The 113748-nt window shown below is 61.4% G+C and carries 103 protein-coding genes and 1 tRNA gene (2 of these 104 only partly in view); 46 read left to right on the top strand and 58 right to left on the bottom strand.

Annotated features, from left to right (window positions below; genetic code table 11):
- Positions 1–983 carry the 5' portion of a tRNA 2-thiouridine(34) synthase MnmA gene (gene mnmA, locus VWZ81_RS06410; RefSeq protein WP_416542337.1) on the bottom strand. The gene continues 163 nt to the left of window position 1, outside the view, so the window shows 983 of its 1146 coding nt (coding positions 1–983); it begins with the start codon at positions 981–983; its stop codon lies off the left edge, out of view.
- 149 nt (positions 984–1132) lie between these two features.
- Here mnmA and VWZ81_RS06405 point away from each other — a divergent pair, with 149 nt between their 5' ends.
- From VWZ81_RS06405 to VWZ81_RS06385, 5 genes are all read left to right on the top strand, one after another.
- On the top strand, positions 1133–1411 hold the full coding sequence (locus tag VWZ81_RS06405; protein WP_040104126.1) for a DUF1153 domain-containing protein: 279 nt from the start codon (positions 1133–1135) through the stop codon (positions 1409–1411).
- Positions 1412–1536: 125 nt separating this feature from the next.
- Positions 1537–2256, top strand: a complete 720-nt coding sequence (gene ctrA / locus VWZ81_RS06400) for a response regulator transcription factor CtrA (RefSeq protein ID WP_340545454.1) — start codon at positions 1537–1539, stop codon at positions 2254–2256.
- 202 nt (positions 2257–2458) lie between these two features.
- Positions 2459–4654 (top strand): NAD-dependent DNA ligase LigA, encoded by a 2196-nt coding sequence (gene ligA, locus VWZ81_RS06395; protein WP_416542458.1) that lies wholly within the window; start codon positions 2459–2461, stop codon positions 4652–4654.
- Positions 4651–6741: an ATP-dependent DNA helicase RecG gene (gene recG / locus VWZ81_RS06390; RefSeq protein WP_416536025.1), complete on the top strand. Its 2091-nt coding sequence runs from the start codon at positions 4651–4653 to the stop codon at positions 6739–6741. Before ligA ends, recG begins: the two co-directional genes overlap by 4 nt.
- A gap of 191 nt (positions 6742–6932) precedes the next feature.
- A complete protein-coding gene (locus VWZ81_RS06385) occupies positions 6933–7055 on the top strand; it encodes a hypothetical protein (RefSeq protein ID WP_024097384.1) in 123 nt (40 codons plus the stop codon).
- Between the two features lie 368 nt (positions 7056–7423).
- Here the strand turns inward: VWZ81_RS06385 and VWZ81_RS06380 are convergent, their stop codons facing one another.
- Positions 7424–7876 carry an iron-sulfur cluster assembly scaffold protein gene (locus VWZ81_RS06380; protein WP_416542336.1) on the bottom strand — a complete coding sequence of 151 codons (453 nt, stop codon included), beginning with the start codon at positions 7874–7876 and terminating at the stop codon, positions 7424–7426.
- 59 nt (positions 7877–7935) lie between these two features.
- Between VWZ81_RS06380 and hisI the strand changes: the two genes are divergently transcribed.
- On the top strand, positions 7936–8313 hold the full coding sequence (gene hisI / locus VWZ81_RS06375; protein WP_416542335.1) for a phosphoribosyl-AMP cyclohydrolase: 378 nt from the start codon (positions 7936–7938) through the stop codon (positions 8311–8313).
- A gap of 56 nt (positions 8314–8369) precedes the next feature.
- Here the strand turns inward: hisI and gluQRS are convergent, their stop codons facing one another.
- From gluQRS to VWZ81_RS06355, 4 genes are all read right to left on the bottom strand, one after another.
- Complete coding sequence (gene gluQRS / locus VWZ81_RS06370; RefSeq protein WP_416542334.1) at positions 8370–9245, bottom strand: tRNA glutamyl-Q(34) synthetase GluQRS; 876 nt, start codon at positions 9243–9245, stop codon at positions 8370–8372.
- A complete protein-coding gene (locus VWZ81_RS06365; RefSeq protein ID WP_416542333.1) occupies positions 9242–9856 on the bottom strand; it encodes a class I SAM-dependent DNA methyltransferase in 615 nt (204 codons plus the stop codon). The genes gluQRS and VWZ81_RS06365 overlap by 4 nt, the downstream gene beginning before the upstream one ends.
- 33 nt (positions 9857–9889) lie before the next feature.
- Positions 9890–11233, bottom strand: coding sequence for a methylenetetrahydrofolate--tRNA-(uracil(54)-C(5))-methyltransferase (FADH(2)-oxidizing) TrmFO (gene trmFO, locus VWZ81_RS06360; protein ID WP_416536016.1), 1344 nt, complete (start codon positions 11231–11233; stop codon positions 9890–9892).
- Between the two features lie 366 nt (positions 11234–11599).
- Positions 11600–12388, bottom strand: coding sequence for an enoyl-CoA hydratase (locus VWZ81_RS06355; RefSeq protein WP_340545461.1), 789 nt, complete (start codon positions 12386–12388; stop codon positions 11600–11602).
- Positions 12389–12516: 128 nt separating this feature from the next.
- Here VWZ81_RS06355 and VWZ81_RS06350 point away from each other — a divergent pair, with 128 nt between their 5' ends.
- A complete protein-coding gene (locus tag VWZ81_RS06350) occupies positions 12517–12939 on the top strand; it encodes a PaaI family thioesterase (protein ID WP_416538703.1) in 423 nt (140 codons plus the stop codon).
- A 3-nt stretch (positions 12940–12942) separates the two neighbouring features.
- On the opposite strand, the gene asd is transcribed toward VWZ81_RS06350, so the two are convergent.
- From asd to VWZ81_RS06330, 4 genes are all read right to left on the bottom strand, one after another.
- Complete coding sequence (asd, locus tag VWZ81_RS06345) at positions 12943–13833, bottom strand: archaetidylserine decarboxylase (protein WP_416542332.1); 891 nt, start codon at positions 13831–13833, stop codon at positions 12943–12945.
- A gap of 185 nt (positions 13834–14018) precedes the next feature.
- On the bottom strand, positions 14019–14873 hold the full coding sequence (speE, locus tag VWZ81_RS06340; RefSeq protein WP_416542331.1) for a polyamine aminopropyltransferase: 855 nt from the start codon (positions 14871–14873) through the stop codon (positions 14019–14021).
- Positions 14870–15391, bottom strand: a complete 522-nt coding sequence (gene speD, locus VWZ81_RS06335) for an adenosylmethionine decarboxylase (protein ID WP_340545465.1) — start codon at positions 15389–15391, stop codon at positions 14870–14872. Before speD ends, speE begins: the two co-directional genes overlap by 4 nt.
- 212 nt (positions 15392–15603) lie before the next feature.
- Positions 15604–15837 (bottom strand): DUF1127 domain-containing protein, encoded by a 234-nt coding sequence (locus tag VWZ81_RS06330; protein WP_340545466.1) that lies wholly within the window; start codon positions 15835–15837, stop codon positions 15604–15606.
- Positions 15838–15928: 91 nt separating this feature from the next.
- Here VWZ81_RS06330 and VWZ81_RS06325 point away from each other — a divergent pair, with 91 nt between their 5' ends.
- A complete protein-coding gene (locus VWZ81_RS06325; RefSeq protein ID WP_416536012.1) occupies positions 15929–17344 on the top strand; it encodes a PLP-dependent aminotransferase family protein in 1416 nt (471 codons plus the stop codon).
- A gap of 96 nt (positions 17345–17440) precedes the next feature.
- On the opposite strand, the gene VWZ81_RS06320 is transcribed toward VWZ81_RS06325, so the two are convergent.
- On the bottom strand, positions 17441–17965 hold the full coding sequence (locus VWZ81_RS06320; protein WP_340545468.1) for a hypothetical protein: 525 nt from the start codon (positions 17963–17965) through the stop codon (positions 17441–17443).
- Positions 17966–18261: 296 nt separating this feature from the next.
- Between VWZ81_RS06320 and rplM the strand changes: the two genes are divergently transcribed.
- Both rplM and rpsI read left to right on the top strand, forming a co-directional pair.
- On the top strand, positions 18262–18720 hold the full coding sequence (gene rplM, locus VWZ81_RS06315) for a 50S ribosomal protein L13 (protein WP_260101830.1): 459 nt from the start codon (positions 18262–18264) through the stop codon (positions 18718–18720).
- 5 nt (positions 18721–18725) lie between these two features.
- Positions 18726–19211: a 30S ribosomal protein S9 gene (gene rpsI, locus VWZ81_RS06310; RefSeq protein ID WP_416536010.1), complete on the top strand. Its 486-nt coding sequence runs from the start codon at positions 18726–18728 to the stop codon at positions 19209–19211.
- A 101-nt stretch (positions 19212–19312) separates the two neighbouring features.
- Here rpsI and VWZ81_RS06305 read toward each other — a convergent pair whose 3' ends face one another.
- The 9 genes from VWZ81_RS06305 to guaA all read right to left on the bottom strand — a co-directional run bounded on the left by VWZ81_RS06305 (position 19313) and on the right by guaA (position 29430).
- Positions 19313–19930 carry a TetR/AcrR family transcriptional regulator gene (locus VWZ81_RS06305; protein WP_340545469.1) on the bottom strand — a complete coding sequence of 206 codons (618 nt, stop codon included), beginning with the start codon at positions 19928–19930 and terminating at the stop codon, positions 19313–19315.
- Positions 19923–20792 (bottom strand): polyphosphate kinase 2, encoded by an 870-nt coding sequence (gene ppk2 / locus VWZ81_RS06300; RefSeq protein ID WP_416536008.1) that lies wholly within the window; start codon positions 20790–20792, stop codon positions 19923–19925. Before ppk2 ends, VWZ81_RS06305 begins: the two co-directional genes overlap by 8 nt.
- A 60-nt stretch (positions 20793–20852) precedes the next feature.
- Positions 20853–21857, bottom strand: coding sequence for an alpha/beta fold hydrolase (locus VWZ81_RS06295; protein ID WP_416538707.1), 1005 nt, complete (start codon positions 21855–21857; stop codon positions 20853–20855).
- On the bottom strand, positions 21847–22764 hold the full coding sequence (gene metA / locus VWZ81_RS06290; RefSeq protein WP_340545472.1) for a homoserine O-acetyltransferase MetA: 918 nt from the start codon (positions 22762–22764) through the stop codon (positions 21847–21849). Before metA ends, VWZ81_RS06295 begins: the two co-directional genes overlap by 11 nt.
- 65 nt (positions 22765–22829) lie before the next feature.
- Positions 22830–23693, bottom strand: a complete 864-nt coding sequence (locus VWZ81_RS06285) for an ATPase (protein ID WP_340545473.1) — start codon at positions 23691–23693, stop codon at positions 22830–22832.
- Positions 23694–23893: 200 nt separating this feature from the next.
- Positions 23894–25051 carry an OmpP1/FadL family transporter gene (locus VWZ81_RS06280; protein WP_340545474.1) on the bottom strand — a complete coding sequence of 386 codons (1158 nt, stop codon included), beginning with the start codon at positions 25049–25051 and terminating at the stop codon, positions 23894–23896.
- A 106-nt stretch (positions 25052–25157) separates the two neighbouring features.
- The gene (locus tag VWZ81_RS06275) at positions 25158–26060 is read right to left on the bottom strand and encodes a DMT family transporter (RefSeq protein WP_416542330.1); all 903 of its coding nucleotides are present in this window, start codon (positions 26058–26060) and stop codon (positions 25158–25160) included.
- Between the two features lie 106 nt (positions 26061–26166).
- Positions 26167–27720: a hypothetical protein gene (locus VWZ81_RS06270; protein WP_416542329.1), complete on the bottom strand. Its 1554-nt coding sequence runs from the start codon at positions 27718–27720 to the stop codon at positions 26167–26169.
- 141 nt (positions 27721–27861) lie between these two features.
- Positions 27862–29430, bottom strand: coding sequence for a glutamine-hydrolyzing GMP synthase (guaA, locus tag VWZ81_RS06265; protein WP_340545477.1), 1569 nt, complete (start codon positions 29428–29430; stop codon positions 27862–27864).
- Positions 29431–29667: 237 nt separating this feature from the next.
- Between guaA and VWZ81_RS06260 the strand changes: the two genes are divergently transcribed.
- Positions 29668–31221 (top strand): trimethylamine methyltransferase family protein, encoded by a 1554-nt coding sequence (locus VWZ81_RS06260; protein ID WP_416535996.1) that lies wholly within the window; start codon positions 29668–29670, stop codon positions 31219–31221.
- A 128-nt stretch (positions 31222–31349) separates the two neighbouring features.
- On the opposite strand, the gene VWZ81_RS06255 is transcribed toward VWZ81_RS06260, so the two are convergent.
- On the bottom strand, positions 31350–31646 hold the full coding sequence (locus VWZ81_RS06255) for a DUF6477 family protein (protein WP_340545479.1): 297 nt from the start codon (positions 31644–31646) through the stop codon (positions 31350–31352).
- Positions 31647–31885: 239 nt separating this feature from the next.
- Between VWZ81_RS06255 and VWZ81_RS06250 the strand changes: the two genes are divergently transcribed.
- Complete coding sequence (locus tag VWZ81_RS06250; RefSeq protein ID WP_416542328.1) at positions 31886–32959, top strand: DUF6456 domain-containing protein; 1074 nt, start codon at positions 31886–31888, stop codon at positions 32957–32959.
- 93 nt (positions 32960–33052) lie between these two features.
- On the opposite strand, the gene VWZ81_RS06245 is transcribed toward VWZ81_RS06250, so the two are convergent.
- A complete protein-coding gene (locus VWZ81_RS06245; protein ID WP_340545481.1) occupies positions 33053–33601 on the bottom strand; it encodes a peroxiredoxin in 549 nt (182 codons plus the stop codon).
- A 359-nt stretch (positions 33602–33960) separates the two neighbouring features.
- Between VWZ81_RS06245 and lipA the strand changes: the two genes are divergently transcribed.
- Positions 33961–34911: a lipoyl synthase gene (gene lipA, locus VWZ81_RS06240; protein WP_340545482.1), complete on the top strand. Its 951-nt coding sequence runs from the start codon at positions 33961–33963 to the stop codon at positions 34909–34911.
- Positions 34908–36053: an amidohydrolase gene (locus tag VWZ81_RS06235; protein ID WP_416542327.1), complete on the top strand. Its 1146-nt coding sequence runs from the start codon at positions 34908–34910 to the stop codon at positions 36051–36053. The genes lipA and VWZ81_RS06235 overlap by 4 nt, the downstream gene beginning before the upstream one ends.
- A 47-nt stretch (positions 36054–36100) precedes the next feature.
- Here VWZ81_RS06235 and VWZ81_RS06230 read toward each other — a convergent pair whose 3' ends face one another.
- The gene (locus tag VWZ81_RS06230; RefSeq protein WP_416540220.1) at positions 36101–36451 is read right to left on the bottom strand and encodes a hypothetical protein; all 351 of its coding nucleotides are present in this window, start codon (positions 36449–36451) and stop codon (positions 36101–36103) included.
- A 212-nt stretch (positions 36452–36663) separates the two neighbouring features.
- Entirely contained in the window at positions 36664–37209 is a 546-nt protein-coding gene (gene hpt, locus VWZ81_RS06225; RefSeq protein ID WP_416542325.1) for a hypoxanthine phosphoribosyltransferase, read from the bottom strand.
- Positions 37210–37282: 73 nt separating this feature from the next.
- Between hpt and VWZ81_RS06220 the strand changes: the two genes are divergently transcribed.
- A complete protein-coding gene (locus VWZ81_RS06220) occupies positions 37283–37729 on the top strand; it encodes a type II toxin-antitoxin system RatA family toxin (RefSeq protein WP_340545486.1) in 447 nt (148 codons plus the stop codon).
- A gap of 84 nt (positions 37730–37813) precedes the next feature.
- Here the strand turns inward: VWZ81_RS06220 and VWZ81_RS06215 are convergent, their stop codons facing one another.
- The 4 genes from VWZ81_RS06215 to VWZ81_RS06200 form a co-directional block, all read right to left on the bottom strand.
- Positions 37814–38995 (bottom strand): ammonium transporter, encoded by a 1182-nt coding sequence (locus VWZ81_RS06215; RefSeq protein WP_340545487.1) that lies wholly within the window; start codon positions 38993–38995, stop codon positions 37814–37816.
- Between the two features lie 212 nt (positions 38996–39207).
- Entirely contained in the window at positions 39208–39672 is a 465-nt protein-coding gene (locus VWZ81_RS06210) for a CinA family protein (RefSeq protein WP_416542324.1), read from the bottom strand.
- A gap of 17 nt (positions 39673–39689) precedes the next feature.
- Positions 39690–40196, bottom strand: a complete 507-nt coding sequence (locus tag VWZ81_RS06205; RefSeq protein ID WP_340545489.1) for a phosphatidylglycerophosphatase A — start codon at positions 40194–40196, stop codon at positions 39690–39692.
- Positions 40193–41395, bottom strand: coding sequence for a bifunctional 2-C-methyl-D-erythritol 4-phosphate cytidylyltransferase/2-C-methyl-D-erythritol 2,4-cyclodiphosphate synthase (locus VWZ81_RS06200; RefSeq protein WP_416542323.1), 1203 nt, complete (start codon positions 41393–41395; stop codon positions 40193–40195). The genes VWZ81_RS06205 and VWZ81_RS06200 overlap by 4 nt, the downstream gene beginning before the upstream one ends.
- A 191-nt stretch (positions 41396–41586) precedes the next feature.
- On the opposite strand from VWZ81_RS06200, the gene dusB reads away from it, so the two are divergent.
- The 5 genes from dusB to VWZ81_RS06175 all read left to right on the top strand — a co-directional run bounded on the left by dusB (position 41587) and on the right by VWZ81_RS06175 (position 48973).
- Entirely contained in the window at positions 41587–42600 is a 1014-nt protein-coding gene (gene dusB, locus VWZ81_RS06195; protein WP_416542322.1) for a tRNA dihydrouridine synthase DusB, read from the top strand.
- Complete coding sequence (locus VWZ81_RS06190) at positions 42597–43763, top strand: two-component system sensor histidine kinase NtrB (protein ID WP_416535983.1); 1167 nt, start codon at positions 42597–42599, stop codon at positions 43761–43763. The genes dusB and VWZ81_RS06190 overlap by 4 nt, the downstream gene beginning before the upstream one ends.
- 6 nt (positions 43764–43769) lie before the next feature.
- The gene (locus tag VWZ81_RS06185) at positions 43770–45182 is read left to right on the top strand and encodes a response regulator (protein ID WP_416542321.1); all 1413 of its coding nucleotides are present in this window, start codon (positions 43770–43772) and stop codon (positions 45180–45182) included.
- Between the two features lie 99 nt (positions 45183–45281).
- Complete coding sequence (locus tag VWZ81_RS06180; RefSeq protein ID WP_416542320.1) at positions 45282–47561, top strand: ATP-binding protein; 2280 nt, start codon at positions 45282–45284, stop codon at positions 47559–47561.
- Positions 47558–48973: a sigma-54-dependent transcriptional regulator gene (locus VWZ81_RS06175; RefSeq protein WP_340545495.1), complete on the top strand. Its 1416-nt coding sequence runs from the start codon at positions 47558–47560 to the stop codon at positions 48971–48973. The genes VWZ81_RS06180 and VWZ81_RS06175 overlap by 4 nt, the downstream gene beginning before the upstream one ends.
- 76 nt (positions 48974–49049) lie before the next feature.
- On the opposite strand, the gene VWZ81_RS06170 is transcribed toward VWZ81_RS06175, so the two are convergent.
- Positions 49050–49511 (bottom strand): hypothetical protein, encoded by a 462-nt coding sequence (locus VWZ81_RS06170; protein WP_374015281.1) that lies wholly within the window; start codon positions 49509–49511, stop codon positions 49050–49052.
- A 129-nt stretch (positions 49512–49640) separates the two neighbouring features.
- Here VWZ81_RS06170 and trkA point away from each other — a divergent pair, with 129 nt between their 5' ends.
- From trkA to hflX, 4 genes are all read left to right on the top strand, one after another.
- Positions 49641–51017 carry a Trk system potassium transporter TrkA gene (trkA, locus tag VWZ81_RS06165; RefSeq protein ID WP_340545497.1) on the top strand — a complete coding sequence of 459 codons (1377 nt, stop codon included), beginning with the start codon at positions 49641–49643 and terminating at the stop codon, positions 51015–51017.
- Position 51018: 1 nt separating this feature from the next.
- Positions 51019–52566 carry a TrkH family potassium uptake protein gene (locus VWZ81_RS06160; RefSeq protein WP_340546316.1) on the top strand — a complete coding sequence of 516 codons (1548 nt, stop codon included), beginning with the start codon at positions 51019–51021 and terminating at the stop codon, positions 52564–52566.
- 128 nt (positions 52567–52694) lie between these two features.
- On the top strand, positions 52695–52934 hold the full coding sequence (hfq, locus tag VWZ81_RS06155; protein WP_008204623.1) for an RNA chaperone Hfq: 240 nt from the start codon (positions 52695–52697) through the stop codon (positions 52932–52934).
- The gene (hflX, locus tag VWZ81_RS06150; protein ID WP_416538718.1) at positions 52934–54205 is read left to right on the top strand and encodes a GTPase HflX; all 1272 of its coding nucleotides are present in this window, start codon (positions 52934–52936) and stop codon (positions 54203–54205) included. The genes hfq and hflX overlap by 1 nt, the downstream gene beginning before the upstream one ends.
- Positions 54206–54309: 104 nt before the next feature.
- Here the strand turns inward: hflX and VWZ81_RS06145 are convergent, their stop codons facing one another.
- Positions 54310–56799 carry a penicillin acylase family protein gene (locus VWZ81_RS06145; RefSeq protein ID WP_340545499.1) on the bottom strand — a complete coding sequence of 830 codons (2490 nt, stop codon included), beginning with the start codon at positions 56797–56799 and terminating at the stop codon, positions 54310–54312.
- A gap of 136 nt (positions 56800–56935) precedes the next feature.
- Here VWZ81_RS06145 and VWZ81_RS06140 point away from each other — a divergent pair, with 136 nt between their 5' ends.
- Complete coding sequence (locus VWZ81_RS06140; protein ID WP_416542319.1) at positions 56936–57805, top strand: NAD(P)-dependent oxidoreductase; 870 nt, start codon at positions 56936–56938, stop codon at positions 57803–57805.
- A gap of 163 nt (positions 57806–57968) precedes the next feature.
- Here VWZ81_RS06140 and VWZ81_RS06135 read toward each other — a convergent pair whose 3' ends face one another.
- Both VWZ81_RS06135 and hemB read right to left on the bottom strand, forming a co-directional pair.
- Positions 57969–58544: a YSC84-related protein gene (locus tag VWZ81_RS06135; RefSeq protein WP_340545501.1), complete on the bottom strand. Its 576-nt coding sequence runs from the start codon at positions 58542–58544 to the stop codon at positions 57969–57971.
- A 217-nt stretch (positions 58545–58761) separates the two neighbouring features.
- On the bottom strand, positions 58762–59760 hold the full coding sequence (gene hemB, locus VWZ81_RS06130; protein ID WP_340545502.1) for a porphobilinogen synthase: 999 nt from the start codon (positions 59758–59760) through the stop codon (positions 58762–58764).
- A gap of 201 nt (positions 59761–59961) precedes the next feature.
- Between hemB and VWZ81_RS06125 the strand changes: the two genes are divergently transcribed.
- Positions 59962–60486 carry a component of SufBCD complex gene (locus tag VWZ81_RS06125; protein ID WP_340545503.1) on the top strand — a complete coding sequence of 175 codons (525 nt, stop codon included), beginning with the start codon at positions 59962–59964 and terminating at the stop codon, positions 60484–60486.
- A 34-nt stretch (positions 60487–60520) separates the two neighbouring features.
- Positions 60521–63982 (top strand): transcription-repair coupling factor, encoded by a 3462-nt coding sequence (mfd, locus tag VWZ81_RS06120; RefSeq protein ID WP_416542318.1) that lies wholly within the window; start codon positions 60521–60523, stop codon positions 63980–63982.
- Positions 63983–64073: 91 nt separating this feature from the next.
- On the opposite strand, the gene VWZ81_RS06115 is transcribed toward mfd, so the two are convergent.
- The 3 genes from VWZ81_RS06115 to VWZ81_RS06105 form a co-directional block, all read right to left on the bottom strand.
- A complete protein-coding gene (locus VWZ81_RS06115) occupies positions 64074–65297 on the bottom strand; it encodes an MFS transporter (protein ID WP_416535973.1) in 1224 nt (407 codons plus the stop codon).
- 221 nt (positions 65298–65518) lie between these two features.
- Positions 65519–66190 (bottom strand): DsbA family oxidoreductase, encoded by a 672-nt coding sequence (locus VWZ81_RS06110; RefSeq protein ID WP_416538723.1) that lies wholly within the window; start codon positions 66188–66190, stop codon positions 65519–65521.
- Positions 66187–67797, bottom strand: a complete 1611-nt coding sequence (locus VWZ81_RS06105) for a class I adenylate-forming enzyme family protein (protein ID WP_416542317.1) — start codon at positions 67795–67797, stop codon at positions 66187–66189. The genes VWZ81_RS06110 and VWZ81_RS06105 overlap by 4 nt, the downstream gene beginning before the upstream one ends.
- A 65-nt stretch (positions 67798–67862) precedes the next feature.
- Between VWZ81_RS06105 and VWZ81_RS06100 the strand changes: the two genes are divergently transcribed.
- Positions 67863–68486: a helix-turn-helix domain-containing protein gene (locus VWZ81_RS06100; protein ID WP_340545508.1), complete on the top strand. Its 624-nt coding sequence runs from the start codon at positions 67863–67865 to the stop codon at positions 68484–68486.
- 143 nt (positions 68487–68629) lie between these two features.
- On the opposite strand, the gene VWZ81_RS06095 is transcribed toward VWZ81_RS06100, so the two are convergent.
- From VWZ81_RS06095 to VWZ81_RS06075, 5 genes are all read right to left on the bottom strand, one after another.
- A complete protein-coding gene (locus VWZ81_RS06095) occupies positions 68630–68860 on the bottom strand; it encodes a hypothetical protein (RefSeq protein ID WP_014874610.1) in 231 nt (76 codons plus the stop codon).
- 191 nt (positions 68861–69051) lie between these two features.
- Positions 69052–69708 carry an MIP/aquaporin family protein gene (locus VWZ81_RS06090; RefSeq protein ID WP_340545509.1) on the bottom strand — a complete coding sequence of 219 codons (657 nt, stop codon included), beginning with the start codon at positions 69706–69708 and terminating at the stop codon, positions 69052–69054.
- Positions 69705–70181: an arsenate reductase ArsC gene (locus tag VWZ81_RS06085; protein WP_416542316.1), complete on the bottom strand. Its 477-nt coding sequence runs from the start codon at positions 70179–70181 to the stop codon at positions 69705–69707. Before VWZ81_RS06085 ends, VWZ81_RS06090 begins: the two co-directional genes overlap by 4 nt.
- A gap of 16 nt (positions 70182–70197) precedes the next feature.
- The gene (locus VWZ81_RS06080; RefSeq protein WP_416542315.1) at positions 70198–71037 is read right to left on the bottom strand and encodes a helix-turn-helix domain-containing protein; all 840 of its coding nucleotides are present in this window, start codon (positions 71035–71037) and stop codon (positions 70198–70200) included.
- 110 nt (positions 71038–71147) lie between these two features.
- Entirely contained in the window at positions 71148–72974 is a 1827-nt protein-coding gene (locus tag VWZ81_RS06075; RefSeq protein WP_416540202.1) for an extracellular solute-binding protein, read from the bottom strand.
- A gap of 416 nt (positions 72975–73390) precedes the next feature.
- Between VWZ81_RS06075 and VWZ81_RS06070 the strand changes: the two genes are divergently transcribed.
- A complete protein-coding gene (locus tag VWZ81_RS06070; RefSeq protein WP_416542314.1) occupies positions 73391–74164 on the top strand; it encodes a 3-hydroxybutyrate dehydrogenase in 774 nt (257 codons plus the stop codon).
- Positions 74165–74299: 135 nt separating this feature from the next.
- A complete protein-coding gene (locus tag VWZ81_RS06065) occupies positions 74300–75328 on the top strand; it encodes a patatin-like phospholipase family protein (RefSeq protein WP_416542313.1) in 1029 nt (342 codons plus the stop codon).
- A 44-nt stretch (positions 75329–75372) separates the two neighbouring features.
- On the opposite strand, the gene VWZ81_RS06060 is transcribed toward VWZ81_RS06065, so the two are convergent.
- From VWZ81_RS06060 to VWZ81_RS06045, 4 genes are all read right to left on the bottom strand, one after another.
- The gene (locus VWZ81_RS06060) at positions 75373–76065 is read right to left on the bottom strand and encodes a DUF502 domain-containing protein (RefSeq protein ID WP_416542312.1); all 693 of its coding nucleotides are present in this window, start codon (positions 76063–76065) and stop codon (positions 75373–75375) included.
- An 83-nt stretch (positions 76066–76148) separates the two neighbouring features.
- Positions 76149–77063, bottom strand: a complete 915-nt coding sequence (locus tag VWZ81_RS06055) for a pseudouridine-5'-phosphate glycosidase (RefSeq protein WP_416542311.1) — start codon at positions 77061–77063, stop codon at positions 76149–76151.
- On the bottom strand, positions 77060–78022 hold the full coding sequence (locus VWZ81_RS06050; protein WP_340545517.1) for a PfkB family carbohydrate kinase: 963 nt from the start codon (positions 78020–78022) through the stop codon (positions 77060–77062). Before VWZ81_RS06050 ends, VWZ81_RS06055 begins: the two co-directional genes overlap by 4 nt.
- A gap of 48 nt (positions 78023–78070) precedes the next feature.
- Complete coding sequence (locus VWZ81_RS06045; RefSeq protein WP_416542310.1) at positions 78071–78916, bottom strand: DUF4198 domain-containing protein; 846 nt, start codon at positions 78914–78916, stop codon at positions 78071–78073.
- Between VWZ81_RS06045 and VWZ81_RS06040 the strand changes: the two genes are divergently transcribed.
- A complete protein-coding gene (locus VWZ81_RS06040; protein ID WP_416542309.1) occupies positions 78915–80138 on the top strand; it encodes a HupE/UreJ family protein in 1224 nt (407 codons plus the stop codon). The genes VWZ81_RS06045 and VWZ81_RS06040 overlap by 2 nt on opposite strands.
- A gap of 64 nt (positions 80139–80202) precedes the next feature.
- Here the strand turns inward: VWZ81_RS06040 and VWZ81_RS06035 are convergent, their stop codons facing one another.
- Positions 80203–80838, bottom strand: a complete 636-nt coding sequence (locus VWZ81_RS06035; RefSeq protein ID WP_340545520.1) for a thiamine phosphate synthase — start codon at positions 80836–80838, stop codon at positions 80203–80205.
- Positions 80839–81044: 206 nt separating this feature from the next.
- On the opposite strand from VWZ81_RS06035, the gene VWZ81_RS06030 reads away from it, so the two are divergent.
- The 3 genes from VWZ81_RS06030 to VWZ81_RS06020 all read left to right on the top strand — a co-directional run bounded on the left by VWZ81_RS06030 (position 81045) and on the right by VWZ81_RS06020 (position 84503).
- Positions 81045–81791: an RNA methyltransferase gene (locus VWZ81_RS06030; protein ID WP_340545521.1), complete on the top strand. Its 747-nt coding sequence runs from the start codon at positions 81045–81047 to the stop codon at positions 81789–81791.
- Positions 81792–81882: 91 nt separating this feature from the next.
- Positions 81883–83031, top strand: a complete 1149-nt coding sequence (gene ctaA / locus VWZ81_RS06025) for a heme A synthase (protein ID WP_416542308.1) — start codon at positions 81883–81885, stop codon at positions 83029–83031.
- Positions 83032–83033: 2 nt separating this feature from the next.
- Positions 83034–84503, top strand: a complete 1470-nt coding sequence (locus VWZ81_RS06020; protein ID WP_416542307.1) for a carboxypeptidase M32 — start codon at positions 83034–83036, stop codon at positions 84501–84503.
- Between the two features lie 94 nt (positions 84504–84597).
- Here the strand turns inward: VWZ81_RS06020 and VWZ81_RS06015 are convergent, their stop codons facing one another.
- A complete protein-coding gene (locus tag VWZ81_RS06015; RefSeq protein ID WP_340545524.1) occupies positions 84598–84948 on the bottom strand; it encodes a DUF6614 family protein in 351 nt (116 codons plus the stop codon).
- A gap of 123 nt (positions 84949–85071) precedes the next feature.
- Positions 85072–87804 carry a DNA gyrase subunit A gene (gene gyrA / locus VWZ81_RS06010; protein ID WP_416542457.1) on the bottom strand — a complete coding sequence of 911 codons (2733 nt, stop codon included), beginning with the start codon at positions 87802–87804 and terminating at the stop codon, positions 85072–85074.
- A 223-nt stretch (positions 87805–88027) separates the two neighbouring features.
- On the opposite strand from gyrA, the gene VWZ81_RS06005 reads away from it, so the two are divergent.
- The 3 genes from VWZ81_RS06005 to pgl all read left to right on the top strand — a co-directional run bounded on the left by VWZ81_RS06005 (position 88028) and on the right by pgl (position 90728).
- The gene (locus tag VWZ81_RS06005) at positions 88028–88297 is read left to right on the top strand and encodes an usg protein (RefSeq protein WP_340545525.1); all 270 of its coding nucleotides are present in this window, start codon (positions 88028–88030) and stop codon (positions 88295–88297) included.
- 278 nt (positions 88298–88575) lie between these two features.
- A complete protein-coding gene (gene zwf, locus VWZ81_RS06000) occupies positions 88576–90060 on the top strand; it encodes a glucose-6-phosphate dehydrogenase (RefSeq protein ID WP_416542306.1) in 1485 nt (494 codons plus the stop codon).
- Complete coding sequence (pgl, locus tag VWZ81_RS05995; protein ID WP_416535957.1) at positions 90057–90728, top strand: 6-phosphogluconolactonase; 672 nt, start codon at positions 90057–90059, stop codon at positions 90726–90728. The genes zwf and pgl overlap by 4 nt, the downstream gene beginning before the upstream one ends.
- 24 nt (positions 90729–90752) lie before the next feature.
- Here the strand turns inward: pgl and VWZ81_RS05990 are convergent, their stop codons facing one another.
- From VWZ81_RS05990 to VWZ81_RS05975, 4 genes are all read right to left on the bottom strand, one after another.
- Positions 90753–91229, bottom strand: a complete 477-nt coding sequence (locus VWZ81_RS05990; protein ID WP_416542305.1) for an acyl-CoA thioesterase — start codon at positions 91227–91229, stop codon at positions 90753–90755.
- Positions 91230–91364: 135 nt separating this feature from the next.
- Positions 91365–91438, bottom strand: a tRNA-Gly gene (locus tag VWZ81_RS05985).
- An 87-nt stretch (positions 91439–91525) separates the two neighbouring features.
- Positions 91526–93622, bottom strand: a complete 2097-nt coding sequence (locus VWZ81_RS05980) for an ASKHA domain-containing protein (protein WP_340545529.1) — start codon at positions 93620–93622, stop codon at positions 91526–91528.
- 150 nt (positions 93623–93772) lie between these two features.
- Positions 93773–94948, bottom strand: a complete 1176-nt coding sequence (locus VWZ81_RS05975) for a CaiB/BaiF CoA transferase family protein (RefSeq protein WP_416542304.1) — start codon at positions 94946–94948, stop codon at positions 93773–93775.
- A gap of 249 nt (positions 94949–95197) precedes the next feature.
- On the opposite strand from VWZ81_RS05975, the gene guaB reads away from it, so the two are divergent.
- The 3 genes from guaB to VWZ81_RS05960 all read left to right on the top strand — a co-directional run bounded on the left by guaB (position 95198) and on the right by VWZ81_RS05960 (position 100329).
- A complete protein-coding gene (gene guaB / locus VWZ81_RS05970) occupies positions 95198–96646 on the top strand; it encodes an IMP dehydrogenase (protein ID WP_340545531.1) in 1449 nt (482 codons plus the stop codon).
- A gap of 68 nt (positions 96647–96714) precedes the next feature.
- A complete protein-coding gene (locus tag VWZ81_RS05965; protein ID WP_416542303.1) occupies positions 96715–97926 on the top strand; it encodes an RsmB/NOP family class I SAM-dependent RNA methyltransferase in 1212 nt (403 codons plus the stop codon).
- A gap of 93 nt (positions 97927–98019) precedes the next feature.
- Positions 98020–100329, top strand: a complete 2310-nt coding sequence (locus VWZ81_RS05960; RefSeq protein ID WP_340545533.1) for an ATP-binding protein — start codon at positions 98020–98022, stop codon at positions 100327–100329.
- Positions 100330–100393: 64 nt separating this feature from the next.
- On the opposite strand, the gene VWZ81_RS05955 is transcribed toward VWZ81_RS05960, so the two are convergent.
- Positions 100394–100987, bottom strand: coding sequence for a gamma-glutamyl kinase (locus VWZ81_RS05955; RefSeq protein WP_340545534.1), 594 nt, complete (start codon positions 100985–100987; stop codon positions 100394–100396).
- A 204-nt stretch (positions 100988–101191) separates the two neighbouring features.
- Here VWZ81_RS05955 and recA point away from each other — a divergent pair, with 204 nt between their 5' ends.
- The 3 genes from recA (at position 101192) to VWZ81_RS05940 (ending at position 105499) form a co-directional block, all read left to right on the top strand.
- Entirely contained in the window at positions 101192–102259 is a 1068-nt protein-coding gene (gene recA, locus VWZ81_RS05950; protein ID WP_340545535.1) for a recombinase RecA, read from the top strand.
- 223 nt (positions 102260–102482) lie between these two features.
- Positions 102483–105134, top strand: coding sequence for an alanine--tRNA ligase (gene alaS, locus VWZ81_RS05945; RefSeq protein WP_416542302.1), 2652 nt, complete (start codon positions 102483–102485; stop codon positions 105132–105134).
- A 77-nt stretch (positions 105135–105211) separates the two neighbouring features.
- Entirely contained in the window at positions 105212–105499 is a 288-nt protein-coding gene (locus tag VWZ81_RS05940) for a DUF1330 domain-containing protein (protein WP_340545537.1), read from the top strand.
- A gap of 108 nt (positions 105500–105607) precedes the next feature.
- Here the strand turns inward: VWZ81_RS05940 and VWZ81_RS05935 are convergent, their stop codons facing one another.
- The 6 genes from VWZ81_RS05935 to VWZ81_RS05910 all read right to left on the bottom strand — a co-directional run bounded on the left by VWZ81_RS05935 (position 105608) and on the right by VWZ81_RS05910 (position 110735).
- Positions 105608–106189, bottom strand: a complete 582-nt coding sequence (locus VWZ81_RS05935) for a VOC family protein (RefSeq protein WP_416535950.1) — start codon at positions 106187–106189, stop codon at positions 105608–105610.
- 118 nt (positions 106190–106307) lie between these two features.
- A complete protein-coding gene (gene typA / locus VWZ81_RS05930) occupies positions 106308–108128 on the bottom strand; it encodes a translational GTPase TypA (protein WP_340545539.1) in 1821 nt (606 codons plus the stop codon).
- Positions 108129–108275: 147 nt separating this feature from the next.
- Complete coding sequence (locus VWZ81_RS05925; RefSeq protein WP_340545540.1) at positions 108276–108611, bottom strand: DMT family transporter; 336 nt, start codon at positions 108609–108611, stop codon at positions 108276–108278.
- Between the two features lie 57 nt (positions 108612–108668).
- Entirely contained in the window at positions 108669–109841 is a 1173-nt protein-coding gene (locus tag VWZ81_RS05920; protein ID WP_416535949.1) for an HD domain-containing protein, read from the bottom strand.
- Positions 109834–110082 carry a hypothetical protein gene (locus VWZ81_RS05915; protein ID WP_416535948.1) on the bottom strand — a complete coding sequence of 83 codons (249 nt, stop codon included), beginning with the start codon at positions 110080–110082 and terminating at the stop codon, positions 109834–109836. The genes VWZ81_RS05920 and VWZ81_RS05915 overlap by 8 nt, the downstream gene beginning before the upstream one ends.
- Positions 110082–110735 carry an alpha/beta hydrolase gene (locus tag VWZ81_RS05910; RefSeq protein WP_340545543.1) on the bottom strand — a complete coding sequence of 218 codons (654 nt, stop codon included), beginning with the start codon at positions 110733–110735 and terminating at the stop codon, positions 110082–110084. Before VWZ81_RS05910 ends, VWZ81_RS05915 begins: the two co-directional genes overlap by 1 nt.
- A 188-nt stretch (positions 110736–110923) precedes the next feature.
- Here VWZ81_RS05910 and VWZ81_RS05905 point away from each other — a divergent pair, with 188 nt between their 5' ends.
- The 3 genes from VWZ81_RS05905 to sufB all read left to right on the top strand — a co-directional run.
- Positions 110924–111382 carry an Rrf2 family transcriptional regulator gene (locus tag VWZ81_RS05905; RefSeq protein ID WP_340545544.1) on the top strand — a complete coding sequence of 153 codons (459 nt, stop codon included), beginning with the start codon at positions 110924–110926 and terminating at the stop codon, positions 111380–111382.
- A 122-nt stretch (positions 111383–111504) separates the two neighbouring features.
- The gene (locus VWZ81_RS05900; protein ID WP_416542301.1) at positions 111505–112548 is read left to right on the top strand and encodes a cysteine desulfurase family protein; all 1044 of its coding nucleotides are present in this window, start codon (positions 111505–111507) and stop codon (positions 112546–112548) included.
- 15 nt (positions 112549–112563) lie between these two features.
- Positions 112564–113748 carry the 5' portion of a Fe-S cluster assembly protein SufB gene (gene sufB / locus VWZ81_RS05895; protein WP_340545546.1) on the top strand. 339 nt of this gene lie beyond the right edge of the window, so 1185 of the gene's 1524 nt are visible here — the first part of the coding sequence; its start codon is at positions 112564–112566; its stop codon lies beyond the right edge, outside the window.

Here is a 113748-nt window from a genome sequence, read left to right as displayed (position 1 = left end):
GTTGAGCGGACCTTGACCTTCAGATGCCATTCGTCGCGGCTGGTGAAAGGCTCATCGCCGAGCCAGTTGATTTCCCGCACCGGGATGGTGCGGGTGGCCAGCAAGTCCTTGGGCCCAACGACGACCTGTTTCTTGTCCACATCCAGTTTCACCACATAAAGCGGTTCGCTCAGCCCGCCGATGCCGAGGCCGCGACGCTGGCCGATGGTGTAGTGGATGACGCCGTTGTGACGGCCGAGCACCCGGCTATCGGCATGAACGATGTCCCCCGGCTCCGCCGCGCCGGGGCGCAGTTTCTCGATCACGCTGGCATAATCACCATTGGGAACAAAGCAGATGTCCTGGCTGTCGGGTTTATCGGCCACCGCCAGACCATATTGCGCCGCCATCTCGCGGGTGGCGTCCTTTGACGGCAGATGTCCCAGCGGGAATCGCAGATAGTCCAGCTGCTCGGGGGTGGTGGAGAACAGGAAATAGCTCTGGTCGCGGTTGGCATCCTCGGCCGAATGCAGCTCGGGCCCGTTTGGCCCATCCTTGCGCTGGATATAGTGGCCGGTGGCCATGCAGTCGGCTTCCAGATCGCGGGCGGTTTCCAGCAGATCCTTGAACTTGACCCGTTCGTTGCAGCGGATACAGGGTACCGGGGTTGCGCCAGCCAGATAGCTGTCGGCGAACTCATCGATCACCGCATCCTTAAAAATGTTCTCATAATCCAGCACGTAATGCGGAAAGCCGCGCTCCTCGGCGACTCGGCGCGCATCATGGATATCGATCCCCGCACAGCAGGCGCCTTTCTTTGCAAGCGCCGCACCATGGTCGTAGAGCTGTAGCGTCACGCCCACAACATCATAGCCTTCATCGGCCAAATGTGCAGCAACAACAGAGCTGTCGACGCCACCCGACATGGCGACAACCACCCGCGTCTCCGACGGTGGTTTGGCAAAGCCAAGCGAATTCAGTTGGGGATTGGCATCCTGCGCCATCAGGCGACTCCTCGGATATGTGGGAAAGACACCGCAGAATATAGGAAAATCCTAATGATCCTCAAGGGGGCAGGTTCACCCCTCCTTAAGGCGTTTGCGCGAAATGTGGGGACGGACCAATTTCTATGCTCCACACGAAGGAAGAAAAGATGTTCTTGAAGAAAGTCGATGGCCCGCGCGCTGTGACCCTGCCGGATGGCACGGTGATGACGCGCGCGGATCTGCCGCCAAAGACCACGCGGCGCTGGGTGGCCTCACGCAAGGCGGCGGTTGTGCGCGGAGTCCTCTACGGCTTGATCCCGCAAAGCGAGGCATTGCGCAGATACAGCCTCTCCGAAGAGGAGTTTCGCAGCTGGGTTTCCGCTGTTGCGGACTTTGGCGAGGACGCCCTGAAAGCCACCCGTCTCAAAGACTATCGTAAATCCTGACGCAAAAAAATCATTCAGACTTGAGGTGAACGCGCAAATTAACCATCATGGTAACGGGCCATTAACTTTTTTCCACCAAGGTTAATTCGACCTGAGGGAAACAGTGTACAGGCGGAGAAAATAATATGCGCATTCTTCTTGTTGAGGATGATCCAACAACGGCGAAGAGCATTGAGTTGATGCTGACTCATGCCAACCTCAACGTTTATTCGACCGATCTCGGCGAAGAGGGGATCGATCTTGCTAAACTCTATGATTACGATCTGATCCTGCTGGATCTTAACCTACCCGATATGAACGGCCACGAGGTGCTGCGGCAGCTGCGCATGGCCCGTATCGAGACGCCCATTCTGATCCTGTCCGGTGCAGATGACACCGAAAACAAGATCAAGGGCTTTGGCTTTGGCGCCGATGATTATTTGACCAAACCCTTCCATCGCGAGGAACTGGTGGCCCGTATTCACGCCATCATCCGCCGCTCCAAGGGGCATTCGCAGTCGATTATCAACACCGGCAAGATTTCGGTCAATCTGGATGCCAAGACGGTGGAAGTTGCAGGCAAGGCCGTGCATCTCACCGGCAAGGAATACCAGATGCTGGAGCTGCTGAGCCTGCGCAAGGGCACCACATTGACCAAGGAGATGTTCCTGAACCATCTCTATGGCGGCATGGATGAGCCCGAGCTGAAGATTATTGACGTCTTTATCTGCAAGCTGCGCAAGAAGCTGAGCACGGCGACAGGTGGCGATAACTACATCGAAACAGTCTGGGGCCGCGGCTATGTACTGCGTGATCCGCAGGACGATCAGCTGACTGGGGGTCACCGGATGGCTGTTGGCGCCTGATCCGGCGCGACCTTCATCTCACCCGGTTCCCGAACGATCCCGCTACGGCGGGATTTTTCACGTCTGTCACCTGCGCTGTGGCTGGACGCGATGGCGTCACCGTCCTATCACCTAGCTAAGATAAAGCGAGGCGACAGACGTGACACAGTCAGGCAACAGCGATTTGAACGGTTTGACCAAGGATCAGGCGCGCCGCGAATTTATGGCGTTGCAGGAGCAGTTGCGCGCCGCCGATCTTGCCTATCATCAGGCCGACGATCCCGAGATCAGCGATGCGGAATATGACGCTAAGAAACGCCGCTACCGCGCGCTGGCGGAGCAATTTCCCGATCTGGCTGAGATCGCAACCGAGCTGGAGACGGTTGGTGCGCCAATAGCCTCCGGCTTTGGCAAGATCACCCATGCACAGCGGATGATGTCGCTGGGCAACGCCTTTGACGACGAGGACGTGCGCGATTTCGACAAAGGTCTGCGCAAATATCTTGGCCTCGGCGCCGAGGACCCGCTGGCCTATACGGCGGAGCCGAAGATCGACGGGCTGTCGCTGTCGCTGCGCTATGAAGCGGGCAGGCTGATCCATGCGGCCACCCGTGGCGACGGGGCGGTGGGGGAGAATGTCACCGAAAACGCCCTGACCATTGCCGATATTCCGCAGCGGATCGACGATGCTCCGGCGGTGCTTGAGGTGCGCGGCGAGGTCTACATGAGCCATGCGGATTTTACGGCGCTGAATGATCGGCACGCCGCACAGGGTGGCAAAACCTTCGCCAATCCGCGGAATGCGGCGGCGGGATCCCTGCGGCAGCTGAACGCTGAAATCACCCGGTCGCGGCCGCTGCGCTTTTTTGCCTACAGCTGGGGCGAGCTGTCGGAGCCGCTCGCCGATACGCAGTTTTCAGCGCTCGAACGCCTGAAGGGCATGGGCTTTCAGACCAACCCGTTGACCAAATATTGCAAGGGCACAACCGAGCTGATTGCGCATTATCGCCTGATCGAGGAACAGCGGGCGACGCTTGGCTACGATATCGACGGCGTGGTTTACAAAGTGGATGCGCTGGCCTTGCAGGACCGTCTCGGCTTCCGCTCAACCACCCCGCGATGGGCGATTGCGCATAAATTTCCGGCTGAACTGGCCTGGACGCGGCTGGAGGGCATCGACATTCAGGTTGGACGGACCGGCGCACTCAGCCCGGTGGCGCGGTTGCAGCCGGTGACGGTGGGCGGCGTTGTTGTCTCCAATGCGACGCTGCACAATGAGGATTATATCGCCGGGCTGGATTCCAAGGGTGAAGAGATCCGCGACGGCAAGGATATCCGGGTCAGCGACTGGGTTCAGGTCTACCGCGCCGGGGATGTGATCCCGAAGATTGCCGATGTGGATCTGTCCAAACGTCCCGAGCGCGCGGTTGCCTTCGCCTTTCCGACCGTTTGCCCGGAATGTGGCAGCCCGGCCGTGCGTGAGGAAGGCGACGCGGTGCGACGCTGTACCGGCGGCTTGATCTGTCCGGCACAAGCGGTTGAGAAGCTGAAGCATTTTGTCTCGCGCAAGGCTTTCGATATCGAAGGTTTGGGCGCCAAGCAGATCGAAGCCTTTTACAGTGACGCGGGTCTGGCGATCAAAACGCCGGCCGATATCTTTACCCTTCAGGCGCGGGATGCGCAGAATCTGGCCAAGTTGAAAAACCGCGATGGCTGGGGCGAGACCTCTGCCGCCAACCTCTTCGCCGCGATTGACGAGAAGCGCAACATCGCGCTGGCCCGGCTGATCTTTGGTCTTGGCATTCGCCACGTGGGCGAGGTCGGCGCGCGCGATCTGGCGCTGCATTATGCGGATTGGGACGCGATGGCGGCGGCTGTTGATCTGGCCCGCCCGGCCGCCCTGGCGCAGCGCGCAGCGGATGAGGCCGAGGAGGCCGAGCGGGTTGCAGCAGCCCAGCAGGGCCGTCGCGCCCGCATCAAGGAAGCGCGAGACCGGGCCATTGCGGCGCTGAACGTGCCTGCGGGGGCCACCGCGGCATGGGAGGATCTGATCGGGATCGACGGCATTGGCGCAACGCTGGGTCTGTCGCTTTCCGATGCTTTTGCCAATAGCGATGAGCGGGCGGCCTTCGACGCCTTGCGCGGCCATCTGACGATCATTCCGCCCGAAGCTCCGAAGAACGACAGCCCGGTCACCGGCCTGACGGTGGTCTTTACCGGGACGCTGGAGAAAATGACCCGCGCCGAAGCTAAGGCACGCGCCGAAGCCCTGGGGGCGAAGGTGGCCGGCTCGGTGTCGAAAAAGACGGATATTCTGGTCGCAGGTCCCGGTGCGGGGTCAAAGGAGCAGAAGGCTCGCGATCTTGGCGTGCGGATCCTCGACGAAGACGGCTGGCTGGAGCTGATTGCGGGCGCATGAGCGGCAGACCAGAGATCCTCTTCCCGCTGTTTGCCGGGTTGGAAACGCTTCAGGGTATCGGCCCGAAGACGGCGCAGCATTTTGCGCAGATTGATATAGAAACGCCGCGTGACATGTTGTTTTCGCTGCCTTATTCGGTGGTGGATCGACGGCGGCGCGACAGTATTCGCGGGCTTGATTTTCCCACGGTTGCAACGGTTGAGGTGACCATCGGCGCGCATCGGCCGGCGCGGAACAAGGGGGGCGCCTACCGGATCCAGGTGAGCGACGCCGAGGAGGAATTCCAGCTGGTATTTTTCCACGGTCGCAGCCGCTATCTGGAGGCCCAGCTGCCGGAGGGGGCGCGCCGGGTGGTGTCGGGCAAACTGGAACTGTTTGATGGCATGGCGCAGATGGTGCACCCTGACCATATGCTGCCGCTGGCAGAGGCTGCCGAGATCCCCGATTTTGAGCCGGTCTATCACCTGACCCATGGTGTGTCGCAGAAAACCATGTTCAAGGCGGCGCAAAGCGCGCTATCGCGCTTGCCGGAGCTGGCCGAATGGGCAGATCCCTCGCAGATCACCAAGGAATCCTGGCCAAGCTGGCAGCAGGCGCTGCGCGCTGCGCATAACCCCGATGGGCCGGATGCGCTGGCAGCAGAGGCACCCGGTCGGACACGTCTTGCCTATGATGAGCTGTTTGCCCATCAGCTGACACTGGCGCTGGCGCGGCTGCGGGATCGGACGTTGCCGGGGCGCAGCAGCCTGGCCAGCGGGGCGTTGCAATCGCGGGTGCTTGCGGCCTTGCCCTATCGGCCGACCAATGCGCAGGCCCGCGCAATTGCGGAGATCACCGCCGATATGGCGGCTGGCGCGCGGATGAACCGTCTGTTGCAGGGCGATGTCGGCGCTGGCAAAACTCTTGTTGCTTTCATGGCTTTGCTGGTCGCAGTTGAAGCAGGCGGGCAGGGTGTCATGATGGCGCCGACCGAAATTCTGGCCCGTCAGCATCTGGAGGCGCTGCGCCCGCTGGCGGAAACCGCAGGCGTGGTTCTGGAACTCCTGACAGGCCGCGACAAGGGCCGGGAGCGGGCCGCAAAATGCGCGGCGCTGGCGCGGGGGGACATTCATATTCTGGTCGGCACCCATGCGGTGTTTCAGCCGGATGTGGTGTTTCGGGATCTGCGGTTGGCGATTGTCGACGAACAGCATCGGTTTGGCGTGCGCCAGCGCATGGAGCTGGCGGAAAAGGGCAAAGGCGCGGATGTGCTGGTGATGACCGCAACACCGATTCCGCGGTCGCTGGCGCTGACGCAATATGGCGATATGGAAGTTTCGGTACTGGATGAAAAACCGCCCGGTCGCAAACCGGTCAAGACTGCGGTTATCAGCACCGAGCGGATGCAGGAGGTGGTCAGCCATCTGCGCGGCGCCATCGAAGCCGGGCGGCAATGCTACTGGGTCTGTCCGCTGGTTGAGGAATCCGAGGTGATGGATCTGACCGCCGCCGAGGAGCGGTTCAAACATCTGCGGGCGACGCTGGGAGAGGGCGTGGTCGGGCTGGTTCACGGACAGATGCCCCCGGCGGAGAAAGACGCGGCGATGGCTGCCTTTCAGGCTGGAGAGACCAAGGTTCTGGTGGCCACAACGGTGATCGAGGTCGGAGTCAATGTGCCCAATGCGTCGATCATGGTGATCGAGCGGGCCGAGATATTCGGCCTTGCACAGCTGCACCAGCTGCGCGGCCGCGTCGGGCGCGGGGATGCGGCTTCGACCTGTCTGCTGCTCTATCAGGCGCCGCTCAGCAAGGGCGGCCAGAAACGGTTGGAGATCCTGCGCGAGACCGAGGATGGTTTTCGCATTGCCGAAACCGATCTTGAGATGCGCGGTGCGGGCGATGTCATCGGCACCGCACAATCGGGGCTGCCGCGATTCCGCATCGCCGATCTGGACCGTCAGGCCGGGTTGATGGCTGTTGCACAAAGCGACGCGCGGGCCCTGCTGGCCAGCGATCCCGATCTGTCCAGCCCGCGCGGACAGGCGGCGCGGGTTCTTCTGTGGCTGATGAAACAGGATCAGGCGATCCGTTTGATTTCTGTCGGTTAGCACGTCTTCCTGAGCTGAAACCTTCAAGAGCGGCGGCCCTTATGATCGGGACGCTGCTTTGCGTTTTTGCGCCGTGTTCTCTCGTGTTCGCAAATGTTCTCATAAAGTTCTTTACAGCTGCGTTTGAATATGAGAACAAATAGGCAACAACACGCCAGAGAGCGAGCGCAAGACAGACAGGAGGATGCACCATGATGACCCAAATCAAGACGACTGTTCAGAATGCCCAATCGACACTGTTGCAAGACGCCATTGGCGCGGCGGCACTGGTTGTGATGCTGGTCGCGGGGTTGCACCTGCCGGGTCTGCTGTGATGACGCCGGGCGACCAGCCTTGAGTTTTTGAGATTTCCTGATCGCACTCTTTATGCCGGACGGGGCCGCCTGTCCCAAGCCTGCCCGGTTTGCCTGCCGGTCTGGTCGACCTGCCTCAGGTCAACAGGCCCCGTTCGGGTCCCGCATGAGAGAGCATACTGCCGCCGCCACCTGTCAGGTGTGCGGCGGTTTTTTCATGTGGCCCTTTTGGAGGGGTTGTTCTGGCTGTCGTCACGGGCGCTGGTGAGACAGGCATATCAATCGGCGGCTGAGATGGCGGCCTTGGATCATGACTGCGGATCTGCCTTATTGGCGTGAGCGACTGATCCAACGTGTTGAACTTGTAACGCTGGATCGGCAGGCGGCCATCAGGCGCAGCTCTGTTCCTGATGGGTCTGCATAGCCTCATAGGTGGCATCGAGCGCCAGCATGATCGAGGCGTGGCGGTTCTTGAACTCGCGGGCGGGGATCAGGACTTCGAACCCGTCAAACGGCGCCTCCGGAACCGGGCCATCTTCGGTCAGCATGGCCTTCAGCTGCTGGCGGGCACGCTCAACCTCGGGCAGGGTGCGACCCAGGATGACCTCGCCGACAACCGCCGCCGAGGCCTGGCCAAGCGCACAGGCTTTGACGTCCTGACCAAATCCGACAATCGCGCCATCCTCGATCCGAAGATCGACGGTCACGGTCGAGCCGCACAGGGGCGAGCGTTTTTTAACCGTAACATCCGGGGCGTCGAGACGATCCAGATGCGGGATATCGGCGGCCAGGGCCAGGATCCGTGCAGAGTAGAGTTTTATCAGATCAGTCTCGCCGGACATCGGATACCTCGGGCTTTCCCTTACGTGCTGTTCCCAATACATAGGGAGCCAGTCTCCAGATGCAAAAGGTTTTTGCCATGTCGTTTGATCCTCTTAGCCTAAAGTACAATGAGGCCGGGTTGATCCCCTGCATCGCGCAGCAGGAGGGCAGCGGCGAGGTCCTGATGATGGCCTGGATGAATGCCGATGCGGTGAGACAGACGCTGGACAGTGGCCGGGTCACCTATTGGTCGCGGTCGCGGCAGGCATTCTGGGTCAAGGGCGAAAGCTCGGGACATGTGCAGGAACTGGTCGATCTGCGCGTGGATTGCGATCGCGATTGCCTGCTGGCGGTGGTGCGTCAGACCGGGCCTGCCTGCCACACCAACCGGCGCAGCTGTTTTTATACGGCCCTTCGCGATGGCGATGAGGTCGAGCTGATGGCGCCGATTGTCTGACAGCAACCGGCTGAGGGGACGGCCCGGTGCGGGCCGTGCCTCCGGCGGGGATATTTCTAGCCAGAAGATGTCTGTTCGGGCACCGCAGCGCAGCCGACCATGGCGCGGATCTGCGACGGGCTGACGCCTTCGGCGCGGTATTTGGCGAGGGCACGGGCATCGTCGCGCTTGGCAAGTCGCTTGCCCTGATCGTCGCGGATCAGCCCGTGGTGGTGGTAGATGGGTGTCGGCAGGCCGAGCAGTGCCTGGAGCAGCACGTGGATCTGCGTAGCCTCGAACAGATCCTCTCCTCGCACGACATGGGTGATCTGCTGATCGGCATCATCGACCACTACGGAGAGGTGGTAGGCGCTGCCCATGCCGCGGCGGACGAGGATAATATCGCCGACCGCGGTAAGCAGCTGATCGGGGTTCAGCCGATGCCGGCCCTGATGGGATAGGCCGGTTTCCGAGAAGCTGCGCAGGCTGGCCGCATCCAGCGCTTTTGCCATGTTGAGCCGTATCACGTCCTGCGGTGCGGCGTCGGCCATTGCGCGGCTGCGGCAGCTGCCCGGATAGATGCGCCCGTCGGGGCCGAATTGCGGTACGCCTTCTTGCGGCGCGCCTGCGGCGGCCTCGATATCGGCGCGGTTGCAGCGGCAGGGATAGGTGAGTCCCATTGCCGCAAGCTGATCCAGCGCGGCGCGATAGCGTGGCAGCCGTTCGGACTGGCGCATCACCGGTTGCGGCCAGCGGAGGCCGAGCCAATGCAGGTCGTCATAGATCTGCGCCTCCCAGCTGGGCCGGGAGCGGGATTGGTCGATATCTTCGATGCGCAGCAGGAAAATGCCCTCCGCTGCCCGCGCCATATCATGTGCCAGAAGCGCCGAATAGGCGTGGCCGAGGTGCAGCGGTCCGGTTGGGGATGGCGCAAATCGGGTTGCGAATGTCACGCTTTCTCAATCACATAAACGGTGGACTTCAGGTTGATTCCGGGCAGGTGGTCACCGTGTTCCCGAAACAGCAGCCGTGCCGCCGAACAATCCAGCCATTCGTTGAGCTTGCCGGTATAGGCGGGATCCTCCAGTGCGTGATCATTGTAGGAAAAGGCAAAGAGGCCGCCGCGCGGCAGGGCGTGCAGGATGCTGTCGAAGACCGCAGGCGGAGCGGCACCGGTGCCCAGAACGCCACAGCCGGTGATCAGACGATAAGCGCCCTTGGGGATCGGCTGGCGGTCGGCGGCGTCGATCTGCGTCAGTTGGCGGTAGGCGTCTTTGGCACGGGCCTGCTCCAGCATCCGGGCGGAGGGCTCCATCCCGTCGACGGTATCAAACCCCTGGAGGCGCAGTGCCAGACCTGACAAGCCGGTGCCGCAGCCAAAATCCAGAACGGGTTCGCTCATGTCCGATTGGAATTTCGCCAGCGCCAAGGCAATCCGTCCCGGCGTCGCGTAACCGTTCTCGGCGATTTCGGCATCGTAGGAAGCGGCCCATTGGTCGTAATGCGCCAGGGTCGCTTCCGGTGTTTCCAGGTCATAGGATTTGTCGAGGAACTTTTTGCTCATGACGACAGTTTATGCCTTCGCCGCCCGAAGCGTCTAGGAAAAGTTGCCAAGCCAGTCCTGCCACGCGGCTTTGGCCCGGTCGGTATAGGCCTTGTAGCGGTCCTTGCGGCCACGGCGGCCGCCTTTGAGACCATCGACCGGGCGGAACAGGCCGAAGTTCACATTCATCGGCTGGAAGGTCTTGGCCTCAGCGCCGCCGGTGATGTGATGGATCAGGGCGCCCATGGCGCTGTCCTGCGGCACCTCTGGCAGCTCCTGACCAAGGATTTCGGCAGCGGCCATACGGCCGGCCAGCAGGCCCATGGCGGCGCTTTCCACATAGCCTTCGACCCCGGTGATCTGGCCGGCAAACCGCAGGTGCGGTTTTGATTTCAGCCGCATCTGCGCGTCGAGCAGGGTGGGGGAGTTCAGGAATGTGTTGCGATGGATGCCGCCGAGGCGGGCAAAGCTGGCGTTTTCCAGCCCCGGAATCATCCGCAGCACTTCTGTCTGGGCGCCGTATTTCATCTTGGTCTGGAAGCCGACGATGTTGAACAGCGTTCCCAGCGCATTGTCGCGCCGCAGCTGGACCACCGCGTGCGCCTTGACCTCCGGCTGGTGCGGGTTGGTCAGCCCCACCGGTTTCATCGGGCCATGGCGCAGGGTTTCACGGCCGCGTTCGGCCATCACCTCGATCGGCAGGCAGCCATCAAAATAGCCTGCGGTCTCACCCTCGTGGAATTCGGTCTTGTCGGCGGCCAGCAGCGCGTCGATGAACGCTTCATACTGATCCTTGTCCATCGGACAGTTGAGATAGGCGGTGCGCTCTTCTTCGGTCTCACCTTTGTCGTAGCGCGACTGCATCCAGGCCTGCGACATGTCGATGCTGTCGGCGTAGATGATCGGGGCGATGGCGTCGAAGAAGGCCAGCGCCTCGGCGCCGGTCTCACGTTGAATGGCCTTGCCGAGTTCAGGCGAAGTCAGCGGGCCGGTGGCAAAGATCCAGTGGCCATCGGCGGGCAGCTCGGTGATTTCCTCATAGGAAACGGTGACATTCGGCAGCGCCTTCAGCCGCGCGGTGACGGTTTCGGCAAAAGGCTCGCGGTCCACCGCCAGTGCGCCGCCGGCGGGCAGGCGGTGTTGTTCGGCGGTGGACATGATCAGCCCGTTGGCTGCGCGCATCTCCCAATGCAGGAGGCCCACGGCGTTCTGCTCGTCATCGTCTGAGCGGAAAGAGTTGGAGCAGACCATCTCGCCCAGATTGCCGGTCTGATGGGCAAAGGTTTCCACCTTTGGGCGCATTTCGTGGATCACCACCTCTACGCCCATATGTGCGGCCTGCCATGCGGCCTCTGAGCCGGCCATGCCGCCGCCCACGATATGCAATGTTTTTGTCATGCCCGCCACATAGGGCAGCTGGGGCCGTCACGCAATATTGCGCGGTGCGGCTTGTGCAGATCGGCACGAAAAACTGGTGCTTTTTGGGCCGAGCGAGCCTGTCGCAAGCAGTGGATATGTCGACTGGTCTGAGCGGGAGGGGTATTGGGGTCGCTGGGGAACTGTCTGGCCGGGGGAGAGACCCGGTGGAGGGACGGTCCGCATCAGCGACCCTAATTGTGCTGGGGTTCGTGACCATGTCTCACAAGCCCTGCCCAATCTTTGCCATGATCTTGCCTTGTTTGAAAGACCTGACATGGAAACAATAAATCACCAATCGTAAACAAAGACTAAAATTTTCGATGTCTTTTAGATTTTTTGAGCAGATCAGCGATTTTTCCAGTCCGGGTCGCGTTTTTCCAGAAAGGCATCAATACCTTCGACCGTGTCGCGCAGCATCAGGTTTTCGACCATGACGGCGCCGGTGTGGGCATAGGCATCGGCCGTGGGCAGCTGAAGCTGGTCATAAAACGCGCGTTTGCCGATCTTGACGGCGGCGCCGAGTTTGCTTGCCACGGTTTGGGCGAGGGCATTTGTGGTCTCGGTCAGATCCTCAGCTGCGGCGATGCGGTTGATCAGCCCCAGTTCCTCGGCGCGGGTGGCGTCAATGAAATCGCCGGTGGTCAGCATTTCAAAGGCATGTTTGCGCGAGATATTCCGGGTCAGCGCCACCATGGGAGTGGAGCAGAACAGGCCGATATTGACGCCATTGACGCCAAAGCGTGTGCCCTCGGCGGCGACGGCCATATCGCAGGAGGCCACCAGCTGGCAGCCGGCTGCGGTGGCAATACCGTGGACTTGTGCGATTACCGGCTGCGGGATCTGTTGCAGGCCCAGCATCACCTCGGTGCAGCGGGCAAAGAGGTCGGCGAAATAGGCCTGTCCGCCATCCTCGGCCTGCCGCCCGGCGGTCATTTCACGCAGATCATGGCCCGCGCAGAACGCCTTGCCCCGTCCGGCGAGGATGACGACGCGGGTTTCGTCGTCGTCGCGCAGGCTGTCGATCTGCCCCTGAAGTGCGGCCAGCATCCCGTCCGACAGCGCATTCAGCCGCTCGGGCGCGTTGAGATGGAGCGTGGCGATGCCGTTGCTGTCGTGACGTTCCAAAATTGTCATCTTGTGTCCCTCCCCGGATTAAGGCCAACGTTAGAACATGTTGCACTTAGGGGGGAACCGGTATTGCGCCGCCACCCCATGCGACATCGGCTCGCAGGGAACCGGCAACAGTGAGGGAGAGAGACAGCATGGGCTTGGCGTTTGATGCCGCAGGGTTGGGAGCTTATCTGCATGAGGTGTTTGCAGAGGTGGCCAATGATTTTGTGATTGACCGGCTGGATGAGGACGGGATCACGATGCGGCTTCTGGTGGATGAGCGTCACCTGCGCCCCGGTGGGACCGTTTCAGGACCGTCGATGTTTGGTCTGGCCGATGTCACCATCTATGCGCTGGTTCTGTCGCGGCTGGGGCGCAAGGCGCTGGCGGTGACCACCAATGCCTCGTTCGACTTCATGCGCAAACCGGCAGGCGGCACGCCCCTGATTGCCGAAGGCAAGCTGCTGAAACTGGGACGTCAGCTGGCGGTGGGCGATGTGCTGTTATTCTCCGAAGGGGATCCGCGTCCGGTGGCCCGCTCCACCATGACCTATGCCATCCCGCCAGACCGGTAGGACCTAGCGCGCAGTGGCCAGCGGCTGGCCAACTTTCACCAGGGTTTCGCGCCCCCTGGCGCTATTGGTGACCAGATCGTCACTGAACTGCACGCGGCCCGGTTCAAACACCACCACAACGGTGGAACCGCCGAATTTGAAATAGCCCTTTTCGTCCATCTTCTGCACCGCGCCCGAGGTGCGGGTGTTGACGATGGAGCCAACGCCAAAGGCGCCCACTTCGACAAAGGCGTAGCTGCCAATGGTGTCTGTGTCGATCAGGGTCCAGCTGCGTTTGTTCTCGCCAAAGACATCCGGACCTGCGCCAAGCGCGATGGGGTTCACCGAATGCAGTGCGCCCGGAATATCCTGCGCGGCGGCAATGCGACCGGCGGCGGGGAAGTGGTAGCGGTGGTAATCCGCAGGGCAGAGCCGGACGATGGCCAGCGCGCCCCCGATAAACCGATCCGCAATTCCGGGCAGCATCGTCCGCACCGACATCGGATGCCCCTTTACGGGGACAAAGACATCCTCCGCCAGCTCGGGAAAGACCAGCACCCGACCATCGGCGGGGCTGACGATTTCGCTGGGATCGTCGCTGTAGGGGCGTGCCTCCGGCCTCAGGTGGCGGGCAAAGAAGGCGTTGAAAGTTGCATAGTTTTCCGTCGGTTCCGTCGCCTCGCTCATGTCGACGGCAAGATCGTCGACCACGGTCTGGATCTTCCCTCTGGAGAGGGACGAATCAAACCATGCTCCCATCAGGCGGCTGATCAGGGCGGAGCGGAACAACAGTTTTTCCACCGGTTTTGCGCTGGCGTTCTGATAGGCCCAGCGGATCCATTTTTCACCCAGAACGACCTCTTCAAAGGTGTCTCCGGTGTCGCGGTCAACAACTAGGATAGGGTCGCGCTGCATGGGGCCTGCCAGATTTTGTTTCGCTCCCGCCGCGCCTAGCAAGAAGCGGCAGTCACGCCAAGGGGGATTTGGAGCGCAAGGCGACGGGCAGGCCGCCACGGCCCAAAGGTCCGGTGTCCGTGCGACGTGATTTTTTGCCAGGAGAGCAACGAAAAAGGGGGCCGAAGCCCCCAGATGCCTGCCCCTTACGGGAACAGCTTCTTCACATAGTTCGGCAAGGCGAATGCGGCCTTGTGAACCTCCGGGTTGTAATAGCCGGTGTCGATCCCCGCGGCGGCAAAACGTGCCTCCAGATCCGCAAGGCTCACGCTGCGCGCCTTGTCCGAATGGCTGCCCCAGCCGAACGCCATCGGGCCACCCGCATAGGTCGGCACGGTCGCCAGATAGCAGGAGGCATCCGCAAACAGCGCCTGAAACGCCCGCAGGGTGCCGGTCAGCTCATCGCCCTGCATGAAGGGCACGCCATTCTGCGTCACGATGATGCCATCCTCAGTCAGCGAACGGGCTGCGTGGCCATAGAAAGTATCGGTGAACAGCACCTCGCCGGGGCCGATCGGGTCGGTTGAATCGACGATGATCACATCGAATTTCTCGGTGTTCTCTTTCATGAAGAGCGCACCATCGTTGATCACCAGATTGAGGCGGGCATCATCAAAGGCGCCATCGCTCAGCATCGGCAGGTATTCTTTGGAGAATTCCACCACACCGCCGTCGATTTCAACCATGGTGACATGCTCGACCGATGCGTGGCGCAGCGCTTCGCGCGCCATGCCGCCATCGCCGCCACCGATGATCAGCACCCGTTTTGCATTGCCATGGGCCAGAATCGGCACGTGGGTCAGCATCTCGTGGTAGATGAAGTTATCGCCTTCGGTGGTCTGCACCACGTCGTCCAGCGTCAGAACGCGGCCAAACTGGCCGTTCTGAAACACCTTCAGACGCTGGTGCTCGGTATTGCTGTCATAGAGCATCTCATCGACGCGCAAACGCTGGGCGTAATGGGCGTGCAGGCCTTCGGTGATCCAGGTGTGATCACTCATGCCGCCACTTCCTTGGTCAGGATGCCCTTTGCCAGGAACTCCTCGCCGCGCAGCAGTTCACGCACCGCAACCGTCGGCGTGTCGAAGGCTTCTTTCAGCACGTCAACCGCTTTCCAGGGCTCGGCATCGCCGCACATGAAGACGTCAAAGGCGCCATAGCCGATCTCGGGCCAGGTGTGGACGGAGATATGGCTTTCGGCCAGAACGGCCACGCCGGAGACGCCTTGCGGCGAGAATTTATGCGTATGGATGTGCAGCAGCGTCGCGCCGCAGACCTCGACACATTTGCGGAAGGCGTTCTGAATGCGGGTTTCGCAATCCAGACCGCTGCCGTTCATGACCTCGATAATGAGATGGGTTCCGGCAAATACCTTTCCATCCCGACGGATGAAATGGTCTTCGCGATCCGAATCCACAAGTGAGTTTACGATCGCAGTGGTTGCACTGCGGGCGGTATCTTCCTCTTGGGCGCCTGTCTCCAGACCGATCCCCAGTTGGAAGAGGTTGGCGTCCGTCATGACACTCCCCTTCGTTCCAGTAGATGACAATCCAGCCGGCCCTTAGCGCCCCCCCGGATAAGAGTCCGGGGTTGGGATCGGTACCGAAAGTGAGGGGGCATCTATTGTGGGGGCGGGATTCGATCAAGGGGTTTTTTGTAAAATGAACACCATCGTGCCATAAAAAAGACCGGGGCAAGCCCCGGTCATCAGGTGGTTCCGTTGCCCGGGGATCATGGGCGCCAGAACGGAAGAGTCCCTTGATACTCGGCGTCCTCGCGGGTCAGCCCAACATCTTTGAGCAGTTCCGGCGGCAGTTGACGCAATGCCTGTCGCGTGCGCTGACGCACGGTCCATTTGGTGACCAGAACCGCAAAGGAGACCGCGATCTCAGCCAGCACCGGCAGGGTGGGGCGGCTGGAAAGATAGATCATGTCGGGCGAAGAGGGTGTTGCGTTCTGTGTCATGGCAGTTTCCTATTGTATTGATACAATCCTGTGTTTATATCACAATCAATGGGTACAATTTGCGCGACGTCTTGTCCAAGAAAGGATTGTAATGGGTACAATTTGGCCAAACGAGCTGCCGGCTGATCTTTCCGGGCGATCCGGGCCGAAATATCAACGGGTGGCTGATACCATCCGCGCGGCGGTTGAAGATGGCACACTTTGTATCGGTACAAAGCTGCCGCCGGTGCGGGAGCTGGCCTATCAGCTGAAGATCACCCCCGGCACGGTGGCGCGGGCCTATTCGCTCCTGACCGATGACGGGCTGTTGCAGGCGGAGGTCGGGCGCGGGACTTTTGTGGCGGAACCGGAAACCAAAGTGCTGGATGATGTCTGGTCGCGGCAGCTGCATCTGCTGGAGGCCAGTAATCCCGGCCACGTCAGCCTGTTCAGTCCCCGCCTCGCGGATGTTGGTCAGGTTGCGGCATTGCGCGAGGCGATGGTGAAAGTGTCCCAGGGCGATCCGCTGCAATTCCTGAACTACCCCACACGCGATGCCTATGAACCGGTACGCGAGGTGGTTGCCGATTGGCTCTCTGATGAGCTGCTGGGCAATGTGCATCAGAATGACGTCGTGCTGACCCACGGCGGGCAGAACGGCATCCTGACGGTGCTGCAAACCGTGCTTGAGGGGCCGCAGCCGACGATTCTGGTCGAAGATCTCTCATATGCTGGGTTTCGGCGCGCCGCAGAGCTGGCACGCGCCCGCGTTGTGGGGGTGGCGATGGATGACAAGGGCATCCTGCCGGATTCACTGGAACTCGCCATTCGCAAGACAGGCGCCACCGTTCTATGCACCAGTCCGGAGGTGCATAATCCGACCGGGCTTTATACGCCGCTGGAGCGTCGCAAGGAGATTGTCGAGATCGCCCGGCGCCACGAGGTCCAGATCATAGAAGATGACTGCTACCGGATGGGGGAGGCGCGTGCGCCAAGCTACCGCGTGCTTGCTCCTGAGCTGGGTTGGCATGTCACCTCATTTTCCAAGACGATAACACCGGCGCTGCGCGTGGGGTTCGCACTCGCCCCCAAGGGGCGTGGCGCCGATCTGCGGCGCACGGCGGAATACAGTTATTTCGGAATCGCACAGCCACTGGCGGAGCTGACCCGTATCCTGCTGTCCGACCCCCGCACGCCGCAGCTGGTGCGCGATGTCCGCAAAGAGATGGCCAAATATGTCCGCATTGCCGTCAACGCTCTGGGCAGTTTTGAACTTGTCTGGTCGGATAGCGTGCCCTTCCTGTGGTTAAGGCTGCCATCGGGCTGGCGTTCGGCCGCGTTCACCCGCGCGGCAGAGGCGCAGGGGGTTCAGATCCGCTCGGCTGATGAATTCGCCCTGCGCGACGGCCGCGCGCCCAATGCGGTGCGGATCGCGGTGAACGGCCACGTCACGCCCAAACGGTTTGAGGAGGCAATGCTGCGGCTGCGCGCACTGCTTGACAACCCACCGGAGCAAATCAGCGTCTGAACTGTTGCCCGGCTCGAGGCGGGCTGTTTGGCAAAGGAAAAGGGGACCTGAACACTCAGGCCCCCCTTATATGTAAGCGGTGATCGACCGGGGTGCTTATTCGACCAGGATCGACACGCCCGAGGTGTGGTTCCCGATAAAAGACCAGTTGTCGCGACCAGCAGCGATGCCAGCGGTGATGGCAGCGGCCAGAAGACCTGCTGCCGAGGCCCCGCCAACCACTGTGCCGTTCAGCTCAGGTTTAAGCGTGGTCTGGCCGGACTGTTGGCCCGCGTCGCATTGCACATAGGCCGGGGTCGGACGGCGTTTGAGCACCGGAACGTTGACGAGAGCCGGGGTGATGAATGTCGCCTTGAATTCGGCGCTTTCGACGGTGCACCGGGCGCCTACAACTTCGCGCATGTTGGCGCTGCTGGGCTGACCGCCTGTCGCCTTCATCTTTTCCTTGTCCAGCACGACATGCGTGCGGAAGGTCAGCTCTTTGTAGCCCTGAACGCGCGGCGCTGTTGAGCCTTGATTCTTGAGCGCGACCGTTACCGGGGGAGCGGTGACTTCGGCGTTTTGCATGCAGGCACCAAGGGCCAGCGGCAGGGCGCCAACCAGAGCAAGTTTTCGAAACATGTAGTAGGATCCTATAATTTGTCTTTCCGTTGCAGCTTTAGCGTGTGAAACACCGACTGAAAAGGCGCCCCGACCTGTTCCGCGACGACAGATGCGGTCTGGATCGGGGCAGGAGCGTATCCGAGGGTGTTCAAATATGGGGTATTATAATACCTATTTTGTAAGGTACTGTTTTTAAACATTTTAATCTGATTTCAGGGTGTTGACCTATGCGCAGGCCTGCCGTAAACCCCGTCCATCGAATTCGGGCGCGCCGTTTTGGGGGTGCCCTTCACGTCAAACAGGATTGACCTGCTATGAAAACCTTCTCTGCTACACCGGCAGACATCGAGAAGAAGTGGATCATCATCGACGCCGAAGGCGTGGTGCTGGGCCGTCTTGCCTCGATCGTCGCCATGCGCCTGCGTGGTAAGCACAAGCCGTCCTTCACTCCTCACATGGATATGGGCGACAATGTCATCGTGATCAACGCTGACAAGATCCAGATGACCGGCAAGAAGCGCGAAGAGCACTTCTACTGGCACACCGGCCATCCCGGTGGTATCAAATCCCGCACCAAACAGGAAATCCTGGACGGTGCCCACCCTGAGCGCGTTGTCTATCAGGCCGTCAAGCGGATGCTGCCCGGCAACCGTCTGTCGCGTCAGCAGATGACCAACCTGCGCATCTATGCAAGTGCCGAGCACCCGCATGAAGCCCAGTCCCCCGAGGTTCTGGATGTCAAATCCATGAACAAGAAAAACACCCGGAGCTGAGACCGATGGCTGATCAGATCAACACTCTCGAAGAGCTCGGCGCCGTTGCAGGCGTAGAAACCGTAGCCGAAGAAACCATCGTGCGCGAACCCGTTCGCGACGAGCTGGGCCGTGCCTATGCCACCGGTAAGCGGAAAGACGCGGTTGCCCGCGTCTGGATCAAGCCGGGTTCCGGCAAGGTCTCCGTCAACGGTAAAGAGCTGAACGCATATTTTGCACGCCCCGTGCTGCAGATGATCCTGCGCCAGCCGTTCCAGGTTGCCGGTGTCGAAGGCGAATTCGACGTCTACGCAACCGTCAAGGGCGGTGGCCTCTCCGGTCAGGCCGGCGCGGTCAAGCACGGCATCTCCAAAGCACTGCAGCTGTACGATCCGTCGCTGCGTGGCGCGTTGAAAGCCGCAGGCTTCCTGACCCGCGACAGCCGTGTTGTCGAGCGTAAGAAATTCGGCCGCCGCAAAGCGCGTCGTTCGTTCCAGTTCTCCAAGCGTTAATCGCTGGATCACATGGATTTGGAAAAGGCCGCAGAGCAATCTGCGGCCTTTTCTTTGTGTGGATTGTCCGAATGCTGCCTGAGCCTGCGCAGCGGTCAGTCTTAGCTGTCCGGTTCGATCAGGCCCAGCCCACGCAGGTAGATGCCGATGCCGCTCTCCAGCAGATCCTCGGGCGGGAAGGGGGAGGCCGCACCGGGAGAGTTCCGGGCATAGAGCTCCACCACGCCATGGCTCATCGCCAGAACATGCGCCGAGAACATCGAGGCGGGCGGGCGTTTTTCGGCCGGGATATGTTTGCTCAGATCTGCGGCGGCGCGTTCCAGAATGGCGCGGGCGCGGTTTGCGGCCTCGGCCAGCTCAGGCGTGCGGTTGACGGAGATCCCGCTTTCGAACATCGCGATGTAATGGCCTGGATGTTTGCGCGCAAAGGCGAGATAGGCCCGGCCCGTCGCTTCAAACGCTGCCAGGGCCGAAGGTTGATATTTGTCATAGGCGTGCTGCATCAGATCGGCAAACATCACATAGCCCTGACGGCCTGCCTCGGCGATCAGATCCTCGCGCCCGTTGAAGTGACGATAGACCGCGGCCGGGGTGACGCCGGCCTGTTTGGCCGCCTCCGACAGGGTAAAGCCGGTGGGGCCCTTGGCCTCGATCAGCTTCAGTGCGGCTTCGACCAGCGCCTGGCGCAGGTTGCCGTGGTGATACCCCCGCTTAGGCATCCCAGAGATCCGGTCCGCCACTGATGGAATCATCCAGATCGCCAAGCGCTTTGGCGTCCTTGTTGGTGTAATCGACGGAGTGCAGCACCCGGCGAATGGCGGCCAGCCGGGCCCGGCGCTTGTCGTCGGAGCGCACGATGGTCCAGGGGGCGTGCTCGGTGTGACTACGGGTCAGCGTATCCGTAATGGCGGTGGAGTATTCCTGCCAGAGGCTCAGACCTTTGACGTCGATCGGGCTGAGTTTCCACTGCTTCAGCGGATCGGTCTCGCGCGAGAGGAACCGCCGCAGCTGTTCGGCGCGTCCGACGTTGAGCCAGATCTTGAACAGCTGAATCCCGTCCTCGACCAGCGCCTCCTCAAAGCCGTTGACCTGATCAAAGAACCGTTCGCGCTGACCGTCCGTGCAAAAGCCGAAGACCGGCTCGACCACGCCGCGATTGTACCAGCTGCGATCAAAGAAGACGATCTCACCTGCGGCGGGCAGATGGGTGATATAGCGCTGGAAATACCACTGGGTCTGTTCCCGCTCGCTGGGTTTTGACAGCGCCACGATCCGCGCCCCGCGCGGGTTCAGGTTTTCGCGAAACCGTTTGATGGTGCCGCCCTTGCCAGCGGCGTCTCGCCCTTCAAAGAGAATGGCGACACGTGCCCCGGTCTCACGCACCCAGGACTGCATCTTGACCAGTTCGATCTGAAGCCGCGCCATCTCTTTCTCATAGCGCTTGCGGCTCATCCGCGTGTCATAGGGAAAGCCCGGATCCAGCAGGTCATCCTTCTGCGAAGCTTTGATCGCGGCGCGGATTTCCTCTGGGGCCTTGGTCTCGTAGAACGCGCTGATTGCACCGTCAAAGGGCAGGGGCATAGAAAATTCCTTCTGTCTTCTGTCCCTTATATGGGGCTTTGCGGCGAAATGTGAATCGTTTTAACGCAAATTCCGTGCCGTAGCTGCCCGCGCCGCCGCCCGGTCTACTGCCGCCACAACCGCATCGGTGGCCACCTGATGTGGCATATGGCCGACGCCATCCAGCACCGTGAGGTTCAGCGAGGGGACATCGCGCTCCAGCTGGCGCGCGTGCAGATCCAGCCCCACCGTGGTGTCGGCGCTGCCATGAACCGCCTCAATGGGCAGGCTGAGATCGCCGTAGCGGGGGGCCATCGCTCTGATTTCGGCCAGAAGGTCGGCCCGCTGGCGGGCATTGGCCCGCAGCGCGGAGCGGCGCAGGGTCAGCCCCGGGCCGAAATGTTCGAAATACCCCGCTGGCACGGCCTGCGGCGCAAAGACCTCGGTCAGGGTGTCGCGAATGGTGCTTTCGGGCACATAGGCGGTCAGCAGCGGCACCGCCAGCCGTTGGCCCAGCGGCGAGGAAGTGACCTTGTAAAAGGTGCTGAGCGGCGTCCGCCAAGGATGGGAGACCGCGCCGACCGTGACCAGCGCCGAGAGGCTGTCGGGCGCATCCAGCGCCCAGGCGAGGGCGACACCGCCGCCATAGCTCTGGCCCAGCACGATGGGATGCTCTGCACCCAGAGCGGCAACCGCTTGGCGAATGATGGCGGCCTGCTTGCTGAGGGACGCCTGCGCGCCACCGGTGGGATCGCTATAGCCCAGCCCGGGGCGATCCACGATGATCACCCGGAAGCGGCTGCTGAGGGCCGGGGCCAGCCGGAAGGTCATATCGCGGATGTGCCCGCTGGCGCCGTGGATCAACACCAGATCCGGCGCTGCCGCATCCGCAGGCAGCCCGTCGGGCCGGGGTGTCGGCTGCCCCAGATCAAGCAGGTGCAGCTGCTGGCCATCAACCGTGACAAAGCTGCCGAGCGGCGGATAGGCGGCGATGGCGTCCGCCTCGCGAGCCTTGGCCCGCCACAGCGTTCCGCCAGCCGCAAGCGCCAGAATCAGACCGGCTGTCAGCACGCGCTTAACGCCCAATCTGCGCCATATCAAACGGGGTGGACTGGTAGATGTCATTGATCCAGTTGCCATAAAGAAGATGCGCGTGGCTGCGCCAGCGGTTCTGCGGTTTGCGGCTGGGATCGTCGTCCGGGTAGTAGTTCATCGGAATATTGATCGGCGTGCCGCTGGCGATATCGCGATCATATTCCTGCTTCAGCGTATCGCTGTCGTATTCGAAATGGTTGAAGATATAGAGCGCACGGTGGCTGGGATCCTCAATGAGGCAGGGGCCGGCATCGGGGCTGCCCAGCAGGCTGCGCAGGCCGGGTCGGGCATCAATTTCGGATTGGCGGATTTCGGTCCAGCGCGACACGGGAATGACGCAGTCATCGGAAAACCCCCGCAGATAGGGGGATGCGGGATCAAGGTTCTGATGCCGGAAACAGCCAAAGACCTTGTGATCCAAGAGGTGTTTCTTCACTCCATGGAAATAGTTGATCATCGCCATGCCGCCCCAGCAGACACCAAAGGTGGAATGCACATTGGTCTGGGTCCAGTCAAAGACCTCACACAGCTCATCCCAATAGGTGACATCCTCGAACTCGAGATGTTCGATCGGCGCGCCGGTGATGATCAGACCGTCAAAACGCTCGTCCTTGATCTCCTGGAACGGCCGGTAGAACTCCGCCATATGCTCTGCGGCGGTGTTGCGGGTCTGATGTTCGGTCATGCGGATCAGGGACAGCTCGATCTGCAAAGGTGTGGCGCCGATAAGCCGGGCAAACTGGTTCTCGGTCTGGATCTTCTTCGGCATCAGGTTGAGCAGGCCGATGCGCAGCGGACGGATATCCTGACGGGCCGCCTGATCCGGCGACATGACCATCACGCCTTCGTTCGTGAGAACGTCATAGGCGGGCAGGTCAGAAGGGATCTTGATCGGCATGTCGTGTCCTTTGGTCTATGCTCCGCCCGTTCTGGACGGAGTCTTGGCGCTGTGATGTAGAAGGCCTAGCCGCGCGCCTCAAGAGCGCCCGCAATCACATCTGTGAAATCGGCCTCGTTGCGGATGCCCGAAATCTGATCCGCCGTGACCGTCACGCCCCAGTTCTTAGCCATGGCGGCATAGCGGGGCTGGCGATGGGCCAGCGCCTGGGCATAGGTCCAGCGGATGAAGCTGTCAGGGTCCACCTCGTTTTCAGATAGGTGGTTTTCCTTTAGATACTCTTGCCAGACGCGGGCGAGGAAAGCCGGTTCATAGGCCATGGGCTTGGGGGCGCGATCAAACCGGCGGATCAGCTCCTGGGTATGGGCGTCGTCCCCCTTGATCCAGACCATCAGCGTGTGTTTAGCAAGCTCGCTCAGCAGCGGATCGCTTGGATCATTGGCATCGACCCATTCGCAGATGCTGCCGCCGGTGTCGCAGATGAAATTCGGATAGTCATAGAGCCGCTCGGCCCGGTCGATGAAATAACCGGTATCGCGCAGCGCGTTCAGTTCCGCGGTGCGAAACTGGTCCTGGCGGCGGGTATATTCCGCCATTGCCAGCCCGCCCTTGGCCGGATTGCCGGGCTTGCCCAGATAGGAGGCAACGGGTGTCAGGTTTTCAAAGCTGATATTGGAGCCGATATAGATCGAATCGGACAGCAGCAGATCGCGCAGAAACGGCACTTTCATCGCCTCTGCCTTGGCGTTGTCGGCGATATATTCGCCCATGTATCGGGTGCCGATCCGATAATCGATCGAGTAGTGGAACCAGCTGCCCGCGCCGCGCAGAATATTGCTGATATAGGTTTTGCCCAGTCCGGACATGCCAAAGAACAAAACCCGCTTATGCGCCGCATTGCGCCAATCTTCGGCAGACGAATAGAGCATGTGAAATCCGGTCCCTTCTGGTTCCTTGCCTTGCTAATCGCCCCGGGCCTGCGGGTCAATCGGCAGCGCTGGAGGACCTGGGCGCGGCGGCTGGCGATGGACCACGCAAAACCCCCGCACCATAGGGTGCGGGGGAGAACTGGTCCTGTACCTGTCTTTGTTCCAGCGCTGCCTGTGGCGCACGCAGGTCTACGTCAGGATCAGAAGTAGTAGCCGAACTTCACGCCAACGCTGACCGCCTTGTTGCCGCTGAAGGAGGCGCGGGCGACATCCGGCGTTCCGGTCTCAGCAAAGGCATCGCCAAGGTCGGTATAGCGCACGCCGCCCGAGATCTTGAACTGATCCTTGGTGTATTGCAGCCCGACTGAGATGCTCTTGTAGCCATTGGTCGGGGCCAGCGGCGACACCAGATTGTCGCTGTCTTCGGCTTCATAGCCGAGGCTGATCGAGCCGACTAGATTTTCGTTGAACCGGCGCGCGACACCCAGCGTGTAGGACACCGAGTCAGACAGGTCGATCAGATCGACATTGGCAGTGCTGGGGCGCAGTTTGACGACACTATGCTCGGCCCAGCGAATACCGGCCAGCAGGAGCGTGTCCTTAGCAATACCGGTCTGGAAATCAACGTTAAGCGACTGAGGAGTCTTGGTTGTCGTCGATCCGTTGAAGGTCGTGCCCGGGACATCCGGCAGACTTTCGGTGGTGGCGAAGGTATGCTCGATCTCAGATTGATAAGTCACAGCCAGGCGCAGGGCGATGTCGGGACGCTCATAGGCACCACCAACCAGCCAGCCAACTGCGCCATCACGCGCTACTCTGACGTTATAACCGTCGAGATCATTGCCGGGTGTCAAGGGGCTGTTATAGGCAAGCCCTTTCAGGGTGATGTCGCCCTTGATCTGCTGGTAACGAATACCACCGTGCACGCTGAAATTCTCGTTGAACTTGTAGCGAACGATCCCGGTGATTGCTTCTGAATCGGCAATCGCTGTGGTTCCGCCAAGCAGGAAAGAGCCGGGTGTGATCGGGTTGGCATCTGCGCTCGGATACCTGACGTCCGACCCCCACGGCTGGTCAAAAATCATCGAGAACGATACGCGGTCGTTCAGGTCGTATTTGATGCCACCGGAAATCTGGTTGAAGCTCAGTGCGACATTGCCGCTCGGGGTTCCGGCAGGGTTGAGCGTCCGTACGTCCGTGCCGGTTACATCCGGGTTGGTGTGCGAGAACGAGAGCTCTGCGTAGTTCCCTTTTTCAAAGATGATCCCAACGGGCTGGCCGGTGCGGTCAAGACCGCCTGCCATAGCTGCGCCGGAAGCCAGCGCCAGCGCTGCTGACGTTGCAAGATAGCGTTTCATTGTTCCTCCCTGTCCAGACTTGGGCGCCTGGTTTTACATTGCGAAACGCTAGCAAGGGGGATTTTTTCGGTCAATGTTGACGCAAAGGCAATCAACGGCAAGAAAATCAGGCAGAATGACCGTGTCGGCGGGGCGCGCGGAAACGTCCGGCGGCATCCAGAATATTGATGTAGTTTGCGCAGAAAATGACCGCAGCCCCGATCAGTACCCAGAGGTTAAGCGCTTCACCGTAAATCAACATTCCGGCCACGGCGATGGTGGGTAGTCGGGCGAAATCAATCGGCACCACAACGGTGGCCGGGGCAATGGAGAGCGCCTTGGTCATACAGAAATGCGCGGCAAGCCCGGCGCAGCCGATAATCAGCAGCCAAAGTGCCGTTGCGGCATTTGGGAGAGTGATCTGCCCGTCCCACCCCGATATCACCAGCCCCATGCCGAGTTGCAGCAGCGTGAGCCAGAGCAGAATGGAGCTGATGGGCTCGTGCCGGGTCAGCCTTTTGGTGAAGAGGATGGTCAGCGCAAAGAAGATGGCTGAGGCCGCTGCCGCAAAAACGCCAAGGCTCAGCGTCTCCGGGCTGGGGCGGGCCACGATCAAAATGCCGACAAAGCCTAGCGCGGCGGCCAATACGCGGGGCTTCGTCAGCCGCTCGCCCAGCAGCAGCGGTGACAGCAGCAGCACCCAGAGCGGCGAGGTGAACTCCAGCGCAAAAACCTGTGCAAGCGGGATCAGCGTTACCGCAAGGAACCACAGGTTCTGTCCGGTGAAATGGGCGGCATTGCGGATCAGATGCAGGCCCAGCCGATCGCGCCGCACCTGGCCCCAGCTGCCGGTGGCGGTCAGACAGATGACAACAATAACCATCCCGACGGCGCTGCGATAGGTCATGATCTCAAAGGTGTCGAGGCGCAACCCGGCTTCGCGGCCAGCGATGGCCATCGAGGAAAACGAGACAATCGCCCCGACCATCCAGAGCGCAGCCGTGCCTATTCTGAACTCACCCTGCGCCATGGCCGCCCCTTTGCCCGTTGGTCACGAAGAAGGGCTAATTTAGCAGGCGGGTCAAGTCATCTCTGCGCGGCGGCGGTCGCGGGTCCGGGCCGCGCAGAACAGGCGTCTATTCGGCGGCAACCGTCTGCTTGAGCATTGCCGCGTGGGGCAGTGAGGGGAGGTCCAGCCGGTTCCCGCGCTCGATATACTCCTTCGCTATCGTGTCGGCATCAAACCCCAAACGTGACAGCAGCGTCTCGATTTCCTCAACCAGCGCATTGGTCGTGGCGCTGCCTTGTGGCGACGCATTGACCTTCTGCGGCAGGATCGGTCCTGTGGTGTGGCCCAGCTCTTGCAGCAGGTTTCGAGCGCCATCCGGCGTCGTGGCCTGCTCCAGCGTGGTTTCGATAAAGTGAAGTTGGTCGCCGTAGAGTTGTTTGTAGTAGGCGTAGCGCACTTCCATCTCCAGCGCATACCAGATCGCCATGCCGATTTCGCCCATTTGCTCGAACGGCGCGGGGTCGAGGATCTTGTGATTGTAGGTCGGATGCAGGTACCATTGCCAAGGTATTGTAATATTGCAAAAATCATTACGGTTCACATAGCTTGCGATTTGTTTGCCAAGGTTGCGGCGCAGGATGATCACGCTGGTTCGCGGCGCTAAACCGTGTTCCACCAGCGCCTCAATCAACCCGCATTTGCCCAATGTATGGTTGCTTTCCGCATAGGGGGCTTGCAGGTTGCCCAGTTTGCCCTCCCAGAAGTCGCAGACATTCGCGTTCATCCCGTAGGTATTGAACCCACGCATGTGTCCAATACTGGGCGTACGAATGCCATAGTCATTCGCGCCAAGCGGCTCATGCACCGACGGGATATTCAGGTTCTCACCCAGAAATTTCGCAAGCCATGCGGTGCCCGTACGTCCGGCAGAGAGGGTGAAGATGAATTCAGGCTTTAAGCATTGTTGAGCGTTTTCTGACACCGGCGTGGCAAGAGTTGGGACTGCGGCAGCCAGTGCCGGGCGAGTGTAGCCGAACCGGGAAATTTCGCCGACGGCCTCGACCTCGATCACGTCCGCCGCCTCCGGGTGGGCTGTAAAGAGTCTGGCCGCATCAGCGCCAGTTTTCGCAGGCATCGGCGCCTTGGCGTTCAGGTTCGAAAACCGCTCCCAAAGCCCGTCGATATCGAGCGCATTTATATCCTCCTCAAGATGCTCATAGCGCAGCACGACATCTGCGGAATTCGAACCATCCAGTGGTGCAATACGGCGGTTTTCGCTCAACAGGCTGCGGTAGCGTCGGACAAAGATATCGAGCGGAACATCTCTCTGATCCATCGCCTCGTTGTAGTAGCGGGAAACCATGGCATCGTAGGGATCGCGCCGGATCGTTACTTTGGTATAGGTCTCCCAGATATCCTGAGGAACTGCGGCGCGGATCTGTCCGGCGGTCATGTGATCGAAGAAAACCTGCGTGCCCCCGTTTCCATCCGGCCAAGTCTGGGTCTGATGGTTCTGAGGGCCGGGATAGCCCAACGCCCTCCGCCTCTCTTCATCCTTTGGGCTGATTGGTGTGATGATGCTGCTTTCATCACAATAGCTGGACAGTGCGATTTCAAACGAGGTTCCAGCAACCTTCTTGGTCTTAATGAAAATCAGTTTGAGAGGGTGGCAAATAATCATTCAAATGTGCTTCGTTTCAGACATGTCCGAAACCTCGCAGCCAGAACTGATCAAAACGTTAAAAGTCTAAATGAAACATATGATTACGCGTCGTCATCGTAGAAAACCCCGGCCAGTTGGCCGGGGTTTCAGGGGCTTAGATTATTCCCACTCGATCGTGCCCGGAGGCTTCGAGGTGATGTCATAGGTGCAACGGTTGATACCCTTGACCTCATTGATGATCCGCGTGGCGGTTTCCCCCAGGAATTCGTGGCTGAACGGGTAATAATCGGCAGTCATACCATCGACAGATGTCACCGCGCGCAGGGCACAGGCATAGTCATAAGTGCGGCCGTCGCCCATCACGCCGACGGTGCGAACGGGCAGGATCGCCACAAAGGCCTGCCAGATTTCATCATAGAGACCATGCTTGCGAATCTGGTCGATATAGATCGCATCCGCCTCGCGCAGGATTTCCAGTTTTTCACGGGTGATTTCGCCGGGGCAGCGGATCGCAAGGCCCGGTCCGGGGAAGGGGTGGCGACCGATGAAGCTTTGCGGCAGGCCCAGTTCGCGGCCAAGCGCGCGGACTTCATCCTTAAATAGCTCACGCAGCGGCTCGACCAGCTTCAGCCCCATTTTTTCCGGCAGGCCGCCGACGTTGTGGTGCGATTTGATGGTGACAGACGGCCCGCCCGAGAAGGACACGGATTCGATCACATCCGGGTAGAGTGTACCCTGCGCCAGGAAGTCGGCGCCGTCGATCGTGTCGGCGTGTTTCTGGAACACGTCGATGAACAGTTTGCCGATGATTTTGCGCTTGGTTTCCGGGTCGGACTGGCCGTCCAGTTCGCCCAGGAACAGATCGCTTTCATCTGCGTGGATCAGCTGAATATTGTAGTTGTCACGGAACATCGTGACGACCTCTTCGGCCTCGTTCTTGCGCAGCAACCCGTGGTCCACGAACACACAGGTCAGCTGGTCGCCGATGGCCTCGTGGATCAGGATCGCCGCAACCGAGCTGTCAACGCCGCCGGAGAGGCCGCAGATGACTTTCTTGTCGCCCACCTGATCGCGGATCGCCTGGATCGCCTGTTCGCGGTAGGCACCCATGGTCCAGTCGCCGGTGAAACCTGCGATCTTGACAAAGTTCTCATAGAGTTTCGCACCATTGGGGGTGTGATGCACCTCCGGGTGAAACTGAACCGCGTAGAAATTGCGCGACACATCGGCGGTGATGGCAAAAGGCGCGTTGGGCGAGGTGCCGTAGACCTCAAAACCGGGCGCGATTTCGCTGACATGATCGCCGTGAGACATCCAGACCTGTTCGCGGTCGCTGTCATCTGCAAACCAGCCATCCAGCAGCGGCAGGCTGCTGACCGTCGGCGTCACATAGGCGCGACCGAACTCGGCGGTGCCATGGCCGGAGAGCACCTTGCCGCCCAGCTGGTGCATCATCACCTGCTGACCATAGCAGATCCCCAGGATCGGCACGCCAAGGTCAAAGATTTCCTGCGGCGCACGGGGGCTGCCTTCGCGGGTCACGCTGTCCGGGCCACCGGAAAAGATCACGGCTTTGGGCGCCATTTCGCGCACAAAATCCATCGTGACATTCTGGTAGGGGTGAATTTCGCAATAGACATTCAGTTCGCGCAGGCGGCGCGCAATCAGCTGCGTGACCTGGCTGCCAAAGTCGATGATGAGAAGGCGGTCGTGGGATGTCTCTGTCATGCACGCGCCATAGGGCAGCGGCGCGAAATTCGCAAGGTATTTTCGTGTTTCGGGCCGCGTTTGCACAATCTCTGATCCGGTTGTCGCGCGGCCTCTTACGGCCGATATCGGGCCGCAGGCGCGAGAAACCTGTCGGGAATGTCGCTTTTCAACTTCAATGGCCGTAATCCTGCGGCGGCTTTGGTCTTGGGCGCTATAATCACACCAGCAACGAAATGCCTGTGGTGAGGAACAACCATGACAGAAGCAGCTCCAGCAGCACCGCGCCGTCGCGCTCGTGGAGGCGGTGGTGCCGCCCGTCGCGCAGAACGAACCGGCGTCAAGATTGATACCGCAAAATACATCGAGCGGAATATTCCGAATTTCGAAGTGTTGAGCGAAGAGGCGCTGCAGACCATCGAAGCCAACGCCGAAACCATCCTCGAAGAGGTCGGTGTCAACTTCGTGAACAACCCCGGCGCGTTGGAGCGCTGGCGCGAGGCCGGGGCCACGATTGATGGCGAGCGGGTTCGGATCCCGCGCGGCCTGGCGCGCGAGCTGTGCAAGACGGCGCCGTCCGAATTCACCCAACATGCCCGCAACCCGGAGAAATCCGTGGTCATCGGCGGCAAGAACATGGTGCTGGCACCGGTCTATGGCCCGCCGTTTGTGCGCGATGCCAAGGGCGGGCGCCGTTACGCGACGCTGGATGATTTCCAGAAATTCGTGAAGCTGGGCTATATGTCCAAATGGCTGCACCATTCCGGCGGTACCGTTTGCGAGCCGACCGACGTACCGGTGAACAAACGCCACCTCGACATGCTGATGGCGCATATGACCCTGAGCGACAAGCCGTTCATGGGGTCGGTGACCGAGCCCAGCCGGGCGCAGGATTCCATCGAGATGTGCGAGATCCTTTTTGGCAAGGATTTCGTGCGCGACAACACCGTGATGACCTCGCTGATCAACATCAACTCGCCAATGACCTTTGACGATGTGATGATGGGTGCGCTGGAGGTCTACGCCGCCCACAACCAGGCCTGCATCATCTCGCCCTTTATCGTTGGCGGTGCCATGGCGCCGGTCTCGGTTGCCGGTACGCTGACTCAGGTTCTGGCCGAGGTGATGGCAGGCGTGGCCTATAGCCAGCTGATCCGCGCCGGTGCGCCGGTGATCTTCGGCGCCTTTGTATCCTCGATCGACATGAACTCCGGTGCGCCGACCTTCGGGACGCCGGAAGCCTCGCTGGTGACCTATGGGGCCGGTCAGCTTGCACGCCGGATGAACCTGCCGTTCCGTTCGGCCGGATCGTTCTGTGGCTCCAAGCTGCCCGACGCGCAGGCGGCCTATGAAACCGCCAATTCGCTCAACATGGGCCTGTTGTCGGGCGTGAACTTCCAGCTGCACTCCTGCGGCTGGCTCGAGGGCGGTCTGGTTGCCGATTTCGAGAAGTTCGTGATGGACGCCGATCAGCTGGGCGCGCTGCATGGTCTTGCCAAAGGTGTCGCCGTGGACGAGGAAGCCCAGGCCATGGACGCCATCCGCGAGGTTGGTCCCGGTGGTCACTACCTTGGCTGCGCCCATACGCAGGCGAATTTCAAGACCGCATTCTGGAAATCCGAGCTGCTGGACTACAAGCCCTTTGAAACCTGGGAAGAAGAAGGTGCGCGTGACACCGTTGCATTGGCCAGCAGCCGGGTGGAAACGCTGCTCGACGCCTATCAGGCGCCGCCGCTCGATCCTGAAGTGCTGAGCAGGCTGGAGGCCTATGTCGCCGAGAAGAAAGCCTCGATGCCCGATGCCTTCATGTAAGACCGGCTGAGATCGGCACTCCGATATATGCCAGCCCGGCTGGCAGGCAGACGGCGGTCCCTCGGGGCCGCCGTTTTGCGTTACGGGCCGGTGGTCTGCCCTGGGATCCATCCTGTCTGGCGACGGTCTCAGGCGACTTTAAGGGTCGGGCGGCGCAGCCCCTCGGCCTCGCCCATCAGGGCAATCAGCACATCGACATGGCGGGTCAGTGAATACCCGGCATCGCCGGACTCGCGCTGGCGGTTGTAATCGTGTTCGAGATCCAGCAGCCGCATCACCGCAGCGGCCGGTTTCGGCAGGGTGCCATAGCCCAGCACCCGTTTCAAATCGCGGCGCCGGCTATAGTCCCGCGCGCCGATCCGCGCGGTCCGCACCAACAGTCGAGGGCGGCGCAAAGCGGCCAGATGACCAAAGATATCCTGCATCGTCATGTCCTTTCCAGCTCTGTTGATAGCGCTGTGTAACACAACTGAAGCGGGTGTTGCCGAAGGGGCCGGTTCGGCGAACGGTCTATTCGATATTGATTGATGAAAATTTGAAACCAATGATGCTCTGACTGAGACTATCCAGAAAAATCAGGCCAGTACGGTGAATGGTGTCTGTGGATAACACGTAGGCGGCCAGTGGGAGGATAGTTTCGAATGATCACATGTGGGGTGATAAAATGCAAACTATGGCTGTATCCGGCTTGCCGGAATGGGTGCCTGAGGAGGCGTGCCGATATCTTGAACACACCGAAGCGGGCCGTTCGATCCGCAATCTTGCAAAACAGGCGGGCTGCCACCCGTCCACGGTATTGCGACAGGTCAGACGGGTCGAAACCCGACGCGACGATCCGCTGGTAGATGGCGCCTTGGCGTCGCTGGCGGCCCGCCACTACGCCGAAACGATGCCGGGGCCCAGGCCAATGTCGGCCCGTGCTCTGGCCCTGGGCACAGTGCCCGCCTGCGCCGAAGCCTTCGAGAGCGAGGTGGTCGAAATCCTGACCTGTCTGAACCCGCAGGGCGCGGTGCTCGCGGTGGCGGATGGCATGGAGAAAGCGGTTGTCGTGCGGGAGGCGGCAAGCGGTGACAAGAAGGTCGTGGTGGATCGCATCCTGGCCGAGGCCATGGCGCTGCGCGATTGGATCGCCTGTCCGGCGCCGGGGCGGCTCAGCCGCTATCATATCACACCCGAAGGGCGCACCGCGCTCAGCCAGTTTGTGGCCCGCCGCGAGAACCGCGCCCGTTCCCGACTGGAAAGCGCCAGCCTGGCGACGCGCAAGGTTGGTCGCGGTCCGCGTCGTCCACGCCGGGCGCGCTATGGGCTGGGTGAGACGCCGCTGCATATGCTGGCGCGGCTGACGGATCGTGATGGGACGCCGTTTCTGACCAGCGATCTGGTGCGCGCCGGTGAGCGGCTGCGCGAAGATTTCGAACTGGCGCAGGTCGGCGATCATCTGGCGCAATCGGTGGCGCAGTTTGCCGATGGCGATTGCAGTCCGGCCGCCGCCCGGCGTCGCCGACCCGGACAGGCCGCGGCAGCCGCCAAACGCCGGGCCTCTGCCGCGCTCAACGCGCTTGGCGAGGGGCTGAGCGACATCGTGATGCGCTGTTGCTGCCATCTGGAAGGGCTGGAGGCGGCCGAACGCCAGCTGGGCTGGTCGGCGCGGTCAGGCAAGGTGGTGCTGCGCATCGCGTTGCAACAGCTGAAACTTCACTATGACGCCCAGCAGGAGCAGGATGAGCTTATCGGCTGAACCCATGGCCTGACATAGAAAAACCCGGCGCCATGCGGCACCGGGTTTGCGGATTTTATCTGGCCGGTCCGGACCTGACCGGGGTCGCGCGGATCAGGCGGCGACCTCAGCCTTGGCTGTTTTCAAGTGCTCCAGAACGGTCTCCGGGGAGGAGACGCCATAGGGATCTTCGCCGTGGTTGTCGCATAGGCCCGGCTCTTCGAACCATGCCTCGACAACACCGTTGTTGACGATGGCTGCATAGCGCCAGGACCGGTTGCCAAAGCCCAGGTTATCCTTGGCCACCAGCATACCCATCTTGCGGGTGAATTCGCCCGACCCGTCGGGGATCACGCCAACGTTCTTCAGGTTCTGGGATTCGGCCCATTTGTTCATCACGAAGCTGTCGTTCACCGACATGCAGTAGATCGCATCGATGCCTTCGGCCTGGAAGTCGGCGAAGCCGTTTTCAAAACCGGGCAGCTGATAGGTCGAGCATGTGGGGGTGAAAGCACCGGGCAGGGAGAACAGCACTACGCGCTTGCCCGCGAAATAGTCAGCGGTGGTTTTGTCTTCCCAGCGGAACGGGTTCGGGCCGCCCACAGATTCGTCGCGAACACGGGTGCGGAAGGTCACGTCGGGCAGTTTTACGCCAGCTTTCATCATCGGCTCCTAGTTGATCAATTCGGTGTCGGGCGGTGACTTATAATAGTTCTAAATCGCCCGCAATGGGGTATTCGCGCGCTGGTGCAGCGGTGTCCGGGTGGCGCCGCATCGCTGTGGTCATGCGCCGCTTTCTGACCGACTCGGAGGCGGGTTTGATCCTGCAATAGCGTGGAAGGCAAAACCGGCGGGCAGGGTTGCAGATTCTGCATTGCGAACAAATACCTTAATCAAGACAGGTTATTACGGTGCAGAGCTGATCTGTTCTGCCGCCGTCGTCAGGTGCAGAACTGGTCGTGCCAAGCGATTGCAACTATGTTACGAAGACCAAAAGACCATTGCCGCAAGGGAACATCGACGTGCGAGATCTGAAAATCCCCGAGCAACGCCACCCGGAAAAGGCGCATCGTCCTGACAATGCTCAGCCGAAGAAGCCGAGCTGGATCCGGGTCAAGGCGCCAGGGGGCAAAGGCTACGCGGAAACGCATAAGATCATGCGTGAGAACAACCTCGTCACGGTCTGTGAGGAAGCCGGCTGCCCGAATGTTGGCGAATGCTGGAGCCAGGGGCACGCCACCATGATGATCATGGGTGAAATCTGCACCCGCGGCTGTACCTTCTGCAATATCGCCACCGGCCGGCCCGATACGCTGGATGCGTTTGAGCCGGGTCGCGTCGCCCATGCGGTGCAGAAACTTGGCCTCAACCATGTTGTGATCACCTCCGTCGACCGCGACGATCTGGAAGACGGCGGTGCAGACCATTTCGCCCAGACCATTCGCGCGGTCCGCCATCGCAGCCCGACAACCACGATCGAAATCCTGACACCGGATTTCCTGAAATGCGCCCCTGAGGTGCTGGAAACCGTGGTGGAGGCCCGCCCGGATGTGTTCAACCACAATCTGGAAACCGTTCCCGGTCTCTATCCCGGTGTCCGCCCGGGTGCGCGCTATTTCCACTCCCTGCGGCTGTTGCAGCGGGTAAAGGAGCTGGACCCTGCGATCTTCACCAAATCCGGCATCATGGTCGGCCTTGGCGAGAATGCGCAGGAGGTAAAGCAGGTGATGGACGATATGCGCGCCGCAGATATCGATTTCCTGACCATCGGCCAATATCTTCAGCCCACGCCAAAGCACCATGCGGTGGACCGTTTTGTGACGCCGGAAGAATTCGAGAGCTATGAGAAAGCCGCCTATGGCAAGGGCTTTCTGATGGTATCGGCGACGCCGCTGACGCGGTCATCTTATCACGCGGGGGATGATTTTGCCCGGCTGCGTGCGGCACGGAACGCCAAGCTCGGCCAGGCATGACACCGGAGCGTCTGGCGCGGCTGACCGGGCTGCGCCATCGCCTGCACCAGATCCCGGAGGTTTCGGGTGCCGAGGAGAAGACGGCGGAGATGGTGGCGCGCTATCTGCACCAATACCGGCCGGACCAGCTGCTGACCGGGCTCGGCGGCCATGGCGTTGCTGCAGTCTATCAGGGCATAGAGGCGGGGCCGACCGTCATGATCCGCTGCGAGCTCGATGGCCTGCCAATCGAGGAGCTGTCGGAGCAGCCCTACAGATCCAAACATTCCGGGCGTGGCCATCTGTGCGGCCATGACGGCCATATGGTGATGGTCGCCGCGCTGGCAGAGGATCTGGCAGCCCTACGCCCGTCTCGCGGGCGCGTGGTGCTCCTGTTCCAGCCGGCCGAAGAGACCGGCAAGGGGGCCGCTGCGGTGATCGGCGACCCGGCCTTTGCCACTATCGCGCCTGACTACGCGTTTTCATTGCATAATCTGCCGGGGCTGCCGGTTGGGGAGATTGCGCTCTGCGCGGGTGCCGCCAATTGTGCCTCGCGGGGGATGCGGGTGCAGCTGACTGGCCGGACCTCTCACGCGGCGGCGCCGCAGGATGGAATTTCGCCTGCATCTGCCATGGCGCAGCTGCTTCCGGGGCTGGTCGCGCTGGGGGGTGGTGGGGATCTTGGCCCCGATTACGCGCTGGTCACGCTGACCCATGCGCGACTGGGGCAGGCCACGTTTGGCATCGCTCCCGGCGAAGGGGAGGTCTGGGCCACGCTGCGCACGGTGAATGATGCGCGCATGGCGGAGCTGATCACGGCCGCCACGACTTTGGTTCAGAGCACCTGCCTTGAGAGCGGCCTTGGCTGTGAGATCAGGTTTGATGATGTGTTCGAGGCCTGCACCAATGACGCCGAGGCGGTGACGCTGCTGCGGCGCGCCTGCACGCGCGCAGGCCATGCAGTTCGGATGCGGGCGCAGCCACAGCGCTGGTCCGAAGATTTTGGCCAGTTTGGCAAGCAGGCCAAGGCAGCTATGTTCTGGCTCGGCTCCGGCATGGATCAGCCGCAGCTGCACAATCCCGATTATGATTTCCCGGATGCGGCAATCCCGGTCGGGGTTGCCATCTTTGCCGAGGTTATCGCCGAGATTTTGAGCGATTAGCGTGTTGCAACAGGCCCTTGCGCGGACCTGTTCAACCCACTCAGCCGTCAGTTTGTCAGGGCTTCGACCAGTGCGACGGCCCCTACGATTGCCAGCGTGTCACGCACCACCTCATAGATGCGGTCATCCTTGCGCACATAGCGGTGGCCGGGAGCCGGTGGTGCCAGACCCCAACGCGCGTAATCGTCGATATAGATATAGTCGCCGCTGATGCGCTCCCGCGTCTTGTGGCGCTTCTTATACTGTTTCTTGATTTGCCCAGGCGCGTAATGGGCGGCGCTGTTATTATGGCCCGGAGCCCATTTTGGCGGCGCCGCATTGGCGATGGTCGGGGCAAGGGCGGGCGTCAGGCTCAGCGCGGCGGCAGTGGCCGCGGCGGCAAGGTATTTCGTCGTCATGGCGGATCTCCTCGTGATCTCTGCTTTGACCAAGACATGGGGGAGCCTGCCGGTTTTGGCAAATCGCCTGCGCTGCTTTGTGCTGACCGGGGTGCGACAATCGGCAAGGGGCCGCCGGTTCCCTCGCGCATGAAAAAAGGCGCGGTGTCTGCGCGCCTTTCTCGGTGCCCTGTTAGGTGCTCTGATACCCGCCGGGCAGTTCCGTGCGGCGCTTAGCCCTCATCGGTGAAGCGGACATTGCCGATGAAGGGCAGGTTGCGGTTGCGCTGCGCGTAGTCGATTCCGTAGCCCACCACAAATTCGTCCGGGATCTCAAAGCCGATCCAGTCAGAGCGGAAATCGACCTCACGCCGTGATGGTTTGTCCAGCAGCGCGATCGACTTCAACCGTGCAGGCTGACGGCTGCGCAGCAGATGGGTGACATGGTTCAGGGTATGACCGGTGTCGACGATATCTTCGACAACCAGCACGTCGCGCCCTTCAATTGCGCCGCGCAAGTCCTTGAGAATGCGAACTTCCCGGCTGCTTTCCATCGCGTCCCCATAAGAGGACGCCTCAAGGAAATCGACCTCGATCGGCAGGTCAAGTTCCCGCACGAGATCTGCGATAAAGACGAAGCTGCCACGCAGCAGCCCCACCACCACCAGTTTGTCGGTGCCCTGAAATTCGTCTTGGATCTCGGCGCAAAGCTCTTCGATCCGGGCCGCAATGGCCTTGGCTGAGATCATCACATCGATGACATATGGCCGCTGTGTCATGGGTGCCCCCTTGAAATTCCCGCGCGTTCATATGACATGACGCCGGATGATCATAGCAGGAAATGCGCCACTCATGCCTACCCATTCAGAAACCCGGCCAATGCCCTACACGGCACAGCAGATGTATGATCTGGTGGCTGATGTCGGGGATTATCCGAAGTTTCTGCCCTGGTGTGCGGCGGCGCGGATCCGTAGCCGGGTGCCGCAGGGGGGCGCGGAGGTGATGGAGGCGGATCTGGTGATCTCCTTCAAGGTGTTCCGCGAGCGTTTTGGCAGCCGGGTGACGCTCTACGCCGAGGATAAGAAGATCGACACCGAATATCTGGACGGTCCGTTTCGCTATATGAAGTCGAACTGGGCCTTTGCCGACCGTGCGGATGGCGGCTGCGACGTGTCCTTCTTCGTGGATTTTGAGTTCAAGAACGCAGTGTTGCAGGGCATTATTGGTGTTGTCTTCAACGAAGCGATGCAGCGGATCGTGCGGGCGTTTGAGCGGCGCGCGGCGGAGCTGTATGGCTGATCAGGAACGCATTGTAAGTTATTGAAAGAAAACGGGCCCGCGATGCAGGCCCGTTTCTTTTTTATGGCGGCTGGTGCTGCGTCCTCAGCTGGTCATATCATAGGCGCGTTCGCCATGGACGGAGATGTCCAAGCCGTTTGTCTCGGTCTCCGGATCGACGCGCAGCGGGGTGATCGCGGCGGTAACCTTGACCAGAACAACAGTCACAACGGCGGTGAAGATACCGACGATCGCAAGACCGCCCAGCTGTGCCAGCCAGGTGCCCTGACCAAAGAGCGCGATCATGATGGTGCCAAAGATGCCGCCGACACCGTGCACGGCAAAGACATCAAGCGTGTCGTCGATCTTCAGCACATTGCGCACCAGATTCACGGCTTCCTGACAGAGGATACCCGCGACAGCGCCAATCATCAGCGCCTCAACCGGACCTACAAAGCCAGAGGCCGGCGTGATTGAGGCCAGCCCCGCGATGGTGCCGGTGACCAGACCGACCATTGAGGCCTTGCCGTATTTGATCTTTTCCCACAGCGCCCAGGTGAGAGAGGCCGTCGCGGCAGAAATATGCGTCACAGTCAGCGCCATTGCCGCACCGCCGTCGGCGGCCAGCTGCGAGCCACCGTTGAAGCCGAACCAGCCGACCCAAAGCATCGCGGCACCGATGAAGACATAGCCGGGGTTATGCGGCGGTGTGGTGCGGTTTTTGCGCGGGCCGAGGAAGACAGCGATGATCAGCGCAGCCAGACCGGCGGTTTCATGGACCACGATACCACCGGCAAAGTCGCGCACGCCAGTCTCTCCAAAGATGCCGCCATCGGCCATCATGCCGCCGCCCCAGATCCAATGCACCACCGGCGCGTAGCACAGAAGCATCCAGAGGCCGGAGAAGACCAGCACAAAGCCAAAGCCGACGCGCTCGACATAGGCGCCGACGATCAGCGCGGGCGTGATGATGGCAAAGGTCATCTGAAAGGCAAAGAACAGAACCTCGGGCAGGGTGCCGGAGAGGCTATCGGCGGTGACGCCGGACAGGAACATCTTGTCCAGGCCGCCCCAGATGCCGGAGGTGCCGCTGCCAAAGGCGATGGAGTAGCCGAAGGCGAGCCATAGAACGCTCATCAAACAGGCAATCGCATAGCACTGCATGAACACGCTGAGCACATTGCGGGCACGGACAAGCCCGCCGTAGAACAGGGCTAGCCCCGGCAAAGTCATAAAGAGGACAAGGGCCGTGGCCACAATAATCCAAGCTGTATCGGCTGCGTTCATCGCCGTTCCTTCCGCATTTCAGGCTGATTTCTATCTGAGGCCTGACAAAGCGGAGTTGCAGCGTTGAAAAAAGCGGCAGGTTTGATGTTGGCGCTAAAAAAGCAGGCTTTTGTCAAAGTGCCGAAAAAATGAGCACAATCGAGGGGGTGCTGCTCAATCTGCGCACAGAATATGAAATTGCGGCAGATGGGCGGTGATTTGCGTCAGCGGGTTCAGAGCGCCTGTCGGATCAATGTCAGCGCATAGTCGCGGGTGGCCCGTCGCACCGCGTCGCGGCCAAGGGCGCCGAAATCGACGGTTTCGACATGGGTGCTGCGGTCCCTGGCTGCCAGCGCAAAACAGACGCGGCCTTCGGGTTTGTGTTCGGAGCCGCCGGGGCCTGCGATCCCGGTCACGGCCACCGCGATATCGACACGGGCGCGGCTGCGGGCGCCCTCTGCCATCTGGATGGCGACCTCCTCGCTGACCGCGCCGAGAGCCTCGAGAGTCGCGGCCTGCACGCCCAACATCTCCTGCTTGGCGCGATTTGAGTAGGTGACATAGCCCCGATCAACCACCGCCGAGGAGCCGGGCACATCGGTGAGCGCAGCGGCGATCATACCGGCGGTGCAGCTCTCTGCGGTGGCGATGGTCAGGCCTTTTGCGCTGGCCTTGCGGATGATGTCGGACGCGTCCATGGACTTACCTCTGCAATTTACAGGCCCAGTACACCATGGGTGAGACCGGCCAGCGCGGCGACACCGATGGCAGCAAGGATGCCTGCGATAATATCATCCATCATCACCCCTGTGGCCCCTTTCTGACGGTCGGCCCAGCCAACGGGGCCGGGTTTCCACACATCAAACAGGCGAAACAGCACAAAGGCGGCAATCCAGCCGGGCCAGAGTGCAGTGATGGCAATGTCATGCGCCCAGGCGGGATAGGAAATCGCCCAGAGGGCAACAAACTGGCCTGCCACCTCATCCAGCACAAATTCGGAAGGATCCATGTTTTCGCGGTTGCGGGTCATCGCCTCCGCCGCCCAGACGCCGACCACCATGCAGATCACGGTTGCCAGCGCCAGCAGGAGGAAACCGCCCAGCTGGTGCAGGACAAAAGCCATGGGCAGCGCAGCAAGCGACCCCCAGGTGCCGGGTGCCGGACGCATGTAGCCGATGCCGCCCACGGTGCCGATCAGAAAGGCGAGGCGCGAGCGTTTCATGATTTCACCACGCAGGCGGTGGCGAGGGCGGCGATGCCTTCGCCGCGACCGGTAAAGCCAAGCCGTTCGGAGGTGGTCGCCTTGATCGAGACGCGGGAGATATCAATCGACAGGATCTCGGCCACCGCCGCGCGCATGGCGGGGGCATGGGGCGTGATCTTGGGGAATTCACAGACCAGCGTGCAGTCCACATTGGAGATCTGATAGCCCTTGGAGCGGGTCAGATCGGCGGCGTGGCGCAGGAAGATATCGCTGGCGGCACCTTTCCATTGGGGATCCGAGGGCGGGAAGTGGCGACCTATGTCGCCCTCTGCCAGCGCACCATAGAGGGCATCGGTGATGGCGTGCAGCCCGACGTCGGCGTCGGAATGGCCCTGAAGGCCGCGATCATGGGCCACGGGCACACCGCAGAGCACGACCTCATCCCCCGGTCCGAACCGGTGAACATCATAGCCATTGCCAAGCCTTACATCCATGTCGCCCCCTAATATGCGCGCAGCCCGGTCAAAGTCCTCCGGGCGGGTGATTTTGATATTGTCTGGGTCGCCCGGAATGATGGCAACGTCAATCCCTGCCGCACGGGCCACGGCCACATCGTCTGCAGCGTCGCCGCCGGATGCGGCAAGCTGCTGATGGGCGGCACGGATCTGCGGCAGGTGAAAGCCTTGCGGGGTCTGGGCAGCAAACAGGCCGTCGCGGTTCTCGGTGCCGGTCACCGTCCCACCAGCTCCGCGCCACAGCGCATCGGTCACCGCCAGCGCCGGGGCGGCGGCCGGATGGTTATCAAGCGCGGCCATCACATCGCGGATCACCCGGGGAGAGACACAGGGGCGGGCGGCATCATGGATCAGAACCCTGTGGAGCCCGTGCTGATTGAGCAGTTCCACCCCGTTGGCCACCGACTGCGCCCTTGTGTCGCCACCCTTTGTGAGCAGCAGCTCCGCGCGCGATGCAAACTCCTGCCAGTGATCGGTATCCTCAGCAGCGAGAACGAGGGCAATCCGCTGAACGCCTGCGCGTAGGAAGGCATCAATGGTCCAGTCGATTACCCGGCGTCCCATCAGGGGGCGCCATTGTTTTGCCAGACCGCCGCCGGCCCGCAGGCCCTTGCCTGCGGCAACAATCAACGCTGCGGTTTGGTGGGACGCAGGAACAGCTGCGGTGGTAACCGGCGCGGTGGGTAGGGGGGCAGACGGCATGGGATGGCTCTTTCTTGGGTCGCAAATGTTTAGGAGGTGATGCAAGGGGAGGCAATGGCAGCGCGTCACCCTGGGTAAAGTGCCTAAAAATTAGGCAACTGCCAAAAGAAGCAGCCTTGCCGCCAGGGGTTTCATTGTCGCATAGAGGCTGCTTCGGATAGAAACACCACATATGCACAAGGATTAGGCAGTTGTCCTTCACTCTCGGTTCCACCTCTCTGACCCCTCCCATCGCGCTGGCGCCGATGGCTGGAATCACCGATCGGCCGTTTCGCGATCTGGTGCGCAGCTTTGGTGTCGGGCTGATGGTGAGCGAGATGGTTGCCAGTCAGGAAATGGTGCAGGCCAAGCCCGGCGTGCGTGAACGGGCCGAGCTGAGTGCGGATGTGGAGAATACGGCGGTGCAGATTGCCGGGCGCGATGCCTATTGGATGGCAGAGGCCGCGCGGCAGGTGGAAAGCCGGGGCGCAAAGCTGATTGATATCAATATGGGATGCCCGGCCAAGAAGGTGACCAATGGTTATTCCGGCTCGGCCCTGCTGAAGACACCGGATCATGCGCTGTCGCTGATTGAGGCGGTGGTGGCTGCGGTCTCGGTGCCGGTGACGTTGAAGACGCGGCTTGGCTGGGACGACAGCTGTCTGAACGCCGCCAATGTGGCCTATCGCGCGCAGGAGGCCGGGGTGCAGATGGTCACCATCCATGGCCGTACCCGGTGTCAGTTCTACAAGGGCAATGCAGATTGGCAGGCCATTGCAGCAGTGAAAGCTGCGCTAACGGTTCCGCTGCTGGCCAATGGCGATATCGTGGATACGGCCACGGCCCGCAGTGCATTGGCACTCTCGGGTGCGGATGGCGTGATGATTGGGCGCGGGGCGCAGGGCAAGCCCTGGCTGCTGGCTGAGGTGGCGCATGACATCTGGGGCAGTGTAGCCCCCGATGTGCCGACCGGTTCGGATCTGGTTCAGATGGTCAGCGCTCATTACGAGGCGATGATCGCCTTTTACGGCGTGGATCTGGGCCTGCGGGTCGCACGCAAACATCTGGGCTGGTATATGGATGAGGCCGCCACTCCTGCTCAGCTGCGCCGGGAGGTGCTGACAGCCAAGGACCCCAAGACGGTGCTCAGCCTCCTGCCTGCGGCGCTGACCGGGGGCGCTGGGCCGGATCTTGGGCCACAAACCATGGGCGGGCAGGCGGCATGACGCAGGCAGAGGGCGGAAAAACCGGCGCCACGCAGGTCGATTGGAACGGTGCAGACAGCGCGCTCTGGGCGTCGCTGCCGATTCCGGCCTTTGTCATAGATCGCGAGGCCCGGATTGCGGATGTGAATTCCGCCGGTGAGGGCTTCCTCAATACCTCGCGCAAGGCGCTGCTGGGCCAGGGCATCTGGCAGCATGTGATCATTGCCCCGGCCATTGACGAGGCGGTGGAGCGCGCCCGCGACAATGGCACGCCGCTGTTTGTGAACGATATCGACGTCGGCACCCCCGGGCGGGCGCCGCTGCAATGCAATGTACAGGTGGCGCGGGTGCAGGGCGTTCAGGGGGGGATGCTGATCCTGCTCTCCCCGCGCGAGCTGGCCGGGCGGTTGACGCAGAACCATTCGGCCAAATCCGCCGCGCAATCCGCAATCGGTATGGCCGAGATGCTGGCCCATGAGATCAAGAACCCGCTGGCAGGGATCACCGGTGCGGCGCAGCTGCTGTCCATGGGGCTGTCGGGGGATGATCTGGAGCTGACCGATCTGATCGTGAGCGAAAGTCGGCGGATCGTGAAACTCTTGGAACAGGTGGAGCAATTCGGCAACCTCTCGGCCCCGGCCTTTCAGGAGGTCAATATCCATGATGTGCTGGACCGGGCGCGCCGCTCTGCGTTGCTGGGGTTTGGTGCGCAGATGACCATCATCGAGGATTACGACCCTTCGCTGCCGATGGCCTGGGGCGACGGGGACCAGCTGTTGCAGGTGGTCCTGAACCTGCTGAAGAACGCAGCAGAGGCCGCCGATCCCGGTGGTGGAACCATTCGCATCCGTACCTTCTATGAGCATTCGTTCCGCCTGCGGCGCAGTGATGGGTCCGGCAAACTGTTGCCGCTGCAGATTGAGATTTCCGATGACGGTCCGGGTCTGCCTGAGGCGATCCGCGATGATATCTTTGATCCGTTTGTTTCTGGCCGCGAGAATGGCACTGGTCTGGGACTGGCGCTGGTCAGCAAGATCATTGCCGATCATCAGGGCTGGATCTCGGTCAGTTCCGAACCCGGGCAGACGGTGTTTCGCCTGTCGCTGTCGCGCGTGCCGACGGCGCCGCGCCCGGCACCGTTTCCACATGATCCCAACCATACCGCAGACGCACCCAAGGAGTAGCACATCATGGACGGCACCGTTCTGGTCGCAGATGACGATCGCACTATCCGCACGGTTTTGACACAGGCCCTGACGCGGGCCGGGTGCAAGGTGCATGCGACCTCCTCTCTGACGACGCTGATGCGCTGGGTTGGCGAGGGCAAGGGTGATGTCGTCATCTCCGACGTGATGATGCCGGATGGCAATGGGCTGGAGATGCTGCCCAAGATCGCCGATGACCGGCCAGGGCTGCCGGTGATCGTGATCTCGGCGCAGAACACCATCATGACAGCGATCAAGGCGGCTGAGGCCGAGGCCTATGATTACCTGCCCAAACCGTTCGACCTGCCGGAGCTGATGAAGCGGACTGCCAAGGCGCTGACGGAGCGGCGGCAAACGCAGGGGCAGGGGCGTTCGACGCCGCAGGGGGAGCGCGCGCGCGATCTCGGCCTTCATAGCGGCGAGACCCATGAGGACCTGCCACTGGTGGGGCGCACCGAGGTGATGCAGACACTTTACCGTCTGGTGGCGCGGGTGATGAACACCGATATCCCGCTGTTGATCACCGGCGAGAGCGGCACTGGAAAATCCCTGATCGCGCGGTCCATGCATGATCTTTCGGATCGGCGCACCCTGCCGTTTGTCAGGGCTGAGGCGGCTGATCTCGCCTCGCTCGATGGTCCGGCGCAGTTGCTGGCGCAGGCCCGTGGCGGCACGCTGCTGCTGGATGAGCTGGCGGATCTCTCCGAGGAGGCACAGGCACGCGTCGTTCGCATGATGGATGCCCCCGGAGACCACCAGCCGCGTTTCATCGCCACCAGCCAGCAGGATCTGACCGCAGCGATGGAGGCCGGACGGCTGCGACAGGATCTCTATTACCGGATCAGCGGCACGGAGCTCCCCGTGCCTGCGCTGCGGGCGCGGGTGGATGACATTCCGCTGCTTTGCGCGCATTTCCTGACGCGGGCCGAAAATGATGGCGCACCGCACCGCCGGTTGAGCGAGGCAGCGCGCGAACCGCTGCGGCAGTTCCCGTGGCCGGGAAATGTGCGCCAGCTGGAGAATGTGATGCGGCGTCTGGCGCTGACCGCCCGCAGCGAGGACATCAGCCTGGATGAAGTCAACGGTGCGCTGGGCGCGCAATCGGGCGGGGAGCCGCTGGCAGCCAGCGGTGCGGCCCTCAGTACCGAGAAACTGTCGGAATCAGTGGCGCGCCATTTGCAGCGCTATTTCGATCTGCACGGCGATATGCTGCCGCCACCCGGCCTATATGCCCGGTTGATGCGGGAGGTTGAGACCCCTTTGATTGAATTATCGCTCGCGATGACCGGCGGAAATCAGGCAAAATGTGCGGATTTACTTGGTATTAACCGCAATACGCTGCGCAAGAAGATCACCGACCTTGATATTGAGGTGACACGCCGTCGCAAACTGATGTAATATAGCCACAGAACCGTGGCAGATCAGCGTTCGCGCTGGTGACGATCACGATATGTGGCGGTCGGCCAGAATGGTCGCACATCAGGATGGGGACGGTACGTGGCGCAGAGGTCACATCTTCGCTCGGCATACGGGCCATTTGCGGCCCTTGACCGCTGGCGCAGAACCCGCAGGGCACGCAATGTCGGCGCGCTTGGGCTGGTTGTTCTGGGGCCTGTGCTGGCGCTCTCGACATTTCTGATCATCGGCCCGTTCTCGCAAGGGGTCGCCTCGCTGTCGCTGCGGCTGATCCTGCTGGCTGATCTGATCTATGTGCTGGCTGTCGCGGCACTGGTCCTGACGCAGGTTGGGCGGTTGATCGCAGCCCGACGGGCCAAATCCGCGGGTTCCCGGCTGCATCTGCGGCTGATCGGGGCCTTCGCCTTTCTGGCGCTGACGCCCACCGTGATCGTGGCGCTGTTTGCCGGGCTGACCGTGAACGTGGGCCTTGAGGGCTGGTTTTCGGACCGGGTGCGTCAGGTCGTGGGAAGTTCGCTTGCCGCCGCTGAGGCCTATCAGGAGCAGCAGCAGCGCGACCTGTCGGAGGATGCGGTGGCGCTGGCGCGCTATATCGACAACAGCCGGAACCGCAATTTCTTCATCAGCGACGGGCAGCTGCGCCAGGTGCTGACACAGGGGCAATTGCAGATCCAACGCGGCCTTCAGGAGGCTTATGTGGTGGATGGCGCCGGGGCCATCCGGGCCCGTGGCGAACGCTCCTATGAGTTTGACTTTGAAGAGCCGCGCACCGCTGACATCAGCAAGGCGTCGTTTAACGGGGTTACGCTGATCCAGGACTGGGAAAACAGCGAACTGCGGGCGCTGGTGCGGCTGGATGCGTTTGTTGACCGCTTCCTGTATGTCAGCCGTGATGTCGACGGTGAGTTGCTGAGCCTCCTGGATGACACCAAGGAAACCGCGCATCTCTACCAGCAGCTGGAGAGCGAACGCGGGCGGGTTCTGTTTGACTTTGTGCTGTTGTACCTCGGTTTTGCGGTGATCCTGATCCTTGCGGCGATGTGGCTGGGCATGTGGTTTGCCGAACGGCTGTCGCGGCCTGTCGGACGGCTGACGATTGCCGCGCGCCGGGTCGGGGCGGGCAATCTCAACGTGCAGGTGCCCGAAGACGACGGCGATGACGAGATTTCGCAGCTGGGGCGCTATTTCAACCAGATGACGCTGGAGCTGCGCGAGCAGCGCGACACGCTGCTTGAGAACACCCGCCAGATCGAACGCCGCCGCCGGTTGTTTGATTCCGTGCTGATGTCGGTGACCTCCGGTGTGGTCGGGCTGGACCCTGAGGGGCGGGTGACCTTTGTGAACCGCTCTGCGGAACGCCTGCTGGATTGGAATGGCGATCGTCAGTCGCTGGCGCTGGCTGTGGCCGTGCCGGAGTTTGGGCCGCTGTTTGTGGAATTGAGCGAAACCGGCGCCGATGTGGTGCAGGATGAGGTCAAGGTGACGCGCCAGGGGCAGCTGGAGAACCTGCTGGTGCGGATGTCGCCACGGCGCAGCGAGGAGGGGCGGCTTGAGGGCTATGTGGTTGCCTTTGACGATGTCACCGACCTGGTCAGCGCCCAGCGGATGGCGGCCTGGGGCGATGTGGCCCGTCGGATTGCCCATGAGATCAAGAACCCGCTGACCCCGATCCAGCTGAGTGCCGAGCGTATCAAACGCAAATTCGCGCCTAAGCTGGGTGAGGAGAACAGCGATCTCCTGCAATCCATGACAGATGTGATCGTGCGCCAGACCAATGACTTGCGCCGCATTGTTGACGAGTTTTCAAAATTCGCACGGATGCCGGAGCCGGAGCGCCGCGAAGAGGATCTGGTGAAGCTGTTGCGCGATGCGGTGACCCTGCAACGGGCAGGCCAGCCTGATCTGCGCATCACCGCCGATCTGCCCACCGAACCGATGCTTGCCGATCTGGATGCAACCATGATCGGCCAGGCCTTGACCAATCTGATCAAGAACGCGGGCGAAGCCGTTGAAACCCTGAAGCAAAAAGGTGGCGTGCCGGATCTGGATCCGGAAATTCGCATTGCCGTCACCTCGACGAAAACCGGCTATGAGGTCACCATCGCCGACAATGGCATCGGTCTGCCAGAAGACCGTGCCCGTTTGTTTGAACCCTATGTGACCACCCGTGACGAAGGCACCGGTCTCGGCCTGCCGATCGTCAAGAAGATCATCGAAGAACACGGCGGAACGCTGGTGCTGGAAGACGCACCGGTGTTCGAAGGTCAGGCCCATTATGGCGCCATGGCCGTGATCCGCCTGCCTGCCGCACATGAGGCGGCAGCCCCCAATAAGAGTACAGTGAAAGCAGGTCTGACATGAGTGACATTCTGATTGTTGACGACGAACGCGACATCCGTGAGCTGGTTTCCGATATCCTTGAGGATGAAGGCTATGCAACGCGGAAGGCCGGCAGCTCTGAGGAATGCATGGCCGCGCTCAACGCAGAGCCGCCGGCGCTCCTGATCCTCGATATCTGGCTGAAGGACAGCCAGATGGATGGGATCGACATCCTGAAGGTGGTGAAACGCGACAACCCGGAAATCCCCGTGGTGATCATTTCCGGCCATGGAAATATTGAAATTGCCGTCGCCGCGATCAAGCAGGGCGCGTATGATTTCATCGAAAAACCTTTTAATATCGACCAGTTGCTGGTTGTTATTCGCCGCGCGATGGAGGCTTCGAAGCTGCGCCGCGAAAACTCCGATCTGAAGCGTCAGGATGCCGGCGTGAGCGAGATGATCGGGGCCTCCGCGGCCTATCGTGCGCTGATTGGCCAGTTGGACAAGGTGACAAAGTCCAACGGCCGGGTGATGCTGACGGGGCCTGCGGGCAGCGGCAAGGAGATTGCAGCGCGCTATATTCACACCCAGTCCAATCGCGCCTCGGCCCCCTTTGTGACGGTGAACTGCGCCAGTATCGAGCCGGACCGTATGGAGGAGGTGCTGTTTGGTCGGGAAAGCGCCGAACGCGGAGTTGAGCCGGGGCTGCTGGAACAGGCGCATGGCGGCGTGATCTTCTTTGACGAGGTGGCGGATATGCCGCTTGGGACCCAGTCAAAGATCCTGCGGGTGCTGGTGGATCAGCAGTTCCAGCGGGTTGGCGGGGCCGATAAGGTACGCGTTGACCTGCGGGTTATTTCCGCGACAAACAAAGACTTGGAGCGCGAGATTGAGGCGGATCGCTTCCGTCAGGAGCTCTATCACCGCCTGAATGTGGTGCCGATCCCGGTGCCCTCGCTGGCCGACCGGCGCGAGGATATTCCGCTGCTGGCGGATCATTTCATCGCGCATTTCAACCAGAGCCAGGGCCTGCCGCTGCGCAAGCTCAGCGAGGATGCCATTGCCCTGATGCAGACCATGCTGTGGCCGGGCAATGTGCGGCAGTTGAAGAACATGGTGGAACGGGTTCTGATCCTTGGCGAAAGCAGCGGTCCGATTGAGCCAAAGGATCTGCCCCGCGATGAAGAAGCGGTAGATGACCAGAGCCGGGTTGTGCTTTCCGGGGCGCTGGCGACCCTGCCGCTGCGGGAGGCCCGCGAGGCGTTTGAACGCGAATATCTGCTGACCCAGATCAACCGCTTTGGCGGCAATATCAGCCGCACCGCATCTTTTGTCGGGATGGAACGCTCCGCCTTGCACCGCAAACTGAAATCGCTGGGGGTTGTCACCTCGAACAAGGCAGGCGCGCGGATCGCGCATGTTGAGAAGGAAACCGAAGAGGATATGGTCTGATTCAGGCCATATCCCCTGCTTATCAGTGGGTTGTCAGGGTTTTCTGGCTGACAGCTCGGTACGCCGTGGTTGAGCCTTAGGGCGTCGTCGCCACAATCTGTGGCGACTGACCACGGCGTTCGATCGCACAGGAGGTCTGGCTGAGTTGAGGCAGGGTTGCGGCGCGCCGCGCCCCGACGGCATCCGCCACCGACTGCGGACAGCGTTTTACGGCTATGTTTTCGTAGCCCTTCGCGGCCATGCAGGACCGCTCGACCCGCTGGCGCAGATCGGCGTTGACGTCCACGGTATAGATGCCGCCATCCTCCCAATAGCCGGCCCGGTGATAGCAACGCCCGTTGCGGCAAACCTCGCCACCGGGGCGAAAGATCGGCGGGTGCTGGCGGATCTGGGTGGCCACAGGGGCGTCGCGCAGGGCGCTGACCTCGCAGGCGAGGAGATCCGCATCGCGCCGGGCCACATCCGCACCGGCGCGGTAATAGACCGGAACCGGGCCACAGGCCGCCAGCGCTGATGTCACCAGCAGTGCGGCAAGCATATGATTTCTTATGGACATCCTTTGATTGTGCGCCAGAACGGGCGGTAAGACAATTGAATTGACCGTTCCGGCGGCTTCTGTCATTCAAAACGCGCGATTTCGCGCAGCAGCGCCCTGAGGAACAAGCACATGAAGGTTATTATCTGTGGCGCAGGTCAGGTCGGCTGGCAAATCGCCCGGCACCTGTCGGGGGAGCACAATGACGTGACCGTGGTGGACAACAATCCCGATCTGGTGCGCCGCGCGACGGATACGCTGGATGTGCAGGGGATTGCCGGCTTTGCCTCCTACCCGGACGTGCTGACCCGCGCCGGTGCCCGTGACGCAGACATGATCATTGCGGCCACACATTCGGATGAGGTCAATATGGTCACCTGCCAGGTGGCTCATTCGGTCTTTTCGATCCAGCGCAAGATTGCGCGACTGCGCTCAAAAAGCTATCTCGAAGCGATTTATTCGGATCTCTACCGCCGCGACCATCTGCCGATTGATGTGGTGATCAGCCCCGAGCGCGAGGTGGCAGCGGCGGCGATGCAGCGTCTTTCGGCGCCTGCCGCCTTTGATACAGAGATGTTCATGGACGGCAAAGCGCAGCTGCTGGGGGTGCAGATTGACGAGGACTGTCCGGTGGTCAACACGCCGCTGCGACAGCTGACGGATCTGTTTTCGACGCTGCGGGCCATCGTTGTGGGCATTCGCCGCGATGGCACCCTGTTTGCGCCAGAGCCGGGGGATCAGCTGTTTGTGGGGGACAGCGCCTATGTGTTTGCCCATGTTGATGACGTGAGCCGCACGATCGAAGTGTTTGGCAAACAACAGAAACGCCAGGATCGCGTAGTGATCGTTGGCGGCGGCAATGTCGGGCTTGAGGTGGCCAAGGCGCTGGAGGCCCGGACTGGGCGCACCCGTGCCAAGATGATTGAGCGCAACCGCAAATGTGCCGAACGCGCCGCCGAGACGCTGGAGCGAACCATCGTGCTGAACGGCGATGGTCTGGATCGCAGCCTGATGATCGAGGCGGGGATCGACCGGGCCGACGCCATGCTGGCGGTCACCGATGACGACAAGGTCAATATGCTGGCCGCTGTGCGGGCCAAGGCCGAAGGCTGCCCGCTGGCGATTGCACTGATCAACGATCCGACGCTGGTGCCGCTGATGGCGCCGCTGGGGATCGACGCCTATATCAATCCGCGGGCCACAACGGTGAGCTCGATCCTGCGCCACATCCGCTATGGCCGGGTGCGACAGGTCTATTCCATCGGCGATGCCGAGGCCGAGGTGATCGAGGCCGAGGTGATGTCGACCTCTCCCATGGCTGGGCAGATGATCCGCGACATCGCGTTCCCCGAAGGGGTGCTGGTCGGCGCCGTTAGCAAGAACGGTAAGGTGATGCGGCCGACCGGTGGAATGCGGATCGAGGAGGGCGATGTGATCGCGCTCTTTGCCATGGCTGCGGATGTGCCGGAGGTTGAGCGCCTGATGCAGGTCTCGATTGACTTCTTCTAACATGGCGCGTCATCGCAAACAGCCGATGGAAAAAACAGGCGGCCTGCTGCGTCTGCCGCTCTTTCTGCTGATCCTGATGGTGGCCGCGCTGGCGATGTGGGTGCCTGCCGTTCATGCGCTGATCCTGGATGATCACCAGACCTCGCGCAGTTTCTTCTATTCCGGTGTGCTGGGATTGATGCTGGTTGTGCTGGTCGGGCTGTCGATGGGCAACCGGATGCCGCGGTACAGCATGCCGGGGCAGCTCACCTCGCTGCTTGCGAGCTTTGCCGTGTTGCCCGCATTCCTGGCGGTTCCGGTACAGGATGCCCTGGGCAACACCAGCTATCTCAACGCCTATTTCGATATGGTCAGCGCGATCACCACCACCGGGGCGGATGTATTTGCCGATCCCAACCGCCTGCCGCCGAGCGTGCATCTGTGGCGGGCCATGGTGGGCTGGCTGGGTGGGCTGCTGATGTGGGTTGCGGCCTCGGCCATTCTGGCGCCGCTGTCGCTGGGGGGATTTGAGGTGACCGCGCGGGGGGAGCCGGGACGCGGCACCGAGACGCCGCTCCATATGCAGCGGGCTGATCCACGTCGCAAACTGGTGGTGGTGACCAAAACCCTGGCGCCGCTCTATGCCGGGCTGACGCTGGTTCTGTGGATCCTGTTGATCATCACGGGCGAGACCGCCCTTGTTGCGCTGGGACATGCGATGTCGGTGCTGGCCACCTCCGGGATCTCGGCGGTGGGCGGGGTGGAAAATGGCGCCAGTGGCATCGCCGGGGAAATGGTGATGTTCCTGTTCATGTTCTTTGCCCTGTCTCGGCTGACGTTTTCGACCGATACGGTGACCAGCGGCCATAGCCGGTTGGATCGCGACCCGGAGTTCCGCATCGGCCTGCTGATCGTCTTTGGCGTGCCTCTGCTGTTGTTCCTGCGCCATTGGATCGCCAGTTTTGATGTCGCAACCACCAGTGATCTGATGCAGGGGCTGCACTCATGGTGGGGGGCAACTTTTACCGTGCTGTCGTTCCTGTCGACCACCGGGTTCGAGAGCGCCGACTGGGAAACCGCCCGCCAATGGTCGGGGCTGGATACGCCGGGCATGATCCTACTGGGGCTTGCGGTGATTGGCGGCGGCGTCGCCACCACGGCAGGCGGAGTGAAACTGCTGCGGGTCTATGCGCTTTATCTGAACGGCTTGCGCGAGATGGAACGGCTGGTGCATCCGTCCTCCGTCAGCAACGAGGGCAAGGGCAATCGGCGACTGCAACGCAACGGGGCTTTTGTTGCCTGGGTGTTCTTCATGCTGTTTGCGCTGTCACTGGCGGTGATCAGCATCAGTCTGGCCGCAGTTGGTTCGGATTTCGAACAGGCGCTGATCCTGACCATTGCGACCCTGTCCACAACCGGCCCGCTGACCGAGGTCGCAGGATCCGAACCCATCGCCCTGATCCATCTGACAGCCAGCGCAAAACTGATCCTGTGCTTTGCCATGGTGTTGGGACGGCTCGAAACATTGGCGATCATTGCCCTTATGACACCAAACCTCTGGCGCAGCTGATCAATCATGGTTACCGTGGACGTCATATGAGTAATTTTCGGGTGGAAACTCCGACTATCTGCGTTCATAGTATTCATTAACGGGGCGCTGGTCCGCAGCGCGACAAGAACAAAGGCGAGATAATAATAATGGCTTCGGACAGACAGAATCTTCAGGATGCCTTCCTGAACCACGTTCGTAAAACCAAGGTTCCGGTCACCATCTTTCTGATCAACGGCGTAAAGTTGCAGGGTGTGATCACATGGTTTGACAATTTCTGTGTCCTGCTGCGTCGGGACGGGCAGTCGCAACTGGTTTACAAACACGCCATCTCGACGATCATGCCTGCCCAGCCGATCAGCCTGTATGAAGGTGAAGACGCCTCTTGATGGAGCATGACCGGACGCCCACCCGTGCCTGGGTGGTGCATCCCGATATCAAATCAGACCGCGATCGCCGCGATCCGGTGTCCGCCCTTGCTGAGGGCGTGTCATTGGCCGAGGCTCTGCCCGACATCGAGGTGATCGGATCGGCCGTCGTGCGCCTGCCAAAGGCGCATGCGGGGATGCTGTTTGGATCCGGGAAAATCGAAGAGCTGAAGGCGATGTTCCAGGCCGAAGAGGTGGAGCTGGTCCTGATCGACGGCCCGGTGTCGCCGGTTCAGCAGCGCAATCTTGAGAAGGCCTGGAAGGTCAAAATCCTTGACCGGACCGGGCTGATCCTCGAGATCTTCTCGGACCGGGCGCGCACCCGTGAGGGGGTGTTGCAGGTTGAAATGGCGGCACTCAGCTATCAGCGCACGCGACTGGTGCGGGCCTGGACCCACCTGGAGCGGCAGCGTGGCGGATTGGGATTTGTCGGCGGACCCGGCGAAACCCAGATCGAGGCCGACAGGCGCGCCATTGACGAGCAGCTCGTTCGGCTGCGCCGGCAGTTGGACAAGGTGGTGAAAACCCGGACGCTGCATCGCGCAGCACGGGCCAAGATTCCCTATCCGATTGTGGCGCTGGTGGGCTATACCAACGCCGGAAAATCGACGCTTTTCAACCGGCTGACCGGTGCCGAGGTGATGGCAAAGGACATGCTCTTTGCCACGCTGGATCCGACCATGCGCCGGGTTGAGCTGCCGGATGGGCCGGAAATCATCCTGTCGGATACAGTTGGGTTTATTTCTGATCTGCCGACCGAGCTTGTTGCTGCGTTCCGGGCAACGCTGGAAGAGGTGCTGGCCGCCGATGTGGTCGTGCATGTACGCGATATCAGCCATGATGAGACCCAGAACCAGGCGGCGGATGTCGAGAGCATTCTGACCTCGCTCGGGGTTGATGACAGCCGTGCGCGGATTGAGGTCTGGAACAAGCTTGATCTTCTGGATGAGGAAGAGGCCGAGGCCCGCCGCCAGCGCGCGGAGCGTGAAGATGGCATTCATGCCATCTCTGCGATCACCGGCGAGGGGCTGGATGGGCTGTTGGCGGATATCACCGACAAGCTGCGGCTGATCCGGCATGAGGATGATATCACCCTGACATTTGCGCAAGGAAAGCAGCGTGCCTGGTTGTTTGAACAGGATGTTGTGCAAAGCGAAACCCAGACCGATACCGGGTTTGAGCTGACTGTTCTGTGGACCGAGACACAGAAGAATCGCTTCGCGGCGCTCTGATCAGATCGCGCAGTTCGTCTAGAAAATACCCCGCAACCGGACCGGTTGCGGGGTATTTTGTTTTGAACCAGATACGTTTAGCTGCGGGCGCCGGATCGCCCGCCTCATTCCGCGGGGGCCGCGGGGATCAGCCGGGTGATACCAACGGCTGCTGCCCGGGCCAAATCCTCGTCCAGTGACATCGGGATATATTCGCCGCGCCGCCAGAGTTGGGACATGTCGTCGTAGTGCCGCGACAGGAAATGGCCGGATTGGCCGGTGGCGGTGATGAAAACGGAGCTGTCAGGATCGGCAAAATCATAGACACCCCGATAGCCGGCGGCGTGAACGTTGCTGAACGGGTGCTCGCCTTTGCCGGAGGTGAGCCCGCGTTGCAGCGTGTTGTCGCCGCCGCTGGTGGACTGACGGATGTTTACAAAAACCCGCAGCAGGGGCACGTCACCCAGCACTTCGTGGTTCTGGGTGGCCTGATGGGCATCGCCCCAGCGCAAGGATTCCAATGCGGTCCCATAGGTTTCTTCGATCCATATCAGCGCATCATCAAGGGCCAGGCGGGCCAATTCGGTGCAGCTCTCTGTAGGTGCGCTTTGGCGGATATCGCACCAGACCGAGGCGCCTTCGACATCGCGGAAGACCCGTTCAAGGAACAGCGGGTCGACCTGCGTGAACTCAGCAGCCAGCGGGCCGAGATCGTCGGTGATCAGGCGTTTCTGCAAAGCCCGAACCCAGGCGGCATAGATCAGCGGTTCCGGCAGATGTTCGTTCATCTCACCGTTCCACTCTGACAGCAGGGTCAGGGCGATCTGGCGCTGACGTTCGCGGGTACCCTCGGGGGCGGCCTCTCCCGTGAACCACAGATCGGCACCAATCAGCGGCAGCAGGGTGCGCGCGGTATAGGACACGGTGTCGAGCTGTGCCTCGATAAAGCTGTCACGGGTATGGACCTGGCGGTCCTGCATCAGCTTTTTCCAGCGGTTGATCCGCTGGGTATCGCCCCAGGTGTAGGACACATGGTTGGGGAAGGGGCGGTCCAGTAGCTTGTTGTTGGTATTGCCGAGAATGCCGCCGATGGGCGAGACAAATTCCGGGTTGGCGGCATAGGGTGCGCGGCCCTGCCACTGGTTCTCGGGGCGCCAGCCCTGGCTCGGCATCCGGCCCTGGCTTTGATGCCGTGCGTCGCGCTGCGGTATGGCGCCCACGGTTTTGAGCGCGACCGTGGTCCTGTCGGCAAGGGTCAGGTTCTGCGAGGGGGCGAAATAGCCTTCGCCGATTTCGATCGCCTCTGCGACCGTATTGGCCCGCATCAGCTCGAGTGCGGCGCTCATCGAGGTGTCTTGCCCGCTAAGGCCGGTCCAGCCGAGGCTGACCACATGACCGGGCGGTGTGATCGACGCAAGATCGAACAGCGAGCGGGGCAGCACCGGGCCATTGTCGGTCCAGCGCAGGGTCAGGGTGACCGGCGTCTCATCCTTGATATTGATGATCGAAGGGCGGCTGGTGAACCGCTTGAAGCCGTCGGCGGTCTTGTATTCCTCGGGATTGTCCGGGTTCAGCTGTTCGATGAACAGATCCTGATCATCCATATAAGAGGAGGTCACCCCCCAGCCCAGCAGGTCCGAGCGGCCGGAGATCACAGCGGGAATGCCGGGAATGGTGGCGCCGATGACACCGCCGGTGCCGAGTTCCAGCCGCGCCAGATACCACAGACCGGGTGCCGTCAGCTCCAGATGCGGATCATTGGCAAGCAGCGTGCCGCCCGCCGCCGACCGGCTGGGTGCCGCAGCCCAGGCGTTGGAGGCGCCGGCCAGCCCGCGCGGCGCAATCGGCATGAAGGGCAGCGTCTGGCTGCCATCGGTGCTGGTGCTGGCATGACGGGGCAGCTGGGGAAACAGCGCGGCATATTCCGGCAGGGCCGCCACGCCATTGCCGGGGGCATCGGGCAGGATGTCCTTCAGTCGGCTGGGATCCGGCAGCGCCAGAGAGGTACGGGCGCGTAGGATTTCCTCCTGCATGTGCCCTGATAGCTTGAGGCCCATCAGTTTCATAACCGCGATACTGTCGGCGGGCTGCCAGGGCGCCATGGGCACATTGAACAGGAACATCTCAGGTGCGCCGCGCCCCAGCGCATCCTCGTTGATCTCTTGCAGCCGGGCATTGACCCCTGCGGAATAAGCGCGCAGGGCGGTCATCGTCTCAGGCGTTTGCGCTGCGACCGACTGCTGCGCCAGCCGGTAGATGTCCAGCCGCCGGATCAGCGTGTCGACCTGTACGGTGCGGCTGCCAAAGATCTCCGACAGGCGGCCCATGGCGGTGCGGCGCAGGGTGGTCATCTGCCACAGGCGATCCTGCGCATGGGCATAGCCGAGACCGAAATAGACATCTTCATCGCTGGCGCCATAGCTGCCGAAAATATGCGGCACATTGGCATTGTCACGCACGATCTCCACCGGTGCGAGGAGGCCGGGCAGGGTGATCTCCTTGTCGTAGTCGGGCAGGGATTGCGCGGCGAGGAAATAGACCAGACCAAGCCCCATCACCAGAAGCAGAATCAAAGCGGCGGCAAGGCGCAGGAGCCAGCGAAAGAGAAGTCCCATCGGTGGTGCGTTTCCTCAGGTTTTTGGCGTTATTGGCCCGGTTATGGCGCAGATTGTCGCCCTCGCAGATTGCACCGGGCGGCGCGGCTGCTAGGGTGGCGCCAACATAGGACAAGACGCATCAGGGGGAAAGCAGATGGCGAAGATTGCATTCTTGGGTTTGGGAGTGATGGGCTATCCGATGGCCGGTCATCTGGTGGCCGCCGGTCACGAGGTCACGGTGTATAATCGCACTGCGGCCAAGGCAGAGGCTTGGGCCAAGGAACATGGTGGCCGCGCCGCCGCAACGCCGCGTGCGGCCGCGGCAGGGGCTGAGTTCGTGATGGCCTGCGTTGGCAATGACGATGATCTGCGCAGCGTCTGCCTGGGCGATGACGGTGCCTTTGGCGGCATGGACGCGGGGGCGATCTTTGTCGATCACACCACCGTATCGGCGAAGGTCACGCGCGACTTATATGGCGCTGCGGCGGATCTGGATCTGGCTTTTGTCGATGCGCCGATTTCCGGCGGACAGGCGGGGGCGGAGAATGGCGTGCTCTCGGTCATGTGCGGCGGCGATCAGGCCGCCTATGACAAGGCAGAGCCCATCATCGGCGCCTATGCGCGGATCTGCCGCCGGATCGGCGACAGCGGCGCTGGCCAGATGACCAAGATGTGCAACCAGATTGCCATCGCCGGGCTGGTTCAGGGGCTGAGCGAGGCGCTGCATTTCGCCGAGAAGGCGGGGCTGGATGGTCGGGCTGTGGTGGAAGTGATCAGCCAGGGCGCGGCAGGCAGCTGGCAGATGGCCAATCGGCATGAGACCATGCTGGACGATCACTTCGAGCATGGGTTTGCGGTCGATTGGATGCGCAAGGATCTGGGCATTTGTCTGGATGCGGCGGAGGAAACCGGCGCGAGCCTGCCGGTTACGGCGCTGGTCGATCAGTTTTACAAGGATGTCCAGAAACTGGGCGGCGGCCGCTGGGACACCTCCAGCCTGTTCAAACGCCTGAAGGCCTTTTGAGTAGGTCGGTATGAAAATGGCCTTTCCTGATGGAAAGGCCATGCCTCCGGCGGGGATATTTCGGGCCAGAAGATAGGCAGCCGCGCGACAGTCGAAACCCTGTTTCATGCTGCGCGCGTTGCCAGCCTGGCTGATCCGCTCCGCCGGCGCGCGCGGGCAGGGATCAGGGGATAATGCGGGTGTATTTGGTGCCTTCCAGGGTGGCGCCAAGACGCAGCCCTGCCTGTCCGAAGACCGCTGCCAGGATAGGGCTGTTCAGCGTATTGGTATCGGCGGCCAGCGAGTCGCCTTCGTCGCGGATCACATATTCCAGATCGGCGCCCGCGGCCCAGCCGGAGGAGCGGCGGAAGTTCGACAGTGCTTCCTGGGTCATGAAGAACAGCACATGGGCGTATTGCTGTGCGCCGATCTGCAGGCCTGCATTCCCTTTTACGGTGGAATAATAATCCACCGTTACGCCGTCGATGCGCAGCGCGCCGCGGCCGAAGGCACCGCCGACAAGGAAGCCTGCCTCGGTCACCAGTGGCATCACCAGCATGCCGGTTGATTTTTCGGCCAGCGCGACGGCGCCGGGGTATTGGCTGTACATCTGGCTGAGAGTTGCATCGACGCGGGCGTCGATCTTGCTGGCATTGCTGTTGCCGATGCCATTGCCGCAGGCGGCGGTGACACCGGCACCGGCGAGGGCGCCAAGCGCAAAACCGCGCCGGGTCAAACGGGAAGAATAAGAGCTGCTCATCTTGTTTGCCTGTTTTCTGGGGCCGGCGCCGCGCGGGCTGTCATTTCGGCCTGTCACTGTTCAGTTGCGGCCAGTTCTCTGGCTCTGTGGCATGGTATACGCGGAAAGCTGCCGTCTGTCATCACTGCGACCGCCGCAATCAGCGGCTTCCTGCCGTCAATTTTAGGCGATCCGCTGCCCGCGCAATGCACGAAAGCGGCCACCGGTCCGATGCGGATCAGCCGTTCAGCAGCCGCGCCGCAGCCGGGGCGTAATAGCTCAGCACGCCATCGCAGCCCGCCCGTTTGAATGCCATGAGGCTTTCCATCATGATGCGTTCGCCGTCGATCCAGCCATTCTGCGCAGCGGCCTCGATCATCGCGTATTCGCCGGAGACCTGATAGGCAAAGGTGGGCGCGCCAAAGGTGGATTTCACCCGCTGACAGATGTCGAGATAGGCCAGCCCCGGTTTGATCATCACCATATCGGCGCCTTCGCTCAGATCGCGTTCGATCATACGCAGCGCCTCATCGGTATTGCCCGGGTCCATTTGATAGGTCTTCTTATCCCCCTTTAGCGCGCCGGAGGCGCCGACGGCATCGCGAAAGGGTCCGTAGAATGCGGAGGCGTATTTGGCCGCATAGGACAGGATGGTGACATTGCGGTGGCCCGCCGCTTCAAGCGCGCGGCGCATGGCGCCGATGCGACCATCCATCATGTCGGAGGGGCCAATGATATCGGCACCGGCATCGGCCTGGGCCACGGTCATCTTGACCAGCGCCTCGACGGTTTCGTCGTTGACGATTTCGCCATCGACGACATAGCCGTCATGGCCGTTGATATTATAGGGATCCAGCGCCACATCGGTCATCACCGCTATATCCGGTGCGGCGGATTTGATGGCGCGGATGGCGCGGTTGACCAGATTGTCGGGGCTCCAGGCTTCTGCGCAATCCTCGGTCTTGAGCGCGGGGTCGGTATAGGGAAACAGACAGATCGCCGGAATACCAAGCGCCTGCGCCTCGACGGCGGCTTCGGCCACCTTGTCGATGCTGCGCCGGGTGACACCAGGCATGGAGGGGATCGGCTCTTCGATCGCCTCGCCGTCACGGACAAAAACCGGCCAGATCAGATCGTCGCTGGTCAAGGTGGTTTCACGCACCAGATTGCGCAGGGCAGAGGTGCTGCGCAGCCGGCGTGGACGGGCAGCGGGAAATGGGGCGACGGTCGGCTTCATCGGGTCCTCGCAGGTCTTTGGCGCGACCGGGGGCGGTCGCGGTGGTCTCCCTTTGGGTCGCATGGAATGACGGCGGCGACAAGTGACAGATTCGCCGCGCCAAATGTCCCCATCTTATTGCGGCGCGGGGCCACCCCTTGTGCCAGGGCGCCGCGCGGGGGATATAGGGGCGCAAAGACTGGACGAGAGAAGGGCCGCGCAGTGGATCTGTTTCACACCTTGACCGAGCTGATTGATCTGCGGTCCTTTTCCAACCTGTGGTACTGGATCGCGCTGGCCGTTGTCTGGTCCTCTGCCAGCCATTGGGTGATGGGGGTGCCGTTTGACATGGTGTACCGCGCCCGCAAGCAGGGTGGACAGGCAGCGCTGGATCTGGAGGCGATTGCGCGGGTCAATGTGAACCGGATGATGTATATCACCGATGTATCGGGCCACTGGGTGCTGGGCATGACCTGTTTTGTGCTCGCCATGCTGGGGATGCTGGGGTTTTACTACGGTGTTGAATTTGCCCAGGCCGTGTTCCTGCTGGCCTTTCCCATGGGGTTTGTCGGCCTAATTAACTGGAACTCCGCGCGCCGGATCCACCGCGAAGGGCTGGCGGGGGAAACCCTGATCCGGCAGCTGACCCTCAGCCGGCTGTTCATTCAGCTGGTGGGGATGGTGGCGATTTTTGTCACCGCGCTCTGGGGCATGTATCAGAACCTTCAAATCGGGTTCCTCGGTTAATCGCCTGCGGGCAGACGACGAAAGAGAGACGTAGATGGCGCAACGGGCAATCACCGCGGGCGGCGCACCAGAAGGTTTTGATGCGCGGCTGATCCTGAAAGAGGCGGCCAGCAGCAACGGTCCTGTCCTGCATGTGGCGCGCGACGACAAGCGGATGGAAGCGACCCGGGCGGCGCTGGCTTTTTTTGCGCCCGACATGCCGGTAATCAGCTTTCCGGGCTGGGATTGCCTGCCGTATGACCGTGTGTCGCCCAATGCAGATATTGCCGCGGCCCGGATGGCGACGCTGGCGGCGCTTGTGCATCAGATGCCGGGGCAATTTGTGCTGCTCACCACGCTGAATGCGGCGACCCAGCGGGTGCCTGCACGACAGGTTCTGAAGGATTCCGCCTTTACCGCCGAAGTGGACCGTCGCATCGACGAGGAGGCGCTGCGCAGCTACCTCACACGGATGGGATTCACCAAGAGCCCGACGGTGATGGAGCCGGGAGATTTTGCGGTGCGGGGCGGTATCATTGATATCTATCCGCCGGGACAGAGCGGTCCGGTACGGCTGGATCTCTTTGGGGATGTGCTGGATGGGGCCCGGCGGTTTGATCCCGCCACCCAGCGGACCACCGAAAAGCTGAGCGTGGTTGAATTGGCGCCGGTTTCCGAGGTGATCCTTGATGAGACGGCGGTGACCCGGTTTCGGCAGAACTACCGGATCGAGTTTGGCGCAGCGGGCACCGATGATCCGCTTTACGAGGCGGTTTCAGCCGGGCGAAAATACCAGGGCATCGAGCATTGGTTGCCGTTCTTTCATGAGCGGTTGGAAACGCTGTTTGACTATCTGCCGTCAGCCACGGTGACATTGGACGATCAGGTGACACCGGCTCGGTTGGCGCGTTGGGACAGCATCGCGGACCAATATGAGACGCGCAAGATCGCGATGGCGCAGAAGGGGCGGATGGATACCGTCTATAAACCGGTGCCGCCGGGGCTGCTGTATCTGGATGATGCCGCTTGGGAGGCCGCGATCGCGGATCACCGGGTGATCCAGTTCCATCCGTTGCCACAGGCCAGCGGGCCGGGGGTGATTGATGCCGGTGGGCGGATCGGACGCAATTTCTCGCCGGAGCGACAGCTGGAAAATGTGAGCTTGTTCAGTGCGCTGGCAGATCATATTAAAGCGCGTTTGCAGGTGGGTCCGGTGGTTGTTGCCTCTTATTCAGAGGGCGCCCGAGAGCGTTTGACCGGCCTGATCGAGGATGAGGGCCTGGCCGAGGTGATCGCGATCCGCGATGGCACCCGGATCGGCAAATCTGGGTTGCATCTGGCGGTCTGGGCGCTGGAGCACGGGTTCGAGACCGCCGATCTGACGGTGATTTCCGAACAGGATGTGCTGGGTGACCGGCTGATCCGCGCGCCCAAGAAGCGGCGCAAGGCCGAGAATTTCCTCACCGAAACCCAATCGCTCAGCCCGGGTGATCTGGTGGTGCATGTGGACCATGGGATTGGCCGCTACAAGGGTCTGGAGGTGGTGACCGCCGCTGGCGCGGCGCATGAGTGTATTCTGCTGGAATATGCAGAACAATCAAAGCTGTACCTGCCAGTCGAAAACATTGAACTGCTGTCCAAATACGGCCACGATGAGGGGCTTCTGGATCGGCTCGGCGGCGGTGCCTGGCAGGCCAAGAAGGCCAAGCTAAAGGAACGCATCCGCGAGATGGCGGATCGGCTGATCCGTGTGGCCGCAGAACGGGCGCTGCGCAAGGCGCCGATGATGGATCCGCCGCCGCACGCCTGGGAGGAATTCTCCGCCCGTTTCCCCTATCAGGAGACCGACGACCAGCTGCGTGCCATTGCCGAGGTGATGGAGGATTTGCAGTCCGGCTCGCCGATGGATCGTCTGATCTGCGGTGACGTTGGATTTGGCAAGACCGAGATTGCGATGCGCGCGGCCTTCATTGCGGCGATGTCCGGTGTGCAGGTGGCTATTGTCGCGCCGACGACGCTGCTTGCCCGTCAACATGCGGCGGCTTTTGCCCAGAGGTTTCGTGGGTTTCCCTTGGAAGTCAGGCAGTTGTCACGCTTTGTTTCAGCAAAGGAAGCGGCGAAAACCCGCGAAGGCATGGCTCGCGGAACGGTTGATATCGTGGTTGGCACCCATGCGCTTTTGGCCAAATCGATTCGGTTTCAGAACCTTGGCCTGCTGATCATCGACGAGGAACAGCATTTCGGGGTCGCGCATAAAGAACGGCTGAAACAGATGCGCAGCGACATTCACGTCCTGACGCTGACCGCGACGCCGATTCCGCGTACGCTTCAGCTGAGCCTCACCGGGGTGCGGGACCTCTCGATCATCGGCACACCGCCGGTGGACCGTCTGGCGATCCGCACCTATGTCAGCGAGTTTGACGCCGTCACCATCCGCGAGGCGCTGCTGCGGGAACATTATCGTGGCGGGCAAAGCTTTTACGTGGTGCCGCGCATCACCGATCTGCCCGATGTCGAAGCCTTTCTGAAGGAGCAGCTGCCCGAGCTGAGCTACGTCATCGCCCACGGCCAGCTGGCCGCCGGGGATCTGGATGACCGGATGAATGCCTTTTACGATGGCAAGTTCGACATTCTGCTGGCGACCACAATCGTGGAGTCCGGCCTCGATATTCCGACCGCCAATACGATGGTCGTGCATCGTGCCGATATGTTTGGTCTGGCGCAGCTCTATCAGATCCGGGGCCGCGTGGGCCGGTCAAAGACGCGCGCCTATGCTTATCTCACGACCAAGCCGCGGGTGCGTCTGACACCCGGAGCAGAGAAACGCCTGCGGGTGCTGGGGTCGCTGGATACGCTGGGCGCGGGGTTCTCTCTGGCGTCACAGGATCTGGACATTCGCGGCGCTGGCAACCTCCTGGGCGAGGAGCAATCCGGCCAGATGCGTGATGTGGGCTATGAGCTTTATCAGTCCATGCTGGAAGAGGCGATTGCCAAGATCAAATCTGGTGAGCTGGAAGGGTTGACCGGCAGCGATGATCAATGGGCGCCACAGATCAACCTAGGGGTGCCGGTCCTGATCCCAGAGGAGTACGTACCCGATCTGGATGTGCGTCTGGGTCTGTATCGTCGGCTTTCCGACCTTAGCACCAAGGTGGAGCTGGAAGGCTTTGCGGCGGAGCTTATCGACCGTTTCGGTCCGCTGCCGAAGGAGGTCAATACGCTGATGCTGGTGGTGCGGATCAAGGCAATGTGCAAACGCGCTGGCATTGCCAAACTGGACGGCGGGCCCAAGGGGGCAACGATCCAGTTCCACAACGATAAATTCGCATCACCCCAGGGGCTGGTGGACTTCATCCAGGCCCAGGATGGGCTGGCCAAGGTGAAAGACAACAAGATTGTCGTCCGTCGGGACTGGAAGAAAGACGGCGACAAGATCAAAGGTGCCTTTGCCATCGCGCGGGATCTGGCGGAAAAAGTGGTTGCCGAGAAGAAGAAGGCCAGGGCCAAAACCAGCTGATCGGCCTGATCTGATCAGCCTGAAGTGAGAACGTGAAAAAGCCCCTCCAACATTTGGAGGGGCTTTGTTTTTCATTCTCTTGAGGGCGGGATTATTCGGCTGCGATCCGGTTCTCCACCCGCGCCATATGCAGCATGATGACAAAGCCTGCGGCGACCATGAGCAGGATCGACCCGGTCAGTGGCGCAATGGAGCCGTCAAACAGAAGCCCGACGGTAGCAGCCGCAGCGGCAGCAAATACGGTGGAGACCCCCCCGACGATCGAGGCTGCCATACCTGCAATATGACCCATCGGTTCCATCGCCATTGCGTTGAGGTTGCCTAGGGTTAGCCCAGCCATGAAAAAGACGCTTGTCTGCCAGGCCACAAAGAGGCCGAACATCACATCATTCGGCAGGTTCAGCGTGCCCAGGCTCAGCATGATCGCTGACAGCAGGATCTGCCCCCCCAGCGCCCAGGTCACCATGCGCCGCATCCCAAGGCGGACCACAACGGAGGCATTGATCAGGCTGCCGGTGCCAGACATCACGGCAATGAAGCCAAACCAGAAGGGGAAGCTGGCCGCGCGGTCAAAGACCACGTCAAAGATCGGCTGCACCAATGTGATCATGCAAAACAGCATCGCCAGGCACAGGCACTGGACCATCATTGACAGCCGGACGGTCGGGTGCTGGAGCATCTCGGCCACGGCGGCCAGCAGGCTCGGCAGGCGGAACGGACGGCGATTTTCCCGCGGCAGGGGTTCGGGCAGGCGCAGCCCCATCCACAGGATGATGATGATCGCAAATAGCGCGAAGGCCAGGAAGATCGCGCGCCAGCTTGTCAGCAGGATAATACCAGCCCCCAGCATCGGCGCGATGGCCGGGACCAGGGTGAAGATCAGCATGGCAATGGACATCATCCGCGCCATTTCCCGGCCGGAATAGAGATCGCGCACGATGGCCAGAGCCACGACACGCGGACCGGCAGCGCCAAGCCCCATGACCACACGGCTGAGCAGCAGCATTTCGATAGAAGAGCTGGCGTAGGCCGCCAGCGCGGCGAGAATATAAAGAGCAGCCGCAGCAAAAATGACCGTCCTGCGCCCAAAGGCATCGGAAAGCGGGCCTGTAAAGAAAGTCCCGATCCCCATGCCAAGCGCGAAGGCGGCAATGACCAGCTGCGCACGGTTGGGGTTGTCAGGGCTGAGCGTCTGACCGATTTCGGGCAGGGCTGGCAGCATGGCGTCGATGGAAAATGCAACGGTTGCGAACATCATCGCAATCAGGGCAATGAACTCAGCTTTTGACATGCTGATGTGAATATCTTTTGTCATTTGAAACCTCTGGTGACACATCAGGAGCCCCGGTAATCGGGCGCTGTCTGGGCGTCACTCTGTCCGCGCTAACATATCCACCGGGATTGGGCCAGAAGCGGGGGCGCACAGAATTATGTGCATCTTTATGCGTCGTAAGCCAGATGCGAAGCGGACCGCCAGAGGTCAGCGATCCAGTTTCATTAGTTTTTACAGTATTTCAGTGTGTTACCGTGCGACCCTCAGGTCGGCTCCGCATTTGGAGCGGCGTCCTGGTCCAGCTGCGCCTGAATGTCGGCGATAACCTGTTTCCACAGTTCGGGCTGTTGGGCGCCGGGAACGGCGTGCTGATTGGCCACCACAAATGTCGGGACAGATGTGATCCCCATCTTGCGCGAATGGGCATCGCGGCTGCGGATCTCCTCGGCGTCTGTGTCGCCGGACAACAGGCGCAGGGTGACGGCCCGGTCCATGCCGGCCGCTTCGGCGATATCGGCGAGGACCTCGGCGTCGCCAATATCCCGCGCTTTGACGAAATAGGCGTCAAACAAAGCATCGACCACGGCGCCCTGTTTGCCTTCGATCCCGGCCCAGTGGATCAGCCGATGGGCGTCCAGCGTGTTGGGGGTGCGCTCCATGGCCTCAAAATTGATCTCCAGCCCGGCGGCGCTGGCGTGTTCAACGACCGGGGCATAGGCCCGGACCGCGCCATCCTTGCCGCCGAATTTCGCCTCAAGATAGGCGCGCCGATCCATGCCTTCGCGTGGCATGTCAGGGTTCAGCTGGAACGGATGCCACTCGATGACAAACGGATGATCGCCGACGTCGGCCAACGCCTTGTCCAGGTGCGTCTTGCCGATATAGCACCAGGGGCAGATCGGGTCGGACAGGATATCCAGCTTAACGAGGCTCATGACGGGGTCCTTTGGTGTCGAATATAGCAATCGGGCAGGGCGCGCCGCAGCAGTTTTCCGTTGGCTCCGCTGGGCAGCGCGTCGAGGCGCAGATAGGCGCGGGGCTGTTTGTATCGTGCCAGCCGGGTCTTGGCAAAAGTCGATAGCGCCTCGGCGGTCACGTCTTTGGCACCGGTGTAGAACGCGACGATAATATGAGTGTCGGGTTTCACCTCGACCGAGGTGACGGCAACCTGTTCCAGATCGGGGTGGGCCATCAGCGCGGCCTCCACCTCCAGCGGGGAGACGCGATAGCCGCCTGCATTCATCACGTCATCGTTGCGACCGAGGTAGCGGATCTGGCCATCTCCCGCCATTTCGCCAAGGTCACCGGTCAGGAACCAGTCGCCCCTATAGCGGTCCCTGGTCGCCTCGGGCGCGTTGACATAGCCCAGCATCAGCCCGGGATCGTGGCGATCAATGGCAATGACGCCGGGGGTGTTGCGGGGGACCGGATTGCCGTCAGGATCGAGGATGGCAACCCGTCGCCCCGGTTGCGGCCACCCCAGGGTATCGCCGACCTCAGCCGCATCGCGATCACGCGCCGGATCCGCGGAGATGAAGGTGGAGCACTCCGACATGCCAAAGGCCTCATAGAGCTGCGTGCCGGTGGTCTGATGCCAGCTCCGAGCCAGTTGGCCCGATAGCTTTTCCCCGGCGCACAGACCATGGCGCAGGGCCGGAAGATCAGGCAACCCGTCAGCTTGCAGCAGCTTGCGATAGACACCGGGCGCGGCGGCAAAGAGGCTGGCGCGATGCTGACGCAACAGCTCCGGCAGCGCGGTCACTGGCGTGCCCTCCGCGGGGATCAGAGCTGTCGCGCCGATACTCCAGGGGTCCATCAGACCGGTGCCGAGGGTGAAGGTCCAGTTGAAGGCCCCGGCATGCAGCAGCCGGTCGTCGGGGCGCAGATCATACCAGTGGCGGATCATCATCTGCCGCGCCCAGATGGCGCGATGGGCATGGGCAACCGCGCGCGGATTTCCGCCGGTCCCGGAGGTATAGACGATATAAGCGGGCCGATCAGGGTCGCCGAGGGGCATCTGAAACCTGTCTTCTGCCGGAGCGTGGCGCTGCATTGCCTCAAGTGAGTCGCGGTCAATTTCGTGGGGATGTGGCACCGACCGAACCTCGGGATCGCGCAGCACAGCGGCCGGAGACAGGTCGTCGATAATACGTGCCACCTCCGGTTCGGTCAGCTGCGATGACGTAGGGACCGGCACCAGACCCACGGCAATGGCGCCCAGATAGGCGATCGGAAAGATCGGCGTATTGCCAAGGCGCAGCAACACCCGGTCGCCGGGTTTTAAACCTTGCGCCAGCAATCCCGTACCGGTTCCACGCACAGCGGCCCGCAGGTTTCCATAGGTCCAGGACTGCACCTGGGGGCTTGGCTGCTGGCCCGGTGACGTCGACGCTTCGGCGTTTGCCTGAACCGCCAGAACCGCAAGTGCCATGGCATCCGCCGCGGCAGGTTGGGCCGACCCACGTTGATAAAGCACGTGGTCAGCCAGATTGAACGGCGCGGGGCAGGGCGCGAAGGGCCCGCTGTCAAACAGGGATTGCATGTCGATTGGCTAACTTGGCAATCCACGCGTTGCAAGATGGCGCGCCCCGGCCTATAGGAAAAAGCATGACCTCTCGTGATCCAAAATCGCTCATCACTATTGCCCGTGCGTCGGGCGAGGCTGCCGAAACCGAGCCGCTGGATCTGGGCGCCCGTGTGCGTGAGCTGCGCAAGGCGCGGGACTGGACATTGGAACATGCGGCCAATCAGGCCGGCCTGGCCCGATCGACCCTGTCAAAGATCGAAAATGGCCAGATGTCACCGACTTACGAGGCGTTGAAGAAGCTTGCCGTCGGGCTTCAGATCTCGGTTCCACAGCTGTTTACGCAGCCGCAGCGGGATCAGGTGAACGGGCGTCTGACGGTCACAAAGACCGGTCAGGGGTCTGCCCATGCGACCACCACCTACGAACATGAACTCTTGGCCGACAGCCTGACGCGCAAGCGGATGCTGCCTTATCGCGCCCGCGTTCGGGCGCGCTCGATGGACGAGTTTGATGGTTGGGTGCGCCACGATGGCGAGGAATTCCTATACGTGCTGACCGGCGTCGTGCGGCTCTATACCGAGTTCTATGAACCGATCGAAATGCGGCGCGGTGACAGCGCCTATTATGATGCGGCGATGGGCCATAACGTGATTTCGCTCAGCGACGAAGACGCCAGTATCCTCTGGGTGACATCCCTGTCCTGATCATCGCAGGCGCAGCGGGGGCCGCGCGCTGCCGGACCATGCTCAGCCTGATGCAATCAGGATGATTTAGGTTGCAGACGTTCGCGCGCCACCAAGGCAACCGCCATCGCATGGCGCGTGCCTAAGCCACGCGGGATCCGAGATCAGTTCAGCTGATGCTCCAGCTCGCGGTGCAGGCTTTCGGTGTAGAGAAAATCATCCACTTCCTCACGCGCTTCGGTCAGCGTCAGATGGTGCGTTCGGGCGAGATAAGCCACAAACTTATCCTTGTCGTCGAACAGGGATGGGGCCGAGCGAGTTTGCAGATGCGGAAACCGTTGCTTGAGACGGGGCATCCTGTCGAACCAGCTGGCGCGGGCTGTTTGAACAGGCATGGGGGGGTCCCTCCGGGTCAAAATTGCGCGTGGGTATTTATGCTAGCATTTTTTGCAAAAAAAGAAAGTCCGCGTCAGACGTGCTGCGCCCCGGCACGGGGTGGACCGGCCGGGGCGCAGCAATAGCAAGAGGCGGCTGACGGGATCGGTACCAATCTCTGCCGGGATCCGGGTTCGCGTCAGGGGCAGGGTCAGCTGGGACGGAACAGGCGCGGCAAGAGGAGATGCGCCAGCCCGACGCCGATCACCTGCATCACGATGAACATCAGGATATGGCCGGGGTAGATCCCGGCGAAGGTGTCGCTGAACCCGCGTGCAATGGTGACCGCCGGATTGGCAAAGCTGGTGGAGGAAGTGAACCAATAGGCACCTGTGATGTAGAAGGCGACCAGCGTCGGCACGGCCTCGGGCCGCGATCGCAACCCGCCGAAGATCACGAAGAGCAATCCAAATGTCGCGAGGATTTCGGAGAACCACTGGGCCATACCGGTTCGGTGCATTGTGCTGGAGCTTTGCAGGATCGACAGATCGAACATCACGTGGCTTGCCCAGACGCCGAGGATGCCCCCTATGATCTGCGCCGCCAGATAGGGCGGAACCGCGCGCCAGCTGTGGTCACCGCGCAGCGCAAAGGCCAGCGTCACAGCCGGATTGAAATGCGCGCCCGAGATCGGCCCCAGCGTGGTGATGATCACATAGAGCATCGCGCCGGTTGCCACCGCATTGGCCAGCAGCGCCAGCCCGACATTTCCGCCCGACAGGGTTTCGGCCATGATGCCGGAGCCCACGACGCCAATCAGCAGGAAACAGGTGCCTAGCCCCTCGGCCATCAGCTTCTGCGTGGTCATGGCAGCTCTCCGATGCGTGTCAGCTCCTGGCGCAGGCTGTCACGATCCAGCGTCTCCAGCGGCAGATCAAGGAAGGCCAGCGCGCGGCGCTCCAGCCGCGCATAGGCGGTCTGAAAGGCAGCGTCCCAATCTGGCTCCGCGGCGGCGGCCGGATCCTCGATACCCCAATGGGCGCGGAGCGGCGCGCCGGGCCAGATCGGGCAGGTTTCGCCTGCGGCGGAGGCGCAGACGGTGATCACAAGGTCCATCTCAGGGGCATCGGCGCCTGCAAATTCGTCCCAGCTTTTTGATCGGGCCGCGTCTGTGTCATGGCCTTTCTCATTCAGCAGAACCAATGACTGCGGATGCACTTTTCCGGCGGGTTTGGATCCGGCGGAAAAGGCGCGGACACGGCCATTCCCATGGGTGTTCAGCAGCGTTTCCAGCAGGATAGACCGCGCTGAATTGCCGGTACAGAGGACGAGGATATTCATATGGGAAACCCGTTTCTTAGGAGCGTTCGGTGGCTTTGTGACGGCCGATATCATCCAGATGATGTTGCAACGACAGTCGGTTGAGTGTCTCAAAAGGCAGCGCCGCAAAGGCCCGGATGCGATTGCGCAGCAGCCCGTAGGCCTGTTGATAGGCAAGCTGTTTCTGCGCCTCTGTCCCTTTGGTCATCACGGGATCAGGCAGGCCCCAATGGGCGCTCATGGGCTGACCGGGCCAGGCTGGGCAGGCTTCATTTGCGGCGTGATTGCAGACGGTAAAGACGAAATCTATCTGCGGCGCAGCCTCGCCGGAGACCGCGCTGAGATGTTTGGAGCGCAAGGTGGCGGTGTCATGACCCTTGGCGCGCAGCAGCGCCAGAACTTCGGGTCTTGGGGCTGTCGCGGGCTGGCTGCCGGCAGAATGCGCGATGAAGCGGCCATGCCCCTCCTGGGTCAGGATCGCCTCGGCCATGATCGACCGGGCTGAGTTGCCGGTGCAGATGAAGAGGACATTCAGCGGGCGCTCAGCCGTGGGGATGAGCGCCGTCTCGTGATCCGGCGGGGTGCAGATATCCGGGCGGTTCTGGCAGCAGTCGGACAGCAGCTGATCAAACACCCCGCGCAGACCGTTCAGATGTGCCTGATAGAGCAGTGACGTGCCTTGCCGCTGCGACAGGATCAGCCCCGCCGCGGTGAGCGTTGAAAGATAAGCGGAAACGGTATTGGCCTTCTGCGCCAGCGCCGTCGCGATTTCGCCTGCGGGAACCGCATCGGGATATCGCCGCATCAGCAGACGAAACAGCGCCAGCCGCTGGGGGTGGGCCAAGGCGGAAAGCTGTGATGTAAGCTTTATTTCCATATTTCACGAAATACGGAAGTAGTATTCCTGCGTCAACCGTTTTGGCTCGCCGAAAAAAGCCCGCCACCGATGACCGGGGCGGGCTTCTGTCAGCTTCTGCTGTGGCTTGGTCAGTGGGCCTGATACCACCAGACCTCTGGCATGTAGCTGATACCATCGCCGCTGACGGGCAGACGCTCGGGGAATTTCAACTCCTTGCGATGGGCGATGCGGCCTTCGGCGTATTGCCAGACCGGCATCACATAGCGTCCTGCGGTCAGCAGACGGTCAAGCGCGCGGGCGGCGGCGGTGAAATCCTCTTTGCTTTTGGAGGTCAGCATGGCGTCGATCATTGCATCCACGGCAGGGTCCTCGATCCCGATCAGATTGCGCGATCCCGGCTGCTGCGCAGCGTCGCTGCCCCAGTAAAGATATTGCTCGTTGCCGGGGCTGAGCGACATCGAGCGGCGGAAGAAGGTCATGTCGTAGTCGAATTCCTGCTGACGTTCGACAAACTGGGCACTGTCCACCATGTCGGCCTCCAGCGCGATACCGAGACGTTCCAGAGCGCGGGCATAGATTTCCACGACCGAGCGCATCTCGCCTTCGCCCAGATTGCCGGGGGTCAACAGCACCTTGATCTCAAGCGCCTCGCCATCTGCGTTGCGCATGATGCCGTCTTGGACCGTCCATCCGGCCTCCGCCAGCAGTTTGGTTGCGGTGCGCAGGTTCTTGCGATTGCGCTCGCTCCCGTCGCTGACCGGCAGCGTATAGCCCTCCATCACGCCGGGGAGCAGGCTGTCTTTGAACGGGGTCAAGAGCTCGCGCACCTTGCCTTCGGCAGCTCCCGGCTGCATGGCAAGATAGGAGTTCGAGAAATAGGAAGAAATCCGCGGCTGGGTGCCACCTGTCAGCGTTTCGTTCATATATTCGAAGTTGAACGCCTGGATCAGCGCTTCGCGCACCCGCCAATCGTCGAATGGGGCACGGCGGGTATTCACAGCGATACCGGTCATGCCCGAAGGGTTGCCGTTGGGGATGACGGTCTTGATCACCTCACCGGAGGTCACCGCAGGAAAATCATAGGCCTTGTCCCATTTGGCGGCGTTGAATTCGCGGATTGCAGAAATTTCCCCGGCCTTGAAGGCCTCCAGCAGGACGGTCTGGTCGCCATAGAAATCGAGCCGGATCTCATCAAAATTATTGGTGCCGCGCCGCAGCGGCAGATCCTGCCCCCAGTACTCCGGGTTGCGGGAAAAACGGATGAAACGACCGGGTTCGAAATCCGCCACCGTATAGGGGCCGGAGCCGATCGGGGCTTCCTGCAGGCCGGACTCGGCGAAATCCTTGCCTTGCCACTGCGCCTTTTTCAGGATCGGACGCAGCCCGGCGATCAGCGCCAGTTCGCGGTTGTCTTCGTTGAAGGTGATGCGCAGGCTGCGCTCTCCGGTCTGTTCGATGCTGTCGATCTGGGTCCAGAACCGGCGGTAGCGGATATGCCCTTCCTGGCCGAGGGTCTGGTAGGACCAGATGACATCCTCGACCGTGACAGGCGATCCATCGGAGAATCGGGCCTCGGGGCGCAGGGTGAATTCAACCCAGGCGCGATCCTCTGGCACCTCAATCGATTCGGCCAGCAGCCCGTAGAGGGTGAAAGGTTCATCCGCCGAGCGCCCCATCAGGCTCTCATATCCCCAGAAACGGAGCTGCCAGGGCGGGGTGCCTTTTTGGGCAAACGGGTTCAGCGTATCAAAGCCGCCGGTGTTGCCGAAGACCACGGTGCCGCCCTTGGGGGCATCGGCATTTGCATAGGGTAAAGACACAAAATCCGGTGGTAGTGCCGGGTCCCCATACATAGCTATGCCATGCGCTGATTCTGCCTGTGCAAAATTTGCGCATGCGCTGAGGATGATTCCGGCCAAGGCCGGTCGAACTCTAAAGAAAAAATCTGGACGCACTTTTGCAACAATCCCGCTCTGGCCTTATTTTCATGAACACCAACGCTAACGGCGCTGCCGCGTCAATTCAAACTTTTAGCTTGGATGAGCGGGGGAAATTGCTTATAAAGGTCTCACTGCTCGATAGGTTTCTTGCCTGTATGAAACCTGCCTCAATAACTTAACGCCCGCTTCGTGCGGGCGTTTTTTTGTGCGGTGCTTCGCGATATATTTGACGGGCTTGCCGGACGATGGTCGGCCCCGGTGGCGGTGCCCTTTCGGCACACATCTCTTGCACGCGGTTGTTGCATGGGCCAGCATCTGGACCGTTTTGCCGCGGTTTCTCGCAACTTTCCGGCCGGGATTGCCGTTCCCTTTGCAGGTGCAGCATGTCACAGTCGCACCAATCAGGTTTTGCACAGGAAGGGAAGAGCAAGATGACATTGACGGGCAAATGCGCGGTGATTACCGGGTCGAATTCCGGCATCGGGCTTGGGGTCGCGCGGGAAATGGCGCGGGCCGGGGCGGATGTGGTGCTGAATTCCTTTACCGACCGCGATGAGGACCATGCGCTGGCAGCTGGGATCGCCGAAGAATTCGGCGTGAAGGCGCGCTACATTCAGGCCGATATGTCCGATGCAGAGGCCTGCCGGGCATTGATCACCACGGCTGGGCGCTGCGACATTCTGATCAACAATGCGGGCATCCAGCATGTCGCACCTGTTGAGGACTTCCCGATCGACAAATGGAATGCCATCCTGGCGATCAACCTGTCATCGGCGTTCCACACGGCGGCGGCAGCGCTGCCGATGATGCGCGCTGCGGGGTGGGGCCGGGTGATCAATATCGCCTCGGCGCATGGGCTGACGGCGTCGCCCTACAAATCCGCCTATGTCGCAGCCAAGCACGGCGTTGTCGGGCTGACGAAGACATTGGCCCTGGAAACCGCAGAAGAGCCGATCACCGCCAATGCAATCTGCCCCGGTTACGTGCTGACCCCGCTGGTCGAGGCGCAGATCCCGGACACCATGGAAAAGTACAATATGGGACGCGAAGAGGTCATCAGGAAGGTGATGCTGGAACGGCAGCCCTCACGCGAGTTTGCGACCGTGGAGCAGCTTGGTGGCACGGCAGTGTTCCTCTGCTCTGATGCGGCAGCCCAGATGACAGGCACCACGCTCAGCGTCGATGGTGGCTGGACCGCGCTGTAGGCCGCGCGGAAACCGGGAAGGGGGCCCGCCCCCTCTTGCCCCTGTTCAGGGCAATTCACCCCCGGAGTATTTTGAGAAAGGTGACACGCAGCGGGCATGGCTCTGCGGCGGGGACGCGCCGATCAGGAGGCAGAGATGACGAAGCGGATCAACCTGGCCCTTCAGGGCGGTGGCGCCCATGGGGCGTTCACCTGGGGGGTGCTGGACCGGCTGCTTGAAAGCGACGAGCTGGAGATCGCTGCCATCACCGGCACCTCTGCCGGAGCGCTCAACGGGGCTGCGTTGAAATCCGGGCTGGTGCATGGCGGTCCTGCCGGTGCGCGCGCGTGTCTCGATCAGCTTTGGCAGCGGATGGGAGCGGTCGGCGATCTGCGCTTTGCCCATTGGCTGGCGGGGCTTGATGCGGCGCCTTTGCTCGGAGCGCTGGACTGGATCGCGCCGTTTTCCCCGCGTGAGGCGATGGGGCAGATCCTGTCGCCTTACAGCTATGGGCCGTTTTATCGCAATCCGTTGACGCCTGTCGTGGAGGCATTCAATTTTGCCGAGGTCTGCGCGGATCAGGGGCCGCAGCTGTTTATCTGCGCCACTTCGGTGCGCAGCGGAAAGGTGCGGGTTTTTTCCGGTGACGAGGTCACAACCGATGCCATTCTTGCCTCGGCCTGCCTGCCCAACCTGTTTCAGGCGATCGAGATAGAGGACCCCAAGACCGGGCGTCTGGAACCATATTGGGACGGCGGCTTTACCGGCAATCCGGCGCTGTTTCCGCTGTATCGGCCTGAGCTGCCGTCGGATGTGGTGATTGTCAGCATCAACCCGCTGGAGCGCGATGAGCTGCCGCGGACGCCGCAGCAGATACAGAACCGGGTGAATGAAATCAGCTTCAATTCCTCGCTGCTGCGTGAGTTGCGGGCGATCTCCTTTGTTCAGCGGCTGTTGGCCGACGGGCATCTGGAGCCGGGACAGATGAAGCGGGTGCTGGTGCATATGATCGCTGATGATGATCTGATGCGGCAGCTATCGGTCAATACCAAGCTGATCCCGATCCCGCAGATCCTGGCAAAGCTGAAGGCGGCAGGCCGGGCCGCAGCGGAGCGCTTTCTGGAACAGGATTGCGCCGCCATCGGCGTCACATCGACAGTGGATCTAGCCGAGATGTTTGGCTAAATGCGGCCGCCCGTCAAGGAAACGGCCGGGGCTTAAGCGGAGGCTTAATCTGCGCTGGGGTCGACAGGTTTGGTCGGATCCTTGGCGCTCGGATAGACAAGCCCGGCGGAAATCACCAGTTTCGCAGCTTCTTCCACGCTCATATCCAGCATGATGACGTCTTCTTCGGGGAAGAACAGCAGAAAGCCGGAGGTCGGGTTCGGCGTTGTCGGCACGAAGATCGACAGAAGGTTGCCGCCGGTTTCAGCGCGGTCGGCCACCTCGCCCTTGGCCGTGGTGGAGACAAAGCCGATCGCCCAGATGCCGCGGCGGGGATACTGGATCAGGCAGGCGGTATCAAAACTGCGCTCGGTCTGGGCAAACACGGTTTCCGAGATCTGCTTGATCCCGGAGTAGATCGAGCGCACCACCGGCATGCGATCCACCAGGCTCTCGGCAAAGCCGATGAGCGAACGGCCTATGATTCCCTTGGCGATCCAGCCAACCACAATGGTGAACAGCAGGAAGATAATCAGCCCGACGCCGCGCAGGTTGATCCCGATATACTGTTCTGGCCGCACGGTATGCGGCACCAGCGGCAGCACAACCCCGTCGATCCAGCCCATCACGGTCCATAGCAGCCAGATGGTCAAGCCAACCGGGGCAATGACCACGATGCCGGTAAAGAAGGACGACCGCAGCCGGGCAAAAAGGCCGGGGCGGCGGGGGGTGGTTTCGTCGTCGAAGGGCGTGGTCATCTGTGCGTTTCACCAAAGAGGAACGTAAGGAAGCTAGGCAGGGAACTGCGCAACCGCAATGGGCAGCTGCGCAGAAAGACCTTTTATTGCTTCAAGTTGACCAATTCCTTGGCGATTTCCGCTGCGAGACGGGCATTGTTGCGCACCAGGGCAATATTGGCCGTGAGCGAGCGGCCCTCGGTCAGCTCAAAAATACGCTGCAGCAGGAAGGGGGTTACATCCTTGCCGCTGATGCCTTCCGCGTCCGCTTCGGACTGGGCCTGGGCCAGAACCGGGGCCAGATCCTCGGCTGCGATCTGGTCTGCTGCCGGGATCGGGTTCGCGATCAGCTGGCCACCGGGCAGCTCCATCGCCTGACGGGTGGCATGGGCACGGGCGATCTCTGCGGCGCTGTCCATGCGCAGGGGGGCGGCCAGATCCGAGGTTGCGGACCAGAACGCAGGGAAGCTGTCCTGACCATAGGCGATGACCGGCACGCCTTGGGTTTCCAGCACCTCGAGCGTCTTCGGGATGTCGAGGATCGCCTTGGCGCCTGCGGCGACCACGGTTACCGGGGTCTGGGCCAGCTCCATAAGGTCGGCGGAAATGTCAAAGCTGGTCTCGGCGCCTTTGTGGACACCGCCGATGCCACCGGTGGCAAAGACGCTGATCCCGGCCAGCCGTGCGGCAATCATGGTGGCTGCGACGGTTGTTGCCCCGGTGCCGCCTGTGGCGATACAGGCCGGCATATCCGCGCGCGAGATCTTGGCGACGTTCTTTGCCTGGCCAAGCGCCTGCAGCTGATCGGGTTCAAGGCCGATGTGCAGCACGCCCTCGATCACGGCCATGGTGGCAGGCACCGCGCCTGCGGCGCGAATGTCGTCTTCGACCTGAGCGGCGACTTCGACGTTCTGCGGATAGGGCATGCCATGGGTGATGATGGTGCTTTCAAGCGCAACGATGGCCTGGCCGGAGTCGCGGGCGGCGGCGACCTCGGCGGAAAATGTCATATTGATCAAAGGGGTGGTTCTCCTGAAACATAGGTGGCAGCGGCTTTCAATGCCGACGCAAGGGAGGTTTCGCGGTCTTCGCCGCGGGCCTCGGCCGCGATATGAGCGGCCATGAAAGTGTCACCGGCGCCGGTGACGCGCGCCACGGTCACGCGCGGTGGCGCCTGGGTGATCAGGCCATTGTGGTCGGCTTCGGTGGCGGTGCTGCCACCATCGGTGACCAGTACCCGCGCTGCGCCGCGATCCAGCATGGCGCGGGCAGCGGTGGCGCTGTCGGTGAAGTCGTCCTGACAGAGCAGACCGGCCTCTTCGAGGTTCACATAGAGCGTGCCACAGCTGCGCAGCAGAAAGGGGCGCAGGCGTTCGGCCTTACCCGGAGAGGCGGGCGCGACGCGCAGATCCGCCTTGGCAAAGATCGGGTCGGCAGTGATGTCGTCCAGCAGCGACAGCGTCAGATTGCCATCAAGCGCGACGGGACCGGTATAGGGCGTTTCCGCACTGCCAAGAGTACCATCGCTAAGCGGTCGCAAGATCTTGGCACCTGCGGCTTCAAGCGAATGGGCATCGGCAATCGCGGCAATCAGACCGTTGGCACCTTCGACGGCCATATAGCGGTCGGTGGGCAGATCTTCCGAGCGGTAGAGATGATCGGTGATAAGGCCGAGATGGGCACAGGCATGGACCAGCTCGTCACCCTCCGGGTCGCGCCCGATTGCGCTGAGCAGGGCCGGACGCAGACCAAAGCGGGCCAGTGTCATGGCGATATTCATCGCAACACCGCCGGGCAGGCGGCTGATACGTCCGGGCATATCGGATCCGCGCTGCATTTCAGCCGTGCAGCGGCCGATAATGTCCCAGAGGACGGAGCCAATGCAGAGGATGTCAGGCTGATCTGCGGCGGTGCCGTCGCCCAAGGCGGCCGGAGCCTCAGATCTAGGTGAAGCGGGAGAGTGCGGAACCTGTGTCATAAATCCCGTATTGCCGCGTTTTTCCCGCACCCGCAAGGCGCAACCGATCTAGGGAACCGCGAAAGTCAACGCCGCCCAATGGGTTTGCCAGACCGGTATGGGGCCTCTTTTGGTAGCGCCATCATCGGACGCACCCGCCTCGGCGTCCAGACTGCGCAGCACCACGGCGTCGAGCAGGTAGAAGTGACCGGATTTGACGGGGATCGTCGCCCGCCCTTGGGAATCGCTGCGGGTCAATGTGACAGCGACATTGCCATCTGGGCTGCGCTCGAACACTTCGATCTGGGCGTCGGGGCGCGCGGCCCCCTCGAACAGAAGCTCAACCGGCAGGCCAGCGGTGAGATTGTCGGTGTAGGGGTTGGCCCGCGCCACGAACTCGGTCAACAGACCGGTTGCGCGATCCGCCCCAGCGCCGTTGCCCACCGCAACCAGCGATTTGGCGTGGCGGGTATAGCGCTCTGCAAAGCCCGCATCCGGCAGGTTGCGCGCGGCATGGCGGGACTTGATATCGGCGAAATCCTTATGGGCCGCAAATTTTGCGAACTCCTCCCAGGTCTTGTAGGTCAGCGTGTCCGGCGTGGTTTCGTGGACCACCACCAGCAGCCCCTCGGCCGGTGGCTCGAGCTGTAATGCCGGCATATCTCCCATCCGGCCAGCGTAGGGATGGGCACCGAGCTGATCCCAGACCTCGAAGCGGGCGATATTGCGGTCGAAATACGCCAGGCGCGACCCGCTGAAGAACTGCCCATTCCGCAGATCTGCCTGCACCGAGGCGCCTAATTTCACTTGATATTTTTCTGGCGCAATCCAAAACTCATGGGCAAGGGCGCGGCCGCCGATGATATTGGTGGCGAGCGTGAGCAGAATAAGAACAACAGGGTGGACAGAACGCATGGCGCAGATGGGACCTCTGGCTGGGACGCAGGATGACAGAGACGGGCAACGCGCGGCGTCGATGGAGGCTCCGGTGCGACGTCGCAGCCACGCCGGTCGCAGGCTCCCCCAGCTGAGCCGTCTGTTGCTGGTCTGGCTCTTCTGGAGCCTCTCCTACTCTAGTGGTTTTGCGCATGAAGTCACGCCGACGATTGCGGATTTTGAAATTGCCGACGGGCGGCTGAAGATGGACCTGCGTCTGAACGCCGAGGCATTTGTCGCAGGCATCGATCTTGATGGCGTGGACGATACGGATACCGTTGATCAGGCGCGGGACTATGACGACCTGCGCGGGCTTGGTCCGGATGAGCTGAAACCGATGGTTCAGGTCTTTGCCGAAGACTGGCTGCAGGCGCTGCGGATCGAGGCGGGTGGCGATATCGCACTGGAGGTGGTCGGGATCGAGATCCCGGAGCCGGGTGACGTCAGCCTGCCGCGCAGCAGTATCCTGCAGCTGTCGGGCGAGGTTCCCACCGGTGCACGCGGGCTGAAGATCGGCTGGCCCAAGGGATCAGGCGGTGTGGTGTTGCGTCAGAACGGTGTGGAAGGTCCTTATACCGGCTATCTGCAAGGTGGCGAGACCACGCCAACCATTCCGCTGTCCGGCGGGCTGGCCAAGACGCCAAGCGAGGCCTTCGTCGACTATGTGCCGGTCGGGTATACGCATATCCTGCCAAAGGGGCTGGATCATATTCTGTTTGTACTGGGGTTGTTCTTCTTCAGCACCCGGCTGCGGCCGCTGATATGGCAGATCAGTGCCTTTACCGTAGCGCATACAATCACGCTGGCGCTCGGGGCATTGGGGCTGGTGCAGATCAACCCGGCCATAGTTGAGCCGCTGATCGCAGGATCCATCGTGTTTGTCGCGGTTGAGAATATCTTTGCCCGCAAGCTGCACAGCTGGCGCACTCTGGTGATCTTTGGCTTTGGCCTGTTGCACGGCTTGGGATTTGCCTCGGTGCTGGGCGAATTCGGCCTGCCTGAGGCGCAGTTTCTGCCGGCACTCCTGGGGTTCAATGTTGGCGTTGAACTGGGGCAGCTGACCGTTGTCGGCGCGGCCTATGGGCTGCTGGGGTTCTGGTTCTGGCGGCATCCGAAATACCGCGGCCGGGTTGCCATCCCCGCCAGTTTCACCATCGCGCTGATCGGCGGATACTGGTGCGTGGAGCGTCTGTTCCTCTGACCGGCGGTGGCGCCGGTCAGCTTCGTTTCTGATATGTGGCCTTGGCCAGACAAAATGGGCGGTCTCAGCCTTCCATTGCGGCCATCAGCTGCCGCAGACTCGCCAGAGGATCTTCCTCGCGCCAGATCTCATCGCCGATACCGAAGAAATCAGTATAGGGTGCCAGATCACGGACCAGATCAACGGTCAGCCCGCCTTCGGCGACCACGGGCACTTCGATCATCTGCGACCACCATTCAAACAGATCTTTCTGCGCCTGATTGCCATCGCCAAGCCCGGAGGTTCCAATCGGGCCAAAGCTGACGTAATCAGCGCCGGCTTCGGCGGCGGTCAGCCCGTCGTGGCGTGAGGCACCGCAGAAACTGCCGACAATGGCATCGGCGCCAAGCGCCTTGCGCGCGGCGCGCACCGGGCGGGCTGAATCGGAGAGATGCACGCCGTCAAGGCCGAGACGCTCGGCGAGGATCTGATGATCGGTGATCACAATCGCCACATCGCGGGCATGGGCGACAGCGCGCAGCGCATCGCCGGCACGGCTCAGCGTATCCTCATCGCGGCTGGCCAGCTCCAGCCGGACGCAGGCGATCTCCACTTCATCCAGCACCCGCGCCAGCTGGTCGGGAAACCGGCCAAGCTCAAAACTGGGAGGTGTCGTCAGATAGATCTGAGGCGTTTCGGGGGCGTCAGCGGGGCTGTCCATCGGGAGGGCTCCTGTTCAGTGGTTGTCGGTGTTTAGCGCATCTGCCACTGGACGCAAGGATTTGGGACATCCCGGGTGGGATATTTCCGTGTGATGCTACGCTCATTATGCGGGAATATAGCAGCGTTTGCACAGAAGTCCCGCGACCGAGCCTTGCCCATCAGGGCCGCGCCGATTAGAGCGGAGCAGATTTTTTGGAGAAACGGATGCCCAGCGACACCCCTCAACCCGCTTTTGTCCTCGTGCGCCCGCAGATGGGCGAGAATATCGGCGCCGCCGCCCGGGCGATGTGGAACTTCGGGCTGGACCGGATGCGCATCGTGGCCCCGCGCGATGGCTGGCCGAACCCCAAGGCGGTGGCCATGGCTTCTGGTGCTGGGCGGCTCTTGGATGAGGCGCAGCTGGCCGAAGATCTGGCAGGCGCCATCGCGGATTGCGATTTTGTATTTGCGACGACGGCGCGCCCGCGTGAGCTGACCAAACCGGTCTACAGCCCCGAGGCGGCGATGAAGCTGGCTGCGGAAAAAATTGCAGCTGGCGAACGGGTGGCCGTGATGTTCGGACCCGAACGGGCGGGCCTTGAGAATGAGGACATCGCCCGAGCCAATGCCATCATATCGGTTCCGGTGAACCCGGATTTCGCCTCGCTCAACCTTGGTCAATGCGTCCTGCTCACCGCTTATGAATGGCGCAGGCAGGTGACTGAAGTGATGCCGGTTGTCACCGACCTTGGCAAATCGGATTGGGCCACTCATGGCGATGTTGATGCGCTGGTCAATCACTATGAGGAACGGCTGGACGAGGCTGGTTTCTTTTTTCCGCCGGACAAGGCCCCAAGCATGAAGACGGTGTTTCGCAACCTGTTCAGCCGGATGCCGCTGACCCGCGCCGATGTGCAGATGCTGCACGGGATCATGCGACAGATGGTCCGCTGGAAAGAAAAACGCGACTGAGACGCGACTTCGGGCCGATTTGCGCCATAGTCGCCCACTGGACGGGGTCGCGTCTGCGGCCTAGCTTGACGGGAAATTGGAAGAGGCAAGCATGAGCAAGCGCAGCATTTTCGAAGAGGTGTCCGGCAATGAGCCGCAGGAGCGCCCGCAGGCGCAACCGGGCGGCATCGACCGTGCCCGCCGTGGCGCAAGGGGGGCAATCCGCGCGTGGCTTGCGGTGCTCTTTGCGCTGGTGGTGGCAATGATCGTGGTGGGCGGGCTGACGCGCCTGACCGACAGCGGTCTGTCGATCACCGAATGGCGGCCGATCACCGGCGCGATCCCCCCCATGACCGAGGCAGACTGGCAGGCGGAGTTCGACAAATACAAGGAAATCGACCAGTGGCGCATTGCCAACCAATGGATGCAGCTGGCCGACTTCAAGGAAATCTACTGGTGGGAATGGGGCCATCGCCAACTGGGCCGCGTTATTGGTCTGGTCTGGGCGCTGGGGTTCCTAGGTTTTGCGCTGGCGCGGCAGATCCCGGTCGGCTGGACCGGACGTCTGGCGCTACTGGGTGTTCTGGGCGGCGTGCAGGGCGCGATCGGCTGGTGGATGGTGGAATCGGGTGTCACGCAGGGTGAAGGCATGACCTCGGTTGCCTCTTACCGGCTGGCGACGCATCTGGGGCTCGCCTTTGTCATTCTGGGGTTCATTTCCTGGTATATGTTCCTGCTGGGGCGTGAGGATCGCGATCTGATGCAGGCGCGTCGCGCCAAGGAGACCAAGCTGTTCGGCCTGTCGACCGGGCTATTGCATTTCAGCTTCTTGCAGATCCTTCTGGGCGCGCTGGTTGCCGGTATTGATGCGGGCCGGTCCTACACCGACTGGCCGCTGATGGGGGGGCAGATCCTGCCGCCGCAGCCCTTCATGCTGGAGCCACTCTGGACCAATTTCTTTGAAAACCCCGGCCTTGTGCAGTTCATTCACCGCGTCAGCGGATATCTCCTGTTGGCCTTTGGCGTTGTTGTCTGGCTGCGGGGTAGGGGCAGCGCCCATCCGCGGACGCGCTTTGCCTTTAACGCGGTCTTTGCGGCGCTGCTGTTGCAAATGGTTCTGGGTATTGTCACCGTGCTCTATGCCGCACCCTGGCAGGTTGCGATCCTGCATCAGCTGATGGCTGTTTGCCTCTGGGTCCTGATCCTCAGGGCGCGGTATCTGTCGGGCTATCCGATTGCAACTTCGATTAAGGATCACTGAGAATGAGCGCATTTGACGATTTGATGGCCTATGAGCGTGACACCCAGGCGCTTGGCCAGATTGCCGGCCGTTTGGGTTGGGATCAGGAGACGATGATGCCGCGCGGTGCCGCGCCTCAGCGGGGCGAGGAAATGGCCGCCATCGAGGCTGTGCTGCACGCCCGCCGCTCTGATCCGCAGGTCGCTGACTGGCTGGAGCAGGCCGAGGCGCCCGATGAGATCGGTGCCGCCCAGCTGCGCGAGATCCGCCGCAGCTACGAGCGCGCCGTGAAAGTGCCCGGAGATCTCGCCAAACGTATCGCCCGCGTTACCTCCGAGGCGCAGGGCAAATGGGCGGCTGCCCGTGCTGCCGAGGATGTCGCAGCCTTCCTGCCCGTGCTGGAAGAGGTGGTTGCCCTGAAGCGCGAAGAGGGGCAGGCACTCGCCGCCGGGGGCGATGTTTATGACGCGATGGTTGCGGATTATGAACACGGCACCACAGGGGCGGAAATTGCGACGCTGTTTGATGCCATGCGCCCGCGTCTGGTGGAGCTGCGCGCCCGCGTGCTGGACCGCCCCACGCCCAAAGGCGTCAGCGGTCATTTCGATGCCGATAAACAGATGGCCCTGACCACCACGCTGGCCGAGACCTTCGGCTATCAGATGAGCCACGGCCGGGTCGACAAGGCGGTGCATCCCTTCTGTTCCGGCAGCGGGCTTGATGTGCGCGTCACCACCCGCACCAGCGATGAGGATCCGTTCAACTGCTTCTACTCGACCATCCATGAAGTGGGCCATGCCGCCTATGAACAGAACATTGACCATGCCTATCTGTTCACGCCGCTGGGGCGTGGCGTGTCGATGGGGGTGCACGAAAGCCAGAGCCGGATCTACGAGAACCAGCTGGGCCGCAGCCGTGCCTTCACCGGCTGGCTGTTCGATCAGATGGTGCTGCAGTTTGGTGATTTCGGCATTGCGGATGCTGATGCCTTCTATGCGGCCGTGAATGCGGTGCATAACGGCTATATCCGCACCGAGGCGGATGAGCTGCAATATAACCTGCATGTGATGATGCGGTTTGATCTGGAACGGGCGCTGATGTCCGGCGATTTGCAGGCTAAGGATCTGGAGGCAGCCTGGAACGACCGTTTTGCCGCTGATTTTGGCTACGCCGTTGATAAGCCATCCAATGGCTGCCTGCAGGACGTGCATTGGTCGGTGGGGCTGTTTGGATATTTCCCGACCTATTCGCTGGGCAATGTCTATGCCGGTTGTCTTTATGACGCGCTGCGTCAGGCAGTGCCGGATCTGGACGCGCAGCTGGCGACGGGTGATACCGTGGCGGCAACCAGCTGGCTGCGGGATAATCTGCAGACCCATGGCGGGTTGCGCAGCCCGGTCGAGACGATCACTCATGCTGCGGGCATGGCGCCCAGCCCGGAGCCGTTGCTGTCCTATCTGGAACAGAAGTTCGGCGCGCTCTACGGGCTGTAAGCGCGCATTGGTTCAAGATCCTGAGCAGTAATTCAAAGCCCTCGCCGGAAACTGGCGGGGGCTTATTTGTCTGTTCCGGCCGGAGTCCTGCCAGTCAGATCAGCGCCATCCGCTCGGCACGTTCGGGATCGGGGAAGGGGCGATAAAGCCCGAAATCAGCCGAGGCGATCAGCGCATTCACATTTGCGTAGAGCCGCTCGACATGCTCGTCCAATTCGCCCAGCACCCGAAACGCCTGATCCAGTTGGGTCATATTGGCGAATTCGATTTCCAGCAGGAAATCCCGGTGCTTGTCGCTGGCGAGGTTCAGCTTGCGGCGCAGCAGGCGCCAGCCTTGGATCACCTCACGCTCGCGCAGATAAGACATCCATTGGTCCACGGCGTTGGCAAAGGCAAGCGCCTTGGCCTCATGATGCAGGTCGATCGAGCAGTGATAGAGGTTCATGGTGCCTCCCTTCGCGATGGTGTTTGTGGGAGGAAGAATGACAGACACTGCTTAGGTTTTGATTAACGAAAACGCCACCCGAGGGTGGCGTTTTGAAGTTTTGGCAGATGATCCCGGGCGGGATCAGGCCTCTGAGCTGGCGGCGGTATCCGCGTCTGGCAGATCGTCGTCATCGTCGGATTGCTCGGCAATCCAGGCAACCGAGACAACCTCTTCGCCCTTGGCAGTGTTGAACACCCGCACGCCACCGGCGGAGCGCGACCGGAAGGAAATGCCATCAACCGGCACCCGGATCGATTGCCCCTTGGAGGTGGCAAGCATGATCTGGTCATCCATCTCAACCGGGAAGGAGGCAACAATGGCACCGCCGCGCATCGCCTTGTCCATTGCGGTGACACCCATGCCACCGCGGCCACGTACCGGGTAATCATGGCTGGAGCTGAGCTTGCCCGAGCCGCCGGAGGTAATGGTCAGGATCAGGTTCTCGGAGGCCGACATCTCGGCATAGCGCTCCTGGCTGATGGCGCCTGCGACGGCCTCTTCCTCGTCACCTTCGCCATCATCGGTCAGACCTGCCACCGCGCGGCGCATCTTGAGATAGGCGGCGCGTTCCTCGGGCGAGGCTTCGAAATGGCGGATTACCGACATCGACACCACATGGTCATCACCGGTCAGGCGGATGCCGCGGACACCGGTCGATTCACGTGAGTTGAAGACCCGCACGCCAGTGGTGCGGAAGCGGATCGCACGACCGGAGTCGGTGAACAGCATCACGTCATCATCTTCGGAGCAGATCCGGGCATTGACCAGCTTGACCGAACCATCCTCGGGCAGCTTCATCGCAATCTTGCCGTTGCGGCGTACATTGGTGAAATCCGACAGCCGGTTGCGGCGCACATCACCGCCGCTGGTGGCAAAGACCACCTGCAGGTTTTCCCATTCGTCATCCGGCACATCGACGGGCATGATCGCCGCGATGGACACCCCGGTGGGGATCGGCAGGATATTGACGATTGCCTTGCCTTTTGAGGTACGGCCGCCCTGTGGCAGACGCCAGGTCTTCAGCTTGTAGACCATGCCATCAGTGGTGAAGAACAACAGCTGCGTGTGGGTATTGGCGACAAAAAGGTTGGTGACAACATCCTCTTCCTTTGTCTGCATCCCTGACAGACCCTTGCCGCCGCGCTTCTGCGCGCGGAAATCGGCAAGCGGGGTCCGCTTGATATAGCCGCCACTGGTGATCGTCACGACCATGTCTTCGCGTTCGATCAGATCTTCGTCGTCCATATCACCGGACCAGTCGACGATCTCGGTGCGACGGGGAACCGCGAAATTGTCACGCACTTCGCGCAGCTCGTCGGAGATGATGCCAAGGATCCGCTCACGCGAGGAGAGAATTTCAAGGTATTCCTTGATCTTACCCGCCAGTTGTTCCAGCTCGTCGGTGACTTCCTTGACGCCGATCTGGGTCAGACGCTGCAGCCGCAGTTCCAGAATGGCGCGGGCCTGAACCTCGGAGAGGTTATAGGTGCCATCGTCATTCATCGTATGGGTCGGGTCGTCGATCAGACGGATATAGGGCGCAATATCTGCGGCCGGCCAGCGCCGGGTCATCAGCTTGTGCCGCGCCTCGGCTGCATCCGCAGAGGCGCGGATGGTCGCAACCACCTCATCCACATTGGAGACAGCAACCGCCAAGCCGCACAGAATATGGCTGCGTTCACGCGCTTTGCGCAGATCATAGGCGGTGCGCCGGGCAATCACATCTTCGCGGAAATCAAGGAAGGAGGTCAGGAACCGGCGCAGCGTCAGCTGCTCGGGACGCCCACCGTTCAGCGCCAGCATGTTGCAGCCGAAATGCGTCTGCATCGGCGTGAACCGGTAGAGCTGGTTCAGCACCACCTCGGCGGTGGCATCGCGCTTCAGTTCCACGACCACACGCACGCCGTTGCGGTCGGATTCGTCCTGCACGTGGGCGACGCCCTCGATCTTCTTCTCGCGAACCTGCTCGGCGATTTTCTCGATCATCGCGGCCTTGTTCACCTGATAGGGAATCTCATCCACGACAATGGCATAGCGGTCCTTGCGGATCTCCTCGACCCGCGTCTTCGCGCGGATAATGACGCTGCCGCGCCCCTCAAGATAGGCCTTGCGGGCACCGGAGCGACCCAGCATCAGCGCGCCGGTCGGAAAGTCGGGGCCGGGGATATAATCGATCAGCTGCTCGCTGGTCAGATCGGGATCCTCGATCAGCGCAAGCGTGGCGTCGATTACCTCGCCGAGGTTGTGAGGAGGGATATTCGTGGCCATGCCGACGGCAATACCGCCAGCGCCATTGACCAGCATATTCGGGAAACGCGCGGGCAGTACCGTGGGTTCACGGTCCTTGCCATCGTAGTTGTCCTGAAAATCGACGGTCTCTTTTTCGATGTCCGCCAGCAGCGAGGCTGCGGGTTTGTCCATCCGCACCTCGGTGTAACGCATGGCCGCCGGGTTATCGCCGTCCATCGAGCCGAAGTTGCCCTGACCGTCCAGAAGCGGCAGCGACATGGAGAAATCCTGCGCCATTCGCACCAGCGCGTCATAGATCGCGGAGTCACCATGGGGGTGGTATTTACCCATGACATCACCAACCGGACGCGCCGATTTGCGATAGGGTTTGTCATGCGAGTTTCCGACCTCATGCATGGCGTAGAGGATCCGGCGATGAACCGGTTTCAGACCATCGCGCAGGTCGGGAATGGCGCGGCTGACAATAACCGACATCGCATAATCGAGATACGATGTGCGCATCTCGGATTCGATGGACACCGTCGGGCCGTCGTATTTGGGCCTTGCGGGTTTGTTTTCGTCCATGTTTTCAGGAGTTTCCGGCGTATCGTTCACGTTGGCTGCCCGTTGTTATTATTGGGTCTATATATTGTGTCAGCACCTTAACAGACAGGGCATATAAGGCGCAAGCAAGCAGGGGTTTTCACCCGGTCAATGACCGATGTTTTTGGGCAAGGAACTGTATTCGTTCAGAATTAACCCATTGCGTGCTAGTGTGGAATGGGGGGATCCGTAAGGGAGACCTGAAATGAAGGAAAGCGAAACCGAACTGATGCTGAAGGGTTACGGTCTGACCACGGCAGAGATGACCTATCATATGCCGGATCACACCCATGTCCTGAACACCTTTATCTGGCAGGATTATGATCTTGCACCGGACCATCCGCGATTGTTCAAATTCATTGAATTCTGGCACCGTGAGATCGACGGCCCGCTTCATTCTGTCCGATTTACCCATCGCAAGATGATCAGCCCCGGAGAGTGGCGCCACGTCAAAGGCGTGTTGCAGATCCACTGACAGCGCCCCATTGCGCGGTCCCCGGTAACGACGCTGGGGGCTGAGCAGAGCTGAGCCATCTTACCTGCGGCCGCTTTCCAGCTGTGCTGCTGTCACTTCGGCGTGCCGGAGAGCTGTTTTCTTTCACTGGCAACTGCTTATACTGGCGCCGAATAGAACCGAAAACAGGTGGGCCCAGCTGGTTGGCGCCCGCTTCGGTGACGGTTTGCGGCCGCGTGCATGTGCTTGAGGCGCATCTCGCCGCGGCGTGGAATCTCAGGGGTGAGAGAAGGCGCATCATGGTTTCTCGTGTTATTCCGGTTCAGGCCTTCGATCTGGTCATATTTGGCGGTACCGGCGATCTGGCTCAGCGCAAGATTCTGCCCGCCTTGTTCCGGCGCCATTGCGCGGGCCAGCTGCCACAGGATGCCCGTATTCTGGGCGCGGCGCGGGGCGACCTTGGCAGTGACGGGTATCGCGATCTGGTCCGCCGCGCCTTGCAGGATGAGAGCGGCGCCACAGATCTGGCGATGCGCGCCGCTGAGCTTGAGCGGTTTCTGGCGCGGCTGGACTATCTTGCCATTGATGCCACGGAGACAGCAGGCTGGCGCGCGCTGGCGCAGCAATTGGGCCGGCCGACGACGGACCGTGTGCGGGTGTTCTACTTTTCCGTCGGGCCAACTCTATTTGCACCGCTGGCCGAACAGATCTGGGCCCATGAACTGGCCGATGATCACACCCGAATCGTGGTGGAAAAGCCGTTCGGGCATGATCTTGCCTCGGCCAAGGCGCTGAATCGTACGCTCGCCAGCCATTTCGATGAAAGCCAGATCTACCGGATTGATCACTACCTGGGCAAAGAGACAGTGCAGAACCTGATGGCGATCCGGTTCGGCAATATGCTTTTTGAGCCTCTGTGGAATAGCCAGTATGTTGATCATATTCAAATCACAGTGGCTGAATCGGTGGGCATAAGCGGCAGGGAGTCGTATTACGACAAATCCGGCGCGATGCGTGACATGATGCAGAACCATCTGATGCAGTTGCTCTGCCTGATTGCGATGGAGCCTCCGGCGAAGTTTGATCCCGACGCAGTACGTGACGAAAAGCTGAAGGTGATCAGGGCGCTGGAACCGGTGGAACCTCACCATATCGTGCGCGGCCAATATACCTCTGTTGAGGGGGCGGAGCCGGGCGCGGATCTTTCCTATCGCGAAACCGCCGGTGATCCGCGCTCGACCACCGAAAGCTATGTGGCGCTGAAAGCGCATATCAGCAATTGGCGATGGGCGGGCACGCCGTTCTATCTGCGTACCGGCAAGCGGCTGGTGGCGCGATCCTCGGTGATCAATGTGTTTTTCAAGGATGCTCCACATTCGATCTTTGGTGCTGATGCCGGGCGCCATGCCAATCTGCTGACCATTCGCCTGCAACCGGATGAGGGCATCACCCTCAAGGTGACCATCAAGGAGCCGGGGCCGGGCGGTATGCGGTTGATCGACGTGCCGCTGGATATGAGCTTTGCCCAGGCGCTGGGGGCCGATATCGACGGCGCGCCGGATGCTTACGAGCGGTTGATCACCGATGTGATCCGGGGCAATCAGACGTTGTTCATGCGCGGCGACGAGGTCGAAGCGGCCTGGGCCTGGACCGATCCCATCATTGCGGGCTGGACATCGCGCGGAGATGTGCCAAAACCCTATGATAGCGGTAGCACCGGGCCGGGGGATGCGGATCTTCTGATGCGGCGCGATCAACGGGAATGGCGGGGGATCAACCCATGAATATTATCGAATATGCTGATCGAGACATGCTGGCCATTGATGTGGCCAATCAACTGGCCGGTGACCTGAAAACCCATCTGCTGCATCATGACAGCGCGTCTTTTGCCGTTGCGGGCGGCACCACGCCTGCGCCGATTTTTGACGACCTCTGCGCTGCCGATATTGACTGGGCGCGGGTGCGCCTCATGGCGACAGATGAACGCTGGGTGCCGTCTGACAGCGCGCGTTCCAATGCGCGGATGATCCGTGAACGGCTGTTGGTCAACCGCGCCGCTGCGGCGACGTTTCTGCCGTTCCATGTGCCCGCGCGCGCGCCCGAGGAGGTGCTGGCCGAAGTCGAAAGCCAGATCCAGCCGGATCTGCCGCTGTCGGTGGTGCTGCTTGGTATGGGCGAGGACATGCATACAGCTTCGCTGTTTCCCGGCGTCTCCGGGCTGGCCGAGGCTCTGGCTGCGGATGCGCCGATTTTGGCGGTGATGCGGCCCGACAGCCAGCCCGAACCGCGTGTCAGCCTGTCGGCGCGTGTATTGGACGCTGCGATTGCCAAACATCTGGTGATTTATGGCGATGCCAAGCGTGAGGCATTGGAACGGGCGAAATCTCTGCCGCCCGAAGAGGCGCCGATTCAGGCGGTTTTGTCAGAAATGACAGTGCATTGGGCGCCTTAAGTGATGTGACCTTCTGCTGATGGCTCAGGCCTCTGCGACTGCGCCGTCCTGCTCCATCAGGGCGGCGCGCAAACTGTCGGGGAGCGGATAGCCTGCGCGTCCATTTGGCGAGCGCAGCACCATGACTCCTGTCATCTTGGCACGCAGATCGCCTGACCAGATCTGTTGTTCCATGACATATGAAGTGCGCCGGAACGACACCACACGGGCGGTGGCGATATAGCTCTCATCCAGCACCATCTCTTTGACATAATGGACATTGGCGTTGCGCAATACATTGCGTGGCGTGGGCATGCCCGTGAAATGGGGCGCAAAAAACCGATCATAATAGGCCACGCGCAGGGTTTCGAACCAGCTCAGATAGGCCTTGTTATTGACGTGGTGCAGAATGTCCAATTCAGAGAACCGCACCCGATCCGCCATGGCAAGCGGCTGCGGCGTCTCCAGCCCGTGATGGCGTTGCGCTTCGGGGCTGAGCGGGGTGTGAAAAATCAGATCCATGGCCCTGTCGGTAGAAGGAATGGCGGCAGGTCGCAAGTCGACTTGCGGCGTAACTATGTGGGAAACGCCAATCACGCGCCGCAAAATCCAGCGAAATATCAATGGCTTGGCGTAGTGTGCTGATCTGGGAGATTTTGGAGCGGGTAACGAGAATCGAACTCGTAACTAAAGCTTGGGAAGCTGCCGTGATACCTTTTCACCATACCCGCGCCAATAAGGGCTGATTACCGGTTTCGCCGGGGAGGGTCAAGCGCACAACCGCCCTCCAACCAGCAAATTTGAACCGTCAACAGACGCTAGCCACGGCGCCGGCGGCGACGGCGTCCGCCGTCGTCACCACTGTCACCGCCGCCACTGTTGAAGTTGACATCCGGCAGGGTGACGATGCTGTTGAGGATCGGGAATGGCTCCATGGAATTGGGGATTGCGGAGGCATTCACGAAATGCTCCTGAAAGCGTGGTTCCACAGCGGTTTCGACCTTCTCGATCTGCTGCACGGTGGCCTCGATCTCGGCGCGGGCAGCGGTGTTGAGGAGTGCGATCCGTGCGCCGGTGCCTGCCGCATTGCCGGCCGAGGTAACCTTGTCGAGCGGGCAATCCGGGATCATGCCCAGAACCATCGCATGTTTTGCCGAGATATGCGCGCCAAAGGCACCGGCAAGGACAACCCGGTCCACCTTGTCTATCCCGAATTTGTCCATCAGCAGTCGCGCGCCAGAGTAGAGCGCGGCCTTTGCCATCTGGATGGCGCGGATATCCGGGTTGGTCACGGTGATGGTCGGGCCGCCGTCGGCCGAGCCATCCCACAGGAGATAGGCATTGGTGCGCCCGTCCTGAATGCAGCGCGTGCTGCCGGTCTGTTCGGCAGATCCGATCAGACCGGAGGCATCCAGAATGCCCGCAAGTCGCATCTCGGCAATGGCCTCGATGATGCCGGAGCCACAGATGCCGGTGATCCCGGTCGTGGCGACAGCCGTGGCGAAACCGTCCTCATTGGACCAGAGCTCAGAGCCGATGATGCGAAACCGCGGCTCCTTGGTGACGGGATCAATCTCGACACGTTCGATCGCACCGGGCGCGGCGCGCTGGCCGCTCGAAATCTGCGCGCCCTCGAATGCGGGCCCGGTGGGGGAGGAGCAGGCCAGAACCTTTTCCTTGTTGCCCAGTAGGATCTCGGCGTTGGTGCCCACATCGACCACCAGCACCAGATCCTCGGATTTGTCAGGGGCTTCCGACAGCGCCACCGCGGCGGCATCGGCGCCGACATGGCCAGCGATGCACGGCAGCAGGTAGACACGGGCAGCGGGGTGGATGTTCAGCTCCAGCTCGCTTGCGCGCAGAGCCAGCGAATTGGAGGTCGCCAGGGCAAAGGGCGCTTGGCCCAGCTCGAACGGATCAATGCCAAGGAACAGGTGGTGCATCACCGGGTTACAGACAAAGACCGCATCGACGATCAGCGCCTTGTCAATGCTCGCTTCGGTCGCGATCTGGGTGAACAGCGCATTCATGCCCTCGCGCACGGCGCGGGTCATTTCCTGATCGCCGCCTTTGTTCATCATCGAATAGGAGACCCGGCTCATCAGGTCTTCGCCAAAGCGGATCTGCGGGTTCATGATGCCGGAGGAGGCCACGACCTCGCCGGTCTGCAAATCACACAGATGCGCAGCGATGGTGGTGGAACCGAGGTCAACAGCAAGGCCGTAGATCGAGCCTTCGTAGAAGCCGGGCCAGATGTGCATGATCTTGGGCGGGTGGTTCGCATCGCCCAGATGCACGGCCACGGTGACTTTCCAGCCGCCCTTGCGCAGGGCAGGCTGCAACACGCTCAGGATATGCAGGTCGGTTTTGACCCCCTTCAGGTTCCACTGGCTGTCCAGCGCCTCGATCAGCCGCTCCATATCGCCGGTGGGCTTGTGCATGTCGGGTTCTTCCACCTCGACATAATAGAGCCGGGTGGAGGGGTTCATTGTGATTTCGCGGGCCTCTGCGCGTTTGCGCACGACCTGGCGGTGGACCTGGCTTTCAGGTGGCACGTCGATCACCACATCGCCCTGCACCTGTGCCTGACAGCCCAGCCGCCGCCCGTCGATCAGCCCGCGTTTGTCCTTGTAGCGCTGTTCGACCTTGTTCCACTCGGTCAGCGCATCATCGGCGACGGTGACTCCATGTTTGGAGAACTCACCATAAGAGGGCGTGATCTGGCATTTCGAGCAGATGCCTCGGCCGCCACAGACCGAATCCAGATCGACGCCGAGCTGTCTGGCCGCGGTGAGAACCGGGGTGCCAACCGGAAACCGGCCCCGTTTGCCCGAGGGGGTGAAGACCACCAGCGGATGGGACGCGGGATCAGTTGCGGTCTCGGTCGGGATCTCGGTGACGGGATCGTTTGCCATGCCTGTACCTATCTTGCTTGCGCGGTTTGGGCGGAGCATATGGCGTTTTTTGCGCGAGGGAAGGCGGAGCGCGTCATTTTGCGGTCTCCGGGCGTCATTTCTGAGCGCATTTGCTCAAAACTGGCGCCCCTTTGGCGGCGTCACGGCGATCTAATGGGTCGGTGCCGGAGACTCGCCCGTAGTCGCAGCCAGCCAGCGCAGGATGTCTGCCCGGTCTTCGTCCAGTTTCGGAGCGGGCCTGCGGGTCGTTGCATCGGGCAGCTCGGAGAGTTTGACCGGATTGCCTGCGGCCTTGAACCTCGGTGTGCCGTCCTTGTCGCAGACATCCACCAGCATATTGCGCGCCAGGATCTGCGGGTCCTGCATCACCTCGGCCACCGATTGGATCGGGCCGGTGGGCACACCTGCGCGCTGAAGCAGGTCGATCCAGTGGCTCGCCGGCTGATCCAGCGTGACCGCCTCGATCAACCGTTTGAGGAGACGGGCATTTTCACAGCGCGACTGATTGTCGGCAAAGCGCGGATCATCGGCCAGCGGCAGTTCCAGCGCGGTGCAGAGGGTGGCAAAGAGCGCGTCATTCCCGGCAGCAATCACGAACAAACCGTCGCTGGCGTGAAAGGTCTCAAACGGGGTGATCGACGGATGGCGGGCGCCCGAAGGACGCGGCGGCTGACCCGTTACGGAGGTGATCGCCACTGCATGTTCCAGCAGCGCAAGCTGGCTGTCGAGCATCGAGATATCCACTTTCTGCCCCGGCGCGCCGCCGCGCACCGCATAAAGCGCGGCCAGAACCCCCTGACAGAGAAACATGCCAGCCGCGATATCCCCGATGGAGGCGCCGACGCGAACCGGTTCGCGGTCGCGCTCGCCGGTGATCGACATCACCCCTCCGCGCGCCTGCACCACCATGTCATAGGCCGGGCGCAGCCGGTCCGGCCCGCTATGACCAAAGCCCGAGACGGCGCCATAAACCAGCTTGGGAAACCGGGTGTGCAACGCCTCCCAGCCGTAGCCCAGCCGCTCCATCACGCCGGGGCGAAAGTTCTCGAGGATCACATCGGCCTCGTTCAGCAGCTGATCGAAGATACCGCGATCTTCCTCGGCGCGCAGGTCCAGCGCGATGCTTTCCTTGCCATGGTTGATGGTGGCAAAATAGGCGCTTTCGCCGTCCTTGAAGGGCGGGAATGCACGGGTATCATCACCCAGGCCCGGTCGCTCCACCTTGATGACCCTTGCGCCGAGATCCTTGAGCGTCATCGAGGCATAGGGACCTGCCAGAACATGGGTGAGGTCAAGAACAACAATGCCGGATAGCGGGTAAATCATCGGGGTCTCCTGTTTGCTCTGTCCGCGCGCCCTTGGTGGCGGATTGGTGGCGGGCCTGCCTTGATACAGATCAGCCGGGCGACGGGTGTGCGGATGCGCAGGCGGGGCGTAGAGCCACGCCAAGGGCCGTTCGTCACCGGCAAGAGAAACCCGCGCAATTCTTCCGATTTTCCGGTTCGGCCTCTTTTCCCCCTTCGGCTTCTGTGCCATAGGGTCATCGCCAAACGGGGTTTTGCATGGGGATGACAAATGCAGATTCGTGAGGCTCTCACATTCGACGATGTTCTTCTGGTACCGGCTGCGTCCAGCGTTCTGCCGAGCACTGCGGATACCCGCACGCGGGTGACCGGTGGCATCTCCCTTAACATACCGCTGCTCAGCTCTGCCATGGATACGGTGACGGAGTCGCGTATGGCCATCGCCATGGCGCAGGCCGGCGGCATGGGTGTCATTCACAAGAATCTCGACCTCGAAGAGCAGGCCCGCCAGGTGCGCCGCGTGAAACGCTTCGAGAGCGGCATCGTCTACAACCCGATCACCCTGACCGCCGATCAGACCCTGGCGGATGCCAAGGCTCTGCAGGAGCGCTACCGCGTCACCGGTTTCCCGGTTGTGGACAATGACGGCCGTGTGGTTGGCATCGTGACCAACCGCGATATGCGCTTTGCCACTGACGACAATACGCCGGTTTCGGTGATGATGACTTCTGACAATCTCGCGCTGCTGCATGAGCCGGCCGAGCTGGAAGAGGCCAAGTCGATGATGAAGGCGCGTCGCATCGAAAAGTTGCTGGTCACCGATAAGGCTGGCAAGCTGACAGGTCTGCTGACACTCAAGGATACTGAACAGGCGGTTTTGAACCCCACCGCCTGCAAGGATGATCTGGGGCGCCTGCGTGTGGCGGCGGCCAGCTCGGTCGGCGACAGCGGCTTTGCCCGTTCCGAGGCGCTGATTGATGCAGGTGTTGATATCGTCGTTGTGGATACGGCCCATGGCCATTCGGCAGGCGTCATCGACGCGGTGAAGCGGATCAAGGCGCTGTCCTCCAAGGTGCAGGTCGTGGCAGGCAACGTCGCCACAGCCGCCGCAACCAAGGCGCTGATTGATGCTGGTGCGGATGCCGTGAAGGTCGGCATTGGTCCCGGCTCCATCTGCACCACACGTATGGTGGCGGGTGTCGGGGTGCCGCAGCTGACCGCGATCATGGATTGCGCAGGCGCTGCCGGTGATATTCCGATCATTGCCGACGGTGGCATCAAATTCTCCGGCGATTTTGCCAAGGCGATCGCGGCAGGGGCGTCCTGCGCGATGGTCGGTTCGATGATTGCGGGCACGGATGAGTCCCCCGGTGAGGTGATCCTGTATCAGGGGCGCTCGTTCAAATCCTATCGCGGGATGGGTTCGCTTGGCGCAATGGCGCGGGGGTCTGCGGATCGCTACTTCCAGAAGGATGCGGCCAGCGACAAGCTGGTGCCGGAGGGCATCGAAGGGCAGGTGGCCTATAAAGGCTCGGCCGGCGCGGTGATCCATCAGCTGGTTGGCGGGTTGCGGGCCGCCATGGGCTACACCGGCTGTGCCACGGTCGACGAGATGCGCAAGAACTGCGAATTTGTTCGCATCACCGGCGCTGGTCTGAAGGAAAGCCACGTTCATGACGTGCAGATCACCCGCGAAAGCCCGAACTACCGTATTGGCTGAGCCAGCCAGGGAGATCCCCCGATGACCATCGTCGCCATGACCAACCGCCATCACCCAGAGGCCGGGGTATGACCCCGGCTGCCCGCCGTCAGGCCGCGATTGAGATCCTTGATCAGATCCTGACGGGACAGCCTGCCGAGAAAGAACTGACGGCCTGGGCGCGGCGGAGCCGGTTTGCGGGGTCCAAGGACCGGGCAGCGGTGCGGGATCATGTTTTTGACGCGCTGCGCAGCCTGCGGTCCTATGCAGCCCTTGGTGGTGGCGGTGGTGCTGCACCCGTCTCTGACGGCAATGCGACCGGTCGACAGCTGATGCTGGGGGCTCTGCGCGCAGAAGAGGTTGATCCGGCCGATATCTTCACCGGCGTGGGCCACGCACCGGCGCCGCTGGACGCCGCCGAACAGGCGCTGTTGCAGACCGCGCCGCAGATGGGGCAGGCTGAAGAGCTGAACATGCCCGACTGGCTCTGGCCTGCATTTGAAGCCAGCCTTGGCAGCGCCGCCGAGACTGCGGCACGCGCATTGCAGGAGCGGGCCCCGGTGCATCTGCGCGTCAAGCGCAGCCATCCTGATCAGGCCGCAGCGATTGCGCGGCTGGCGGAAGAGGGCATCCTTGCTGAACCACATCCGGCGGCGGCCACGGCCCTCTGTGTGACCGAAGGCGCTCGCAAGCTGCGCAACAGCGATGCCTACACAAACGGATTGGTCGAGTTGCAGGACGCCGCAAGCCAGGCGGTGATCGAAGCACTGCCGCTGGCGGATGGCCTGCGCGTCCTTGATTTCTGCGCAGGCGGCGGCGGCAAGAGCCTGGCCATGGCGGCCCGGGCCAGTCTGGATGTCTTTGCCCATGACATCGCGCCTCAGCGGATGAAGGATCTCCCGACCCGTGCTGCGCGTGCCGGAGCCGCCATCACGTTGCTCGCGCCCGGTGACGTGGAAGCCCGCGCGCCCTTTGATCTGGTGCTCTGCGACGCGCCCTGTTCCGGCTCCGGCTCATGGCGGCGTGCGCCCGAGGGCAAGTGGCGGCTCACGCAGGAGAAACTGGATGAGCTCTGCGGGATCCAGGCGCAGATCCTCAGCGATGCCAGCCAGTTGGTCGGCGCTGGCGGTGTGCTGGCCTATGCAACCTGCTCGATGCTGGATGTGGAAAACCGCGCGCAGGTGGATCGGTTTCTGGCCGAGAACCCGGGCTGGCAGTTGCAACAGGATCACGGCTGGCAGGTCCACAATGGAACCGACGGTTTCTATGTTGCCGTGATGGTCCGTTTGGGCGACGATTGACCACGCTATATGCAAGCCATACGCTGCATTCTTAACGCAGTTTTAACTTAATTCGTCTCGATATAAGCAGATCAATTCATCGAGGGAGCCGCAATGAACGGTCGCCAAGCTTCACCCGTTCCCCAATTGCGCGTCTACACGCCAGAACACGCTCGTCTGGCGGCGGTCTTGCTGTTGTCGGCCATGGTCATCACGGCGCCCTGGCTGCTACAGACCCCGGACTGGATCACCCGCGGGCTGGTCACGGTTGGCCTGACGCTGATTGCGGTGGCCCTGATGATGCTGATACAGGCCCGCACACGTCTGCGCGCACGGGCGGTGGCGACAGCGCTTCTTACCGGCTTTATCGACAAGGATGCGACCGCAACCTTCGTTTGTGACGATGACGGCATGATCCATGCTTCGAACGGGGCCGCGCGCAAGCGTTTTGCCGATGTTGATACCGAAACGCTGGCAGGGACGCTGCGGTCCATCCTGGCCAATCCCTCGGCCGTGCTCTTTCGGATGCAGAGCCGCGCGCGTGTCGATGGCGCGGCGCGCGAGGATATCGTGACACGACGCGGCCATGTGCGGCTGGCGGTCCATCAGATGCAGGGCGGCAGCTTCCTGTGGCGGGTCGAAGAAATCACCGATCGTCCGACAACCAGCCGTGGCGCCGATGCGGTGCCGATCCCGATGCTGACCATTGGCCGGACCGGCGCCGTCCTGTTCATGAATGAAGCCGCGCGCAGCCTGATCGGGGAACGGGTCAAATCCACTGATCGTCTCTTCCCCTCGCTGCCGGTGCTGTCCGGGCAGATCAACACGATGAGCACCAAAAGCGGGCTGATCGAGGTTCTGGTCTGCGAGAAGAACCGCAGCCAGGGGCGGAGCGAACTGTATTTTCTGCAGCTGGATGCCAGCGAAGCTTCGGTCGGTCAGGCCTCGCTCGAGAGCTTGCCGGTGCCCTTCGTCAAGGTGGACCCCAAGGGAACATTGCTATCGGCGAATAAGATGGGGATGCACCTGCTTGGTATCAGCTCCTGCGGCAACCTGAATATCGGCCAGCTGATGGATGGACTTGGCCGTCCGATGTCGGACTGGCTGCGCGATACCGCCGAGGGCCAGGCCTCGCATAAATCCGAATTCCTGCGTCTCACCCGCCGTGACAAGGAAGTCTTTGTTCAGGTGACACTCACCCGTGTGATCGAAGAGGGTGAGACCGTTCTGATTGCGGTCTTGAACGATGCCACCGAGCTGAAGACGCTTGAGGCGCAGTTCGTTCAAAGCCAGAAGATGCAGGCGATTGGTCAGTTGGCCGGCGGTGTGGCGCATGATTTCAACAACCTGCTGACAGCCATCTCCGGGCATTGCGACCTGCTGCTGCTGCGGCACGATCAGGGCGACCAGGATTTCGGCGACCTGATCCAGATCCACGAGAATGCCAACCGCGCGGCCGCCCTGGTCAGCCAGCTCCTGGCCTTCTCACGCAAACAGACGCTGCAGCCCGAAGTGCTGGATGTTCGCGATACCCTGTCGGATCTGACCCATCTTCTGAATCGCTTGGTTGGTGAGAAGGTGACATTGACGCTCAGCCATGATCCGGTGATGCGGTCGATCCGCGCGGACAAACGGCAGCTGGAGCAGGTGCTGATGAACCTGGTCGTGAACGCACGTGATGCGATGCCACAGGGCGGCGAGATCCGTATCGAGACCGAAGCGGTGGTTCTGGATGAACCGCTGGAGCGCAACCGTGCGGTGGTTCCCGCCGGTGACTGGGTCACTGTCAAAGTCTCCGACGAGGGGGTCGGTATCGCGCCGGATAAGCTGCAGAAGGTGTTCGAGCCCTTTTATACCACCAAACGGACAGGTGAGGGGACCGGTCTGGGTCTCTCAACCGCCTATGGGATCATCAAACAGACGGGCGGCTACATCTTTGTCGACTCGATAAAGGATCAAGGGACTCAGTTCACGCTGTTCTTCCCTGTCAACACGCAGCCCGAACCAGAAGCCACAGTCACCGTGAACCCAGCTGCCAAACCGGTTGCGGCACAGCACGGCGAGGGGGTTGTTCTGCTGGTCGAAGACGAAGCGCCGGTGCGGGCCTTTGCCTCCCGGGCTCTGCGGATGCGCGGCTATACGGTTCTCGAAGCCGAATCCGCTGAGGACGCGCTGCGCACACTCGAAGATCCGGGTCTGACCGTTGATGTCTTTGTCACCGATGTGGTGATGCCGGGAATGGATGGGCCGAGTTGGGTGCGTGAGGCGCTGAAGACACGGCCCGACACCCGCGTCGTCTTTGTCTCGGGCTACGCCGAGGGGGCCTTTGGCGAGGCAGAGCCGTCGGTGCCGAACTCGGTGTTCTTGCCCAAACCCTTCTCGCTGAACCAGCTGACCGAAACCGTCCATGAGCAGCTACACTAGGCAGTCCCCCCGGAGCGGCCTGGGGTGGCGTCTGCCGCCCCTTTTGGCCGGTCGCCCGCGTGTCTTAGGTCAGGCTGTCATAAAGGTCGAACTCCGCCGCGCGTTTACGTCGGACAATCTCCAGCGCTGCCTCGCTTGGGCGTAACTGCGCTTTCGGGCTGACATTCAGTCTGGGCAGGTCGATGCGGGTCTGTAGCCGCTCCTGTAGAAATGACTGCAGAGTCTCTGGGGCCTCGTAGCGAAACAGATGAGTGACCGCGCAGCCATTGGGCTGCGGCTCGAGGAATTTCGCCTGGCTGCCGACGTCGGCATGGGCTGGCGGCTTGCCCTTGCAGGCGTCTCGCAGAAAATCGTCAAAACTGATGGTTTGGGTGCTGTTGGGATGATCGCGCAGATCGTCGCGCTGACGAAACCGGTACCAGCTGCCCAGCCAGCTGACAGGTTCACGCATGACGGCAATCAGCTCCATCTCCGCGTCACAGACCTTTGCCAGCATCGGGCGAATCCAGCGATTGTAGCGATAGACCGGCGCATGTTTCAGCTGCGGCGGATTGGCAAACACCATGTCGGCACGGCTGGCCAGAGCGGCGTGATAAGCGGTTGTCCCGGTTTTGGGCACGCTCAGCAGAGCCAGCCGTTCCTTGAAAAAGATGAGCATAGCGTGAAATTTCCGCAGCAAATGATCGGTGTCTCCCTTGGATAACACTCTCTTAACCCTCTTGGCCACCAGATCGGTATGGGAGTGATCATGTAAGATTTCCGTTGCAATGTTCTCTTTTTGATCTCATATAGAACAAGGGGCGAACAAAGCAGTGATTGCCGCCCGGTCGCGGGTGTGACACATAGAAAGGGACAAGGGACTATGGCGGATCTTTTGACCATGAAAGACAATAAGAAGAGCGGCGACAAACAAAAGGCGCTGGACAGCGCTCTGGCGCAGATTGAGCGGCAGTTTGGCAAAGGCTCGATCATGAAGCTGGGCGATGGTAATCCCCTGGCCGAGATTGAGGCCTCTTCAACGGGATCGTTGGGGCTGGACATTGCGCTTGGCATTGGCGGTTTGCCGATGGGCCGCATTATCGAGATTTACGGTCCCGAAAGCTCGGGCAAGACAACACTGACTCTGCACTGCATTGCAGAGCAGCAGAAGAACGGTGGCGTCTGCGCCTTTGTGGATGCGGAACATGCGCTGGACCCGCAATATGCGGCGAAACTGGGCGTTGACCTTGATGAGCTGCTGATCTCGCAGCCCGACACCGGCGAACAGGCCCTGGAAATCACGGACACTCTGGTGCGGTCCGGCGCGGTGAACATGGTGATCGTGGACTCCGTGGCAGCCCTCACTCCGAAATCGGAGCTGGAAGGCGACATGGGCGACAGCAATGTGGGCGTCCAGGCTCGCCTGATGAGCCAGGCGATGCGCAAGCTGACCGGCTCCATCAGCCGCTCCAAATGTATGGTGATCTTCATCAACCAGATCCGCATGAAGATCGGTGTGATGTTCGGCTCGCCGGAAACTACGACCGGTGGTAACGCACTGAAATTCTACTCCTCGGTGCGTCTGGACATCCGCCGCATCGGCGCGATCAAGGACCGTGACGAGGTGGTCGGCAACGCAACCCGCGTCAAGGTCGTGAAGAACAAGGTGGCGCCTCCGTTCAAACAGGTTGAATTCGACATCATGTATGGCGAAGGCATCTCCAAGATGGGCGAACTGCTGGATCTGGGCGTAGCGGCTGGTGTTGTCGCGAAATCCGGGGCCTGGTTCTCCTATGGCGATGAACGGATCGGGCAGGGGCGTGAAAACGCCAAGACATACCTGCGGGAGAACCCCCATATCGCCTATGATATCGAGGATAAGATCCGCGCGGCGCACGGGCTGGAGTTCCACCGTCCTGACGGCGCCGATGACGATATTCTGGAAGCCTGACACAAGGCTGATGACGCCTCTTGCCGGGTGATGAAAAGGGCAGCGGTTGCTCGATAAACATCGGTGCAGGCTGAAAATCTGATCAAATCAGGGCGTGGATCACTCCGCGCCCTTTTTCATGCGGGTTTCACGGCGCCTTTCCGCACCGCAGCGCTGGACAGGCTCACTGGGGCCGGATACATCTTCCCGAACCGCTGAGACAGCCAGCCGAGAGATCCCGATTATGCCGACGCTCAATGATATTCGCTCCACCTTCCTGAACTACTTTGCCAAACAGGGGCATGAGGTGGTTGACTCCAGCCCTCTGGTGCCCCGCAACGACCCGACCCTGATGTTCACCAACTCGGGCATGGTGCAGTTCAAGAACTGCTTTACCGGCGTGGAAACCCGCGACTACAAGCGCGCGACCACAGCGCAGAAATGCGTGCGCGCCGGCGGCAAGCACAACGACCTCGACAACGTCGGGTATACCGCGCGCCACCACACGTTTTTCGAGATGCTCGGCAACTTCTCCTTTGGCGATTATTTCAAGCATGAAGCGATCCCCTTTGCTTGGGAGCTGATCACCAAGGAATTCGATATTCCGAAGGACCGGCTCTACACCACCGTCTATCACACCGATGACGAAGCCTTTGAGATCTGGAAAAAGATGGGTGTGCCGGAGGAGCGGATCATCCGCATCGCGACCTCTGACAACTTCTGGCAGATGGGCGACACCGGTCCCTGCGGTCCCTGCACCGAGATCTTCTACGACCACGGCGACCACATCTGGGGCGGCCCTCCGGGCTCGCCGGAGGAAGACGGCGATCGTTTCATCGAGATCTGGAACCTCGTGTTCATGCAGAACGAGAAATTCGCCGATGGCTCAATGGTCGATCTTGAGATGCAGTCCATCGACACCGGTATGGGTTTGGAGCGGATCGCGGCGTTGCTGCAGGGCACCCATGACAACTATGAAACGGATCTGTTCAAGTCGCTGATCGAGGCGTCCGCGAACGCGACGAACACCGACCCATTCGGGGATCACAACGTGCATCACCGGGTGATCGCGGACCACCTGCGCTCCTGCTCCTTCCTGATTGCCGAAGGCGTGCTGCCGTCGAACGAAGGTCGCGGTTACGTGCTGCGCCGGATCATGCGCCGGGCGATGCGTCACGCCTCGCTTCTGGGCGCCACCGATCCGGTGATGCACAAGCTGGTGCCGTCGCTGGTGCAGAAGATGGGTGCCGCCTATCCTGAGCTTGGCCAAGGCCAGGCGCTGATCGAAGAGACCTTCGAGCAGGAGGAAACCCGCTTCCTCAAAACCCTGGACCGTGGCCTGAAACTGCTGGACGAAGCCTCGGTCGATCTGGGCCAGGGCGACGTTCTGCCGGGGGAGACCGCGTTCAAGCTCTATGACACTTATGGCTTCCCGCTCGACCTCACTCAGGACGCCCTGCGCGCCAAGGAGATCGAGGTCGATACCGATGGCTTCGATGCGGCGATGAAGGAGCAGAAGGAGAAATCCCGTGCCGGCGGCATCGGTCTTGGCGAAGCGGCGGATGTGAAGGTCTATTTCGACATTGTTGACGCAGTCGGTGCCACCGACTTTCTGGGTTATGAGACCGAGAAGGCTGAAGGCCAGATCATGGCCATGGTCAAGGACGGTGCTCAGCTCCAAACCGCCGCTATGGGCGACACGGTGCAGATCATCCTGAACCAGACGCCGTTCTACGGTGAAAGCGGCGGTCAGGTTGGCGACAGTGGCGTCCTGACCGTTGAGGGCGGTGCAGCCCGCATCACCGACACCAAGAAAGTTGAGGGGCTGTTCCTGCACATCGCCGAGGTGACCGAGGGTGACGTCGCCGTCGGGCAGGGTGCTGCGATGGAAGTGGATCACGACCGCCGCAGCAAGATCCGCGCCAACCACTCGGCCACCCACCTGCTGCACGAGGCGCTGCGCAACGCGCTTGGCGAGCATGTCGCGCAGAAGGGCTCGCTCAATGCTGCGGACCGGCTGCGCTTCGACTTCAGCCATAACAAGGCGATGAGCGCAGAGGAACTGACCAAAGTCGGCGCCGAGGTGAACGATTTCATTCGTCAGAACACGCCGGTATCGACCCGGATCATGACCCCGGATGATGCGCGCGCGCTGGGTGCACAGGCGCTGTTTGGCGAGAAATACGGCGAAGAGGTCCGCGTTGTCTCCATGGGCCGCGCAGCGACGGGTAAGGGTCAGGACGGCGATACCTATTCGATTGAGCTGTGCGGCGGCACCCATGTGAAGCAGACCGGTGACATCGGCACCTTTGTCATTCTGGGCGATAGCGCCTCCTCAGCCGGCGTGCGCCGGATCGAGGCGCTGACCGGTGCGGCAGCGGTGCAGCATCTGGAGCGTGAAGCAGGCCGTATGGCCGAGGTTGCAGGCGTCCTGAAGGCCCAGCCGGCCGAAGTCATGGACCGCCTGAAAGCCTTGATGGATGAACGCAAGGCGTTGCAGAACGAGGTGTCCCAGCTGAAACAGCAGGTCGCCATGGGCGGCGGCGCGGCAGGCGGATCCGCAACCAAGGAAATCGGCGGTAAAACCTTCCTCGGGCAGGCGCTGGAAGGCGTCTCTGGCAAGGATCTTCGCGGGTTGATAGATGCCCACAAGCAAAAGATCGGCTCAGGCGTGATCCTGTTGATTGCCAATGATGACGGCAAGGTCGCGGTCGCCGCGGGTGTCACCGACGATCTGACCGGCGAGATCTCTGCCGTAGATGTGCTGAAAGCGGCGGTTCCGGCTGTTGGCGGCAAGGGTGGCGGTGGTCGTCCCGATATGGCGCAGGGAGGCGGCAAGGATTTCTCCGGCGCCGAAGAGGCGATCAAGGCGGCCGAGGCTTTGCTGGCAGGCTGACCAACTGGTCAAAAAACCTTGGTCTTTCCGGTAATCTGCCTAAGCTGCCGGGAAGATCATCACCAAAGGAGGCTCAGATGCCCGCACTCTGGATTGCGCATGTTACCGTCACCGATGCCGAGGCCTACGGCAAATACGCCGAGCTGGCGGGACCGGCCGTTGCCAAACACGGAGGGCAGTTCATTGCCCGTGGCGGTCGGTTTGTACAGCTGGAAGGCAAGGAACGCCCGCGCAATGTGGTAGCCCGCTTTCCCAGCGTCGATGCGGCGGTGGATTGCTACAACAGCCCAGAATACCAAGAGGCGCTGAGCCATGCACGCGACGCCTCCGAGCGGGAGCTGATGGTGGTCGAAATCACCGAATGAGCGCAACATGGCTGCGCGTCGGATCCCCTAAGGGACGATGCCTCCAGGAACGATGAAAGAGCGGCTTCTGGCCGCTCTTTTTTCATTTGCGCCAGCCCGGCCGGTCGATCAATAGGGATCGCGTGGCGCGCGGTTATCCGACAGCGAGGGCTGGCGCTGCTGAACAAGCTGCTCAATCGCCTCGGCCAGATGGATCTCCTGAATATGGGCGTCCCCTGCGGCCACCCGGACACGATGGGCGGTGATCATCACATCGGCGTGGGAGCATCCCATTGGCGGTTCGAACTTATAGCAGGCAAGCTCGATCAGAAGCCCCATCGGGTCCTTGAAGTAGATCGAATCCATAAATCCCCGATCCTTTGGTCCTGAATGCCCGATGCCGCGTTCGTCCAGCCGCTCGACCGCCTGGGCAAATGTCGCCTTTGAGACGTTGAAAGCCAGATGATGGACGCATCCCGGCTCCGTCGGGGTGCGGCGGCGGTCAGCTGTACGGCGCTTGTTGGTGAAGACGGTGATCAGGCGCCCATCGCCGGGATCAAAATAGAGATGCCCCTCGTCCGGGTCATCCAGATTGGGTTGGTCAAAGATGAAGGGCATCCCAAGGACACCTTCCCAGAAATCAATGGATGTCTGCCGGTCAGCGCCGGTCAAGGTGATGTGGTGGACGCCTTGAACCTGTAGCTTGCGCATGCTGTCTCTCCCTGGTTAAACGCCTGATTTTGCAAAGGGTAGCACGCAGGCGGCAGATAGCAAAAAGGCCGCCCATATTGCCGGGCGGCCTTTGTTTTTTCCAGCTGAACTGTCAGGATCAGGCGTTGGCGCGGGCCATCCGCTTGCGCTCATGCGGATCCAGGTAGCGTTTGCGCAGACGCACGGAGTTCGGGGTTACCTCTACCAGCTCGTCATCGTCGATATAGGCAATCGCCTCTTCCAGCGAGAGCTTCATCGGCGTGGTCAGACGTACGGCATCATCGGTGCCGGAGGCGCGGACGTTGGTCAGCTTCTTGCCCTTCAGCGGGTTCACTTCCAGATCATTGTCGCGGCTGTGCTCGCCGATGATCATGCCGGTGTAGACGTCTTCCTGTGCACCGATCATCATCTTGCCGCGCTCTTCGAGGTTCCACAGGGCGTAGGCCACCGAGGTGCCGTTCTCCATGGAGATCAGAACACCAGCGCGACGGCCGGGAATGGACCCTTTGTGCGGGGTCCAGCCGTGGAACACACGGTTCAGAACGCCGGTGCCGCGGGTGTCGGTCAGAAACTCGCCGTGATAGCCGATCAGACCGCGTGAGGGGACATGCGCGATGATGCGGGTCTTGCCAGCGCCTGCGGGCTTCATCTCGACCAGTTCACCTTTGCGGTGGCCGGTGAGTTTCTCGATCACAACGCCGGAGTATTCATCGTCAACGTCGATGGTGGCCTCTTCGACGGGCTCCATGCGAACGCCGTCTTCTTCCTTGAACAGAACCTGCGGGCGCGAGATCGACAGCTCGAAGCCTTCGCGGCGCATGTTTTCGATCAGAACACCCATCTGAAGTTCGCCGCGACCGGCCACCTCAAACGCTTCACCACCGGGGGTGTCGGAGATCTGGATCGCGACGTTGGATTCTGCTTCCTTCATCAGGCGATCACGGATCACACGGGACTGAACCTTTTTGCCATCGCGACCGGCCAGCGGGCTGTCGTTGATGCCAAAGGTCACGGTGATGGTCGGCGGATCAATCGGCTGGGCGGGCAGCGCTTCGGTCACCGAAGTATCCACCAGCGAGTCGGCGACGGTGGCCTTGGTCATCCCCGCGATGGAGACGATATCGCCGGCCTCCGCCACGTCGATGGCCTGCTGACCGAGGCCACGGAACGCCAGCACTTTTGTGCAGCGGAAATTCTCGATCAGCTCACCGTCACGGCTCAGCGCCTTGAGGCTGTCGCCAGCCTTCAGGGTGCCGGATTCAACGCGACCGGTCAGAATACGGCCCATGAACGGATCCGCGCCCAGCGTGGTTGCCAGCATACGGAAAGGCTCGCCTTTTTGCTCGATCTGCTTTGGGGCAGGGACGTGTTTGACGATCAGGTCAAACAGCGCAGAAAGATCCTTGCGCGGGCCGTCCAGCTCCATGTCGGCCCAACCGGCGCGACCGGAGGCATACATGGACGGGAAATCCAGCTGATCATCATCTGCACCAAGGTTGGCAAAGAGGTCGAAACACTGATCCAGCGCGCGGTCAGGCTCGCCGTCGGGCTTGTCGACCTTGTTCACAACCACGATCGGGCGCAGACCAAGGGCCAGCGCCTTGGAGGTCACGAATTTGGTCTGCGGCATCGGGCCTTCGGCGGCGTCAACCAGCAGCACCACCCCGTCGACCATCGACAGGATCCGCTCGACCTCGCCGCCGAAATCGGCGTGGCCGGGAGTGTCGACGATGTTGATCCGGGTGCCATTCCACTCCACCGAAGTGGCCTTGGCCAGAATTGTGATGCCCCGCTCGCGTTCCAGATCGTTGCTGTCCATGGCGCGTTCCGCCACAGCCTGGTTTTCGCGGAAGGCGCCGGATTGTTTCAGAAGCTCATCAACCAGGGTGGTTTTCCCGTGATCCACGTGAGCAATGATCGCAATGTTGCGCAGGTCCATGACGTCAGCCTTTGTAAGGAAGTTGACGCGCGCATAGCGTGATCGTTGGCCAAAGACCAGAGGAAATACATCTTTTTGCGCGCGCAGGGGCGATCCGGTGGGTCGTCCAGCGGTGTGCGGCTATTCGGTGACGCGCCGGTTGCGCCGTCAGTGGCCGGTTGTGCTGGAGAACAGATGGATCACCAGAATCCCGGCAAGGATCAACAGCAGCCCCAGAACCGCTGGCAAATCAAGCCGTTGGCCAAAGACGACCCAGCCAATGATGGCGATGAGGAAAATCCCGAGGCCGGACCAGATCGCGTAGACAATCCCGACCGGCATGTGGCGCAGCGTCAGGGCCATCAGATAGAAGGCCAGCCCGTAGCCGACCACCACCAGCAATGACGGGCCAAGCCGGGTGAATTGCTGACTGGCCTGTAGCGCAGTGGTGCCAATGGTCTCTGCCGCAACCGCCAGCACAAGATAGAGATAATGGAGTGGCATGATCAGGCCTCCGCTGAGGATGGGCTGCGCGCGGAACCAGCCCGCGCAGCGCCGGGGTCAGGCGCTGGTATTTTCGGCAAACCATGGAGCGACAGCGGCGCGCACATGGTCCCAGACCGCCGGTGCCCCACGGGCGACCTTGTGGCCGACACGGGCCTCCAGTTGCTCCAGCGTGACATTATACGCGCGCCAGCTGCCGCCGCCTGACATCAGGTTCAGCAGCACAGGCTGTACCCGGTCAATCGCCTTGGCATAGATCGCTTCGGGGCTTTCGGCGGCTTCGAATTCCGTCCAGATACGGTGAAAGACCTCGCCCTGCGCGGCGGGCAACAGGCCGAAAATCCGTTCTGCGGCGGCTTGTTCATTGGCGGCAATCGCGGCCTGTTCAGCCTCCGACAGGGTTGCGTGGATCGGCACATCGCCCGCGTCGATCTCCACGATGTCATGCAGCATCAGCATCTGCAGCACCCTGGCCATGTCGACGGGCGCGTGGCTGTGCTGGGCCAGCACCCAGGCATAGAGCATGATATGCCAGCTGTGCTCGGCCGAGTTTTCGCGGCGGCTGCCATCGGCAAGCGTCGTTGCCCGCAGGACCGTCTTCAGTCCGTCGACCTCATTTAGGAAGCTGAGAGGTGCGGTGAGCGCATCCTGTGGCTGCAAGCCTTCCAGGCGGGCGACGGCGTGGTGAAATACCTCGGGAAAGGCGTCCTGTAGGGCCGCAGCGCGTCCGCCAAAGAGATTGCCGCGCACCACCTCGATATGTGCCGCAGGCACGTCTTCGTTGTAGAGCGTCTGGAAAATCGGCTGGCAGTGGTCAATCCGCTTTGCCCATTGGGCGTCAGGTGTCTGGCTAGCCTCGAACTCGCGCCAGAGCCCATGCAGAAATGCTGATTGATCGGCTGGCAGGAGCGAGAACAGCCGGGTCGCGGCCACCGCTTCGGCGCTGGCAACCGCCTCCCAGTCGACATCCCCATCAATCGGGTGATCGCCTGCGTCGATCTCGACGAGATCATGCAGCAAAAGCATCTGTACAACCCGTTCAACCGAGACATCAGCAGGCGCAAACGGGGCCAGCACCAGCGCATAAACCGCCAGGTGCCAGCTATGTTCGGCGGAGTTTTCGCAGCGTGAGCCATCCAGGATCAGGTTTTGACGCTCCACGCGGCGCAGCTTGTCCGCCTCCAGCAAGAAACGGAACTGGCTGGCAAGCCGCGTCGATTGGTCAGTCATTCTCTGGGGCCCTGGATGCGATCTTGGCCTTGGCGGCGCTGATCTTGCTGTTGAGAAAGGCACGCGCTTTGCGCTCGGCAAGGCGGACCCGCATTTCAGTGAGGAAGGCTTCCTCAAGCGACTGAGACGCTGCCCCCAGAACCTCGCTCACCTCCATGTAAAGGCGCTCTTCGCCAGTGGCGTCCTGAACCTTCAGCGTGTCGGCGGCCAGTTTCTGGGCCAGCGTCTCGATCGTGCTCATCAGCGGGAGCTTTCTGTCAGCCGCCGTTTCACATAGTCGGAGACATTGCTGATCATCGGATCCATATAGGGGTCCTGGAAGAAGTGATCGGCGCCTTCAACTTCGGTATGGGTTATGGTGATCCCCTTCTGCTCGTGCAGCTTGTTCACCAGGTTTACCGTATCGGCGGGCGGCGCCACGCGGTCTGCGGTGCCATTGATGATCAGACCCGAGGAGGGGCAGGGCGCCAGAAACGAGAAGTCATACATATTGGCTGGCGGTGCCACCGAGATGAAGCCGGTGATTTCCGGGCGGCGCATCAACAGCTGCATACCGATCCAGGCCCCAAAGGAAAAACCGGCGACCCAGCAATGTTTGGAGTTGTTGTTCATCGACTGGAGGTAATCCAGCGCCGATGCCGCGTCGGACAATTCGCCAACACCCTGATCATATTCGCCCTGCGACCGGCCAACGCCGCGGAAATTGAACCGCAGAACCGTAAAGCCCATGTTGTAGAACGCATAATGCAGATTGTAGACGACCTTGTTGTTCATCGTGCCGCCGAACTGCGGATGCGGATGCAGAACGATGGCAATCGGGGCGTCTTTTTCTTTTTGCGGGTGATAGCGGCCTTCCAGGCGGCCTTCGGGTCCGGGAAAAATGACCTCAGGCATGGGTGGGTGGATCCTACTCTTATTTTCGGGGATGCCGACTGGAATACTTGACGAATTCCGTAAGGCACCTTAGAACGGTTCTAATTGATGGCAGAGGTCAAGTTTCGCTGCCGTCTCGCTGAGATACGCATTGCAGCGTTCAAGGTCAATCTTTTCGCTGTGCCGCCAGGGTCGGAGGATTTGAAAATATGAAACTTTCGACCAAGGGACGCTATGCAATGGTGGCGCTGGCAGATATCGCCTTGCAGCCGGAGGGCAGCCTGGTGGTGTTGGGCGATATCTCCAAACGTCAGGATATTTCGCTGCCCTATCTGGAGCAGCTGTTTGTGAAACTGCGTCGGAGCGGGCTTGTAGTCTCTGTGCGCGGTCCGGGTGGGGGTTACCGTCTTGCGCATCCGCCCTCTGACATTCGCATCGTCGATGTGCTGAGCGCAGTTGATGAAACGGTTGATGCGATGCACAAGGGAGCAGGCGCATCCGGTGCCTTGTCCGGGAGTCGCGCGCAATCGCTGACCAACCGCCTCTGGGAAGGGCTGAGCGCCCATGTCTATGTGTTCCTGCATCAGACCCGCCTGTCTGACGTGATCAAGAACGATCTGGCGCCATGTCCGGCGGTGCCCAGCCTGTTTGCGGTGGTCGACGACTGACGGCCCGAGATATCCGCCCCTCTAACCCCGGCGCGGCCTGCGCTGTTTCGTAGATTTAAGAACGCCCTCGTTACAGCATCCTGATGGGTGCGAGGGACAAGACAGAAGGATCCGCACCGCCGATGTCGCGTGTCTATCTTGACCATAACGCCACCACGCCGCTTTGCGATGCTGCAAAGGCCGCGATGGTTGCCGCGATGGAGGTTTGCGGAAATCCTTCTTCCGTTCACGCCGAAGGCCGTGCCGCCAAGGCGCTGGTTGAACGCGCGCGGGCGCAGATCGCCTCGGCTTTTGGGGCGGATGGTGCTGATATCGTGTTCACCTCCGGGTCGACAGAAGGGGCCGCGCTGGCAATGAGCGGCCGCGATCTGCATGGTGCAGCAGTTGAGCATGACGCCGTAAGATCCTGGTCTATCGAGGATTTGCAGGTTTCACCTGTTGGCGCTGTTGCGGTGATTGATCCGCAGCGCTCCTCCGTTCAATTGGCCAATTCTGAAACCGGCGTCATCCAGAAGCTGCCCGAAGGGCTGGCGGTGACCGATGCGACGCAGGCCTTCGGCAAGCTGCCTGTCGCCTTCAATTGGATGGGGGCCACGATGGCGCTGATCTCGGCGCATAAACTGGGCGGGCCAAAGGGCGTGGGCGCGGTGGTCCTGAAACGGGGAACCGATCTGGCGGCGCAGATCACCGGCGGCGGTCAGGAGATGGGGCGTCGCTCCGGCACGGAAAATGTCGTAGGGATCGCGGGGTTCGGAGCGGCCGCGGAAGCTGCGGCAAGCGCGCTGGCGGATGGTGTCTGGGAACGTGTGACAGAGCTGCGCGACACAATGGAGGCCGCCCTTGCAGCGGGCAGCCCTGACACTATTTTTGTTGGGACATCAGCGGCGCGCCTGCCCAATACCAGTTGTTTTGCCACGCCGGGCTGGAAGGGCGAAACCCAGGTCATGCAGATGGATCTGGCCGGATTTGCCATTAGTGCCGGCAGCGCCTGTTCCAGCGGCAAGGTCCGCGCCAGCGCGGTGCTCACCGCCATGGGATATGACGAGTTAACCGCCCAGAGCGCCGTGCGCGTCTCGCTTGGGCCGAACACAACAGAAACGGATGTGCTGCGCTTTGCCGAAAGCTGGTGCGCCAAACAAAAGAAACATCGCGCCCGGGTGGCGTGAGTGCAGGAGATGACCATGACAGCATTGGATGATGTTCAGGTAAAAGAAGGCGTTGACCAGGAAACGGTCGATGCGGTCCGCGAGGTGGGCGGCGCCTATAAATACGGTTGGGAAACCGATATCGAGATGGAATACGCGCCCAAGGGCCTGACCACCGATATCGTGCGGCTGATCTCGGAAAAGAACGAGGAGCCGGAATGGATGCTGAACTGGCGGCTTGAGGCCTATGATCGCTGGCTTCAGAAGGAAGAGCCGACCTGGGCCATGGTGGATTACCCGGAAATCGATTTCCAGGACCAGTATTACTATGCCCGTCCGAAATCGATGGAGGTGAAGCCGAAATCGCTGGATGAGGTCGACCCAAAACTGCTCGCTACCTACGAAAAGCTCGGTATCCCTTTGAAAGAACAGATGATCCTTGCAGGCGTCGAGGGGGCTGAAAACATGCCCGCCGAAGGTCGCAAGGTCGCAGTTGACGCGGTGTTCGACTCCGTTTCGGTCGGCACCACCTTCCAGGCCGAACTGAAAAAGGCAGGCGTCATCTTCTGCTCGATCTCCGAAGCGATCCGCGAACACCCTGAGCTGGTAAAGAAATACCTCGGCACCGTGGTTCCGGTCTCCGATAACTTCTATGCCACGCTGAACTCCGCGGTATTCTCTGACGGCTCCTTTGTCTATGTGCCGCCGGGTGTGCGCTGCCCGATGGAACTGTCGACCTATTTCCGCATCAACGCGGAAAACACCGGTCAGTTCGAGCGCACCCTGATCATTGCCGATAAAGGCAGCTATGTCAGCTACTTGGAAGGCTGTACTGCACCGGCCCGAGATATCGCGCAGCTGCACGCAGCCGTCGTGGAGATCATCATCGAAGAAGACGCCGAGGTGAAATATTCCACCGTCCAGAACTGGTATCCCGGTGATGAGAACGGCAAGGGTGGCATCTACAACTTCGTGACCAAACGCGCCGACTGCCGCGGCGACCGTGCCAAGGTGATGTGGACCCAGGTGGAAACCGGTTCTGCCGTGACCTGGAAATACCCCTCATGCATTCTGCGCGGCGAGGAAAGCCAGGGCGAATTCTACTCGATCGCCATCGCCAACAACATGCAGCAGGCCGATACCGGCACCAAGATGATCCATCTGGGCAAAAACACGAAATCCCGCATCGTGTCCAAGGGGATCTCTGCCGGCAAGGCGCAG

Source organism: Phaeobacter sp. JH20_34 (assembly GCF_048056095.1).
Taxonomy (GTDB): domain Bacteria; phylum Pseudomonadota; class Alphaproteobacteria; order Rhodobacterales; family Rhodobacteraceae; genus Phaeobacter; species Phaeobacter bryozoorum.
Note: the sequence above shows the minus strand (reverse complement) of the source record. Positions and strands in the feature narration are given on the sequence as shown.

Excerpts from the sequence above, each read along its gene's own strand:
- VWZ81_RS06405 (WP_040104126.1), top strand. The coding sequence starts at position 1,133 with ATGTTCTTGAAGAAAGTCGATGGCCCGCGCGCTGTGACCCTGCCGGAT.
- ctrA (WP_340545454.1), top strand. The coding sequence starts at position 1,537 with ATGCGCATTCTTCTTGTTGAGGATGATCCAACAACGGCGAAGAGCATT.
- ligA (WP_416542458.1), top strand. The coding sequence starts at position 2,459 with ATGGCGTTGCAGGAGCAGTTGCGCGCCGCCGATCTTGCCTATCATCAG.
- recG (WP_416536025.1), top strand. The coding sequence starts at position 4,651 with ATGAGCGGCAGACCAGAGATCCTCTTCCCGCTGTTTGCCGGGTTGGAA.
- VWZ81_RS06385 (WP_024097384.1), top strand. The coding sequence starts at position 6,933 with ATGATGACCCAAATCAAGACGACTGTTCAGAATGCCCAATCGACACTG.
- VWZ81_RS06380 (WP_416542336.1), bottom strand. The coding sequence starts at position 7,876 with ATGTCCGGCGAGACTGATCTGATAAAACTCTACTCTGCACGGATCCTG.
- hisI (WP_416542335.1), top strand. The coding sequence starts at position 7,936 with ATGCAAAAGGTTTTTGCCATGTCGTTTGATCCTCTTAGCCTAAAGTAC.
- VWZ81_RS06365 (WP_416542333.1), bottom strand. The coding sequence starts at position 9,856 with ATGAGCAAAAAGTTCCTCGACAAATCCTATGACCTGGAAACACCGGAA.
- trmFO (WP_416536016.1), bottom strand. The coding sequence starts at position 11,233 with ATGACAAAAACATTGCATATCGTGGGCGGCGGCATGGCCGGCTCAGAG.
- VWZ81_RS06355 (WP_340545461.1), bottom strand. The coding sequence starts at position 12,388 with ATGACAATTTTGGAACGTCACGACAGCAACGGCATCGCCACGCTCCAT.
- VWZ81_RS06350 (WP_416538703.1), top strand. The coding sequence starts at position 12,517 with ATGGGCTTGGCGTTTGATGCCGCAGGGTTGGGAGCTTATCTGCATGAG.
- asd (WP_416542332.1), bottom strand. The coding sequence starts at position 13,833 with ATGCAGCGCGACCCTATCCTAGTTGTTGACCGCGACACCGGAGACACC.
- speE (WP_416542331.1), bottom strand. The coding sequence starts at position 14,873 with ATGAGTGATCACACCTGGATCACCGAAGGCCTGCACGCCCATTACGCC.
- speD (WP_340545465.1), bottom strand. The coding sequence starts at position 15,391 with ATGACGGACGCCAACCTCTTCCAACTGGGGATCGGTCTGGAGACAGGC.
- VWZ81_RS06330 (WP_340545466.1), bottom strand. The coding sequence starts at position 15,837 with ATGACACAGAACGCAACACCCTCTTCGCCCGACATGATCTATCTTTCC.
- VWZ81_RS06325 (WP_416536012.1), top strand. The coding sequence starts at position 15,929 with ATGGGTACAATTTGGCCAAACGAGCTGCCGGCTGATCTTTCCGGGCGA.
- VWZ81_RS06320 (WP_340545468.1), bottom strand. The coding sequence starts at position 17,965 with ATGTTTCGAAAACTTGCTCTGGTTGGCGCCCTGCCGCTGGCCCTTGGT.
- rplM (WP_260101830.1), top strand. The coding sequence starts at position 18,262 with ATGAAAACCTTCTCTGCTACACCGGCAGACATCGAGAAGAAGTGGATC.
- rpsI (WP_416536010.1), top strand. The coding sequence starts at position 18,726 with ATGGCTGATCAGATCAACACTCTCGAAGAGCTCGGCGCCGTTGCAGGC.
- VWZ81_RS06305 (WP_340545469.1), bottom strand. The coding sequence starts at position 19,930 with ATGCCTAAGCGGGGGTATCACCACGGCAACCTGCGCCAGGCGCTGGTC.
- ppk2 (WP_416536008.1), bottom strand. The coding sequence starts at position 20,792 with ATGCCCCTGCCCTTTGACGGTGCAATCAGCGCGTTCTACGAGACCAAG.
- metA (WP_340545472.1), bottom strand. The coding sequence starts at position 22,764 with ATGCCGATCAAGATCCCTTCTGACCTGCCCGCCTATGACGTTCTCACG.
- VWZ81_RS06285 (WP_340545473.1), bottom strand. The coding sequence starts at position 23,693 with ATGCTCTATTCGTCTGCCGAAGATTGGCGCAATGCGGCGCATAAGCGG.
- VWZ81_RS06280 (WP_340545474.1), bottom strand. The coding sequence starts at position 25,051 with ATGAAACGCTATCTTGCAACGTCAGCAGCGCTGGCGCTGGCTTCCGGC.
- VWZ81_RS06275 (WP_416542330.1), bottom strand. The coding sequence starts at position 26,060 with ATGGCGCAGGGTGAGTTCAGAATAGGCACGGCTGCGCTCTGGATGGTC.
- VWZ81_RS06270 (WP_416542329.1), bottom strand. The coding sequence starts at position 27,720 with ATGATTATTTGCCACCCTCTCAAACTGATTTTCATTAAGACCAAGAAG.
- guaA (WP_340545477.1), bottom strand. The coding sequence starts at position 29,430 with ATGACAGAGACATCCCACGACCGCCTTCTCATCATCGACTTTGGCAGC.
- VWZ81_RS06260 (WP_416535996.1), top strand. The coding sequence starts at position 29,668 with ATGACAGAAGCAGCTCCAGCAGCACCGCGCCGTCGCGCTCGTGGAGGC.
- VWZ81_RS06255 (WP_340545479.1), bottom strand. The coding sequence starts at position 31,646 with ATGCAGGATATCTTTGGTCATCTGGCCGCTTTGCGCCGCCCTCGACTG.
- VWZ81_RS06250 (WP_416542328.1), top strand. The coding sequence starts at position 31,886 with ATGCAAACTATGGCTGTATCCGGCTTGCCGGAATGGGTGCCTGAGGAG.
- VWZ81_RS06245 (WP_340545481.1), bottom strand. The coding sequence starts at position 33,601 with ATGAAAGCTGGCGTAAAACTGCCCGACGTGACCTTCCGCACCCGTGTT.
- VWZ81_RS06235 (WP_416542327.1), top strand. The coding sequence starts at position 34,908 with ATGACACCGGAGCGTCTGGCGCGGCTGACCGGGCTGCGCCATCGCCTG.
- VWZ81_RS06230 (WP_416540220.1), bottom strand. The coding sequence starts at position 36,451 with ATGACGACGAAATACCTTGCCGCCGCGGCCACTGCCGCCGCGCTGAGC.
- hpt (WP_416542325.1), bottom strand. The coding sequence starts at position 37,209 with ATGACACAGCGGCCATATGTCATCGATGTGATGATCTCAGCCAAGGCC.
- VWZ81_RS06220 (WP_340545486.1), top strand. The coding sequence starts at position 37,283 with ATGCCTACCCATTCAGAAACCCGGCCAATGCCCTACACGGCACAGCAG.
- VWZ81_RS06215 (WP_340545487.1), bottom strand. The coding sequence starts at position 38,995 with ATGAACGCAGCCGATACAGCTTGGATTATTGTGGCCACGGCCCTTGTC.
- VWZ81_RS06210 (WP_416542324.1), bottom strand. The coding sequence starts at position 39,672 with ATGGACGCGTCCGACATCATCCGCAAGGCCAGCGCAAAAGGCCTGACC.
- VWZ81_RS06205 (WP_340545489.1), bottom strand. The coding sequence starts at position 40,196 with ATGAAACGCTCGCGCCTCGCCTTTCTGATCGGCACCGTGGGCGGCATC.
- VWZ81_RS06200 (WP_416542323.1), bottom strand. The coding sequence starts at position 41,395 with ATGCCGTCTGCCCCCCTACCCACCGCGCCGGTTACCACCGCAGCTGTT.
- VWZ81_RS06190 (WP_416535983.1), top strand. The coding sequence starts at position 42,597 with ATGACGCAGGCAGAGGGCGGAAAAACCGGCGCCACGCAGGTCGATTGG.
- VWZ81_RS06185 (WP_416542321.1), top strand. The coding sequence starts at position 43,770 with ATGGACGGCACCGTTCTGGTCGCAGATGACGATCGCACTATCCGCACG.
- VWZ81_RS06175 (WP_340545495.1), top strand. The coding sequence starts at position 47,558 with ATGAGTGACATTCTGATTGTTGACGACGAACGCGACATCCGTGAGCTG.
- VWZ81_RS06170 (WP_374015281.1), bottom strand. The coding sequence starts at position 49,511 with ATGCTTGCCGCACTGCTGGTGACATCAGCGCTGGCGGCCTGTGGCCCG.
- trkA (WP_340545497.1), top strand. The coding sequence starts at position 49,641 with ATGAAGGTTATTATCTGTGGCGCAGGTCAGGTCGGCTGGCAAATCGCC.
- VWZ81_RS06160 (WP_340546316.1), top strand. The coding sequence starts at position 51,019 with ATGGCGCGTCATCGCAAACAGCCGATGGAAAAAACAGGCGGCCTGCTG.
- hfq (WP_008204623.1), top strand. The coding sequence starts at position 52,695 with ATGGCTTCGGACAGACAGAATCTTCAGGATGCCTTCCTGAACCACGTT.
- hflX (WP_416538718.1), top strand. The coding sequence starts at position 52,934 with ATGGAGCATGACCGGACGCCCACCCGTGCCTGGGTGGTGCATCCCGAT.
- VWZ81_RS06145 (WP_340545499.1), bottom strand. The coding sequence starts at position 56,799 with ATGGGACTTCTCTTTCGCTGGCTCCTGCGCCTTGCCGCCGCTTTGATT.
- VWZ81_RS06140 (WP_416542319.1), top strand. The coding sequence starts at position 56,936 with ATGGCGAAGATTGCATTCTTGGGTTTGGGAGTGATGGGCTATCCGATG.
- VWZ81_RS06135 (WP_340545501.1), bottom strand. The coding sequence starts at position 58,544 with ATGAGCAGCTCTTATTCTTCCCGTTTGACCCGGCGCGGTTTTGCGCTT.
- hemB (WP_340545502.1), bottom strand. The coding sequence starts at position 59,760 with ATGAAGCCGACCGTCGCCCCATTTCCCGCTGCCCGTCCACGCCGGCTG.
- mfd (WP_416542318.1), top strand. The coding sequence starts at position 60,521 with ATGGCGCAACGGGCAATCACCGCGGGCGGCGCACCAGAAGGTTTTGAT.
- VWZ81_RS06115 (WP_416535973.1), bottom strand. The coding sequence starts at position 65,297 with ATGACAAAAGATATTCACATCAGCATGTCAAAAGCTGAGTTCATTGCC.
- VWZ81_RS06110 (WP_416538723.1), bottom strand. The coding sequence starts at position 66,190 with ATGAGCCTCGTTAAGCTGGATATCCTGTCCGACCCGATCTGCCCCTGG.
- VWZ81_RS06105 (WP_416542317.1), bottom strand. The coding sequence starts at position 67,797 with ATGCAATCCCTGTTTGACAGCGGGCCCTTCGCGCCCTGCCCCGCGCCG.
- VWZ81_RS06100 (WP_340545508.1), top strand. The coding sequence starts at position 67,863 with ATGACCTCTCGTGATCCAAAATCGCTCATCACTATTGCCCGTGCGTCG.
- VWZ81_RS06095 (WP_014874610.1), bottom strand. The coding sequence starts at position 68,860 with ATGCCTGTTCAAACAGCCCGCGCCAGCTGGTTCGACAGGATGCCCCGT.
- VWZ81_RS06090 (WP_340545509.1), bottom strand. The coding sequence starts at position 69,708 with ATGACCACGCAGAAGCTGATGGCCGAGGGGCTAGGCACCTGTTTCCTG.
- VWZ81_RS06085 (WP_416542316.1), bottom strand. The coding sequence starts at position 70,181 with ATGAATATCCTCGTCCTCTGTACCGGCAATTCAGCGCGGTCTATCCTG.
- VWZ81_RS06080 (WP_416542315.1), bottom strand. The coding sequence starts at position 71,037 with ATGGAAATAAAGCTTACATCACAGCTTTCCGCCTTGGCCCACCCCCAG.
- VWZ81_RS06070 (WP_416542314.1), top strand. The coding sequence starts at position 73,391 with ATGACATTGACGGGCAAATGCGCGGTGATTACCGGGTCGAATTCCGGC.
- VWZ81_RS06065 (WP_416542313.1), top strand. The coding sequence starts at position 74,300 with ATGACGAAGCGGATCAACCTGGCCCTTCAGGGCGGTGGCGCCCATGGG.
- VWZ81_RS06060 (WP_416542312.1), bottom strand. The coding sequence starts at position 76,065 with ATGACCACGCCCTTCGACGACGAAACCACCCCCCGCCGCCCCGGCCTT.
- VWZ81_RS06050 (WP_340545517.1), bottom strand. The coding sequence starts at position 78,022 with ATGACACAGGTTCCGCACTCTCCCGCTTCACCTAGATCTGAGGCTCCG.
- VWZ81_RS06040 (WP_416542309.1), top strand. The coding sequence starts at position 78,915 with ATGGCGCAGATGGGACCTCTGGCTGGGACGCAGGATGACAGAGACGGG.
- VWZ81_RS06045 (WP_416542310.1), bottom strand. The coding sequence starts at position 78,916 with ATGCGTTCTGTCCACCCTGTTGTTCTTATTCTGCTCACGCTCGCCACC.
- VWZ81_RS06035 (WP_340545520.1), bottom strand. The coding sequence starts at position 80,838 with ATGGACAGCCCCGCTGACGCCCCCGAAACGCCTCAGATCTATCTGACG.
- VWZ81_RS06030 (WP_340545521.1), top strand. The coding sequence starts at position 81,045 with ATGCCCAGCGACACCCCTCAACCCGCTTTTGTCCTCGTGCGCCCGCAG.
- ctaA (WP_416542308.1), top strand. The coding sequence starts at position 81,883 with ATGAGCAAGCGCAGCATTTTCGAAGAGGTGTCCGGCAATGAGCCGCAG.
- VWZ81_RS06020 (WP_416542307.1), top strand. The coding sequence starts at position 83,034 with ATGAGCGCATTTGACGATTTGATGGCCTATGAGCGTGACACCCAGGCG.
- VWZ81_RS06015 (WP_340545524.1), bottom strand. The coding sequence starts at position 84,948 with ATGAACCTCTATCACTGCTCGATCGACCTGCATCATGAGGCCAAGGCG.
- gyrA (WP_416542457.1), bottom strand. The coding sequence starts at position 87,804 with ATGGACGAAAACAAACCCGCAAGGCCCAAATACGACGGCCCGACGGTG.
- VWZ81_RS06005 (WP_340545525.1), top strand. The coding sequence starts at position 88,028 with ATGAAGGAAAGCGAAACCGAACTGATGCTGAAGGGTTACGGTCTGACC.
- zwf (WP_416542306.1), top strand. The coding sequence starts at position 88,576 with ATGGTTTCTCGTGTTATTCCGGTTCAGGCCTTCGATCTGGTCATATTT.
- pgl (WP_416535957.1), top strand. The coding sequence starts at position 90,057 with ATGAATATTATCGAATATGCTGATCGAGACATGCTGGCCATTGATGTG.
- VWZ81_RS05990 (WP_416542305.1), bottom strand. The coding sequence starts at position 91,229 with ATGGATCTGATTTTTCACACCCCGCTCAGCCCCGAAGCGCAACGCCAT.
- VWZ81_RS05980 (WP_340545529.1), bottom strand. The coding sequence starts at position 93,622 with ATGGCAAACGATCCCGTCACCGAGATCCCGACCGAGACCGCAACTGAT.
- VWZ81_RS05975 (WP_416542304.1), bottom strand. The coding sequence starts at position 94,948 with ATGATTTACCCGCTATCCGGCATTGTTGTTCTTGACCTCACCCATGTT.
- guaB (WP_340545531.1), top strand. The coding sequence starts at position 95,198 with ATGCAGATTCGTGAGGCTCTCACATTCGACGATGTTCTTCTGGTACCG.
- VWZ81_RS05965 (WP_416542303.1), top strand. The coding sequence starts at position 96,715 with ATGACCCCGGCTGCCCGCCGTCAGGCCGCGATTGAGATCCTTGATCAG.
- VWZ81_RS05960 (WP_340545533.1), top strand. The coding sequence starts at position 98,020 with ATGAACGGTCGCCAAGCTTCACCCGTTCCCCAATTGCGCGTCTACACG.
- VWZ81_RS05955 (WP_340545534.1), bottom strand. The coding sequence starts at position 100,987 with ATGCTCATCTTTTTCAAGGAACGGCTGGCTCTGCTGAGCGTGCCCAAA.
- recA (WP_340545535.1), top strand. The coding sequence starts at position 101,192 with ATGGCGGATCTTTTGACCATGAAAGACAATAAGAAGAGCGGCGACAAA.
- alaS (WP_416542302.1), top strand. The coding sequence starts at position 102,483 with ATGCCGACGCTCAATGATATTCGCTCCACCTTCCTGAACTACTTTGCC.
- VWZ81_RS05940 (WP_340545537.1), top strand. The coding sequence starts at position 105,212 with ATGCCCGCACTCTGGATTGCGCATGTTACCGTCACCGATGCCGAGGCC.
- VWZ81_RS05935 (WP_416535950.1), bottom strand. The coding sequence starts at position 106,189 with ATGCGCAAGCTACAGGTTCAAGGCGTCCACCACATCACCTTGACCGGC.
- typA (WP_340545539.1), bottom strand. The coding sequence starts at position 108,128 with ATGGACCTGCGCAACATTGCGATCATTGCTCACGTGGATCACGGGAAA.
- VWZ81_RS05925 (WP_340545540.1), bottom strand. The coding sequence starts at position 108,611 with ATGCCACTCCATTATCTCTATCTTGTGCTGGCGGTTGCGGCAGAGACC.
- VWZ81_RS05920 (WP_416535949.1), bottom strand. The coding sequence starts at position 109,841 with ATGACTGACCAATCGACGCGGCTTGCCAGCCAGTTCCGTTTCTTGCTG.
- VWZ81_RS05915 (WP_416535948.1), bottom strand. The coding sequence starts at position 110,082 with ATGAGCACGATCGAGACGCTGGCCCAGAAACTGGCCGCCGACACGCTG.
- VWZ81_RS05910 (WP_340545543.1), bottom strand. The coding sequence starts at position 110,735 with ATGCCTGAGGTCATTTTTCCCGGACCCGAAGGCCGCCTGGAAGGCCGC.
- VWZ81_RS05905 (WP_340545544.1), top strand. The coding sequence starts at position 110,924 with ATGAAACTTTCGACCAAGGGACGCTATGCAATGGTGGCGCTGGCAGAT.
- VWZ81_RS05900 (WP_416542301.1), top strand. The coding sequence starts at position 111,505 with ATGTCGCGTGTCTATCTTGACCATAACGCCACCACGCCGCTTTGCGAT.